This is a genomic window from Clostridium sp. CM74B_53 (assembly GCF_036318045.1).
Taxonomy (GTDB): domain Bacteria; phylum Bacillota; class Clostridia; order Lachnospirales; family Lachnospiraceae; genus Pilosibacter.
Genome location: NZ_JAWQDE010000002.1, coordinates 57672 through 173014 on the forward strand (window position 1 = coordinate 57672; position 115343 = coordinate 173014).

Annotated in this window: 95 protein-coding genes and 5 tRNA genes (1 of these 100 only partly in view); 7 read left to right on the plus strand and 93 right to left on the minus strand. The window is 51.2% G+C overall.

Annotated features, from left to right (window positions below; all coding sequences use genetic code 11):
* From V2546_RS01685 to V2546_RS01895, 43 genes are all read right to left on the minus strand, one after another.
* A protein-coding gene (locus V2546_RS01685; protein WP_118297955.1) for a twitching motility protein PilT crosses the window boundary here: on the minus strand, positions 1 to 374 show its 5' portion. It extends 46 nt beyond the left edge of the window; 374 of the gene's 420 nt are visible here — the first part of the coding sequence; the start codon lies at positions 372 to 374; its stop codon lies off the left edge, out of view.
* A 20-nt stretch (positions 375 to 394) separates the two neighbouring features.
* Positions 395 to 622, minus strand: a complete 228-nt coding sequence (locus V2546_RS01690; RefSeq protein WP_215703014.1) for a hypothetical protein — start codon at positions 620 to 622, stop codon at positions 395 to 397.
* A gap of 22 nt (positions 623 to 644) precedes the next feature.
* Positions 645 to 1613 (minus strand): D-alanyl-D-alanine carboxypeptidase family protein, encoded by a 969-nt coding sequence (locus V2546_RS01695; protein ID WP_215703013.1) that lies wholly within the window; start codon positions 1611 to 1613, stop codon positions 645 to 647.
* A complete protein-coding gene (locus V2546_RS01700) occupies positions 1613 to 2008 on the minus strand; it encodes a methylglyoxal synthase (RefSeq protein ID WP_118297952.1) in 396 nt (131 codons plus the stop codon). The genes V2546_RS01695 and V2546_RS01700 overlap by 1 nt, the downstream gene beginning before the upstream one ends.
* 11 nt (positions 2009 to 2019) lie before the next feature.
* On the minus strand, positions 2020 to 3150 hold the full coding sequence (locus V2546_RS01705; protein ID WP_118529795.1) for an FtsW/RodA/SpoVE family cell cycle protein: 1131 nt from the start codon (positions 3148 to 3150) through the stop codon (positions 2020 to 2022).
* Positions 3151 to 3153: 3 nt separating this feature from the next.
* Positions 3154 to 3438 carry a cell division topological specificity factor MinE gene (gene minE / locus V2546_RS01710; protein ID WP_118297950.1) on the minus strand — a complete coding sequence of 95 codons (285 nt, stop codon included), beginning with the start codon at positions 3436 to 3438 and terminating at the stop codon, positions 3154 to 3156.
* On the minus strand, positions 3439 to 4230 hold the full coding sequence (gene minD / locus V2546_RS01715) for a septum site-determining protein MinD (RefSeq protein ID WP_118297949.1): 792 nt from the start codon (positions 4228 to 4230) through the stop codon (positions 3439 to 3441).
* A gap of 230 nt (positions 4231 to 4460) precedes the next feature.
* Complete coding sequence (locus V2546_RS01720) at positions 4461 to 5126, minus strand: septum site-determining protein MinC (RefSeq protein ID WP_329751389.1); 666 nt, start codon at positions 5124 to 5126, stop codon at positions 4461 to 4463.
* A gap of 115 nt (positions 5127 to 5241) precedes the next feature.
* Positions 5242 to 8121 (minus strand): penicillin-binding transpeptidase domain-containing protein, encoded by a 2880-nt coding sequence (locus tag V2546_RS01725; protein WP_329751390.1) that lies wholly within the window; start codon positions 8119 to 8121, stop codon positions 5242 to 5244.
* Positions 8114 to 8644, minus strand: coding sequence for a rod shape-determining protein MreD (gene mreD / locus V2546_RS01730; RefSeq protein WP_346011246.1), 531 nt, complete (start codon positions 8642 to 8644; stop codon positions 8114 to 8116). The genes V2546_RS01725 and mreD overlap by 8 nt, the downstream gene beginning before the upstream one ends.
* A complete protein-coding gene (gene mreC, locus V2546_RS01735; RefSeq protein WP_118297945.1) occupies positions 8637 to 9482 on the minus strand; it encodes a rod shape-determining protein MreC in 846 nt (281 codons plus the stop codon). Before mreC ends, mreD begins: the two co-directional genes overlap by 8 nt.
* Complete coding sequence (gene radC, locus V2546_RS01740) at positions 9479 to 10186, minus strand: RadC family protein (protein ID WP_118297944.1); 708 nt, start codon at positions 10184 to 10186, stop codon at positions 9479 to 9481. Before radC ends, mreC begins: the two co-directional genes overlap by 4 nt.
* Before the next feature lie 110 nt (positions 10187 to 10296).
* Positions 10297 to 10548 carry a DUF4321 domain-containing protein gene (locus V2546_RS01745; protein WP_118297943.1) on the minus strand — a complete coding sequence of 84 codons (252 nt, stop codon included), beginning with the start codon at positions 10546 to 10548 and terminating at the stop codon, positions 10297 to 10299.
* A gap of 110 nt (positions 10549 to 10658) precedes the next feature.
* Positions 10659 to 11939, minus strand: a complete 1281-nt coding sequence (locus tag V2546_RS01750; protein ID WP_329751391.1) for a methionine gamma-lyase family protein — start codon at positions 11937 to 11939, stop codon at positions 10659 to 10661.
* Between the two features lie 11 nt (positions 11940 to 11950).
* Positions 11951 to 12901, minus strand: a complete 951-nt coding sequence (gene miaA, locus V2546_RS01755; protein WP_118529787.1) for a tRNA (adenosine(37)-N6)-dimethylallyltransferase MiaA — start codon at positions 12899 to 12901, stop codon at positions 11951 to 11953.
* Entirely contained in the window at positions 12901 to 15000 is a 2100-nt protein-coding gene (mutL, locus tag V2546_RS01760) for a DNA mismatch repair endonuclease MutL (protein ID WP_118529785.1), read from the minus strand. Before mutL ends, miaA begins: the two co-directional genes overlap by 1 nt.
* 34 nt (positions 15001 to 15034) lie before the next feature.
* Positions 15035 to 17668: a DNA mismatch repair protein MutS gene (gene mutS / locus V2546_RS01765; RefSeq protein WP_182426750.1), complete on the minus strand. Its 2634-nt coding sequence runs from the start codon at positions 17666 to 17668 to the stop codon at positions 15035 to 15037.
* A gap of 95 nt (positions 17669 to 17763) precedes the next feature.
* The gene (miaB, locus tag V2546_RS01770) at positions 17764 to 19194 is read right to left on the minus strand and encodes a tRNA (N6-isopentenyl adenosine(37)-C2)-methylthiotransferase MiaB (protein ID WP_329751392.1); all 1431 of its coding nucleotides are present in this window, start codon (positions 19192 to 19194) and stop codon (positions 17764 to 17766) included.
* 83 nt (positions 19195 to 19277) lie between these two features.
* Positions 19278 to 20519, minus strand: coding sequence for a glutamate-5-semialdehyde dehydrogenase (locus tag V2546_RS01775; RefSeq protein ID WP_329751393.1), 1242 nt, complete (start codon positions 20517 to 20519; stop codon positions 19278 to 19280).
* Positions 20513 to 21136 carry a 5-formyltetrahydrofolate cyclo-ligase gene (locus tag V2546_RS01780; protein ID WP_329751394.1) on the minus strand — a complete coding sequence of 208 codons (624 nt, stop codon included), beginning with the start codon at positions 21134 to 21136 and terminating at the stop codon, positions 20513 to 20515. Before V2546_RS01780 ends, V2546_RS01775 begins: the two co-directional genes overlap by 7 nt.
* Positions 21114 to 21341 carry a DUF896 domain-containing protein gene (locus tag V2546_RS01785; protein WP_118297935.1) on the minus strand — a complete coding sequence of 76 codons (228 nt, stop codon included), beginning with the start codon at positions 21339 to 21341 and terminating at the stop codon, positions 21114 to 21116. Before V2546_RS01785 ends, V2546_RS01780 begins: the two co-directional genes overlap by 23 nt.
* Before the next feature lie 150 nt (positions 21342 to 21491).
* Complete coding sequence (gene proB, locus V2546_RS01790) at positions 21492 to 22337, minus strand: glutamate 5-kinase (RefSeq protein WP_118297934.1); 846 nt, start codon at positions 22335 to 22337, stop codon at positions 21492 to 21494.
* Between the two features lie 70 nt (positions 22338 to 22407).
* A complete protein-coding gene (locus V2546_RS01795) occupies positions 22408 to 24015 on the minus strand; it encodes an NAD(P)/FAD-dependent oxidoreductase (protein WP_215703006.1) in 1608 nt (535 codons plus the stop codon).
* Positions 23927 to 25363: an NAD(P)/FAD-dependent oxidoreductase gene (locus tag V2546_RS01800; RefSeq protein ID WP_329751395.1), complete on the minus strand. Its 1437-nt coding sequence runs from the start codon at positions 25361 to 25363 to the stop codon at positions 23927 to 23929. The genes V2546_RS01795 and V2546_RS01800 overlap by 89 nt, the downstream gene beginning before the upstream one ends.
* A 149-nt stretch (positions 25364 to 25512) precedes the next feature.
* Positions 25513 to 25920 carry a hypothetical protein gene (locus tag V2546_RS01805; protein WP_118529771.1) on the minus strand — a complete coding sequence of 136 codons (408 nt, stop codon included), beginning with the start codon at positions 25918 to 25920 and terminating at the stop codon, positions 25513 to 25515.
* 106 nt (positions 25921 to 26026) lie between these two features.
* A complete protein-coding gene (locus V2546_RS01810; protein ID WP_329751396.1) occupies positions 26027 to 27691 on the minus strand; it encodes a polysaccharide biosynthesis protein in 1665 nt (554 codons plus the stop codon).
* On the minus strand, positions 27681 to 28817 hold the full coding sequence (locus V2546_RS01815; protein ID WP_329751397.1) for a DUF3048 domain-containing protein: 1137 nt from the start codon (positions 28815 to 28817) through the stop codon (positions 27681 to 27683). The genes V2546_RS01810 and V2546_RS01815 overlap by 11 nt, the downstream gene beginning before the upstream one ends.
* Positions 28814 to 29311: an rRNA maturation RNase YbeY gene (gene ybeY / locus V2546_RS01820; RefSeq protein ID WP_329751398.1), complete on the minus strand. Its 498-nt coding sequence runs from the start codon at positions 29309 to 29311 to the stop codon at positions 28814 to 28816. The genes V2546_RS01815 and ybeY overlap by 4 nt, the downstream gene beginning before the upstream one ends.
* Complete coding sequence (locus V2546_RS01825; protein ID WP_118297927.1) at positions 29308 to 30330, minus strand: PhoH family protein; 1023 nt, start codon at positions 30328 to 30330, stop codon at positions 29308 to 29310. The genes ybeY and V2546_RS01825 overlap by 4 nt, the downstream gene beginning before the upstream one ends.
* Positions 30317 to 31573, minus strand: a complete 1257-nt coding sequence (locus tag V2546_RS01830) for a sporulation protein YqfD (RefSeq protein WP_329751399.1) — start codon at positions 31571 to 31573, stop codon at positions 30317 to 30319. Before V2546_RS01830 ends, V2546_RS01825 begins: the two co-directional genes overlap by 14 nt.
* A complete protein-coding gene (locus V2546_RS01835; protein ID WP_329751400.1) occupies positions 31566 to 31838 on the minus strand; it encodes a YabP/YqfC family sporulation protein in 273 nt (90 codons plus the stop codon). Before V2546_RS01835 ends, V2546_RS01830 begins: the two co-directional genes overlap by 8 nt.
* Positions 31839 to 32145: 307 nt before the next feature.
* Entirely contained in the window at positions 32146 to 33171 is a 1026-nt protein-coding gene (locus V2546_RS01840; RefSeq protein WP_329751401.1) for a tripartite tricarboxylate transporter permease, read from the minus strand.
* Positions 33172 to 33340: 169 nt separating this feature from the next.
* Entirely contained in the window at positions 33341 to 33517 is a 177-nt protein-coding gene (gene rpsU / locus V2546_RS01845; RefSeq protein WP_003504099.1) for a 30S ribosomal protein S21, read from the minus strand.
* A 163-nt stretch (positions 33518 to 33680) separates the two neighbouring features.
* The gene (gene alaS / locus V2546_RS01850) at positions 33681 to 36335 is read right to left on the minus strand and encodes an alanine--tRNA ligase (RefSeq protein ID WP_215702995.1); all 2655 of its coding nucleotides are present in this window, start codon (positions 36333 to 36335) and stop codon (positions 33681 to 33683) included.
* Between the two features lie 15 nt (positions 36336 to 36350).
* A complete protein-coding gene (locus tag V2546_RS01855; RefSeq protein WP_275950589.1) occupies positions 36351 to 36473 on the minus strand; it encodes a hypothetical protein in 123 nt (40 codons plus the stop codon).
* Between the two features lie 181 nt (positions 36474 to 36654).
* Complete coding sequence (locus V2546_RS01860; protein ID WP_329751402.1) at positions 36655 to 37440, minus strand: lysozyme inhibitor LprI family protein; 786 nt, start codon at positions 37438 to 37440, stop codon at positions 36655 to 36657.
* Positions 37441 to 37669: 229 nt separating this feature from the next.
* The gene (gene rnhA / locus V2546_RS01865; RefSeq protein ID WP_118297913.1) at positions 37670 to 38149 is read right to left on the minus strand and encodes a ribonuclease HI; all 480 of its coding nucleotides are present in this window, start codon (positions 38147 to 38149) and stop codon (positions 37670 to 37672) included.
* Between the two features lie 68 nt (positions 38150 to 38217).
* Positions 38218 to 39819, minus strand: coding sequence for an MBL fold metallo-hydrolase RNA specificity domain-containing protein (locus V2546_RS01870; protein ID WP_118529756.1), 1602 nt, complete (start codon positions 39817 to 39819; stop codon positions 38218 to 38220).
* Positions 39820 to 39876: 57 nt separating this feature from the next.
* The gene (gene spoIVA, locus V2546_RS01875) at positions 39877 to 41349 is read right to left on the minus strand and encodes a stage IV sporulation protein A (RefSeq protein WP_215702991.1); all 1473 of its coding nucleotides are present in this window, start codon (positions 41347 to 41349) and stop codon (positions 39877 to 39879) included.
* Between the two features lie 85 nt (positions 41350 to 41434).
* A complete protein-coding gene (locus tag V2546_RS01880) occupies positions 41435 to 42442 on the minus strand; it encodes an NAD(P)H-dependent glycerol-3-phosphate dehydrogenase (protein ID WP_118529754.1) in 1008 nt (335 codons plus the stop codon).
* Between the two features lie 63 nt (positions 42443 to 42505).
* On the minus strand, positions 42506 to 43138 hold the full coding sequence (gene plsY, locus V2546_RS01885; protein WP_329751403.1) for a glycerol-3-phosphate 1-O-acyltransferase PlsY: 633 nt from the start codon (positions 43136 to 43138) through the stop codon (positions 42506 to 42508).
* 3 nt (positions 43139 to 43141) lie between these two features.
* Positions 43142 to 44467 carry a ribosome biogenesis GTPase Der gene (der, locus tag V2546_RS01890; RefSeq protein WP_015554291.1) on the minus strand — a complete coding sequence of 442 codons (1326 nt, stop codon included), beginning with the start codon at positions 44465 to 44467 and terminating at the stop codon, positions 43142 to 43144.
* A gap of 15 nt (positions 44468 to 44482) precedes the next feature.
* The gene (locus V2546_RS01895; RefSeq protein WP_215702989.1) at positions 44483 to 45901 is read right to left on the minus strand and encodes a DUF512 domain-containing protein; all 1419 of its coding nucleotides are present in this window, start codon (positions 45899 to 45901) and stop codon (positions 44483 to 44485) included.
* 242 nt (positions 45902 to 46143) lie between these two features.
* Between V2546_RS01895 and V2546_RS01900 the strand changes: the two genes are divergently transcribed.
* Positions 46144 to 47331, plus strand: a complete 1188-nt coding sequence (locus V2546_RS01900) for a ribose-phosphate pyrophosphokinase (RefSeq protein ID WP_118298054.1) — start codon at positions 46144 to 46146, stop codon at positions 47329 to 47331.
* Positions 47332 to 47508: 177 nt separating this feature from the next.
* On the opposite strand, the gene V2546_RS01905 is transcribed toward V2546_RS01900, so the two are convergent.
* Together V2546_RS01905 and V2546_RS01910 are read right to left on the minus strand one after the other, a co-directional pair.
* Positions 47509 to 49377 carry a tetratricopeptide repeat protein gene (locus tag V2546_RS01905; RefSeq protein WP_329751404.1) on the minus strand — a complete coding sequence of 623 codons (1869 nt, stop codon included), beginning with the start codon at positions 49375 to 49377 and terminating at the stop codon, positions 47509 to 47511.
* 717 nt (positions 49378 to 50094) lie between these two features.
* Complete coding sequence (locus tag V2546_RS01910; protein WP_329751405.1) at positions 50095 to 52194, minus strand: elongation factor G; 2100 nt, start codon at positions 52192 to 52194, stop codon at positions 50095 to 50097.
* A 569-nt stretch (positions 52195 to 52763) separates the two neighbouring features.
* Between V2546_RS01910 and V2546_RS01915 the strand changes: the two genes are divergently transcribed.
* Entirely contained in the window at positions 52764 to 53858 is a 1095-nt protein-coding gene (locus V2546_RS01915; protein ID WP_215702986.1) for a prephenate dehydrogenase, read from the plus strand.
* Between the two features lie 116 nt (positions 53859 to 53974).
* Positions 53975 to 55252 carry a 3-phosphoshikimate 1-carboxyvinyltransferase gene (gene aroA / locus V2546_RS01920; RefSeq protein ID WP_118529749.1) on the plus strand — a complete coding sequence of 426 codons (1278 nt, stop codon included), beginning with the start codon at positions 53975 to 53977 and terminating at the stop codon, positions 55250 to 55252.
* 569 nt (positions 55253 to 55821) lie between these two features.
* Here the strand turns inward: aroA and V2546_RS01925 are convergent.
* The 3 genes from V2546_RS01925 to V2546_RS01935 all read right to left on the minus strand — a co-directional run bounded on the left by V2546_RS01925 (position 55822) and on the right by V2546_RS01935 (position 56090).
* Positions 55822 to 55894: transfer RNA gene (locus V2546_RS01925), tRNA-Thr, on the minus strand.
* Positions 55895 to 55930: 36 nt separating this feature from the next.
* Positions 55931 to 56002 (minus strand) — tRNA-Glu (locus V2546_RS01930).
* A 14-nt stretch (positions 56003 to 56016) separates the two neighbouring features.
* Positions 56017 to 56090 (minus strand) — tRNA-Pro (locus V2546_RS01935).
* Positions 56091 to 56414: 324 nt separating this feature from the next.
* Between V2546_RS01935 and V2546_RS01940 the strand changes: the two genes are divergently transcribed.
* Entirely contained in the window at positions 56415 to 56666 is a 252-nt protein-coding gene (locus tag V2546_RS01940; RefSeq protein ID WP_329751406.1) for a hypothetical protein, read from the plus strand.
* A 149-nt stretch (positions 56667 to 56815) separates the two neighbouring features.
* Here V2546_RS01940 and V2546_RS01945 read toward each other — a convergent pair whose 3' ends face one another.
* Together V2546_RS01945 and V2546_RS01950 are read right to left on the minus strand one after the other, a co-directional pair.
* A complete protein-coding gene (locus V2546_RS01945) occupies positions 56816 to 57178 on the minus strand; it encodes a metal-sensing transcriptional repressor (protein ID WP_329751407.1) in 363 nt (120 codons plus the stop codon).
* Between the two features lie 164 nt (positions 57179 to 57342).
* Complete coding sequence (locus V2546_RS01950; protein WP_329751408.1) at positions 57343 to 59868, minus strand: heavy metal translocating P-type ATPase; 2526 nt, start codon at positions 59866 to 59868, stop codon at positions 57343 to 57345.
* A gap of 253 nt (positions 59869 to 60121) precedes the next feature.
* On the opposite strand from V2546_RS01950, the gene V2546_RS01955 reads away from it, so the two are divergent.
* Entirely contained in the window at positions 60122 to 61360 is a 1239-nt protein-coding gene (locus V2546_RS01955; RefSeq protein WP_329751409.1) for a DUF1015 family protein, read from the plus strand.
* A 126-nt stretch (positions 61361 to 61486) separates the two neighbouring features.
* On the opposite strand, the gene V2546_RS01960 is transcribed toward V2546_RS01955, so the two are convergent.
* The 26 genes from V2546_RS01960 to V2546_RS02085 all read right to left on the minus strand — a co-directional run bounded on the left by V2546_RS01960 (position 61487) and on the right by V2546_RS02085 (position 93307).
* Positions 61487 to 62512, minus strand: a complete 1026-nt coding sequence (locus V2546_RS01960) for a MalY/PatB family protein (RefSeq protein ID WP_329751410.1) — start codon at positions 62510 to 62512, stop codon at positions 61487 to 61489.
* 192 nt (positions 62513 to 62704) lie between these two features.
* A complete protein-coding gene (locus V2546_RS01965) occupies positions 62705 to 63217 on the minus strand; it encodes a CarD family transcriptional regulator (protein ID WP_215703803.1) in 513 nt (170 codons plus the stop codon).
* 70 nt (positions 63218 to 63287) lie between these two features.
* Positions 63288 to 63527, minus strand: coding sequence for a hypothetical protein (locus V2546_RS01970; RefSeq protein ID WP_117514400.1), 240 nt, complete (start codon positions 63525 to 63527; stop codon positions 63288 to 63290).
* Positions 63528 to 63805: 278 nt separating this feature from the next.
* Entirely contained in the window at positions 63806 to 64378 is a 573-nt protein-coding gene (locus V2546_RS01975; RefSeq protein WP_345941749.1) for an NUDIX hydrolase, read from the minus strand.
* Between the two features lie 30 nt (positions 64379 to 64408).
* Positions 64409 to 65026, minus strand: a complete 618-nt coding sequence (locus V2546_RS01980) for a flavodoxin family protein (protein WP_329751411.1) — start codon at positions 65024 to 65026, stop codon at positions 64409 to 64411.
* The gene (locus tag V2546_RS01985; RefSeq protein ID WP_329751412.1) at positions 65026 to 65946 is read right to left on the minus strand and encodes a carbon-nitrogen hydrolase family protein; all 921 of its coding nucleotides are present in this window, start codon (positions 65944 to 65946) and stop codon (positions 65026 to 65028) included. The genes V2546_RS01980 and V2546_RS01985 overlap by 1 nt, the downstream gene beginning before the upstream one ends.
* Before the next feature lie 144 nt (positions 65947 to 66090).
* On the minus strand, positions 66091 to 66837 hold the full coding sequence (locus V2546_RS01990; protein ID WP_329751414.1) for an EFR1 family ferrodoxin: 747 nt from the start codon (positions 66835 to 66837) through the stop codon (positions 66091 to 66093).
* Positions 66838 to 67331: 494 nt separating this feature from the next.
* Positions 67332 to 72011, minus strand: a complete 4680-nt coding sequence (locus V2546_RS01995) for a PolC-type DNA polymerase III (protein ID WP_329751415.1) — start codon at positions 72009 to 72011, stop codon at positions 67332 to 67334.
* A gap of 2 nt (positions 72012 to 72013) precedes the next feature.
* Positions 72014 to 73078, minus strand: a complete 1065-nt coding sequence (ispG, locus tag V2546_RS02000) for a flavodoxin-dependent (E)-4-hydroxy-3-methylbut-2-enyl-diphosphate synthase (RefSeq protein ID WP_118322072.1) — start codon at positions 73076 to 73078, stop codon at positions 72014 to 72016.
* A gap of 24 nt (positions 73079 to 73102) precedes the next feature.
* A complete protein-coding gene (locus tag V2546_RS02005; RefSeq protein WP_215703085.1) occupies positions 73103 to 74188 on the minus strand; it encodes a M50 family metallopeptidase in 1086 nt (361 codons plus the stop codon).
* A gap of 159 nt (positions 74189 to 74347) precedes the next feature.
* Positions 74348 to 75508 carry a 1-deoxy-D-xylulose-5-phosphate reductoisomerase gene (locus V2546_RS02010; RefSeq protein WP_329751416.1) on the minus strand — a complete coding sequence of 387 codons (1161 nt, stop codon included), beginning with the start codon at positions 75506 to 75508 and terminating at the stop codon, positions 74348 to 74350.
* A 73-nt stretch (positions 75509 to 75581) separates the two neighbouring features.
* Positions 75582 to 76385, minus strand: coding sequence for a phosphatidate cytidylyltransferase (locus V2546_RS02015; RefSeq protein WP_118529737.1), 804 nt, complete (start codon positions 76383 to 76385; stop codon positions 75582 to 75584).
* Positions 76386 to 76396: 11 nt separating this feature from the next.
* Entirely contained in the window at positions 76397 to 77125 is a 729-nt protein-coding gene (gene uppS, locus V2546_RS02020; RefSeq protein ID WP_329751417.1) for an undecaprenyl pyrophosphate synthase, read from the minus strand.
* A 147-nt stretch (positions 77126 to 77272) separates the two neighbouring features.
* Positions 77273 to 77827: a ribosome recycling factor gene (frr, locus tag V2546_RS02025; RefSeq protein WP_118322076.1), complete on the minus strand. Its 555-nt coding sequence runs from the start codon at positions 77825 to 77827 to the stop codon at positions 77273 to 77275.
* 15 nt (positions 77828 to 77842) lie between these two features.
* Positions 77843 to 78544 carry a UMP kinase gene (gene pyrH, locus V2546_RS02030; protein WP_118298446.1) on the minus strand — a complete coding sequence of 234 codons (702 nt, stop codon included), beginning with the start codon at positions 78542 to 78544 and terminating at the stop codon, positions 77843 to 77845.
* A 145-nt stretch (positions 78545 to 78689) separates the two neighbouring features.
* Complete coding sequence (locus V2546_RS02035) at positions 78690 to 79043, minus strand: hypothetical protein (RefSeq protein WP_118298487.1); 354 nt, start codon at positions 79041 to 79043, stop codon at positions 78690 to 78692.
* Positions 79044 to 79327: 284 nt separating this feature from the next.
* Positions 79328 to 81433 (minus strand): HAD family hydrolase, encoded by a 2106-nt coding sequence (locus tag V2546_RS02040; protein ID WP_486463546.1) that lies wholly within the window; start codon positions 81431 to 81433, stop codon positions 79328 to 79330.
* A 5-nt stretch (positions 81434 to 81438) separates the two neighbouring features.
* Positions 81439 to 81753, minus strand: a complete 315-nt coding sequence (locus V2546_RS02045) for a DUF6110 family protein (RefSeq protein ID WP_329751418.1) — start codon at positions 81751 to 81753, stop codon at positions 81439 to 81441.
* 316 nt (positions 81754 to 82069) lie between these two features.
* Positions 82070 to 82426, minus strand: a complete 357-nt coding sequence (locus tag V2546_RS02050) for a Fur family transcriptional regulator (RefSeq protein ID WP_118298444.1) — start codon at positions 82424 to 82426, stop codon at positions 82070 to 82072.
* A gap of 100 nt (positions 82427 to 82526) precedes the next feature.
* Positions 82527 to 82895: a heavy-metal-associated domain-containing protein gene (locus tag V2546_RS02055; protein WP_329751419.1), complete on the minus strand. Its 369-nt coding sequence runs from the start codon at positions 82893 to 82895 to the stop codon at positions 82527 to 82529.
* Positions 82896 to 83414: 519 nt separating this feature from the next.
* Positions 83415 to 85295, minus strand: coding sequence for a sulfatase-like hydrolase/transferase (locus V2546_RS02060; RefSeq protein WP_329751420.1), 1881 nt, complete (start codon positions 85293 to 85295; stop codon positions 83415 to 83417).
* A gap of 118 nt (positions 85296 to 85413) precedes the next feature.
* A complete protein-coding gene (gene rsmH / locus V2546_RS02065) occupies positions 85414 to 86496 on the minus strand; it encodes a 16S rRNA (cytosine(1402)-N(4))-methyltransferase RsmH (RefSeq protein WP_118298441.1) in 1083 nt (360 codons plus the stop codon).
* A 301-nt stretch (positions 86497 to 86797) separates the two neighbouring features.
* A complete protein-coding gene (locus V2546_RS02070; RefSeq protein WP_118529733.1) occupies positions 86798 to 88294 on the minus strand; it encodes a C69 family dipeptidase in 1497 nt (498 codons plus the stop codon).
* A gap of 253 nt (positions 88295 to 88547) precedes the next feature.
* Positions 88548 to 92312 (minus strand): phosphoribosylformylglycinamidine synthase, encoded by a 3765-nt coding sequence (locus tag V2546_RS02075; RefSeq protein WP_329751421.1) that lies wholly within the window; start codon positions 92310 to 92312, stop codon positions 88548 to 88550.
* Between the two features lie 223 nt (positions 92313 to 92535).
* Positions 92536 to 93150 carry a sigma-70 domain-containing protein gene (locus V2546_RS02080; RefSeq protein WP_118298438.1) on the minus strand — a complete coding sequence of 205 codons (615 nt, stop codon included), beginning with the start codon at positions 93148 to 93150 and terminating at the stop codon, positions 92536 to 92538.
* Positions 93122 to 93307, minus strand: a complete 186-nt coding sequence (locus V2546_RS02085) for a hypothetical protein (RefSeq protein WP_147352474.1) — start codon at positions 93305 to 93307, stop codon at positions 93122 to 93124. Before V2546_RS02085 ends, V2546_RS02080 begins: the two co-directional genes overlap by 29 nt.
* 404 nt (positions 93308 to 93711) lie before the next feature.
* Between V2546_RS02085 and V2546_RS02090 the strand changes: the two genes are divergently transcribed.
* Entirely contained in the window at positions 93712 to 94587 is an 876-nt protein-coding gene (locus V2546_RS02090; RefSeq protein WP_142411683.1) for a LysR family transcriptional regulator, read from the plus strand.
* Between the two features lie 61 nt (positions 94588 to 94648).
* Here the strand turns inward: V2546_RS02090 and V2546_RS02095 are convergent, their stop codons facing one another.
* From V2546_RS02095 to V2546_RS02155, 13 genes are all read right to left on the minus strand, one after another.
* A complete protein-coding gene (locus tag V2546_RS02095) occupies positions 94649 to 97012 on the minus strand; it encodes an ATP-dependent DNA helicase (protein WP_118514338.1) in 2364 nt (787 codons plus the stop codon).
* Positions 97013 to 97331: 319 nt separating this feature from the next.
* The gene (locus V2546_RS02100) at positions 97332 to 97574 is read right to left on the minus strand and encodes an HPr family phosphocarrier protein (RefSeq protein WP_486463547.1); all 243 of its coding nucleotides are present in this window, start codon (positions 97572 to 97574) and stop codon (positions 97332 to 97334) included.
* Between the two features lie 383 nt (positions 97575 to 97957).
* Positions 97958 to 99343: an NCS2 family permease gene (locus V2546_RS02105; protein WP_118529730.1), complete on the minus strand. Its 1386-nt coding sequence runs from the start codon at positions 99341 to 99343 to the stop codon at positions 97958 to 97960.
* A gap of 189 nt (positions 99344 to 99532) precedes the next feature.
* Positions 99533 to 100558: an alpha/beta hydrolase gene (locus tag V2546_RS02110; protein WP_329751424.1), complete on the minus strand. Its 1026-nt coding sequence runs from the start codon at positions 100556 to 100558 to the stop codon at positions 99533 to 99535.
* A gap of 38 nt (positions 100559 to 100596) precedes the next feature.
* Complete coding sequence (locus tag V2546_RS02115) at positions 100597 to 102474, minus strand: DUF6320 domain-containing protein (RefSeq protein WP_215702777.1); 1878 nt, start codon at positions 102472 to 102474, stop codon at positions 100597 to 100599.
* A 67-nt stretch (positions 102475 to 102541) separates the two neighbouring features.
* Positions 102542 to 102612 (minus strand) — tRNA-Trp (locus tag V2546_RS02120).
* A gap of 189 nt (positions 102613 to 102801) precedes the next feature.
* On the minus strand, positions 102802 to 104175 hold the full coding sequence (gene radA, locus V2546_RS02125; RefSeq protein WP_118298431.1) for a DNA repair protein RadA: 1374 nt from the start codon (positions 104173 to 104175) through the stop codon (positions 102802 to 102804).
* Positions 104176 to 104277: 102 nt separating this feature from the next.
* Positions 104278 to 104691 (minus strand): endosialidase, encoded by a 414-nt coding sequence (locus V2546_RS02130; protein WP_118298430.1) that lies wholly within the window; start codon positions 104689 to 104691, stop codon positions 104278 to 104280.
* Positions 104692 to 104800: 109 nt separating this feature from the next.
* Positions 104801 to 107290: an ATP-dependent Clp protease ATP-binding subunit gene (locus V2546_RS02135; protein WP_118529928.1), complete on the minus strand. Its 2490-nt coding sequence runs from the start codon at positions 107288 to 107290 to the stop codon at positions 104801 to 104803.
* Between the two features lie 165 nt (positions 107291 to 107455).
* Entirely contained in the window at positions 107456 to 108502 is a 1047-nt protein-coding gene (locus V2546_RS02140) for an ATP--guanido phosphotransferase (RefSeq protein ID WP_329751426.1), read from the minus strand.
* Positions 108495 to 109070, minus strand: a complete 576-nt coding sequence (locus V2546_RS02145; protein ID WP_118529727.1) for a UvrB/UvrC motif-containing protein — start codon at positions 109068 to 109070, stop codon at positions 108495 to 108497. The genes V2546_RS02140 and V2546_RS02145 overlap by 8 nt, the downstream gene beginning before the upstream one ends.
* Before the next feature lie 13 nt (positions 109071 to 109083).
* A complete protein-coding gene (locus V2546_RS02150; protein ID WP_118298427.1) occupies positions 109084 to 109461 on the minus strand; it encodes a GntR family transcriptional regulator in 378 nt (125 codons plus the stop codon).
* Between the two features lie 156 nt (positions 109462 to 109617).
* Positions 109618 to 110676, minus strand: a complete 1059-nt coding sequence (locus V2546_RS02155) for a hypothetical protein (RefSeq protein WP_329751428.1) — start codon at positions 110674 to 110676, stop codon at positions 109618 to 109620.
* A 396-nt stretch (positions 110677 to 111072) separates the two neighbouring features.
* On the opposite strand from V2546_RS02155, the gene V2546_RS02160 reads away from it, so the two are divergent.
* A complete protein-coding gene (locus V2546_RS02160; protein ID WP_147352380.1) occupies positions 111073 to 111282 on the plus strand; it encodes a hypothetical protein in 210 nt (69 codons plus the stop codon).
* Here the strand turns inward: V2546_RS02160 and V2546_RS02165 are convergent.
* From V2546_RS02165 to V2546_RS02180, 4 genes are all read right to left on the minus strand, one after another.
* Positions 111267 to 112454 (minus strand): pyridoxal phosphate-dependent aminotransferase, encoded by a 1188-nt coding sequence (locus V2546_RS02165; RefSeq protein ID WP_118529926.1) that lies wholly within the window; start codon positions 112452 to 112454, stop codon positions 111267 to 111269. The two genes, V2546_RS02160 and V2546_RS02165, sit on opposite strands and share 16 nt — an antisense overlap.
* Positions 112455 to 112875: 421 nt before the next feature.
* Positions 112876 to 112959: transfer RNA gene (locus V2546_RS02170), tRNA-Leu, on the minus strand.
* Positions 112960 to 113130: 171 nt separating this feature from the next.
* Positions 113131 to 114396, minus strand: a complete 1266-nt coding sequence (locus tag V2546_RS02175; protein WP_329751429.1) for a nickel-dependent putative hexonate epimerase — start codon at positions 114394 to 114396, stop codon at positions 113131 to 113133.
* 24 nt (positions 114397 to 114420) lie between these two features.
* On the minus strand, positions 114421 to 115116 hold the full coding sequence (locus V2546_RS02180) for an NAD(P)/FAD-dependent oxidoreductase (protein WP_486463548.1): 696 nt from the start codon (positions 115114 to 115116) through the stop codon (positions 114421 to 114423).
* Between the last annotated feature and the right edge of the window lie 227 nt (positions 115117 to 115343).

A 115343-nucleotide genomic window follows, 5' to 3' on the forward strand; every position in this document is an offset into this window, starting at 1 on the left:
TCACCATCCATGGATACGCTTAATACAAAGTTTACATGGTACTTTGTACTGATCTGATCCAGCTCTGCGAGAGTTGCAGTGATATCTTCTCCCTCAAGACCGGCGAGCTTTAAGAAACTGTCAAGATACATAGCCTCGAGATCGTGATCCTGGGAAATAATTCCGCAGATGAAACCGATAAAGCCTTCAGCCGTACTTACGGAGAACTCAGCCACGTTGATTAAGCGGATCTTGTTGTTAAGCTCGTACATATGTTTCGAACTTTTATCAAGGTAAACGATTGAACCTTTTGCCTCTTTTACAGCTGTGTTAGCCATGTCAAGTAAATATTTAGTTTTTCCTTTTCCCTTCCGTCCTGCGATGATCTGAACCATAATGCACTCCTCCTTGGATTTTATATATTTTGTATAAAAAATCTCTTGTTTGTAAATTTATTATAGACTATTTGCTGAAAATTTGCAACCATTATTTCTAAATTTCGAAATAATTTCATACAAAAGCAGAATGTACTTCCAACACCGGCAGAATCTGCTGTCGACAGTTCTTTACGGTTGCCCGGGAGTAAAAACAGGACATGAAAACCTTCGGATCCCCCGAAAACTTTCATGTCCTGTTCATTCACGTATTCTTCCTCCTGTTTTCTGCTACCGGTCGATCTTCTCCATGATCGTCGACATATCCGAATAGAGAGCATCGCGGCTGTCCGCATGCATCACGACAGATGCGTACTCTTTCCCGTCCGCGTCCTTCTCCCCCATGATCAGGCAGTAGCCCGCCGCCTGGGTGGTTCCGGTCTTTCCTCCAAATACGGAGAGTCCATCCGGCATTTCCCTCTTTCCGAGCATGTAGTAGTTGCTGACACTCCAGGATGCGGTTTTATCCGATCCGTCCGCCCCTTTATAGGACGCCGTGTATGTCTTCGTTCCGATAATATCCCGGAACTTCTCATACTTTAACGCCTCATGGAACATCAAATAAAGGTCGTAGGCGGTCATATAGTGGTCCTCGTTCGTCAAGCCGTTGGCATTTGCAAAATGCGTCCCTGTGGCACCGATCCGGGCTGCTTCCTCGTTCATCATTTCAACAAATCCTTCGATCGATCCGCCCATATGAACTGCGATCGCGTTTGCCGCGTCGTTTCCCGACGGGATCAAAAGACCATAAAGAAGCTGCTCCAGTGTCAGCTTATCTCCGGGAACAACCCCCGCCATGGAGGAACCGCTCTCCGTGATTACCGACTCCTGAGGAACCGTCACCATATCTTCAAGATTTCCATATTTCAGGGCGACAAGCGCCGTCATAACCTTCGTCGTGCTGGCAGGATTTCTGCGTTCAAAAACATCCTGCGCAAATACGGCATTTCCCCCATCGAGCGGAAATACCCCGGCAGACTGCGCTGTGAGTGTTCCGTCTCCGTCGATCCCATCCGTTACCACCGCCAGGTCTGCCGCAAAGCCGTCCGCCGTTCTTCCGCTGCCTGAAGATGCGAACGTCTCGATCCTCTGATCCAGGGCGTAGGTATTTCCCGTATCTGCAAGTCCGGCGCAGCCAGTCGCGCCAAGAATCAGGCAGAACCCCACGATCCCCGGGATCCATCTTTTCTTCTTACTCATTACTTATACATCTCACGCCACTCAAGATCTCCGCGATCCAGAGCCTTGATCAGAAGCTCTGCTGTCGCAAGGTTTGTCGCAAGCGGGACGTTGTGGATATCGCAGAGTCTCACCGCCTTGTTGACATCCGGCTCGTGGGACTTCGGTGACAGCGGGTCTCTCAGGAAGATCACAAGATCGATATCATTGTTCTCGATCTGTGCTCCCATCTGCTGCTCCCCGCCAAGGTGGCCAGGAAGGAATTTATGGATATTTAAATTTGTGACTTCCTCAATGAGTTTTCCGGTCGTTCCGGTCGCATAGAGGTTATGTTTACTTAAGATCCCTTTATACGCGATACAGAAGTTCTGCATCAGTTTCTTTTTGGAATCATGCGCGATCAGTCCAACATTCATAAGAATACCTCCTAGAATTCCAGTTTATTTTGCTGCAGTCCGACGTTTAAAAGAACGCCGATGCCGATATAAAGACTTACCAGAGAACTTACACCATAACTGATAAATGGAAGCGGAAGTCCGGTATTCGGGAAAATCCCGGTGGCAACCGCAATGTTTGTAAATGCCTGGAATCCAACGAGAGCAGCCATCCCCGTACAGAGGAGCTTTCCGGTCAGATCTCTCGTTCTCCCTGCCATTCGCAGGCATTCAAATACGAAGAGAAGGTAGAGAACCAGCACAAGCATGCAGCCCACAAACCCCATCTCCTCACCGATCACGGCAAAAATAAAATCGGTGTGTTCCTCAGATAAGAAATTTCCGTTTTTTACGGAAATGGCCGTCTCGTTGAGCAGACCTTTTCCATACAGCATTCCCGATCCGATCGCCATCTTTGAGTTATCCTGCTGGACATTTAAGTCTGCGAATTTTCCCGGATTGATGAAGGCGAGGATTCGGTTTACCTGATATCCTGTCAGGAACGGAACAGCGCCCCGCTCAGCAAGAAATACCGTGAGTGCCAGCCCCGGGATCCCAACAGCAGCCGCGCCGATGATCCACTTATAGCTGAGTCCTGCGACAAAGATCAGGCATACAATAATGAACACGATAACGATACTCGTGGACAGGTCCGGCTGTTTCATAATGAGAAGCAGCGGAACCGCAGCAAAAGCCCCGACGATGATCAATGTGCGGGGATCGTTGATCTTCTCCTGATTTCGCTGCAGAAACCAGGAGAAGAAAATGATCAGACCGATCTTAACAAATTCCGACGGCTGGAAGCGTCCGATCACAGGAAGTGTGATCCAGCGTCTCGCACCCGTTCCGGCTCCTCCAAACTGTCCTGCGACAATGATCGCCAGCAGGATCGCCACACAGGCAAGATAGATCACGCCGGTACAGCGCATCAGTTTGTGGTAATCCATCAGAGCCAGGAAGATCATGATCACCAGTCCGCCAAAAAGGCCGATCAACTGGCGGTTGATATAGCTTCTGTCTCCGTTTACCGCACTGTTGATCACAAGAAGCCCGATCACATTTAACGCCAGGGCGTAGAACAACAGACGGAAATTGAAGTTTTTAAAATTGTATTCTGAAAGCATGTATTAAAATGTCCCCTTAACCAGCAGTTCCCGAACCGGAACACTGGCATACAGGACCGGGAGCTTTTCTCCCGCCTTTCTCTGATCCATGTGGATCACCTTGACCTCCAGTTGTTCCGGATCGATCATCATATATCTTGATATGACTTTTATCATGTCGTTTTTTAACATCTCCAGGATTTCCGGCGTACATCCGGCCCGGTCCGCGATCAGCAGAAATTCAAGCCGTTTTTTCGCGATACTTCCGGAATTTCTCCCTGTCAGGATATGGAACAGTCTCTTTTTCATTTATGCCCTCTTTAAGAGGCCGCTAAACATATGGAAGAATCCTTTGTTTTTCTCAAGCCCCATAAGCGGCACCTCCTGACCAAGTATCCGCTTACAGATGTTAAGATAAGCCTGTCCGGCAAAGGAATTCATTCCCACCAGAGGTTCCCCCTGGTTCGTGGAGATCACGATCTCCTCATCGTCCGGGATCGCGCCGAGGATCGGGATTCCAAGGATATCCGTCACATCTTCCATCGACATCATATCCCCCCTCCGGACCATATCCATCCGGATCCGGTTCACGATGAGATCCATCTTTGAGATTTCTTCCGCCTCCAGCAGGCCGATGATCCGGTCTGCGTCACGGATCGCCGATACCTCGGGAGTCGTGACGACAAAAGCACGGTCCGCTCCGGCAATGGCGTTTTTAAATCCCTGCTCGATCCCCGCAGGACAGTCTAACAGTACATAATCACACTCTTCTCTCAGATCATCCACCAGCTTTCGCATCTGACCGGGAGTCACGGAGGACTTGTCCCTGGTCTGGGCGGACGGAAGTAAAAACAGGTTCGGATATCTTTTGTCCTTTATCAGTGCCTGCTTCAGACGGCAATTCCCCTCCACGACGTCCACAAGGTTGTAGACGATGCGGTTCTCCAGTCCCATCACCACGTCGAGATTCCTGAGACCGATATCTGTATCGATCAGGATCACTTTCTCCCCGAGCATGGCAAGTCCTGTACCGACATTCGCTGAGGTCGTCGTCTTGCCAACACCCCCTTTTCCGGATGTAACAACAATGACTTCACTCATAAGAATATCCTCCTGTATTAAGTTATGAATGTACTCGCATCTCCTCTGTTTTCAGAGATTGATACCGGATTGGCAAAAGCTCAAAAATTTTCCTGCGGGCAGACCTGCACCCGTTTTCTGATCTTTGCCCCTGGTACCACAAGATATATTTTACATGAAAAAAGCAAAAAATTCCAGTAAAAAATAGATTTTATAAAAGCTTTATAAAAGGAAACTGATACGGACCTCTTTTATATAAAATTCAGCGCACTCAGAAAGCTCTTTTTGATCGGTTCTTCGACAACTTTTCCGTTCTCAGAGAGGATCATCATCGGACCGCGCCCAAGATGGCGTCCTTTCTCCGCTTTTTTCAGGGAAAGTCCCGCGATCCGGACCGATATCGGTGCCATCTCAAAAGCAACGATCACCGCATCCTCATTTCCGCAGATCCCCGCATGGGCCGCCCCGCGGAGCGCTCCTAAAATGATGATGTTCCCTTTTGCGCTGACTTTTGCTCCTTTTTCCACATCACCGATCACCACGATGCTGGCCTCTGATTCCAGCTCGTCCCCGTCCCGGAGATTCCCTTTATAAAACTGACCTGTGAGGGAAGACAGCTCCATCAGTCTCTCATTGAGTGCTTTCTCACATTTTCTCGTCCGGTTTCCGTCCGTGTCGAGAAGACACAGCACCTCGATATCGGAATTTTCCGTGATCGTCTGCACAACACGGTACTCTTCCTCTGGAGTCAGGTCCCGTCCCTCCAGGGTCAGCGTCATCTGGGCAGCTCCCCAGAATTTCGCCGTCGCCTTGAACTTCTTTGCAATCGCCTGAAGAACTTTCTCAAAATCCAGGTCTTTCTCCAGATAAACCGTCATTCCGGCTTTATTTCCCTTGATTACGACAGCTTCTTTCATCTTGAAATCCCCCTTTTATGTAACTTTGACAGGTGCGCCAGACCGCCGGTCCGTCAACGCCTTACAGCCCGGCAGTTTCGCCGGGCTGCAGCATTTTGTCTGTGCAGTGCGCAGACTAGTCTCCGATCTCTACGTTCGAAGAGTTCAGCGCACTGTTATTCAGAATGTAATTCAGGTCTGTATATCCGTAGTAGAACCGGTAAATATTTTTCGCCGCCGTCGCCGCGTTGGAGGAAGAATATCCGTATGGGATATTCACCGTCACCGCGATCTCCGGATTCTGGTATGGAGCAAAGGAAACGAAGAACGCGTGGTTGACGCGGTGTCCATTTTTTATCTCCTCGGCAGTACCCGTCTTACCTGCGATATCGACTTCCAGGTCACTGAAGATCTTCCTCGCAGAACCATCCGAGATTACACGGCGCATTCCGGTGTGGACAGCGTTCCATGTGGAATCTTTGACGTCGATGGTCGAACGTACTTCCGGTGTGAAATCTTTTAAGAGATTTCCCTGGGAATCCGTCATCTTGTCGAGCAGACTCAGTTTGAATACCGTTCCCTTATTGGCAACTGCCGTGATATATCTGGAAAGTTGGATATTGGAGTAAGAGTTTTTACCCTGTCCGATCGAAGATGCCTCCGGTTTCTCCGTCGTCATCTGCGGCTCTCTCTCAGCAATCTCGATTCCGGATGTCTCATCGAGTCCGAACATGGACGCATACTTTCGGATCTTCTCGATACCGAGTTCCGGTGAATAGTTTCCGTTTTCATCCATGGAGAGGCGGTGTCCCATCTCAGAGAAGAACACGTTGCAGGAGTTCTGGATGCCGTGGACCACATCGAGAGGTCCATGCTGTCCCGGGTAGATCCAGCAGCGCAGCGCCGGTGTGATCTCCTTGTAGATACCGGTACAGTTCACCGTATCATTCAGCCCGATCACGCCTTCCTCAAGAGCCGCCACCGCGATGATCGGCTTGAAGGTCGATCCAGGCGCCTTCTGTGCCTGTGTGGCATTGTTAAAGAGCGGCAGGGACTGATCGTTATTTAACTTGTTGTAATACTCCGCATCCACGGTTCCGGAGAACTTGTTGTTGTCGTAGCTCGGGTAGGTCACGAGTGCCCGCACCTCACCGGTGTTGACGTCCGTGATCACGGCACTGGCAGAACACGGGTCCAGGGCAAGCTGGGCAGGTGTGATCTCGATATCGGAGATCTTGTTTCTGATAAACTGGAATGCGTACTCATCTCCGCCCGCCTCCAGCATCCGGACTTCATTCTCGTCGTAAGCCAGAATATTCTGGTCATAGAGGGCGAGGCAGAGTTCCTTTCCGGACACGGTGCCGTTATTGACAAGGTAGCGGAAGATCTTCTTCGTGAACGCCGCATCGTTCTGCAGGTCATCCATCACATATTCCACGATCGTCTGGTAAATACTGTCCGCATCAGAGTATCTGGACTCGATCTTCAGCTTTGTCGTGTCGATCCAGCTCTCCGCGATCCCGTCGTACAGGTAATCCCTGAGGCTGATGGAATCGTTCTTCCATGCGTTGTATGTGTCAGACTCCTGGTCGATCTTGTCTGTCTGTATGATCCCACGGTCGGAAAGCAACGTATAGATATACTGCATGTAGGCAAACATGTCTTCCGGCAGGTCTGCCATCTTTCTCGCGGATCCATCCGTGAGCTCGCTCCGGATCTGTGCGAGGATCTGTTCTCTCGACTGGCTGTACTTCGCATAGATGTTTTTCTCTGTCTGGGACGCCTCCGGCGCGGAAAACGCTGCAAGGTCCAGGACATTGTTGTTGATCAGCTGGTAGTAGACATCCTTCACAGGGATCGGGATATTTGCCGCCTTCTTATAATCGTTGTCATCAAGATCACGGTTCACGAGCTTGCCCGTGATGATACCGGCAAGCTGCTGCTCCAGAATATGATACACACCGATCTGGAGATCCCGGTCCAGTGTCAGGTAGATGTCATGTCCTGCCTCCGGCTCTGTTCTCTTAACGACCTCAAGGATCCGTCCCATACTGTCCACATACATAGTCTGGGAACCCTTCTTTCCCTGAAGCTCCGTCTCCATGGATGCCTCGATCCCGGTCTTTCCGACAAGGTCCGTCAGCTCATAGTCCGGATTCGTCTCCCGGAGTTTTTCGAGCTCATCATCCCAGACTTTTCCGATGTATCCGATGATCGGTGCAAAATAAACGCTGTCATTGTATACACGGATCGTTGATTCCTCGATGCCGACGCCTTTTAAGTTCGCGGAGTTTTCGAGAACATCCGTCATCGTCTCCTTGCTGACGTCAGAGGCGATCGTGGTGGACTCATATTTCCGGTACGCGGTGAGTCCCATCGTATAGCGGATATTGATGATCCCGAGAGCTTCCTCATCGGTAAGTTCGATCGGGTTGTCATTGTCATCCGTCAGCTGGTCCAGACCGTAATATTTTACCCTGGCGTCAAAGACTTCCCTGGCCGTCACATCGGACGGATATTTTCCATCCGCGTCATCCAGTTCATCCGTCTTTTTTAATCCGTAATAGTCGCTCAAAAAGCGTTTTCTCGCCGCCTCGCTGGTGGTCGTGAAGATCATATTCCCGGAGGAGTCATAACCCACGGAAAAATCTCCTTCCACGTTCTCGCCGTGACGGTTTAAGATCCGGACAAGCTCCAGGAGCATCCGGTTTCTGTCGTTGGATCTTTTGTAATCTCCGTTATCCTGAAGCGTCACATTGTACGACAGTTTATTATATGCAAGAAGATTCCCGTTTCTGTCATAAATATTTCCGCGGGTACCGGCAAGACTGATCTTTTTTTCCGTCTTTGCCATATAGTTTTCCTGGTACTGCTCTCCTTCCATGATCTGAAGATTGAACAGGCGCATGCCAAGGATCGCGTACAGCCCCACAAATACCACCGCCAGGATCACAAGTCTTGACGACAGCAGCTTTTTCATAAACTCTTTCAGAATTTCAGAAAAATCGTTAAACAATCGTTGTGTCTCTCCTTTTTTCCATCTCTTCCAGTCTGCGGCTGATATAGAGGAACAGCCGGTACAGGATCAGTGTTGTCACCACGGTGAAGATCGTCTCCGGCAGGATAATGTTGATGAAATAATAGCCGAAATGTAATCTTCCCCGCACCAGGAAGCCGAATACATAAAGATAGAAATTATAAAACACTTCGTTCAGCGCTGAAAGCACCAGCGGCAGCGTAATATAGTCCTCATAATAATACTTCGTGCAGATTCCGTTTACATAGCCCATCCAGATAAAGATCAGCGTGTGAAATCCGAGCGGACCTCCGGACGAGAGGTCCATCAGAAGTCCCGCGATCAGTCCGTATCCCATCCCCCAGGCACTTCCCCGGATAAACCCGAAGGAAAAGACAAGGATCACCATGAGATTCGGATATACCGCCAGGAACGGCAGCAGCGGGAAAATACAGGTCTGCACGATAAATGCCAGGATCACCAGCAGAAAACTCGCGATGATCCGCTTCATATTGCTATTCATTGATCTCCGGCCCCGCATCCTTTAAGTCTGTAATCACCAGGACCTCCTGAAGTCTGTCGAATCTCGCGGCAGGGATCAGGTATCCCGATTTCGTCAGGTTGTCGTTGTAATCCACCGTGATGTCCGTCGCATACCCCACGAGGATCCCCGGCAGGAATTTTCCGCTGATATTGGAAGTGACGATCATGTCGCCATCCTTGATATCATCGTCCTTTTCCATATAGGAAAGCTTTAACCGGCCGTCTTTAAACAGCTGAAGATCTCCCGCGACGATACAGGAATCCCCGGACTGCTGCGCCATGGCGCTCACACGGCTGGAGTCATCGATGATCGAGCGGACTGTCGCGTAGTTCGCTCCCACATCTGTGACGATACCGACAAGACCGCCTCCGGCGATGACGTTCATATCCTCTTTGATCCCGTCATCGGATCCTTTGTCGATCCGGAATACGGAAAACCAGGAACTCGAGTCTTTTGCGATGATACGGGCACCGATCTTATGGTACTGCATATATTCCTGATCCAGTTCATAGAGACTTCTGAGGCGCTCCAGCTCGAACTGTTCCGAGCGGAGTCTCGTATTTTCCTCCGTCAGCTCATCCACTCTCGTCTTTAAGGTCTCATTCTCTGCCAGAGCCGTCTTCAGTTTTCCGACGCTGCTCAGTTCATTGTAGAGTCCGCCGCCGACCCTGTTCACACCGGACTGGATCGGCACCAGCACATATCCCACCGCGGTCCGCAGCGGATTTAAGATGCTTCCCCTGATCGTCGTAATACCGATCATACAGATACAGAGAAGCGACAGTCCAAATAGAAAATATTTCGTATTGTTTTTCATGTTTCAAAAATTCCCCGTTCTCTCAGGCTCACATAGGAATTATCTCCGATAATGATATGGTCCAGAAGCGGGACTCCCATGAGCTTTCCTGCTTCCATGACACGTTCTGTAAAGAGGCAGTCCTCCCTGCTCGGCGTCGGATCCCCGCTTGGATGGTTGTGGAGCAGAATGATCCCGCAGGCCCTGGACCGCAGCGCCTCGATAAAGATCTCCCGCGGCGTCGCGCAGGAGGCATTCACCGTTCCGATCGAGACTGTTGTATCCTTTAACAGAATGTTCTTTGTATTCAAAAGCAGAAGTTTCAGATTCTCCTGTTCCAGATGGCGCATTTCCTCCATATAGAATGCAGCCACCTTTGACGGCGCATCAAAAACGACCGTCTTTTCTGATGCCGCCGTTTTCCAGATCCTCGCCGAAAGTTCTCCGACGCACGCGAGCTGGATCGCTTTCACTTCCCCGACCCCGCGGATCTCTTTATAATCCTCCACGGCGCCATGGAGGAGTCCCGCCAGCCCCGGTGGATTTCCGGAATTCAGAATCTCCTCCGCCATCTCCCGCACCGGGATATTCTTTGTCCCGGATCGCAGGATCACCGAGAGGAGTTCCGCATCAGAAAGCGACGCCGGGCCTTTCTCCAGCACCTTCTCATAAGGGCGCTCCGAGACCGGCAGCCCCTTCATCGTCTTTCCACATTTCTTTTCCATACTGACATCCCGCCTTTCCGGTCTCTCCAGGTACACGGTGCGGCAGATATCCCCTTTTTGTCATCCGTACATTCCCCGGCTGACAGAAGTTTCCCGGAAAACAGATCTTCCTACAGGAAACGGTAGATCAGGATCGCAACGATCACGCCGATGATGCTCGCCATCGTGATCCGGATGCTGAGTCCGAACGTGATCACAAGGATCCCGAGGTTTAAGACGAGCGGATCGTTCAGTCCGAACGATTCCCCGAAATTTAACCAGGAAAGTCCCGGCACTCTCGCTGTCATCTCTCCGATAAAGCCTCCAAGAACGATCCCGGAAAGCAGAAGGAGAAGCAGGACCCAGGAGCTTTTACTTTTCATACTGTTGATTCCTCCCGATCGCCGGGACCGCATAGCAGTCCCGGCACTTTATGCACAGAAGTTTAGCATATTTCTGGCTCAAAAACAATGAGTTAAGAAAAAGTTCACATTTACAATGTCACGATACCAGCATCGACTAATTTCTGCAGGGACATCAAAATACCGAGTTTTGCGTGGAACCAGGTAAGTCCTCCCTGGAAGTATACCGCATACGGCGGCTTGATCGGACCATCGGCGGAAAGCTCGATGGAGGATCCCTGAACGAAGGCGCCTGCTGCCATGATGACGTCGGAATCGTATCCCGGCATCGCCCACGGTTCCGGAGTCACAAAGCTGTCCACCGGCGCTGCCGCCTGGATTCCCTCACAGAATTTGATCACGCCTTCCGGTGTGCCGAAGGTGATCGCCTGGATGATGTCGTGACGGCTCTCCGTTCCGTTCGGAACGACGCCGAATCCAAGCTTCTCATACACATTTGCAGCAAAGATCGCACCTTTCAGTGCTCCCGCAACAACGGTCGGGGAGAGGAACAGTCCCTGATAGAGAGACTGGCTGACGCCAAGGCTGGCGCCGACCTCTTTTCCGAGTCCCGGAGCTGTCAGACGGTATGCCGCTCTCTCCACACAGTCCTTCCGTCCGACGATATAGCCGCCGATCGGGGCAAGTCCGCCGCCCGGATTCTTAATTAAGGAACCGACGATCATGTCCGCTCCTACATCCGTCGGCTCCAGTTCCTCGACAAACTCCCCGTAGCAGTTATCGACCATGCAGATCACATCCGGCTTGATGGACTTGATAAAGGAGATCAGTTCGCCGATGCGCTTTACGGATAAGGTCGGTCTCGTCGCATATCCCTTGGAGCGCTGGATCTCGATGAGCTTTGTGCGCTCGTTGATCGCTTTTCTGATGTTCTCGAAGTCGAAATCTCCATTCGGAAGAAGATCCACCTGGCTGTAGGTGATGCCGAATTCCTTTAAGGAGCCGACGGAATCACGGATCCCGATGACTTCCTCCAGCGTATCATACGGCTTTCCGACCGGGGAGAGGATCTCATCGCCCGGGCGGAGATTTCCGGAAAGGGCGATGGTAAGCGCGTGGGTTCCGGAGATCAGCTGCGGCCGCACAAGGGCATCCTCACCGTGAAATGCTTTTGCGTATACTTCTTCCAGCGTGTCACGGCCAAGGTCATTGTAACCGTAACCGGTCGTTCCGGCAAAATGAATATCGCTGACTCTCGCCTCCTGCATGGCTTTGATGACCTTCAGCTGATTGTACTCCGCTGTTTTATCGATCGTCTCAAAGCGGTCATGCAGACTCTTTTCGATCTCTCTTCCGTAATTTAAAACTTTCTCAGAGATTCCAAGCTCTCCGTACATCTTTGTAAGTTCCATGTCTTCTCCTTTTACTTTATCACGATTCCTCTGTCCTGCAGATCTTTTAACATCCACGCGAGGATCTTTTCTCTGTCAAAATCAAAGTTCCCCTGGTCCACCCAGGTCACTTCTTTTTCCCTCTTAAACCAGGTAAGCTGGCGCTTCGCGAAATGTCTCGTGTCGCGCTTGATGATGTAGACGGCCTCATCCAGAGAGATCGTCCCGTCCAGGGCATCCAGGATCTCCTTGTATCCCAGCCCCTGCATGGATACCATCTCCCTCGTGCAGCCCATCTCTTTCAGTTTTTCCACTTCCGCCAGCAGCCCGTTCTTCATCATGAGGTCCACCCGCAGGTCGATCCTCTCATACAGGCGGCCGCGGTCCATGTTGAGCACATAGTAGGCAAAATTGTAGGGCGATTCCTTTTTGCGCTCCGCCTCGTTGTGGGCGGAAATCTTTGTCCCGGTCTTTTTATAAAACTCCAGGGCGCGGATCACACGCTTTACATTGTTCTCATGGATCGCCTCCGCTGATTCCGGATCCACTTCCTTTAACATGTCGTGGAGAGCGGAAGCTCCTTTCTCTGCCGCCAGGCGCTCCAGCTCCTCCCGGTATCCCGTATCCCCGTCGTTTTCCGTAAAGTCGATGTCATTCACCAGCGCCTGGATATAAAATCCAGTCCCTCCGGCGATGATCGGGATATGCCCGGCCGCGTAGATCTCCTCCATAGCCTCTTTCGCGAGTTTCTGGAATACGACAACGTTAAATTCGTCCCACGGGTCCAGAACGTCGATCAGGTGGTGGCGGACACCGTCCATCTCCTCCTTCGTCACCTTCGCGGATCCGATATCCATGTGGCGGTACACCTGCATGGAGTCGGCGCTGATGATCTCCCCGCCGATCTTTTTCGCGAGTTCCACGGAGAGGGCGGTCTTTCCGGACGCTGTCGGCCCGGTGATTATGATCAAAGGCTTTTTCATCATACGATCCTCTTGAATTTCTTTTCCATCTCATATTTGCTGATCGCAACGATCGTCGGTCTCCCGTGCGGGCAGTTATATGGATTCTCCAGTTTTAACAGTTCATCGATGAGCTGATCCGCCTCCGCGAAGGACAGCTCGTTGTTTCCCTTTACCGCAGCTTTGCAGGACATGGTGGCGATCCGGTCGTAGACGGACTCCACATTCTTCCCCATGCTGTCGTCGGAAAGGCCATCGATGAGCTCCATCAGGAGATCTTTCTTTGCCAGGGAGAACAGGTTGTCCGGCACTGCGCGCACCGCGTACTCATTTCCGCCGAACGGTTCGATCTCGAACCCGATGTCCGTAAACACCTTCATGTGGCGCTTTAAGAGGTCCGCCTCCTGAAGGGAAAGTGTCAGGATGATCGGCGGGCTTATGAGCTGGGAAGTGTACTCTCTCGTCTTTAATGACGCAAAATTCTTCTCAAAGAGCACTTTCTCGTGGGCAGCATGCTGATCGATGATATAGAGGCTACCGTCATATTCCACGAGCCAGTAAGTCTCAAAGACCTGCCCGATCAGGCGGTGGCGCTTTCTCGCAGATTCTGAGAGGAGACGGTTGTCGAACATCTCCATCTGGGTCGGCTGGAGGTCTTTTGTTTTTTCCGCCCGGGGTGTGATTCCCGGCTGGTCCTGTTCAGACCGTACTTCCTGACTATCTTTTCTGTCCGCAGAGTCAGCACTCTTTGTCACGGCACCGGAAATTCCGGCTCCCGGAGGAAGCGCTCCCACTTTTCTTTCTGCCGGATCCATTCCAGGAAGACCCGCCATGATATGCTCTGCCGTCTGTCCGGTCGATTGTCCGGCCGCCGGCTCCGGTTTCAGTTCCCTCGTGAGCGGCTTCGGAGGCAGGATCCATTTGCTCTCCTGCTTCTTCTCCCCGTAGGTCGGGCGTTCTTCGCGGATGCCCATCGCCTCCATGCGGCGGTGTTCAAACGGCTCCGGTCCATGGGCGTTTTTCGCCACCGGATTCATTCCGCTCCCCGGCACCGGATTCCGTGCCACGGCAGCTTCTTCCTTTGCAAGCTCGCGCTCTTCCTTTTCCGACATAAGACTCACATTCGGGATCAGCTCTTTCCCGGAAAGCGCGTCGAGAACCGCCTGCGAGATCACTCGGTACATATTCTCGCCATCTTTGAATCGAAGCTCCATCTTCGAAGGATGAACGTTCACATCGATATACTCCGGCTCCACCGTGAGGTGCAGCAGCGTGAACGGGTATTTATGCTGCATCATATAGCTCTTGTACCCATCCTCGATCGCTTTGGAGACGAGTCCGCTCCTGATATAGCGCCCGTTGATAAAATAATTCTCAAAATTCCGGTTTCCCCGGGCGATCACCGGCTTTCCGATAAAGCCCGAGATCTTCACGATCCCGGTCGACACCTCGATCGGAAGAAGGTTTGCCGCGATCTCCCGCCCGTAGACCGTGTAGATGATGTCCTTCAGGTTGTGGTTTCCCGAGGTGTGGAGACGGCTCTGGTTGTTCACGATGAGCCGGATCGAGATCTCCGGGTGGGACAGGGCGATCTTTTCCACGAGATCCGCCACATGAGCGCCCTCCGTGGCCTCCGTCTTTAAAAATTTCCGCCTTGCCGGCGTATTGAAAAAGAGGTTTCTGGAGATAAACGTAGTCCCCTCCGGTGCGCCGATCTCCTCGAGACCTTTCTCCTCACCGCCTTCGATCCGGTATCTCGATCCGGTGAGACTTCCGGAGGTTTTTGTGATCAGTTCCACCTGGGAGACTGCCGCGATACTGGAAAGCGCCTCACCGCGGAATCCCAGAGAAGACACGGTAAGAAGATCTTCTGCCGTCCGGATCTTGCTTGTCGAGTGGCGCAGAAAAGCCAACGGCAGTTCTTCCTTTTTGATCCCGCAGCCGTTATCCGTGATCCTGATAAACCCGATGCCGCCCTGGCGGATCTCCACAGTGATCGCCGTGGAACCGGCGTCGATGGCGTTTTCCATTAACTCCTTCACCACGGAAGCCGGCCGCTCCACGACCTCGCCCGCGGCGATCTGGTTGATCGTACTCTGATCCAGAACCTGAATCGGCATAGTCTCTCTCCCTCTCTTTCTTTTTCAATCCCTGCTACTGCCAGCGGTTTTTCAGCTTCGTCTGCAGCCGGTACAGGGTATTTAACGCATCGATCGGGGTCATGCTGGAAAGCTCCAGATCCCCGAGTTCTTTTATAATGTCATCGTCCTTCACGGTATCAAAGATCGACATCTGGTTGAGATCCACCTCGTCCGGCTTCGCCACCGCCTTATGCTGCGGGGACGCGCTCATCTGGGCAATCTCTTTTGCCTGGGCTGTGATATCGGCGCTCGCGAGCTCCTCAACAAGCTCCTTCGCGCGGGCAATCACCGGCTCCGGAACACCCGCGAGTTTCGCGACCTGGATTCCATAGCTCTTATCTGCCCCGCCCTTTACGATCTTTCTGAGGAATACGATATCATCCCCCTGTTCCTTGACGGCGATACAATAGTTGTTGACACCGCTGATGGTCCCCTCAAGCTCCGTGAGCTCATGATAATGGGTCGCAAACAGCGTCTTCGCGCCGAGGATCTTCGGGTTGCTGATGTGTTCGATGACTGCCCAGGCGATCGAGAGACCGTCAAAGGTGCTCGTGCCGCGGCCAATCTCATCGAGGACGAGGAGACTGTTCTTCGTGGCATTTCTTAAAATATTTGCAACCTCCGTCATCTCGACCATAAAGGTACTCTGTCCGGATGCCAGGTCATCGGAGGCGCCGACTCTCGTGAAGATCCTGTCGCAGATCCCGATGTTCGCCTCGTCAGCCGGAACAAAGCTCCCGATCTGCGCCATGAGGACGATCAGTGCCGTCTGTCTCATGTAAGTGGATTTGCCCGCCATGTTCGGTCCCGTGATGACGGCGATCCGGTTCTTTCCGTTATCCAGATATGTGTCGTTCGCGACGAACAGGCTGTCTTTGATCATCTTCTCGACAACCGGATGACGACCGTTTTTGATGTTGATCAGTCCTTTTTCGTTGATTTTCGGCTTCACGTAGTTATTCCGCATGGACACTGTGGACAGGGAGGTAAAGACATCAATGCCCGCGATCGCTTTCGCAGTGCTCTGGATCCGCAGGACCTCCGCAGCGATCTTATCGCGCACATCGCAGAACAAATCGTATTCCAGAGTGTACAGGCGGTCCTCCGCGCCCATGATGATGTCTTCCAGCTCTTTTAACCGGTCTGTCGTGTAGCGCTCCGCATTTGTCAGAGTCTGTTTGCGGATAAAGTAATCCGGGACCAAGTCTTTGAAGGAGTTTGTTACCTCAAAGTAGTATCCGAACACCTTGTTGTATTTGATCTTTAAGTTCTTGATGCCGGTCTTTTCCTTCTCCTCGGTCTCAAGATCCGCCAGCCATGCCTTTCCTTCCGTCTTTGCCTTCCGGTACTTGTCGGCTTCCTCGCTGTATCCGTCCTTGATGATGTTTCCCTCACGGAGCGAGATCGGCGGCTCATCGACGATGGACCGGTCAATGAGTTCGTAGAGATCCCGCAGCGGATCCAGATCCTCGTTCATTTTCTTTAAAAGCTCACAGGAAAACTCCCCGAGAATATCTTTGATATACGGCAGCATCTCCAGGGAATTCTTAAAGGAAAGAAGGTCCCTCGGGTTTGCCGTCTTATAGCTGATCCGCCCCATCAGGCGCTCCAGGTCATAGACGGAATTCAGGTACTCCCGGATCTCCTCCCTGGAGATATAGTTCATGTTCAGCTCTTCGATCGCCTGCTGCCGGCGCTCGATCTCCGTCTTGTCGATCAGCGGCTGTTCGATAAAGGAGCGGAGAAGTCTCGCCCCCATGGCCGTCTTTGTCTTATCGAGGACCCAGAGAAGGGAGCCTCTCTTCTGTTTTTCACGCAGAGTCTCCACAAGCTCCAGATTTCGTCTTGTGGAGGTATCGATCATCATGAACTGTCCCGTTGTGTACGGTGTAATCTTCGTCAGATGGGACAGGTCATTCTTCTGCGTCTCATAGAGATACTGAAGGACCGCACCGGATGCGATCATTCCATTCTCATAATCTCCGAGTCCAAGTCCCTCGAGACTCATCACATGGAAATGCTCTTTTAAGATCTTCCTGCAGTCATCATCCGAGAAAAACCGGTTCTCCAGTGCCGTCACGGCAAAATGATACCGCTCTTTTAACTCATCCATATCAAGTCCGGACATGAAGAGTGCCTCATTGCACACAAGCTCCGACGGCGTGAACTTGTTGATCTCATCGAGAAGCGCCCGCTCGCTCGTCACCTCCGTGACAAAAAAATCGCCGGTCGTGATGTCGACCGTCGCAATCCCGTAATTGTTTCCGGTATACACAACTGCCATCAGGTAGTTGTTCTTTGTCTCGTCCAGAGCCTGGGAGCTCGTGATCGTTCCCGGCGTCACAACGCGGATGACTTCACGCTTTACAAGACCTTTCGCGAGCTTCGGATCCTCCATCTGCTCCGCGATCGCAACCTTATAACCTTTCTGGACGAGTCTTGTGAGATAGCCTTCCACCGCATGGAACGGGACTCCGCACATCGGAGCCCGTTCTTCCAGACCGCAGTCCTTTCCCGTCAGTGTCAGCTCCAGCTCTCTCGAAACCGTCTTCGCATCCTCAAAAAACATCTCGTAGAAATCACCCAGCCGGTAAAAAAGGATACAGTCCGGATACTGCTTTTTTGTCTCGAGATAATGTGTCATCATTGGTGAAATCTGTCCCACGTCTTTTCTCCTATTCCATAACATGCCCACAGCGCCCGAAGCACTCGGCTCCGGGCGTCACATGTTTTTCATCCTTATTATTTAACAAGGGAACCCATATAGTAGAATCCCTTTGCCTCGTCTAAAGAGACATCCACGATCTTTCCGATCAGGGACGCGTCCCCGGCGAAATGTACGACTGTGTTGTTGGAAAGTCTTCCTGTCACAAAGCCGGACTCGTGGGTATCGATCTCCTCCACAAGGACTTTTTGTACCGTTCCCTCATGGCGCTTTACGACCTCTCCCGCAATGTCCTGGACTTCCTTTAACAGGCGGTCAAAACGGTTCTTTACGACATCCTCCGGAACCTGGTTCGGCATGGCCGCCGCCGGAGTTCCGGTGCGCTTGGAGTAGATGAAGGTGAAGGCGCTGTCGTAGCGGACCTTGCGCACCACGTCCATCGTCTCCTCGAAGTCTTCCTCAGTCTCCCCCGGGAATCCCACGATGATATCCGTAGTCAGGGAGATATCCGGGATCGCCGCGCGCAGTTTCTCCACCAGTGCGAGATACTGTTCCTTCGAATATTTCCGGTTCATGCGCTTTAAGATCTCACTGCTGCCGGACTGGAGCGGCAGATGTAAATGGCTGCAGATCTTCTTCGAATCCCGCATCGTCTCGATCAGCTCGTCGGAGAGATCCTTCGGGTGGGAAGTCATGAAGCGGATGCGCTCCAGTCCTTCGATCTTCTCGACTCTTCTTAAGAGCTCCGCAAAGGTGATCGGATGTTCCAGATTCTTTCCGTAGGAGTTGACGTTCTGTCCGAGAAGCATCACTTCCACAACACCGTCAGCCACAAGCTCTTCGATCTCTTTGATAATGTCCTCCGGCTCTCTGCTCCTCTCGCGTCCGCGCACATACGGCACGATGCAGTAACTGCAGAAGTTATTGCAGCCGAACATGATATTGACGCCGGACTTGAACGGATATTTTCTCTCGACCGGGAGTTCCTCCACGATCTCATTGGTTCCTTCCCAGACATCCACCACCATCTTCTTTTCCATGAAGCGCTCGTAGAGCAGCTCCGCAAGTTTGAAAATGTTGTGGGTTCCGAAGATCAGGTCAACATGGCGGTAACTCTTTTTGATCTTTGCGACAACCTCCGGCTCCTGCATCATGCAGCCGCAGAGTGCGATCATCATATCCGGATTTTTTCTCTTCACGCCGCTCAGATATCCAAGACGGCCATACACCTTTAAGTTCGCGTTCTCACGCACGGTACATGTATTGTAAAGAACGAAATCCGAGTTCTCATCGGCTCCCTCCACATATCCCGCTTCTTTTAAGATCCCAAGGAGCTTTTCGGAGTCTCTGGCATTCATCTGGCACCCGAATGTATTGATAAAACAGGTGAGCGGGCGTCCTTTTTTCGCGCTCTCCGCCTCCACGAGCTTTTTCACCTGTTCCATAAAGTACTGCTGTCTCGCCGGTTCCTCCGTCGGAGCCCCTGCGATGATATTTTTATCTATCATTCTTATGTTTCTCCAAATTTCTAAATTCAATCCTGAATGATTATAACCAAGATTCTCCGAAAATGCAACCTTGTTGTTTCACCTTACTTCCGGATCTGCCCGTCTCCGTAGATGATGTACTTCGTGGACGTCAGCGCAGGAAGTCCCATCGGACCTCTCGCGTGGAGTTTCTGGGTACTGATCCCGATCTCAGCTCCGAATCCGAATTCGAAGCCGTCGGTGAATCTTGTGGACGCATTGACGTAGACAGCTGCCGCATCCACCTCATTCAGGAATTTCTGGGCATTCTCGTAATCCTTCGTGATGATCGCCTCGGAGTGACCGGTATTGTAGTGGTTGATGTGGGCAATCGCCTCGTCCACGGAATCCACGATCTTGCAGGAAAGGATATAGTCCAGGTACTCTTTCCCCCAGTCTTCCTCCGTCGCCGCCGTAAATTCCGGTACGATCGAGCGGGCGTCCTCATCTGCGCGGATCTCCACGTTCTTCTCATCCAGACGCTTTTTCATGAGCGGCAGGAATTCCTTTGCGATCTTCCGGTGCACCAGTGTGGATTCGCAGGCATTGCAGACGCCGATCCTCTGGGTCTTCGCGTTGAAGATGATGTCGAGCGCCATATCGAGATCTGCACTCTCATCCACATAGATATGGCAGTTTCCGGTTCCGGTCTCGATCACCGGCACTGTGCTGTTCTCCACGACCGTGCGGATCAGTCCGGCCCCGCCTCGCGGGATCAGGACATCGAGATATCCGTTCATCCGCATGAACTCGCGCGCCGTCTCATGGCTCGTATCTTCGATCAGGGCGATCGCATCCTCCGGGATATTTTCCTTCTTCAGTCCATTCCGGATCGCTGCGACGATCGCTTTGTTGGATTCCAGTGCATCGCTCCCGCCGCGGAGGATCACAGCATTTCCTGCTTTAAAGCAGAGAGCGAACGCATCCGCCGTCACATTCGGTCTCGCCTCATAGATGATCCCGATGACGCCTAACGGGACGCGTTTCTGTCCGATCAGCAGTCCGTTCGGGCGTTTTTTCATGGAGATGACCTCACCCACCGGATCGTCCAGTCCGACAACCTGGCGCATGCCTTCCACGATGCCTTCGATGCGTTTATGGTTCAGTTCCAGGCGGTCCACAAGTCCCGGAGCCATTCCTCTCTCCTTCGCTCTCGCAACGTCCGCCGCATTTGCCTTTAAGATCTCGTTCTCCTCATCCAGGATCTCCTGAGCAGCTGCCAGAAGTCCTGCATTCTTTAAATTTGTCCCCATTTTTCCGAGAACATAGGAAGTTTCCTTTGTTTTCTGTCCGATTTCTGTTAACATGGCTGTTCCTCCCTGATCCGTGTTCCGGCATCCCGGTCTTTGCACCGGATCACACGCTTTTCTGTCACGATCAAATCTACATTCTTATCATACGGTCCCACCGGGATCTCCCCGAGGATCTGGAACTCATAGGCCAGCGCGATCGTCATATGACCGGCATGCTGTTCCAGATACCGGTCATAGAATCCGCCGCCTTTTCCCAGACGGGCACCGGTTTCCACAAATCCCATTCCCGGGACCAGGATCGGCGCCGTCCGGAGGATTTCTGATCTGGTCTCATCCGCTTTTCGGCATCCGTTCTTTGGTTCCATGATATGAAATGAACCTTCCGAGAGATCCTGCTCCGACTCCGTCACAAAAAACTCCATCGTCTCCCCGGTAACTTTCGGAAGACAGATGATGTATTTTTGTGCCCGGAGTTCCTCCAGAACCTCCCCGGTTCCCGCCTCCCAGTTCAGGGACGCATATCCATACACGGCTTCCGTTTCTGCAATCTCCGGAAGACCCAGGACGCGTTCCGCGATCCCCCTGTCAAGGATCCTCTTTTCTTCTTCCGGCATCGCTTTCAGACGGCTCCGTATGTCTTTTCTGAGCTCAGCTTTCTGTGTTTCCCACATTTCCGTATTTCTTTCCGAGGTCTGTCACGGAGCCGTCCTTCTCAACGATCGAAATGTTGTTCAGATGGCCTCTGAGACTTGCCTTGATGTCAGCGACATACTGCTTTCTGAGCGCCGCCTGCTCCTCTTTCTCCTCATCCGTAAGTCCTACGGACTGGGATTTATGGTAAAGTTCATTGATTCTGTCGATCTGTTCCTGTTTCATGTAATTTTCTGTCCTCTCTGTTTGTTTCCGGGATCTGCGGTTTCCCCGCTTCCGGAATGCAGGTTCCTGCCATCTGATGCACACTCACGCGAAGATGATGATCGACGCAAGCGACTGCGCAAGGCACCCGAATATGCCGGGATACCTTTTTTACGCGTGAATACTCTGGATATAATCCAGCAGCGCAAATTCGCTGCTCTTATTTGCTTTAAAGAGTGTTCCGATCTCCTCACCCTTTAAGATGCGCCACATGACTTCCACATCGTCTGCGTTCGCGATCACCATGTCGGCACCGCTCTCTGTCGCGATCTTTGCCGCGTGGAGTTTTGTCGCCATTCCTCCGGTTCCGACGTCGCTTCCTGTGGTCCCTTTTCCCATCGCCATAAACTCATCAGTCAGGTCATCCACCTGGCTGATAAATTTTGCATCCGGATTTTTCTTCGGGTCATCCGTGTAGAGCCCGTCGATGTCGGAGAGAAGGAATAACAGATCTCCCTCGACAAGAGCCGCAACGATGGCGGAAAGGCGGTCATTATCACCGAATTTGATCTCATATGTAGATACGGTATCGTTCTCGTTTACGATCGGCACCGTTCCGAGTTTTAGAAGTTCATTGAACGTATTTTTCGCGTTTGCGCGGGAAGTATCGTCCAGGATCGTCGCCTTTGTGATCAGGATCTGTGCCGCCGTCTGGTTGTACTCGGAAAAGAGTTTCTGATATACCATCATGAGGCGTGCCTGACCGACCGCCGCGTAAGCCTGTTTCTCGGCAACCGTCTCCGGCTTCTTTCCGCCGAGCGTCTGGCGCCCCGTCGCGATCGCACCGGAGGAGACAAGGATCACTTCTTTTCCCATTCCTCTCATATCGCTGATGACGCGGACCAGTTTCTCGATCTTTGCAAGGTTCAGGTCTCCGGTCTCCGCATGTGTCAATGAGGAAGATCCGATTTTGATCACGATCCTCTTTTTATCTTTTAATAATTCTCTCTCTGTCATATGAAAGTCCCCTTTCCAACGGAATCAGGCAGTACCGCCTTTTTCTCCGGCGCACTGCCGCTTTTACAGTTTAACCTACCGCTGCATACCGCTTGATGATCTCTTCCGCAACCTTCAGGCCGTCCATGGCCGCCGATGTGATCCCTCCGGCGTACCCGGCTCCCTCGCCGCATGGATAAAGCCCCTTTAAACTGCTCTGAAGGCTCTCATCGCGGCAGATCCTGAGCGGTGATGACGTACGGCTCTCGATTCCTGCAAGGACAGCGTCCGCCCGGTCGAATCCTCTGATCCGTCTTCCGAACTGCTCCATCCCTTCAAGAAACGCTCCGTTTAAGGCCTCTGGCATCAGTTCCCGCAGGTTCGCGAAGGAATATCCCCCGCAGAACACAGGTTTCACATCTCCCAGGGCCACCGTCGGTCGGTTTGCGGCGAAATCGCCGTAGAGCTGGACGGGGATCTTTCCTCCGCCGAGCGCGAATGCACGCTCTTCCAGGGTTCTCTGGAATGCGATGCCGCCCAAAGGACCGGCTGTCGGGAAATCCGCCGGAGTGACCGCCACGATCAGGGCACTGTTTGCGATGCCGCTGTCCCGTTTAAAATTGCTCATTCCGTTGACTGCCAGACGTCCTTTTTCCGAGGAGGCGTTCACCACCATTCCTCCCGGACACATGCAGAACGAGTAGACGCCGCGGCCGCTGGTTGTCTTCGCGGTCACTTTATACGGCGCGGCGCCGAGTTTTCCGGCGTCCTCCAGCCCATACTGGTTCCGGTTGATCTGCGCCTGCGGATGCTGGATCCTGAGTCCCACCGCAAACGGCTTCGGCTCCATAAAGACCTTCATCCTGTCAAGTTTCTCAAAAAGATCTCTGGCACTGTGTCCCACAGAGAGGATCACCTGCTCCGTCCCGATCACGGTCCCATCTGCGAGCTTTACTCCGGAAACTCTGCCGTTTTCCTCCAGGATCTCCGTGACTTCCGAGCGGAAATGGACCTCTCCGCCTCCGGCGATGATCCTGTTTCTCAAATTTCTGACCACTTCTCTCAGCACGTCGGTCCCGATGTGAGGTGCATGGTCATAAAGGATCGACGGATCCGCCCCCATCTCCACAAAGGTGGAGAGGACTTTTCCGTTCCTTCCCGAAGTATCTTTTACAAGTGTATTTAGCTTTCCGTCTGAGAATGTTCCGGCTCCGCCCTCACCAAACTGGACGTTCGAGCGGATATCGAGCGCCGGATCCCCGTTTTTCCAGAAATCCTCTACTTTTTTTGTTCTCTCCTCAACGGCATCTCCCTGTTCAAAAAGGATCGGGGCATAGCCGTTTTCGGCGAGTGCCAGCGCTGCGAACATCCCGGCAGGACCTGCCCCGATGATCACCGGGCGCTTTCTCATCTCCTGCGTTCCATGTTCCGGGTACGCATATAGTTTCGAGTCTTCTGCCCGGACATTCTGGTTTGCCGCCTTTTTGATGACTGCTGCCTCTTTTTTTCCGCCTGCAAGTGTCACATCCACAATATAACTGAACAGCAGATTCGGCTTCTTTCTCGCGTCGATGGAGCGGTGGACGATCTGGATCTCCCCGATCGCCGATTCATCGATTTTTAAGAGCTTTGCCGCCTTTTTCTTTATCGCCTCTTCCGCGTGATCCACGGGAAGTGTGAGCTGATTGATCCGGATCATATGTATGTTTTTTCCTTTCCTGTCTTCCCCGGGCTCTGTTCCCTTCCGATCCGGAGAATTTCACCTGTTTTTCCTGTCCCCGGACAGTTTTTCTGTATCCTTGGACGACCCCTGCGGCTGCATGAGATCCGGCTGCATATCCGGATGACCATGCCCACTGCAGGTTGTATCCGCCGCAGATCCCATCGACATCCAGAAGCTCCCCGACCATGTAAAGTCCGGGAACGCGTTTTGACTGCATAGTTTCCGCTTCTATCTCTGTTGTATCGACACCGCCTGCACAGATCTGGGCCTGTTCAAAAGGATTTGTCTCCTTCACCGGGATCACAAACTCCCGAATCACAGAAACCAGACTGTTCAGCTCCTCTTTCGTCAAGAGTCCCGCCTGTCTTTCGGGCCGGATCTTTGCCGCTTTTAAGAGCACCGACGCGAGTTTCTTATTAAAAATACCGTTTAAAAATGTCTCGGCAGTTTCCCCCGAAAGGCAGGATCTCTGCTCCTTCAAAAGATCCTGGACTTCTTCTTCATCCAGATCCGGCAGAAAGTTCAGGACTGCAGACACCTTCTGCTTCCGATCCAAAAGCTTCGCCGCATACCTGCTCACCTGGAATACCGGGATGCCCGAGATCCCGTAGTCCGTGATCTGGAGTTCTCCCCGGTCTTTTGCCGCTGTCTTTCCGTCCCCGGTCCGGATCTCCACAAGGCAGTCCGTCCGGACTCCGGAGGCTTTCGGGAGGAGATTTCCTTCGCATTTCAGCTGGACAAGCGCCGGGAGCGGCTTGATGATCCGGTGTCCAAACTGTCTCGCGAGCTCATAGCCGCTTCCGTCGGATCCTGTTCCTTTCGCCGCCATGGAACCGCACGCCAAGATCAGGAAATCACCTGTATAGATCCCACGGTCTGTCTCGACCGAAAAACGGTCTTTCTGTCTTTTCGCGTTCCGGACTTCACATTCCGTAATGATCCGGACTCCCGCACGGTCCGCTCCCCGGAGCAGTGCATCGAAGACCGTCTGCGCCTGACCGGACATCGGATATATATAGCCGCCGCGGTCCATCGTCAGGACACCAAGTTCCCGGAAGAACGCTGTCGCGGCGGACGGTGGAAAATTCCGGATGGCAGCTGTTTCAAATCCGCTCTGATCACTCCTGTAGCAGGACGGATCCATATAGAGGTTTGTCAGGTTGCACTTGCCGTTTCCCGTTGACAGGATCTTTTTTCCCGGTCGGGCCGTGTGCTCCAGGACCGTCACATCCGCACCCTGTTTTGCCGCAGTGATCGCGGCCATAAGTCCTGATGCACCGCCGCCGATGATGATCCCTTTCCGTCCTCTGAAACTTTCCGCCATTCTATCTCTCCCCTGTACCTGATTTACGGCAACCGTTCATCTGTGCGATGATCCGCGCATGGAACCCGATCACAGATCATCCGGGGATCATCCCGCCGAACGGTTACAATTTATATTAGTATATCGACCTGAACGCAAAATTTCAAGTATCAACTGCTGTAAGATTCCAGATAACTGAATATTTCTGCCATTGTCGGAAACCAGATCCCGGTCATCAGCCGTTCCTGTTCTTCCTCCGGAAATTCTGCGAGCGGCATGTGGGTAAAGAGATCCGTGGTCTCCTTTCCCTTATCGTATACGATCAGATATCCTTCCTCGGCAACAAGAAAATATCGTTCTTCCTCCTCCGCCATCGTCTCATGTTCCACCTGTTCCTGGTTTAAGACCACATGGATCTCCTCCGTCTCCTTCGCGAAGACCGGCTCTTCCACAGACTGCTGCATCTGTACCTCCTCTGTTCCCCGGGCTTCCTCCCCCGCAGTCATAAGGAACAGCGTGATCAGGCTGGCGGATGTCAGAAAGAAAAAGAAAAGAAAGCAGGATACATACTTTTTCATAGGAATATTCCTCCTTTTATGAAAGTATCTGCTTTCTTTTTCTTTTTTAAACATATATTTTTATTTAACAGGAAATTCCGATGGAACTTCCCGTTAAATAAAAATTTTACATTAAATGAAGCTTTCTGAACACCCTGAGAAGTTTCGTTCCGCCCGGCATGGTCTTAAGTTCCGCCGCAGACAGGGCGCCAAGCTTGATCAGGAGCACACCGTAAACGATCACTGCAACCATCATCGCAAACATCGTAGAAAGCGCATTGCTCTTTACCGCGAGATGCACAAGCTGATAGGAGCCAAACGCAAAGAGTCCCATCACTGCAGAAGCGATCACCGGGATCACAACGGTCTTTTTCATCTCCTGCCGGTAACCGAGAAGATTCCGGATGGATCTCGCATTCATCAGGCACATGAACACCGCGAACAGGATATTCGCAAATACCATGCTGTAGATTCCCATATGGAATCCCAGCGCCATGATCTCAAGTGCGATCAGATGGAGGACAAGGGAGATCACCGCGTGAAAGATCGGAAGACGCATTTTGTCGATTCCCTGAAGGATCGCGTTCGTCACCGTAGAGACGGAGTAAAATACGACCGCAAGAGAACCGTAGATCGTCATCCGGATCGCCAGGGTATTATCTCCAGAGAACAGCAGGTTATTCACCGGTCCCGCAAGTACCGTAAGTCCCACAGTGGACGGGATCGCCACAAAGCAGGAGAAACGGATCGCAGATGCCACGCGCTCTCTCACAAGCTTTTTGTCTCCCATCGCCACTGCCCTGGATACGGACGGGATCAGGGAGGACGAAAGGGCATTGGAAATCGCCATCGGCACATTGATCAGCAGATGGTATTTTCCTGTATACACTCCCCAGATGGAGGCAAATTCATCTCCCTGTCCGAGAGTCTTAAAGTTGTATGCGAGAATCCCGTTATCCAGCACGCTGTTTAAGTTGTAGATCGCGGAACTCAGGATAACCGGAACGACCGTGAAGAACAGGACTCTCGTGATCTCCTTATAGCTCTCCACAAATTCCGTCTGATCCCTGCGGATCTGACGTCTGCGGACGTTTCTGCTGATTGCAAAGAGGAAAAGCAGAAAGATCAGCGCCGTGAAGGCGCCCGCACCTGTACCGATCGTTCCTCCGGCAGCTCCCCAGGCGTTGGAATAGCCGGTTCCTGTCTGGTTCTTTAATACTTCTGTCTTTAACGCCTCGTTAAAGAGAAAGCTTCCTGCAGCCACGCTGATGATGGCATTTACGATCTGTTCAAAGACCTGGGAAAAGGCCGTTGGCACCATGGTTCCCTGTCCCTGGAAATATCCGCGGAACACACCGAGATACGCCATGATCCAGACCGTCGGGGCTAATGTCTTTAATGCAAATGCCGCATAAGGCATAAAGAATACGTCTCTCGCAAAGAAATCAGCGCCGAACCAGATCACTGCGGCCGCAAATGCACCAACGATCGTTGCATAGCAGAGTGCCGCGCGCAGGATCCTCGCGGCGTTCCGGTATTGTTTTCCTGCAAGTCTCGCGGAAACCATCTTCGACACGGCGAGCGGCAGGCTGTAGGAAGACAGGAGCAGCGCAATATTGTATACATTAAACGCAGTTCCATAATACCCCATTCCCTCATCACCGATGATGTTGATCATCGGGATGCGGTACGCGATACCGATGATCCTCACCACGATGGACGCCACCGCCAGGATACTTCCCTGGACGACGAAATTGGATTCCTTCTTCTTTTTCTGTCTGTTACTTTCCATAAATTTCAGCTTTATCGAACCTGTCTGCTCCTACAATGCAGATCCAGGTCTTTCCTTTGTTAAGCATAACTTCCTTTCCTTCAGAGTCATAGTAGCGGGTCGGTCCGAAGTCCCCATCCTTTTTCCAGGAGACCGGAACGCACTTTCCGCCTGTAAAGACATAACCCGCTCCGCCTTTGTGGACGTTGATGTTGAGGTAATCGGTGCTGGCATAATGTCCCCACTCCACGTACTGGAAGATGACATTTCTGACAGCGATCTGTCCGCTGTCGCCGTTGTGTTTTCCGCCGTACTGGAAGCGGTAATATTTTCCATCACTCTCATTGTACTCAAACCAGGGATTGTTCATCGTATAGGACGGATACATCTTATACGCATCCTTCGCGTCGGATTCCGCCGGAACATAAGTGCCTGTCCCTCCCGCGAACTGAAAATGTCCTGTGTAGGTATCGCTGTAGGAGGTCCGGTAACCGAGCTGGCCGATCGTCTTGTTTAACTTTGCCCCGCTCGTATACGCGTTGTGCGGTGCCTTTTTGTCCTTCGTGCGGTAATATGCGTTTCCGCCTGTACTGTCAATTCCGTTGATATTGTCCACATTTTTGAGGTACGGAACCGCGAAGGTACTCTGCCCATAGTGGGCATAGATCGCGTCATACTCTCTTGCGAAGTATGTATAGTAAGTACGGCAGCTTCTGACGGAGCCGATCCTCTCAAGATCGTCGTAGTCCTCAAAGATCGACATAAACCGGTTCATATCGCCTTCCACCGGTGCCTCATAGACTACATCCGCCCGGTTAATCCCGTACTGGGGCAGAGATGCCTTATCATTGCTCATCATGACCGCGACCGGACGTCTGTTGGCTTTCGCCACATCCACCATCTCACCGGTCAGGTAACTCTGGATCTTTCCGTCGACTTCTTTGCGCTCCTCCGGACCCTGCGGTTCCGTTTCCGCCTCCGTCGTCGGTTCTGTCTCAAGGACGATCGTCTTCGTCTCTTCCGGCGTCTCCACCGACGCCTCCGTTGTCACAGCCGCTTCCTCTGCCTTCTTTCCACAGCCGGAAAGCACTGCTGCCGCCATCATGATCCCAATACTGATAATAAATGCTCTGCCCCGTTTTCTCATCTCCTGTAACCCCTCCGTTCCAGAATTTCTCTCTGCATATCCTCCATCTGGATCCGCTCTTCGTCCTCCACATGGTCGTAGCCGGACAGATGAAGCATACTGTGCGCGACTAAGAATGCCAGTTCTCTCGTCTGAGAGTGGCCATACTTCTCAGCCTGCTCTTTCACCTTATCCACGGAAATTACAATATCCCCCATAAGTAATTCCCCTGTATCCGGGTCGAAGTATTCCTCCGGCGTCTCTTCCAGATGGGAAAAGTCGCCCGGTGTCTCAAAATCACACATCGGGAACGACAGCACATCGGTCGGGTTGTCGATCCCGCGCATGTCAAGATTGATCTGGTGGATCCCGGCGTTGTCCGTCAGGAGGACATTCACCTCCGCGTCATACGGGCATTCCACGTAATCCAGGGATTCCTCGATCACATTTTTTATGATCTCCTCGTACGGGAGATCCAGCTTTTCTTCCGCTTCGTACTCCACTGTCACTGTCATCTCTGTTCCCGTCCTTCCCGGCCGTCCTTCTGATGTTCCCCGCGAGATCTTCTCTCCGGTTTCTCACGGCCTTCATATTCATCATATGCTTTTACGATCTTCTGAACAAGCGGATGTCTGACCACGTCCTCGTTTGAGAAACGGCAGATCCCGATATCGTCGATATTCTTTAATACTTTAAGCGCCACATCAAGCCCCGACACCTGACCGGCAGGCAGGTCTTTCTGGGACTGGTCGCCGGTGATGATGACTTTGGAACCGAAACCGATCCTCGTCAGGAACATCTTCATCTGGGCCTGGGTCGTGTTCTGGGCCTCATCCAGGATGATGAACGCGTTGTCCAGGGTTCGTCCGCGCATGTACGCGAGAGGCGCCACTTCGATCAGGCCTTTCTCCGAATTGTGGAGGTAGCTGTCCGCGCCCATGATCTGATAAAGAGCGTCGTAGAGCGGGCGCAGATACGGGTCGATCTTACTCTGCAGGTCGCCCGGAAGAAAGCCAAGCTTCTCTCCCGCCTCGATCGCCGGGCGCGTCAGGATGATCCTGCCAACCTCCCCGTTTTTGAAGGCCTGGATCGCCATGGACATACCGAGGTATGTCTTTCCGGTTCCCGCAGGGCCGACGCCGAACACGATCATCTTTTTCCTGATCAGGTCGATATACTGTTTCTGTCCCAATGTCTTCGGTTTTACCGGTTTTCCGTTTATGGTATGGCAGATGATATCGCGGTCCAGGGAAAGCATTTCCGTATCCTTATCGTCAAAGGAGAGCGCCAGAGCGTAGTCCACGTTCTGTTCCCCGATCTCTTCGCCCCGCTTCGAAAGCTCCAGAAGCGTCGAAAACACGCTCTTGGCACGTTTTACGGCATGATCCGGTCCAATGACCTTGATCTCCCCATCCCGCGCCACCATGGATACGTGAAGTGTCCGCTCAATTTTTTTCAGATAACTGTCAAACTGTCCGCAGACTTTCCGTTCATGTTCTGCCGGAATGTCTATGATTGTCTCAATGATGCTCATCTAATGTCTGAATCTCCTCCTGATCTTCCGGGATGGGGGATTCCTTCGCGATGTCCTCCACCACCGTCAGTGTTCCATGAATCGTCCAGTGCGATTCACTTCTCTCTATTCTAACATCACTACCAAGGATTTGTATACCTTTTTCCGTAAGATTTTGCATATATTCGTTCAAATAACGGTCCGCAGCGTCTGATACTTCCGTTTTTGTGAGGACTTTTTCATAGGGGACATATTCCCTGGCGGTGAGGATCCCGACGTAGACCGGAAGGTAAAAATTTTCTGAAAGTCTGAGCTGGGTCTCCTCCATAAAAAGTTCCCAGGTGCTTTCTTTTTTTAAGTCCGGCATCAGAAAATAAAATTCTGCGCCGGCAAATTTCAAAAAGAGTCCCCGGCGTTTCTTTCCCGTCGCTGCACGGATCTCCTCCGTCTCCGGGATCGTCCACCCGGCAGTCTTTGTCGTCTCAGCATATATTTCCGCATCCGCATGCACCTTATTTGTCTTTACGAGCGTCTCCGAGTCGTCGTAGATCGGAAGTTTCCCCGATACCAGGATATCACCAGCCGCCACCGTGTCACCGGCTTTCACGCACGCGATCCCGTTTCGCACGATCATTTTTATCACGGTACCGTCCGCTTTCGCCGCAAGATTACAGGGCGTCTCCGGCTCTTTTTCTGCTTTCAGGATCCCGTCATTTTCCCGGATATGGACGGTAAGTCTTGTGCCGGTGAGTTCCGCGGACACCCAGCTGATCTCCGGAAAAGCGTTCCGGATCCTGTTTTCCAGGTCCGCACAGGAGATTTCGCTCTTTCTCATCCCGCACCGGACCGGGACCGCGTCTATGAAGTGCAGCAGTGTCTCATCCGTAAACCGGCAGTTTCCGTCAAAGGAGATGTCCCACACATAAAAAGATGAGACGAAGATCAGCAGAAAAAAAGTAGCAAGTCCTCCGACCCAGAGGCTCCGGCGGCGTCCGGTGATCATCCAGAAGGGAAGTCCGTGTTTCTCTGTGATCCTCAGGCGAACCCCGGTCTTTTCGGCAATAGATTTTAAGTGTTTAAAATCCCGAGGCATGATCTTAAAGTACACGGACCGTTTTCCTCCGCACTTCTTCTCTCTTTCTTCAGTCTCGATGTCCCAGATCTCAATTTCTCTCTGGGCCGCAATATTAAAAAAGCGCTCCATCCCTCTCCCCTCGATCCGGACTTTCACGCTTCCCTCCCGCATATCTCTGATCTTATTCAAACCGGATCACCTCCAGGCGGCCGGATATCTTCATCTCATCTTTATCATAATAGCAGATCTTTAATTTTTTTCCCGAAACAGAAAGGATATCATGTCTGCACCGGATCCGGATCTCCGTATCGGTATAGACGAGAATACTCCTGTAATTTTCAATATGTACTGCCCGTGTCCCTATGAACGTCAGGAGTGTCTCCCCGCCCACCGCATCCGCGAACACACCCGCGGAGTCCAGCCGGGGAAAGCCGCGCTTTTTCTGCTCTCTCATACCATGCTCCGCCGAATCATGCCTTACAGAAGTTTATGTACAGTTCCTTTTTATTATTCCAGGAGAACAAAGAATGTTCCTAAATAAGAATGTGCCTTGGCACATTCTCGCGCCGAGCGCGGTCGCTTGCGACAACCTTCATCTTCGCGCGAGTGCGCATCTTAGGCACGCAGTGCCTTTTTGTTTAACAGGAAGTTCCATCGGAATTTCCTGTTAAATAAAAAAACCGCACCCACCCTCCGGCACATAGCCGAAAAGCAGATGCGGTTATAATGTTCATTTTCAACCGTAAAATGCGGTTTTTCCGTTAGTTTTTCTTCTTGAGCTGTCCGCGCACTGCACCAAAAAGTGTGAATGCGATCAGCGCCAGGAAGAACCAGCAGATCGGGGTGTTGAAGAATACGACCGGATTACCGCTGGACTTTAAGAGTGCGGTACGGAAGTTCTTCTCCGCCATCGGTCCAAGGATCAGACCGAGGATCGCCGGGCTTGTCGGGATCTTTACTTTACCCATGAGCCAGCCGATGACACCTGCGATCAGCATCGTTCCTACATCGTAGAAGTTGCTTCTCATCGCATAGCTTCCGACTACGCAGAGGATGAAGATGATCGGAGTTAAGATCGTCTTCGGAACGCTGAGTACCTTTGTGAAAAGGCGGATGCAGGAGAATCCAAGGAGTACCATGATCGTGTTGGCAACGAACATTCCAAGGAAGATCGTGTATACAAGAACCTTGTTTGTCTTGAAGAGCATCGGTCCCGGGGTAAGACCCTGGATCGTCAGTGCGCCGATCATGATCGCTGCTACGGCATCACCAGGAACACCGAGTGTCAGCATCGGGATCATTGCACCGCCGGTAACACCGTTGTTTCCGCCCTCGGAAGCAGCAACGGCCTCCGGGCTTCCTTTACCGAACAGTTCCGGATGTTTTGACATTCCGCGGGCTGTGTTGTATCCAACGAAGGATCCGATATCGGCACCTGCACCAGGGATGATACCGATCATGGTTCCGATGAGACCGGTAACCGGAGCAACGCGAAGGATCGTCTTCACATCCTCCTTTGTCGGAAGAAGTCTTGTTACGCTCGCATCGATCTCATCGGTGCTGTAGATATCCTCGATGGTCTCGAAAGCCTGGCTCATCGCGAAGAGACCGATCATAACCGGGATGTACTGGATACCGGAGAGAAGGTTTGCGTTGTCTGTGAAACGGATGTAGCTTGTTACGCTGTCGATACTGACAGTAGCTGTTAAGATTCCTAAGAATCCGCAGATCAGGCCCTTTGCCATATTCTCGCCGGAGATACTCGCGATGATACAGAGGCCGAACACCGCAAGTTTCCCATAGTATAATACGTCCTCGTTTATCCCGCAACCAATTTTTAACCCCTGATCCGTTTCGTTTTCATCACCACATCCCTTTATTTTGAGACTTCGGCAAGAGCCTGCGTATAAAAAAGAAAAAGGAGCCGTCCCTAAAGGAACAGCCCCTGTACGCTTATTAGTTGTACTTGCGCTTTCTTGCCGCTTCAGACTTCTTTTTACGTCTTACGCTCGGCTTCTCATAATGCTCTCTTTTACGAATCTCCTGCTGAATACCTGCCTTTGCGCAGTTTCTTTTGAATCTGCGTAAAGCGCTGTCCAGGCTTTCGTTATCTTTAACGATTACGTTTGACATAGCTCACACCTAACCTCCCTCCAGTTGTGTAATTGTGCATAATACAACTGTTTGGGTATTTTTTAGCACTGGTATGATTATATCATAAATTACACATTCGTCAACCCGTTTTTACCGGAAAAATACATTTTTTTAAATTTTTTTGATTATATTACGATTTTAACTATTTTACCTGCTCAGAAACGACTTCCGCAACCTTTGCGAGTGCGTCCGCAACGCCCTCCGGTTTCTTTCCGCCGGCCTGCGCCATGTTCGGACGTCCACCGCCGCCGCCGCCTACAAGGCCTGCGATCGCCTTGATGAGGTTTCCTGCATGAGCGCCCTTCTTCTGGGCCTCATCGGTCACAGCAGCCATCAGGTTTACCTTGCCGTCGAGAACAGATGCGATCACAACAACGCCCTCGCCAAGCTTCTCCTTTAACTGGTCGCCCAAGTTTCTCAGACCATTCATATCAACGCCGTCTGCGCGGACTGCGAGAACTTTTACGCCCTTCACATCCTGAACCTGATCCATAACATCGCCCATTGCCTCTTTGGCAAGTTTGCTCTTTAACTTCTCATTCTCAGAGTGAAGCGCCTTGATCTCCTCCATCATGGACTCGATCTTTGTCTGTAAGTCTGCCGGAGTGGATTTTGCTGCAGCCGCTGCCGCATGAAGCTCCTGCTCCACATTCTCATAATGATGGATCAGACCGTCGGAGGTCAGTGCCTCGATACGTCTCACACCTGCTGCAACGCCAGCCTCAGAGAGGATCTTGAAACAGCTGATCTCAGAAGTATTCTTTACATGAGTTCCGCCGCAGAGCTCTGTGGAGAAGTCTCCCATTCTTACGACACGGACCTTATCGCCGTACTTCTCGCCGAAGAGCGCCATCGCGCCTGTCTTCTTCGCGTCCTCCAGACCCATAACGTCTGTAACCACCGGAAGTGCCGCACGGATTTCTTTATTTACGATCGCTTCTACTTCCTTGATCTCAGCCGGAGTCATCGCGGAGAAATGAGTGAAGTCGAAACGAAGTCTGTCTCTTGTCACAAGGGAGCCAGCCTGCTCAACATGAGTTCCGAGAACGGTTCTCAGAGCCTTATGGAGGATGTGGGTCGCACTGTGGTTTCTTCCGATCAGGGCACGGTTCTCCTCATCTACCTTCAGAGTTACCGCCTCGCCTGTCTGGAACATACCGCTTACCATGTGTCCGATGTGTCCGATCTTTCCGCCCTGAAGGTGGATCGTATCTTCTACCTCGAACTTGCCGTTTGCGCTCTCGATCACGCCGCGGTCGCCGACCTGACCACCCATGGTTCCGTAGAACGGAGTCTCGGATGTGATGACACATGCCTTCTCGCCGTCTGTCACTGCGTCTGTGATCTCATCCTCGCCCTCTTCATCGGAAGCAAGTCTTACAAGAGCTGTCAGTCTGGACTCAGCTTCGAGCTTATCATATCCGACAAAAGCGGATGTTAAGGATGCGTCGAGTTTCTGGTAGATATCGTCGCGTCCCATGTAGTTTGTAGTCTTTCTGGCGCTTCTCGCAGTCTCTCTCTGAACCTGCATTGCCTTGTGGAAACCTTCCTCATCGACAGTGAGTCCCTTATCGTCAAGGATCTCCTTTGTCAGATCGATCGGGAATCCGTAAGTATCGTAAAGTTTGAACGCATCCTCACCTGCAAGGACTTTTGTTCCCTTTGCTTCCATGTCTTTTTCAAGGTCAGCAAGAATCTCAAGTCCTTTGTCGATCGTGTTTGCGAAGCGCTCCTCCTCCTGGTCGATGACGCGGAGGATCATATCTTTCTTCTCTTCCAGTTCCGGATAACCGTCCTTGGAGAGGTCGATCACAACCTGGGCGAGCTTTGTCATGAAGTTTCCTTCGATCCCGAGGATACGTCCGTGACGTGCAGCTCTTCTTAAAAGTCTGCGGAATACATAGCCTCTGCCCTCGTTGGACGGCATGATCCCGTCAGATGCCATAAATGTGCAGCTCTTTACGTGGTCAGCGATGATACGGAGGGAAACGTCTTTCTTGTCGTCCTCCTCGTATCTGCAGTGAGCCAGAGTGCCCACCTCGTCCATCAGAGCGCGGTTTGTATCTACGTCGAAAAGGGATGCAACATCCTGGCAGACAACAGCCAGTCTCTCAAGTCCCATACCAGTATCGATGTTCTTCTGGATCAGATCGGTGTAATTTCCGTGTCCGTCATTGTTGAACTGGGAGAATACAACATTCCATACTTCCATGAAACGGTCTCCTTCGCCGCCCATAACGTCCTCCGGACCTGTTCCATACTTCTCTCCGCGGTCATAGTAGATCTCAGAACACGGACCGCACGGACCTGCGCCATGTTCCCAGAAGTTGTCTTCCTTGCCGAAACGATAGATCCGCTCTTTCGGGATACCGATCTCCTCATTCCAGATACGGAAGGCCTCATCGTCATCAAGATAAACAGACGGGTAGAGACGGTCAGCCGGGATTCCCACGCACTCTGTCAGGAACTCCCATGCCCAGTGGATCGCTTCTGTCTTGAAGTAATCGCCAAAGGAGAAGTTGCCCAGCATCTCAAAGAATGTGCCGTGGCGGGCTGTCTTACCGATATTCTCGATATCGCCGGTACGGATACATTTCTGACATGTGGTGACTCTGCGTCTCGGCGGGATCTCCTGTCCTGTGAAGTACGGCTTTAACGGTGCCATACCGGAGTTGATCAAAAGTAAGCTGTTATCGTTGTGCGGAACGAGGGAGAAACTCTTCATCGCAAGATGTCCCTTGCTCTCGAAGAATTCAAGGAACATTCTCCTCAGTTCGTTTACACCATATTTCTGCATGGTACTGCCTCCTGGTTACTGTTGTGTACTTTTTTTATCTCTGAATTTCTTACCCAGAACGATTCCCGCCAGGGCAACTGCGGCCAGAATCACAGCTTTGACGGCTGTTGAAACAAATGATGCGAAAAATGCGGACATAAAAACGCCTCCTTTTCCGGCTGTCCAAAATTCAGACGCCTGTGTTTAAAATGACACATTTGTACAGTTTCTATAATATTATTTTTTCGGAATCTGCCCGTAAAGCCGGTGGTACGGTCTTTGGCGCAGATTCTCATAACTTATACTATAATCGTTTCTTGTTCGGTTGGCAAGATGTTTTTTACTTTTCCCCAGGTTCCAGATAGTCCCCATAGCTCTTTAAGAGTTCATAGCACCGGTCCATTGTCATATTGGCCGATGTCCGAACATACTCGACGCTCTGGGCAGGTGTACCGGATCTTTTTGCGCTGGCCTTATCTGCCGCAAGATCCCTCTTTTTGATCCACTCCACCTCCTCGTGCCGGAGCGATTCCGCCGCATTCTCGTCCATCGCTTTGTGGATCTCTGCGTAGATTATATTCAGCTCCCGGTCCCAGAGATTCCGCACATACTCCGCCGCAGCATACCGGGAAGTCTGGCTCATCGACGGATCATCCTGGTATTTTTCCGCCTCGGTCCGCGCCGTCTCAAGACGTTCTTTAAAGTCTGAGAGCGTATATTCCGCCGCAGATTTCTCGTTCTTCTGTGCCTCCGAAACGGCACTGCCTGTTTCCAGCGGGGATTTCACGGTCTCCTCAGAAGCCTGCAGATCTTTTGCTGCGTTCTCCGCCGCTGCCCCTGTTTCGCTCTCCTCCACTGCCATCTCATTCTCTGCCATTGCAAGGGCACTGACTTCCGCATCTTCCGGAGTCTGTGGATCCGGCGTTCCCGCCGCCTTCATCCTGTTTTCTACCGCATAGGGATTTCCCGCGTCCACAGGCCCCTGCGGCAGGGCATCCGCCTCAAAACCAACGACAGCCGCGGTATCCACTCCCCGTGAGGAAACAAACCGTTCCACTGCCCACGTGATGGATACCCCGGCTATCAGGATCCCGATAATGATCAACCATATTCTGCGTCTGCCCATACATGCTCTCTCCCGCTCTTTTCAGTCTCTTGTAACTGTTCGGTACTCTCACAGTTACAGCCCCTTTTACAGCTGCTGTCATTCTACTAAAAAGATACCATATCGGAAGATCTTTGTGAACAAAAAACGCAAATTAGTAATAGATTGTAAGACTTTTGTAAAAAGTGTCATCAAGCGACCGTGCAGACCAGCGGACTTTCATGCTGGAATACCCGGGCATTTGACAGTCCTAGTTTCCTACTCCTTCATCCACCAGCAGATTCCCTCCGTCCGCGGCGCCGGTGGCCAGCCGGTCACAGCGCTCGTTTCCGGGATGTCCGTCGTGGCCTTTGACCCAGTGGAACGTCACTTTATGCGGGTTCATCGCGGCAAGCAGCCGTTTCCAGAGGTCCGAGTTCTTCACCGGTCCTGTCTTCGGGCGGACCCAGTTGTTTCTCACCCAGCCATCGATCCATTTCTGGTTGAAGGCATCCACCAGATATTTCGAATCCGAATAGAGGTCCACCTCACAAGACCTGTTTAACGCCTCAAGTCCCGCGATCGCGGCCATCAGCTCCATCCGGTTATTGGTGGTCCGCACATATCCCGCGGACAGCTCCTTCTCGTGGAGAACCCCGTTTTTATCGATAAACTGGAGCACTGCTCCGTATCCGCCCGGCCCGTCCGGGTTTCCGCGGGCCGCTCCGTCTGTATAAAGTGTCACTTTCATGTCGTATTGTTTCCTCTCAGGATGTCTTATTTCATGATATTCCGGGCTCACTCAGTCATAAGCCGCAGTCAGAGATCCCATTTTTCGCAGAGTGCATTGACCTCCGCCGTAAACTTCTTGATATCCTTGTTTGCACAGTCGCGGTTCTTCTGGATGATCCGCACCAGACGTTCTCCTGCAGCCACGAGAAGAGCGAAGATCGACTTGTTCTCCTTCTGTCTTGCAGTCTCCTTCTGGATCGGAACGCCGACGGTCTGTTTGAGCCATACACCCGCTGCCAGATCGAACTCCGATCCCGAGAACGGGGCGTCCGCCACAAGGTCGTAGTCTGACCGCAGGAGATTCGCGAACTTCGTGCACACAAGGTCATCGCCGTGTACCATAAACACGCGGCCCGGTTTCTTCTTGAATGCATTGATCCAGGTGAGAAGTCCCTCCCTGTCCGCGTGACCGGAAAGTCCGTCTAACCTCACGATCTCCGCTTCCACGTCGATCGTCTCACCGAAGAGCTTTACGACCTCCGCACCATCAATCAGGCTTCGCCCAAGCGTTCCGATAGCCTGATATCCGGCGAATACGATCGTACATTCCTGCCTCCAGAGGTTATGTTTTAAGTGGTGGCGGATTCGTCCGGCATCACACATACCTGCCGCGGAAACAATGACCTTCGGCTCTGAATTGAAGTTTATAGCCTTGGAATCGTCACTGCTGACGGAAAGTTTCAGTCCGGGGAATCCGATCGGATTGATACCCCGGTTCACAAGATCCATTGCCTCCTCGTCAAAGCACTCGGAAATGTTTTTATTGAACACATGGGTCGCCTCGACAGCCAGCGGGCTGTCCACATAGACCGGGAATCCGTCATGTCCGGTGACGAGTCCCTCTTCCTTGATCTTACGGATAAAGTAAAGGATCTCCTGAGTCCTGCCCACCGCAAAGGCCGGGACCACAACATTTCCTCCGCGGTCCAAAGTTCTCTGGATGATCTTCGCGAACTCCTCGATGTGCTCATGGGTCCTGTCATGGGAGCGGTCGCCGTAAGTGCACTCCATCACCACATAATCCGCCTCATCCGTATACTGCGGGTCCTTGATCAGCGGCTTATTCTTGTTTCCGATATCGCCGGAGAACACGATCTTTTTCTTTACGCCGTCCTCGTCGATCCAGATCTCGATGGACGCGGAGCCGAGCAGATGGCCGACATCAGTAAAGCGTACCTCGATCCCTTCACAGATCGTCAGGATATCGCCGTAGTGGCACGGGACAAAGTGCTTTAAGACGCCCTCAGCGTCATTGACCGTGTAGAGTGCCTGAACTTCCGGATTTCCGGCACGTCTCGCCTTTCTGTTCTTCCACTCTGCCTCCATCTCCTGGATGTGGGCACTGTCCTTTAACATAATGTTGCAGAGATCACAGGTCGCCTGGGTCGCAAAGATCTGACCCTTGAAGCCCTTCGCGTAGATCAACGGCAAAAGGCCCGTGTGGTCGATATGGGCGTGGGTGATAAAGATGTAATCCACATCGGAAAACGGGATTGGAAGATCCGCATTCTCATAGACGTTTCCGCCCTGTTCCATACCATAATCGATCAGGATGTTTTTTCCAGCCGCATTGAGATAATGGCAGCTGCCAGTCACTTCATGATCCGCGCCGATAAATGTCAGTTTCATGGAACCCCTCCTCGCGCTGCAAATCAGCTGTATTATTTGCATCTATTATAGCAAATTTCAGATAATTATGCAAATCATTCCTCCATTACTGTCATTGATAATTTTCTGTAGCGTATCCTGGAGTTTCATCTGGCAATCCTCTGTCATCTGGGAGATCTTCGCCTGCATGCCGTCCTCCACGATCTGTTCCACAGATTTTCCAAAGATATTCGTATCCCAGACGCCGTCCTCCGTCGCTTCCCCGTCCTTTATGTACGCGATCAGATCCTTCGCCTGCTGCTCGTTTCCGACGATCGGGGCGATCTCCGTCTCGATCCGCGCTTTGATAAGATTGATGGACGGAGCCTGGGCATGGATCTTCACCCCGTATTTGCTGCCGTGGCGGATCAGCTCCGGCTCATCCAGGGAAATCTCCGTCTTATCCGGCAGGACGATGCCGTATCCTTTCTGCCGGACCTCCGCCAGGGCATTTTTCACCTTCTCATACTCGCCCTGCATCTCCGCTGAATCTTTTAGGATCTTAAACAGGCTGTATTCATCGCGCACCGGCAGTCCGGAGATGTCGCTCAGGACCTCAAAGTACGCATTCTCGTCGACGACGACCCGGATCGTCACGCGCCCGCTCGCAAGATCGAGTTCATCCGCGATCAGCTTTTTCACCGCCCGGTCTTCTTCCGGGACCGTCTCCTTCGGCACATCTTTCATCTGAACAGAACGTTTTAAAAGCTTTTCCGCCTCCGCGATCATGTCCGCCTTGATCGCATGGGTATCCGGCAGGATCTCCGCCCACTTCGGGATCTCGAGGTCGAGTTCCGTCACGGGGAACTCCAGAAGGACTGTCCCCAGGATCTCCTCAATGTCCTCCTTCTTTAACTGCTCACAGTTTGCCGCCCGGACCGGAACTCCGTACTGGTTTTCCATCTTAAGCGCCAGCGCTTTCGTATCCGCCGCATACGGTCTCGTGGAATTGAGCACGATCAGGAACGGCTTTCCGATCTCCTTTAGCTCTGAGATTGTCTGCTCTTCCGCTTCCCGGAAGTCCTCCCTGGTAAGCTCCCCGAAGCTCCCGTCGCAGGCCACGACAATACCGATGGTGGAATGGTCCCGGATCACCTTTCTCGTCCCGATCTCCGCCGCCTGGGTAAAGGGGATCTCGTAGTCGTACCAGGGAGTCTTCACAAGCCGTTCCTCCCCGTTTTCCGTGTGTCCTGCGGCGCCTTCCACCATAAATCCCACGCAGTCGATGAGCCGCACCTTCGCCCGGATCCCCTCCGCGAGTTCCAGCTCCGCCGCCTCCTTCGGGATAAACTTCGGCTCCGTGGTCATGATCGTCTTCCCAGCGGCGCTCTGCGGGAGTTCATCCCTGGTCTGCGACTTTTTCTGCCCGTCCGGAAGGTTCGGGAGAACGAGAAGTTCCATAAACCGCTTGATAAACGTAGATTTCCCGGTGCGCACGGGTCCCACGACGCCCACATAGATCTCGCCGCCCGTCCTCGCCTCGATATCCTTGTATACATGGAAATCATCCATAAAAATACCCCCTCGCATATACTGTTTCAGTGTATGCGCAAGGGGGATGTTTTTATTCACTCATGCGGCAGGTCTGTCCGGATCTTTATTCCCACGGAAGGTCGCTGTGCTCGATGCGCTTGTCGCGGAGCATCAGGTCAGCAACGGCCTCTTTCGCCGGTTTTCCTTCAAACAGGACCTCGTTGACCTGTTCAACGATCGGCATGGAGACGTTATATTTCTTTGCAAGCGCTCTCGCAGCCTTTGCGGAATAAACGCCTTCCACCACCATCTGGACTTCCTTCATGGCTTCCTCCATCGTGTATCCTTTTCCGATGAGGATCCCGGCACGGCGGTTTCTGCTGTGCATGCTTGCACATGTCACGATCAGGTCTCCGATCCCGGAGAGTCCTGTGTAAGTCTGATATTTTCCGCCCATGGCAACGCCAAGTCTCGCGATCTCCGCCATTCCGCGGGTGATGAGGGCCGCTTTTGCATTGTCCCCGTAACCAAGACCGTCAGCGATCCCGGCCGCCAGGGCAACAACGTTCTTCAACGCTGCTCCTGTCTCGATCCCCAGGACATCCGGACTCGTGTATACACGGAATACCGGACTGATGAAGGTAGACTGGATATACTCCGCGATCTTCTTTTTGTGGGATCCCGCAACACAGAGCGTTGGGAGTCCGCGGCTTACCTCTTCCGCGTGGCTCGGTCCGGAGAGAACGGCCGTCTCAGCCATCGGGAGCTCCTCTTTGATGATCTGTGTCATTGTATCGAGAGTATTCTCCTCGATCCCCTTTGCGACATCGACAATGAGCTGGCCATCCTTACAGAACGGTTTCATCTTCTGCGCCGTACTGCGCACGAAAACAGACGGGACTGCCATCACAAGAAGATCTTTATCCGCCATCGCCTTTTCAAGATCCGCAGTATAGATGAGTCCTTCCGGAAGTGTCACACCCGGAAGATTCCTGTGGGTCCTTGTCTTTGCCATCTCCTCGATCTCTGCCGGGATCGCGGACCAGAGTGTCACCTCATGTCCGTTATTTACCAGCAGTACCGCAATTGCGGTTCCCCATGTACCGGAACCGATAATACCAATCTTTTCCATGTTCAGGAACTCCTTTTTCTACGCCCTAAGGTTGATTTTCTTATGTACGCACCTGATGCCGGTTTATTTCTTTCCGCCCCAGAGCTTATTCTCCGTACCGGATAGCAGTCGTTTAATATTTGCCCTGTGTCTCCAGATCGCCATCGCCATCAGAATAAAGGAGATGGCAAAAAACTCCATGAGACTTCCTTCGGACACACGGTAATCCCCCCGTGATCCATAGATCAGCATCTGGATGAAGAATGAGATCACGACCAGGATCGATCCCAGGGACACATATCTTGTGATGATCACAGCGCCGAGGAACAGAGCCGCACAGACGAGCGTCACGCGCCAGTCCATGGACACGAGGATCCCTGCCATGGATGCGATCCCTTTTCCGCCTTTAAAGTGCAGATAGCACGGGAAATTATGTCCAAGGACAACTCCGAGACCCGCATAGAGCACGTAGAGGTCTGTATCCGGGCTTGCTTTAAAGATGATCCGGGCTGCAAAACATGCGAAAACAGTCTTTAAAAAGTCGCCCGCAAAGACGATGAGTCCCGCCTTCTTTCCGAGAACCCGGAGCGCGTTTGTCGTTCCGGAGTTTCCGCTGCCGTAATTTCTGATATCGATATGGTTCATCTTCCCGTAAAGATATCCTGTCTGGAATAATCCGAACACATAACCTATAACAAGACAAAGCACTCTGCCCATCGCTTAATCCTTCTCCTTCCTCTCACGGATGATGAATTTCAGGGATGTTCCGCGGAAGCCAAAGGCCTCACGGATCTTGTTTTCCAGGTATCTCGTGTAGGAGAAATGCATTAACTCCTTATCGTTCACGAAAATTACGAAGGTCGGCGGTTTTACCGCAACCTGGGTCACATAGTAGATCTTTAAGCGTTTGCCCTTATCGGACGGCGGCTGCTGCATCGCGACAGCTTCTGTCACGATCTCGTTTAAGACGCCGGTCGCCACACGGAGCGTCTGGTTCTCGCGGACCATATCGATCAGCTCAAAGAGTTTTTCCATTCTCTGTCCGGTCAGGGCGGACACGAAGATATACTCCGCATACGGCATATAGGACAGGGTCTCTTTTAATTTTCTTGTGTACTCATAGATCGTCTTATCATTCTTCTCGATCGCATCCCACTTGTTGACAACAACGATCACGCCTTTTCCGCGGTCATGGGCGATCCCGGCGATCTTCGCATCCTGCTCGGTGATCCCCTCAACGGCGTCGATGACCATGAGGACCACGTCAGCGCGCTCAACGGCTGTTACCGTGCGGATGATGCTGTAGCGCTCGATATCCTCTTTGATCTTGCTCTTTCTTCTGAGACCGGCCGTATCGATAAAGATATATTCCGTGCCGTTTCTCACGATCTCCGTATCAACGGCATCTCTCGTTGTTCCGGCGATGTTGGACACGATCACACGGTTCTCGCCGAGAAGCTTATTGATAATGGAAGATTTTCCGACATTCGGTTTTCCGACGATCGCGATCCTCGGACGGTCGTCCTCGCTGTCGTCATACTGGTCCTCACGGAAGTATTTTACTACCTCGTCAAGGAGCTCACCGAGACCGAGTCTCGACGCTGCGGATACCGGAACCGGATCGCCGATTCCGAGGTTGTAGAATTCGTATACATCATTTCCGAATTTTGCCATACTGTCCACTTTGTTGACCGCAAGAACGACCGGTTTCTTGGACTTTCTGAGCATGTCCGCAACCTTGGAATCCGCGTCAACAAGTCCCTGGCGGACATCGACGATGAAAATGATCACGTCCGCGGTATCGATCGCGATCTGAGCCTGTTCCCGCATCTGGGCAAGGATGATGTCCTTGGAATCCGGCTCGATTCCGCCTGTATCGATCAGGGTAAAGTTGTTGTTTAACCAGGTGCAGTCCGCATAGATACGGTCTCTTGTCACACCCGGAGTATCTTTTACGATCGAGATCGTGCTGCCGGCAAGTACATTAAAGAGTGTGGATTTTCCCACATTCGGTCTGCCGACGATCGCCACTACTGGTTTACTCATATTTTTTCCTCATTTCTATACTTCGCCGTCCCAGTCCGGAATGACTTCTCCGTCTTCCGTGAGTCCGGCATCTTTCATTGTAAGCTCATATGCCCCGTGTTCCGCAGTCTGCTCTCTCGCCGCTTCCGGATCGAGGATCGCATCGACAAGGTCATATCCGCTTGATTTTACTATATTTATCGGAATCTGTAAAGCATCTTCCGCCTGGGTCTTTGTGATGTCATCCAGGAAAACTTCTTCTCCGCTTTTGAACATGACGGCCGGAAGAAGCAATCTCTCTCCCAGCGGTCTTTCTTTCAGCTGTGCGATCAGATCCTGCCCCGTGATGAGGCCGGCCACCGTGATCTTCTCCCCGAAGAAGTCATTCCGGATCCGATATACATGGACGTTTCGTCCCGGATAGACCTTTTCGATCTCCCTCACAAGCTTTTCCAGATACGGGTACGGCAGGTATCCCGTCGCGATCGAGAGTTCTTCCTTCACCCCGTCGTCCTTCTTCCCGTCCAGGGCGTCCATCACCTCTTCCTGAAGGAGGCGCAGCATGCCGACGCCATTTTCCAGCTGGATATATCCGTCATAGCGTCCTTCCTCCGGCATCTCCCGTTCCGCCAGAATATACCACTCGTCGCTTGCATGGATAAAATGGATCCCGTGGCGCTCATAATTGATCTTCTGCCATTTTTCGATCAGGTCGATGACCTCACAGGCATCTTCCTTTGTAAACGGTTCCAGCGGATAAAGGCCGTCACGGTATTTCGAGAGTCCGACCGGAACAACCGACACACTCTGCATTACCGGCGCATACTTTGAGAGCTGCTCGATCGTGTACGCCAGTTCCTTTCCGTCATTGACGCCTTTGCAGAGAACGATCTGCCCGTTCATCTCCGTCTCCGCCTCGTAAAGCCGGTCGATCTTCTTTAACGCCTCCCCCGCAAACCGGTTGTGGAGCATTTTGCAGCGCAGCTCCGGGTTCATCGTCTGGACCGAGATATTGATCGGAGCCAGATGGAAACGGATGATACGCTCGATATCCTTGTCCTTCATATTTGTCAGGGTGATGTAGTTTCCCTGGAGGAACGAAAGTCTCGAGTCATCGTCCTTAAAGTAGAGAGTTTCACGCATTCCCGGCGGCATCTGGTCGATAAAGCAGAATATGCACTTGTTGGAACATGACTTGTAGTCACTCATGAGTCCGTTCTCGAAGGTGAGTCCTAAGTCCTCCCCGCCGCTCTCGATCTCAAGTTCCCACTCTTCGCCGTCTGCTTTCCGGACGACCATCACGAAGCTCTCAGCGTCCGTCATATAATCATAGTCGAAGATATCTTCCAGTTCCTCCCCGTCTATGGTAAGAAGCACATCGCCCGGCTCCAGTTCCAGTTCTTCTGCGATGGAACCGGGAGCGACTGCCGTAATTTTATGTCCCTGATATTTCACTTTATTTTCCCTTCCTGCATGGTTCTAAACACAATCATACCAATCTTCCTCCAATTTGTAAAGGAATGTTCTGACGAATTTTCATGCGAAACTATTGACGAAAAATGTCCGAAAATGGTATACTCGGCGTGGAATGCCTGCTCATCCCGTATAATAAGGAAATGCAGGTCAAAAATATGATCGGACAGTCTGACCTGACAAGAGATCAGACCGCACCACTAAAAATCGGAGGATTATCTGACATGTCTAATCAGTACGTTTTCAACGACCGTCTGCCGCTCGCACCGCTTAAGATCGCTGCTCTTGAGAGCTGCCGTGATCTTGCGCAGAAAGTCAATGACCACATCGTAAACTTCCGCCGCAACGATACGGAAGAATTAATTCGCCGTCAGGGCAATTTACAGTACCGCGGCTACGATGTTGACTCCTACCTTCTCGACTGCGCATGCCCGCGTTTCGGAAGCGGTGAAGCAAAGGGAATCGTAAATGAGTCTGTTCGCGGAACCGATATTTTCTGCATGGTCGATGTGACAAACCACTCTCTCACCTACAAGATGTCCGGATATGTAAACCACATGTCCCCGGATGACCACTACCAGGACTTAAAGAGGATCATCGGTGCGACCGCATCAACTGCACACCGCATCAACGTGATCATGCCGTTCCTTTACGAGAGCCGTCAGCATAAGCGTACTCACAGAGAGTCTTTAGACTGCGCAATGGCGCTTGAAGAGTTAGTAAGCATGGGCGTGTCCAACATCATCACATTTGATGCACACGACCCGCGTGTACAGAATGCGATCCCGTTATCCGGTCTCGACAATTTCATGCCGACCTACCAGTTCGTAAAAGCACTGTTTAAACATGACAATACCTTAAAGATCGATAAAGACCACTTAATGGTCATCAGCCCGGATGAGGGTGCTATGAGCCGTGCCGTATACCTCGCCAACAACCTCGGCGTTGATATGGGTATGTTCTACAAGAGAAGAGACTACTCCAAGGTCATCAACGGAAGAAACCCGATCGTTGCCCATGAGTTCCTCGGAAGCTCTGTAGAAGGAAAGACTGTGATCGTTGTCGACGATATGATCGCATCCGGCGAGAGCATGCTCGACACCGCAAAAGAGTTAAAGGAGCGCAAAGCTGAGAAGGTTGTTGTATGCTGTACCTTCGGTCTCTTCACTGCAGGCTTCGACAAATTCGACGAGTTCTACCAGAAGGGTTATATCGACAGCGTTGTCACAACAAACTTAAACTACCGTTCCCCGGAACTCTTCACAAAGGAATGGTATGTGGAAGCTGATATGAGCAAGTACATTGCTGCCATCATCAACTCCTTAAACCACGACGTTTCCATCGGAAACTCCCTGTCCCCGACAGACAAGATCCAGAAGCTCATCAGAAAGTACAACGAGGGACTTCTGTAATCCTGAATTTCAGAAAATCTTTTACGCCGCCCGGTTTCTATTATGGATCCCAGGCGGCGCTTTTTAGTTTCATAAGAAAGGGCGGACTTTGGCTCGCTGTTCGCGCAAACTGGAAAAAGGGCGGGAACCCTGACACTTCTGCCGGGATTCCCGCCCCTTCTTATATTATTGCAATTTTTAGTTTCCGTTCGTACGTCTCACCTTGCTGATATCCAGCTTATCGGCTGCGGAGGAGTCAAACTCGACCGCAAACTGTACATTGTCAGGAAGTGCTTTCTTCTTCAGGACCTCGAAGTACTGGGATGCATCCTTGATGACAAGTCCTGTTGTATTCCAGTTGTCGCCCGGAAGGATCCATACCTTTACGTTTGCAACTTTCAGCTCATACGGAAGCTTCTGGGATACCCACTCGGTCTTTCCGTATTTGGACAGACAGTTATATACATCGCCCATCGTAAGTTTTCCAGTCGATCCGTCAAAGAGTTCCGTCTTCTCGTAAGTGTTTGTTCCGCCCTTGTCGCTTGCCTCCTGGAGCGTATCGGCATTCAGTTTCAGATTTCCGGAATTTACGGCTGCTGCCTGTGTCGGCTGCGGATTTGCCTTTGTGGTCTCCTTCACAGTTTCTTTTACCGCCGCTGTCGTCTCCTTTGCCGCAGCGGAAGTTTCCTCTTCGGTCTCTGCCGCCGTTTCTTCTTCCGTTTCATCTGCAGCATCCGTCTCATCGCCGGCTGTCTCATCATCCTCATATGAATTGTGATCCAACAATTTTCCGTCCACATCCGCGAAACGTCCGTCCGGAGTCGTGTCGTCCACCAGCATTCTTCCGTCATCCTCGAAGTAATATACCGCGCCGTCAAGCTGCTGGTATCCTGTCACTGCACTCGCATAGAGGCGTCCGGCCGCCGAGCTGAAGTAATAAGAGCCGCCGGTCTCATCCGTATACCATCCAAGTCTCCAGGAACCGTCCTTGTTAAGGCAATATGTATAATCTCCACCGCTGATCACGCCCGCGTCATAGTTGGACGGAGCCAGTGCGAACGCACGTTTGTAATATTTGGAAGCGCCTTCCACATCTCCGGCCTCCAGGAGTTCATCTGCTTTCGCATATGCCTCATCCGCTGCGGAAGAACGATAACTGTCCAGTTCCTCTTTATAGCTCTTATTTCCAGGTCTCATGGAAGCTGCCTTCTCCCAGAATTTCAGGCATGCATCCATATCCTCAAGTTCCATATAATAGGAGGATGCTGAATTTAAGAATTCATCCAGCTGCTCATCCGTCACCGTGGAATTCTGGTTGACAAAGCGCTCCAGTCCGCTCTGGACGATGCTCTCCGCCTCTTTTGCCTTTCCGGTATCAACATACACGGTGATCAGCATGGAATACGCATCGATCCGGTCCGGAGCCTCATCGATCACGGCCTTTAAAGTCTCAATCGCCTGGTCATTTTTCCCTTCGTCATAACAATACTGCCCGTAGGAAATTCTCGCCTCCAGCAGAGCACTTTTAATACTCTCATCGTTCTGATCCGCTTTCTGGAGGACTGCCACTGCGTTTTCGTAGTCATCCATCATGGAGTACGCTTCTGAGAGCTGTAAGGAGTTCTCCACGGTAACCCCGTCGATCTCCTGAAGCTTTAAGAGCCACGGGATCGCAGTCTCATAGTCTTCATTGTCTGTCAGGACCTGGCAGATCGAGCGGATGCAGTTCTCCTGCTCTTTCTCCAGGGACGGATCTTTCGTCTTTTCATATCCCTGTTTTAAGATTGCCTCCGCCTCGTCATATTCCTCATTTCCGATATATGCCTTGGAAAGCTGGATATAAGCTTTGCTGTAATTCGGATCGAGTTCAATACATTTTAACAGTGATTCGATCGCACTCTCATAATCTTCTTCTCCAACATACCCGGTTCCTTCCTTATAAAGGCTCTCCGCTTCTGTTGAACTTGCCTGCGCTTCCTGGGTCACACCGTTCACCGAAGTGTCTTTCTTTCCGCACGCGGAGCAGAGTACAAGCGCCGCGGCCATGATCAAAAACCATTTTCTCATTCTAATTCCTCATTTTCTGTCGGAGCATTCTGCATCCCGGAAATCTTTTATCCGATCAGCAGGCTGTCACGTTCCAGTCTTTGTTCATAAAACGATCATCCATAAACTGTAACGATTTTTCCGTTCATTCGTCTGCATTTATAGCTTATCAGTTAATAACTATACCATTTTTCTCTCTTTCTGTCCAGATAGAAGTCAATGGAAAACTATGGCATAAGTTCGGCAAAACTGTGAACGTTCCGGGAAATCTCCTCACTCCGGTCAGGAAGTCTGTATTTTAACAAGACCACGGAAGTCTCTTACCTCTTCTGCAAGGTAATAGGCAGGGAATGGAATTTGCCTGTATCATGCGGAACGTAAATATTTTTTGACCTCAACAAGTGAAAACACGCTTCGCGAGTTTCCCCTTGTTATCGCGACAGTCGCCAAGGTCTCGCGCAAGAGCGGACTTTGGCTCGTTGTTCGCGTAAAAAAGGGACCAGCCTTGCGGCTGATCCCTGAATTCGTAGTCTGTTCGTAACTGTTCAGTGTCCTCACACCTACAGAAACCTCCCCCGGAGATTTCCTTCGGATGCATGGCAAGTTACGTGCAAAAATCCATTCCAAATCAGCTCCGCCGATGGGATTTTTGCCTTCCGTCCCATGTTTTATTACGGTCAGCGCAGCAAGTGAGCAGACCTACTGAATAGTTACCTCTATTCTTATCTTTCAAAAACTTTAAGCGTCCACTTCTCCGCCTGCAGTTCTCGCTTCCACTTCTTTCTTCTGTACATCGCCAGGAGCCTGCTCGTAACGGCTGAATTCATAGGAGAATTCTCCGATACCGCCAGTCATGGAGCGGAGATCCGTATTGTAGCCGAACATCTCGGACATCGGGACATCCGCCACGATCTCCTGTTTTCCGCTATGGAGAGAGTTCATTCCGAGAACACGTCCTCTTCTTCTGTTCAAATCACCCATAACATCGCCGGTGAACTTATCCGGAACAACGACTTTCACAGAGGCGATCGGCTCTAAAAGAACAGGATTTGCTTCCATAAATCCTTTCTTGAATGCCATTGTTGATGCCATCTTGAACGCCATCTCGGAGGAGTCTACCGGATGGTAGGAGCCATCGAGAAGAGTTGCCTTGATGCCGACTACCGGGTATCCTGCCAGAGGTCCCTTTAAGCAGCATTCCTGCACGCCTTTTTCAACTGCTGGGAAGTAGTTCTTCGGAACCGCTCCGCCGAATACTTTCTCTTCAAAAATATACGGGGTCTCAAGGTCGCCGGACGGTTCAAAGGACATCTTGACATCACCGAACTGTCCATGTCCGCCGGACTGTTTCTTATAGCGGCCAGGAGCTTCCACTTTCTTGCGGATCGTCTCGCGGAACGCAAATTTCGGTTTGGAGAGTTCCACATCGACTTTGTAGCGGCCGAGAAGCTTGCTGACTGTAACTTCGAGCTGCTGGTCACCGATTCCGTAGAGTAAGCTCTGACGATTCTCCGTATCGTTCACAACGCGGAGTGTCAGATCCTCCTCCATCATTCTTGCGAGTGCGCTGGAGATCTTGTCCTCGTCTCCCTTTGTCTTGGCTGCAAACCGCATATAAGTGTACGGTGTGGAGATCTTCGGTTTGTGGTATACGATCGGAGCAGATCTGAGGGCGATCGTATCGCCGGTCTGTGTCACGGAGAGTTTCGCTACAGCACCGATATCACCGGCCCTTAACTCCGGAACCTCGATCACGTCCTTGCCTCTCAGCACGTAGACTTTTGCGATCTTTTCTTCTGCGTCTTTATTTACATTGTAAAGGGTGCTGTCCGGTTTTAATGTTCCGGTGCATACCTTCATTAAGGAATATTTTCCGATAAACGGGTCAACGATGGTCTTGAATACTCTCGCAGAGAGGGAAACCTCGTCATTGTATTTTGCGGTGAAATGCTCGCCGTTTGATACGTCAACGCCGACGCACTCGCCCTTATCCGGTGACGGGAAGTAGCGGTCGATCGCATTTAACAGCGCATTGAAGCCCTGGCAGTTGGTTCCGGAACCCATCATGACCGGAACGATCGAACCGTCGCACACATGAGTCTGTACTGCGGTATAAATCTCATCCTGCGTGAATTCTTCGCCGGAGAAGTAACGTTCCATGTACTCTTCACTCGTCTCGGCAACCGCCTCGATCAGGGCGTCACGGATAATTCCGAGGTTTTTCTTTGTGTACTCCGGGATCTCGCAGTCCTCATAATCGGACAGGTTCGTAAAGCGGCGGCCCTGCATCTTGACTGCGTTTACGAAACCGACGAATTTCTCGTTTTCGCGGATCGGCACCTGGAACGGAGCGATCTTTCTTCCGAACTTCTTCTCAAGTTTTAAGATCAGTTCACGGAAGGATGCGTGATCATCATCCATGTTTGTGACAAATATGATTCTCGGGAGTTTATATTCTTCACACAGATCCCATGCTTTTTCTGTACCAACTTCGATCCCTGCCTTGCAGTTTACAACAATGATCGCTGCGTCAGCGGCGCTGACAGCCTCTTCCACTTCACCAACGAAATCGAAGTAACCCGGGGTATCAAGAAGGTTGATCTTGATCTTTCCTTCTGCTCCCTCGTACTCGATCGGAACCATTGTAGTGGAGATCGAGAACTGTCTCTTGATCTCTTCTTTATCATAGTCACTGATCGTATTTCCGTCAGCAACCTTGCCCATTCTCTTTGTAACGCCGGTCAGATAAGCCAGTGCCTCGGCTACCGTCGTCTTACCGGCGCCGCCGTGCCCTAAAAGTACAACATTTCGGATCTGTTTTGTTCCATAAATATCCATATGAATCCCTCCCGTATATGTTTTTTTGCCATTTTTTCAAAAGACTTCCGCAAATTACGGAGTTCAGATGTTCTGGCGATACTGCTTATTGCCTATGGTCATATTTTACCAAAACTTTTCGAATTTTTCAAGCTAAATATCGAAATTGCACAAAATATTTTCGATTGTTTTTGGGATATTGCGGAAAACATGGGCGTTTTGGCGGAAAAGCTTTTAAAAATCTGGGTGGGTTTCTTATTTTCTGCGATATTTTTGAGATTGAGGAAAGATTTGTTTTGCGGTGAGTTTCCGGGTGGGAGTGCCGGGATCAAGCACTCCCACCCGGAAACTCACCGCCCGCGAATGGAATGGCAGCGCGGGGTTTTCAATTTATAAAGTTTTATAGAATGTGAATAGGATCTCTCCTCCGCAGTCGTTACAGTGCCGTGCAGTTTTCTAAGTCAGAAAAAAGATAAGAAATACATCGATGATCCGGGTTTTGATTTTGCCACTTTAAAGTGTTGATTTTTTTCTGTTGACATTCCCACACCCATGTTATAAAATCGAAGAGATAAAGGAGGGATTACAAAATGTCTGATTCTACTTTTGGTTTTATCGGTCTTGGTCTCATCGGCGGTTCGATCGCCAGAGGCCTGCGCCGCGCAAATAAAGATATTACCATTATGGCGTACATGCGGACCCGCTCGAAGCTTGAGCAGGCAAAGAAAGAGGGGACGATCGATATCATCCTTGACGGGATCGATGAGACGCTCTCCGCATGTGACATCATCTTTCTCTGTACCCCGGTGGAGTACAATGCCATGTATCTGGAAAAGGTCCGTCCGTTCTTAAAACCGGGTGCCATTATCACGGATATCGGCAGCACAAAGACCGACATCCACAAGGCTGTGGAACGTCTCGGATATGAGGATGTCTTCGTTGGCGGTCATCCGATGGCAGGCTCTGAAAAGACCGGTTATGAGAGTTCAACTGACCATCTTCTCGAAAATGCCTACTATGTTATTACTCCGACCGCAAGATCGACTCCGGAACAGATCGACCGGATCCGCGAAGTCGCCCTGGCGATCGGTGCCCTGCCGCTTGTTCTGGATTACCATGAGCACGATTTTTCTGTCGCCGCGATCAGTCATCTCCCGCACCTTGTTGCGTCCAGTCTCGTCAATCTTGTCCATGACAATGATTCGAAGGACGAGATCATGAAGCGGCTGGCGGCCGGCGGTTTTAAAGATATCACGAGGATCGCCTCCTCCTCCCCTGTCATGTGGGAGCAGATCTGCATGACAAATACTGAAAATATCCTGACCCTCCTGAAGCGCTACATCGCGTCCCTGGAGTCCATCTGTGATACGCTCGAGCACCATGACGGAAGTGCAATCTACCGGATGTTCGAGGAATCAGGAAAATACCGTTCTTCCTTCCCGAACCGCGGCCGCGGTCCGATCGAGCGCGATTATTCCTTCAGTGTCGATGTTCTCGATGAACCGGGATCCATCTCCGTCCTCTCCGCGATCCTTGCCGCAAAGGGCATCAGTGTCAAAAACATGGGCATCAATCACAGCCGTGAGGAAGGGGAAGGCGCTCTCCGCATTTCCTTTTATAAAGAAGAACAGAAAAATGAGGCAGCAAGTCTCCTGAAGAGTCACAACTACGTTCTGACAAAATAACAAGTGAAAACACGCTTCGCAAGTTTCCCCTTGTTATCGCGACAGTCGCCAAGGCCTCGCGCAAGCGCGGACTTTGGCTCGTTGTTCACGCAAATAAAAACATCGAGGTATTTACCATGAAACTCCATAAAGCAGCTCATATCCGGGGCGAGATCACTGTCCCGGGTGATAAATCCATCTCCCACCGCAGCGTCATGTTCGGCTCCATTGCGAAGGGGACTACGGAGATCCACAATTTCTTAGAGGGCGCTGACTGCCTTTCGACCATCGGCTGTTTCCGCCGCATGGGGATCGAGATTGAAAATAAAAACGGTACCGTAATCGTCCACGGAAAGGGCATGCACGGGCTGACCGCCCCGTCCGGGACGCTTGACTGTGGAAATTCCGGAACGACAACGAGACTCATCTCCGGCATTCTTGCTCCTCAGAATTTTGATGTAACACTGACCGGTGACGAATCGATCCAGAAGCGCCCTATGAAGCGGATCATCGAACCACTGTCCATGATGGGCGCTGACATCAAGAGCATCCGCGGCAATGACTGTGCGCCGCTTAAAATCTGTGGAATGCCGCTCGCAGGCATCCACTACACATCAAAAGTTGCCTCCGCCCAGGTGAAATCCGCCATTCTTCTCGCAGGTCTCTATGCAGACGGTCTCACGACCGTCACTGAGCCGCAGGTATCGAGAAACCACACGGAACTCATGCTGAAATTTTTCGGAGCTGAACTGGAGTCCAAAGAAACTTCCGTGACGATCTGGCCGGCAACGGAGCTTTTCGGCAACCGGATCGATGTCCCGGGTGACATCTCCTCATCCGTCTATTTTGTCGCAGCCGGCCTCATCCTGCCAAATTCCGAAGTCCTGATAAAAAATGTCGGGATCAATCCGACAAGAGCCGGACTCATCAAAGTCTGTGAGGCGATGGGCGCTGATCTGACGCTCTTAAATGAGAACCACGGGAACGCAGAGCCAACGGCCGATCTCCTCGTCCGTACCAGCAGCTTAAAAGCCTGCACCATCGAAGGGGATATCATCCCGACGCTCATCGACGAACTTCCGACGATCGCCATGATGGCATGTTTTGCAGAAGGTACCACCGTGATCCGCGACGCCGCCGAATTGAAAGTAAAGGAATCCAACCGGATCGCCATCATGGTCGAAAACCTGCGTGCGATGGGCGCTGATGTCGAAGAGACGGAAGACGGCATGATCATCCACGGTGGAAAACCGCTCCACGGCGCTGTCATTGACAGCCATAAAGATCACCGGATCGCAATGACCTTCGCAGTTGCCGCGCTGGCCGCTGAGGGGGAGACGGAAATCCATGACGCAGACTGCGTGAATATCTCCTATCCGGCGTTTTACGAGGAACTGGAGAGACTGACAGAATAAGAGCAAAGATTCGTATAAAAAAAGACATGGAACCATCCAATAACTGATGGTCCATGTCCTTTTTATATGGATCGAACACACGTGAAACTTCGTGCGTATTTTGTGGAAAGTCTAAAAAAGGCAAAGAAAAAAGATAACCCCAGGCACATAGGAATGCTCAGTACTAAGCGCCTACCCCATTTTGGGACCCAGTGTTAATCCTTCACAAGTTATCTTATTTGTATTATAATATTATGTTTGACCTTTGCCAATGTATAACATTAAACAGTAAAAAAGTATCATCACGGCAAGACCAAGCAAGAATACAAATCCAAGCAGGGCCGACATTTTTTATGGATCCTTGATCATCCCATTGCAATCCGGTACAAAAAGCATACGTCAAAGCACGGAAGAGGTGGCAAACATCATGTCAGACACGCTTCTGAATGATCCTGTAGTTATCAATCACAGGTAAAAATTCAACAGTAGACAAATAGTAGACAAATCACCTTTTTTGCCCTCTTTCGGACCTACTTTTCAAACCTGTAAAAACACGAAAACCCCTTGATTTCTCAAGGGGTTTTGTAATCAGCTCCCGGCCGGACTCGAACCGGCGACCTACGCATTACGAATGCGTTGCTCTACCAACTGAGCCACGGAAGCACCTTTAAAAAATGCTGCTGCTTACGCAACAGCAAGTGACCTGTCCGGGAATCGAACCCGGGTTTACGCCGTGAGAGGGCGTCGTCTTGACCGCTTGACCAACAGGCCTTGATTTGTATAAGTCGAGGCGACAAGATTCGAACTTGCGACCTCTGCGTCCCGAACGCAGCGCTCTACCAAACTGAGCCACGCCTCGATTACGTACGTAAGTATAATACAGATTTACGGAAATGTCAACAGCTTTTTTTGATTTTTTTCTATTTTTTGCATTTTTTCTACATTAGCTACACTTTTGGCGTTTCTTCACTGTAAAACAGCCTCCTGCCAGGGAGTCTCTGGACTCCGCTCCCTCTCCCACAAGCTGCTATCAAAGGTTTTGTATACTATTTTCACTCTTCTTGCGGATCACCTTTTCATTAGCCTGAATTTCCGCAAAGAAATTAACAGAAAAGTTTTCCATTTTATCAAAATTGTGGTATAATATCTGTACACAAATATATTCATCAGAGGGGGCGTTCTTATGAAGGCAATCAGAATCATTCTTTCTATCGCAATGCTGGTCACTGCCGGTCTCGGCGCATTCAATGTGATCCCGCTTCGGACCGCATATTTCACACTGATCATTCTCGTTGCCGTTACGGTCTGTATCCGCATCACCCGCAGGATCATCAGCAATGACACCCCGCACACAGTCGTCCGCATTATCAGTGAGATCATCGCATCCCTCTTTATTCTGGGATTCGCGTTTTTTACTTACCGCACGATCGGATAAATGTTCATAAATCGCAAAAGCCTGGCATCGCATATATGATGCCTGGCTTTTATAATAGATACTATGCGGGCATGCTCACCACAGACTGCCCGTTTTCCGATTGCATGACTGACAGCAACTCAGGCGGCACTTCACTACAAATATATTTTTTACATCATCTTCTTGATCGTCTCACAGAGCTCTGCCACCGCAGTCTCCTCATTCCCATTCCGGATATCTTCCACCACACAGGTTTTGATATGATTTGACAGCAGGACCTTGCAGAAGCCATTCAGTGCAGACTGCACCGCCGATACCTGGACCAGGATATCCGGGCAGTAGCGCTCGTCCTGGACCATGGCTTTGATGCCGCGGACCTGTCCTTCGATCCGGCTCAAACGGTTTAAAAGGTCCTTCTCTTCTTTTTCTGTCCTGTGTTTGTGGCGGCAGTGACAGACTGCATCACCGGTCCCTGCATCTGCAGCTGCCGCGTTTTCTGCCGCTTCTGCGCCTGTTTCCATATTTATGTTCATTGCCCCGTCTCCCCCGGAACAACAACATGATCGTTTTTCCATGTGCGACCTCCCAAATTTTTATATGTCCATGATAGCAGGAAAAGCCGCCCCGGAAGTATTTCATCCCGGGACAGTACATCTTCGACATCTGAGAAAATGCCATGATCCGTCTGAAAAACTGATCAGCCGATCACCTTATAATCCTTATCCTCGATCGCTTTCTTTAACACTTCTGTCGGAACATCCTTTGTAAGTGTCACAGTCGCAGTTCCTTTTACGTGATCTGCCTCTGCAGCAGATACGCCGTCGATCGCCTCGAGCGCCTTCTTTACAGTTGCCTCACAGTGACCGCACATCATACCTTCTACTTTCAGTGTTTTTTCCATAGTTTTACTCTCCTTCTCTTTCTTATGAGATTTTGTTTTTATCTTTTTGTCCCTGTCGGAACGCCGGATATCAAAGAAATTTAAACGCAGGGCGTTTGATACGACGCAAAAGCTCGATAAGCTCATCGCCGCAGCGCCGAACATCGGATTTAACTTCCACCCGAATACCGGGATCCAGAGTCCCATCGCGAGCGGAATTCCGATCACATTGTAGAAAAATGCCCAGAACAGATTCTCGTGGATATTTGTGAGTGTCGCGCGGCTCAGGCGGATCGCTGCCGGAACATCTGACAGGCGGCTCTTCATGAGGACCACATCCGCCGCATCGATTGCGACATCCGTTCCCGCTCCGATCGCAATTCCCATATCGGCTCTCGTGAGCGCCGGGGCATCGTTGATCCCGTCACCGACCATGGCAACCTTGCCTTTTTCTTTCAGCTTCCGGATCACGCTCTCTTTGCCGTCCGGAAGGACTTCGGCGATGACCTCGTCGACGCCGGCCTCTTTTCCGACCGCCTTCGCGGTGCGCTCATTGTCTCCGGTCAGCATGACCACATGGATTCCCATGTTCTGAAGCTCCCTGATCGCCTGCGGGCTGTCTTCCTTGATCATATCCGCAACGGCGATGATGCCGATAAGTCTCTCATTCTCTGCAAAGAACAGCGGAGTCTTTCCACTCTCCGCGAGAGTTTCCGATTTCTGTTTCATCTCTTCCGGCACATTCACATGACTTCCGATAAAGTTCATGTTTCCACCGTAGATCGTATTTCCGTTTAATTTCGCAGAAAGTCCGTTTCCCGGAAGAGCCGCAAAGTCTGCCACGTCGGCTGCGGAAAGTCCCATCTCCTCGCCTTTTAAGAGAACTGCCTTTGCGAGCGGATGTTCACTCTTCTTCTCGAGCGCATACGCCATCGATAAAAGTTCTGTCTCTGTGATCCCCTCCGCCGGGACAATGTCTGTCACGCGGGGTTCGCCGCTTGTGATCGTTCCCGTCTTATCCAGGGCAACGATCTCCACTTTGCCCGTCTCCTCAAGGGAAACCGCTGTCTTAAAGAGAATTCCGTTCTTCGCTCCCATTCCGTTGCCGACCATGATGGCAACCGGAGTCGCAAGGCCTAACGCACACGGGCAGCTGATCACAAGAACGGAAATTCCTCTCGCCAGAGCGAATGCCATCGTCTCACCCGCAAGGAGCCAGCCGATCGTCGTGATCACTGCGATCGTGATGACTGCCGGCACGAACACGCCGGAGACTTTATCTGCGATCTTCGCGATCGGAGCTTTTGTGGCTGCCGCATCGCTGACCATTTTGATAATCTGGGAGAGCGTCGTGTCCTCTCCGACTCTGGACGCCTCGCAGCGGATAAATCCGGACTGGTTTAAGGTTGCTGCCGAAACAAGATCGCCTGCTGCCTTATCGACCGGAATGCTCTCACCCGTGAGGGCGGACTCGTTCACCGCGCTGTTTCCTTCCAGCACGATACCATCCACGGGTATATTTTCACCCGGGCGGACAACAAAGACATCACCTTTCTTGACCTGTGCGATCGGGACTGTGGTCTCCACGCCGTCCTTTTCGATCACCGCAGTCTTCGGTGCCAGCTTCATTAAGCCCTTTAAGGCATCGGTGGTGCGGCCCTTTGATCTCGCTTCCAGCATTTTTCCGACCGTGATCAGCGTCAGGATCATCGCAGCAGATTCAAAATAGAACTCGTGCATATATTCCATGACCGCGTCCATGTTTCCCTTTACCTGGACATCCGTCATCATGAACAGCGCGTATGTGCTCCACGCGAAGGACGCACTCGATCCAAGGGCGACCAGAGTGTCCATATTCGGGGCGCCGTGAAGCAGACTCTTAAAGCCGCTGATGAAGAATTTCTGGTTGATCACCATGACGATCACGGTGAGAAGAAGCTGTGTAAGCCCCATCGCCACATGGTTTCCATCGAAAAATTTCGGAAGCGGCCAGTTCCACATCATATGCCCCATGGAGAAATACATGAGGACCAGGAGAAAACCGATGGAGGAGACAAGTCTTTTTTTCAGGACCGGAGTCTCATGGTCTTCCAGGGCCGATTCATCGTAGAGCGCGCTGTCTCCGTCTCCATCTGATTTTTCTGCACCTTTTACGGACGCCCCGTATCCGGCAGCCTGGACCGCCGCAATAATTTCCGAGGAAGAAGCTGTCCCTTCGACTCCCATCGAGTTCGTGAGCAGACTCACAGAACACGAGGTGACGCCAGGCACTTTGGAAACCGCCTTTTCCACGCGGGTCTGGCAGGCAGCGCAGCTCATTCCTGTAACTGTATACTGTTCCATATCGTCGTTCCTTTCTGTTGCTGTATACCCATACTGGGTATATGTAAATAGTAACATAGAATACGGAAATGTCAAGGGCTGTTATTGAGATTTTTTGTCACTGATCCGTATACATGCAATCCGCCAAAGTCCTGTATCATCGGTACTCTTCTTGCACATTCCATTCTTTTATTCTATAATGATCGTAAAATATTATGCAGGAATACTCTTCTCTTAAAGAACACCAGAATCAGAACAAACAGGAGGAACTAAAATGGCAGTTGTAAAACCATTTATATGCATCAGACCAGCAAAGGAACATGCAGCGGAAGTAGCTGCTCTCCCCTATGATGTGTATAACCGGAAAGAGGCATGTGCGGCGGTAAAAGGAAATCCTCTTTCTTTTTTAAATATCGACCGGGCGGAGACCCAGTTTTCCGATGATGTCGATACCTATGCGGACTGTGTATACGAAAAGGCAAGAGAGCTGCTCGATTCGCAGATCGCGGACGGGATCTACGTGACAGACGCAGGGGATCACTACTATCTTTACGAGCTGACGATGGACGGACACAGCCAGACAGGGATCGTCGCCTGCTGTTCCATTGATGATTATGTGAACGGTGTGATCAAAAAGCATGAAAACACCAGGGAGGAAAAAGAACTGGACCGCATCCGCCATGTGGATACCGTCAATGCGCAGACAGGTCCTATTTTTCTGGCCTACCGGCAAAATATAGCCTTAAAGGAGATCGTTGCAGAAGAAAAAACGAAACCGGCTCTCTATGATTTTGTGTCCGACGACGGGATCCGCCACCGGGTATGGCGGATCGACGGAGCAGACCGGACAGACGCCATTGAAGCTGCATTTGCTGCGATTCCGTCCACCTACATCGCAGACGGGCATCACAGAGCCGCCTCCGCCGTAAAAGTCGGTCTGAAGCGCCGTACAAAGCATCCCGGTTATACGGGTGAAGAACCGTTCAACTATTTTCTCTCTGTATTATTCCCGGATGAGGAACTTATGATCCTCCCGTATAACCGGGTGGTCAGGGATCTGAACGGGATGAGCACGGAACAGTTTTTTGAGAAATTAAAAGAAAAATTCGAACTGGAAGAAATCGGGAAAGAACCTTATGCTCCGGTTCAAAAAGGAACCTTCGGCATGTATCTTGACGGGACATGGTACGCGTTAAAGATCCTTCCGCAGTACAGAAGCGCTGATCCGGTAAAGGGACTGGATGTCTCGATCCTTCAGGATCATCTTCTTGCACCGGTTCTTGGGATCGGTGATCCGAGAACCGATAAACGGATCGACTTTATCGGCGGAATCCGCGGATTAAAGGAGCTGGAACGCCGCGTTGGCGAAGATATGGAAGTCGCATTTTCCATGTATCCGACGTCCATCGAAGAACTTCTTTCCGTGGCGGACGCAGGACTCCTGATGCCGCCGAAGTCTACCTGGTTTGAGCCGAAGCTCCGAAGCGGATTATTTATCCACCGATTAAGCTGATCACAAGACGCCCGCCCAGTGTTCATTCACCGGACGGGCGTCTGACCAGTTCAAATCCTGAACCGACAATATAAAACTCTATTCAAAATGAATGTCAACCGTTTTTTCGGGCGGTACACTTACTGTCTACAGGATCCTCCTGATCCTCTCCAGACACTCCTCCACCGTCTTCCGAGGCGCTGCCACGTTGATCCGCTGGAATCCGGCTCCCGTCTTTCCAAAGATCTTTCCGCTGTCAAGCCACAGCTTTGCATCATAGATAATCCTGCGGTCAAGCTCGTCCGGATCAATTCCTGTCTTACGGAAGTCAAGCCACAAAAGATAGGTTCCTTCCCCGTCGATGACGTTTACGCCCGGCATATGATCTGCGATATATGCTTTTACATAGGCGATATTCTCCCGCACATAGGAAAGCATCGCATGATACCACTCATCGCCTTTTTCATACGCCGTCTGGGCTGCCACGATCCCCAGTGCGCTCAACTGGCTGATCCCCGCGGCATCCACTTCGTGCTGGAACTTCTTTCTCATCTTCTCACCAGGGATGAAGATATTGGAGATCAGCATGCTGGCCAGATTGAACGTCTTGCTCGGAGACGTGCAGACCACGCAGAGATCCTCATATTCCTTCTTTACAGAGGCGAACACCGTATGCTCTCCCTGGAATACGAAGTCGTTGTGGATCTCATCGCTGACTACCTTGACGCCGTATTTCACGCAGAGATCTCCCATCCCGGTCAGCTCCTCCTTCGTGAACACTCTTCCGGACGGATTGTGCGGGTTGCAGAGAAGGAACAACTTCACATCATGATCCACGATCTGCTTTTCGAAGTCTTCCAGATCAATGTGATACCGGTTGTCCTCACCGAGAATCAGGTCACTGCTTACGATCACACGGTCATTGTCCCGGATCACCTCCGAAAACGGATAGTAGACCGGCTGCTGGATCAGGACACTGTCCCCAGGTTCCGTAAATGCTTTCACTGCCATCGCGAGGGCAAATACCACACCGGGCGTCTTGATCAGCCACTCCTCCCGGATTTTCCAGTGGTGATGGCGCTCCATCCATCCGGCCACCGCATTAAAATACTCCTCCTGGGTATCACTGTAACCAAAGATCCCATGCTCCGCCCTCTCGATCAGGGCATCCACCACATAGTTACATATAGGAAAAACCTATAACGAGTCGATAAAAAGAAACACCAATCCGGGGCATAGAACCGAATCATTTTCTAAAAATGGTGGGAGTCTTCTCGACTGAAATAAAAAACGAGCAACAAAACCGGATTTACACCAGTCTGCTACTCGTTCATCAACAATGATATTTCCTGTTTTCCGAAAAAATCAAACAGAATTTTGTCCAATATGCTCAACGATCGTGTCGACGATCTCCTGCTTCGGCTTCCCGATGGCTGTTCCCAGTTCCTCATACAAGAGCTTTTCCGCGATCTGGAAATATTTCGTATCCGTCGCTGTGCATTTCTTTCCCTGCGCGAGTCGCTGCTGCTTCCGCTGGTAGATCATCTTTATGATCACAACCAACGCCTTCGGGTCATTCGCCCTGATCGCCTCTTTATACTTCTGCTCCCGCATCTTCTCGTTCTCCGTCCATGGCGTCGAAATTTCTGGGATCTTTTCGATCAATTTCCACGCATTCTCTTCTGTCAGGCATGGTCTCAAAGCAGAGTCCGAATTCGACACAGGCACATATATCGTTTCCTTTTCATCCTCCACCGGATGCATCCGATAATACAATTTATTGTCCTTCTTCCCCTGCGCGTCCAGATACAAAATATCCTCTATCCTGCACACTCCTGTGACCGGCTTGCTGACAAAATCTCCAATCTCATATCTCATGAAATCATCCCCTTGCTGAACACTGACTTCAGGTTTCACACATCTGATCTCTGCCTCTAAAACCGCCGGATCAGCTCAGATAGTCTCCCACCGGAGATGTATTGTACTGCTTTTTGATCTCGATCACAATCGCTCCATCTTCATTCGTCTTTTCGGATAAAATTTTATACTTTGTCCCACTTCTGTCCAACTGTACCTTATACTTTTCATATTCCTGACAGATCATCTTCTTCGCATATTCACTCGTATCACCGTCATGATTTGAAAAACACACCGTCTGGGTAATGCAGGCTGCCTTGATTCTTTTCATTGTAAATACCTCTCATCTCTATTCTACATTTCATGATCATCGAAATACAGAAATATATTTTGTGCTATATTTATTATAATAATTTTAGAGATTACATTCAAAAGGCATTTTTTACAATCTTTTACCGGCATTCTATTGGTACTTTTCACTATACCACATGAATTTTCCCAAGTGTATTCCGCTTAAACCGTAATCTCAACCTGATTTCCCTATATCTTTTTCAAAATTTCTTTATGCATCCCTTTATACGATCGACCGACTTTCCATTTAGTTTCCGTTTATCTCCAGGACTTCGTCTTCTCGACAAGCTTCGCATACACCCGCTCCACAAACCACGGCTCCGTAGATTTCTTTAACGCCTCCTCCGGCGTAAACCAAGCGACCCCACTGTTCTCATCCGCCTTCACAGACACCTGTTCCTCAGAATCCGCTTCCAGAAGATACGTCACATTCAGATGCAGATGACTGGACACATACCGTCCTTTTTTCACATGTCCGTCAACGGTGAGTGATTCCAGCGAAAAAATCTCCTCCGACACTGGCCGCACATCGGAAATTCCTGCTTCTTCCTTTACCTCCCGGATTGCAACCGCCAGAAGATCTGTCTCTCCATCCGCATGCCCGCCAAGCCACGACCAGGAATGATAAATATTGTGATACACCATAAGGACTTTACTTCTGTCCTTATCCACCACCCAGGCCGAAGCCGTCATGTGCGCCACCACATTATCCCTAAGGAACGCGTCATCATTCTTCTCGATCCAGTTTAGGATCAAAGCCTTATCCGCCTCTTCCTGCTCATTATAAGGCACATACCTTCTGATCTGACTTACCAGTTTCTGCCGATTCATCGCATAATTTCCTTCCAATATCATTCTTCTCTATCTGATAAAATGTGTCCGCACGACCTCTTCCTTCTCCGGAAGACCATACTTCTCTTTTCCAAGCTCAATGCTCTTCATGAGAAATGTCATATTTCTCGCAAGAACCCGCATCGTCTGAAGACCTTCCGCATCCCCCACAGCTTCTCCCGGTCCGCGCCCGTGGATGGAGTTCCAGTACTGACTAGATGCGATCGGCATGTTGCTGATCGTAAAATACTTATTTAACTCGTCAAAAGTCGCCGAACATCCCCCGCGTCTCGCACAGGCAACGCTCGCCCCGACTTTCATTGTCTTATCAAAGGATGTACTATAAAACAGCCGGTCCAGAACCGCGATCAGGGTCGCATTTGCGGACGCATAATAAACAGGGGTTGCGACCACCAGTCCATCAGCCTCCGAAAGCTTCACCGCCAGCTTATTCACCACATCGTCGAACACACACTTCCCAAGCTCCGCGCATCGATTACAGGCAATACATCCTCTTACCGCCTCACTGCCGACCTGTACGATCTCCGCATCGACTCCCTCTTTTTCAAACACCGTCTTCATCTCATTCAACGCGATAGATGTATTTCCATTCGCCCGCGGGCTTCCATTGATCATCAATACTTTCATTATTTATCCTCCACACTCAATTTCAACACGTCCGGTCTCGCGTAATGTCCACAGACATCATGCTCCATCCGGCTCGCCGGGACCTTCTGCATGTCGAGGTCCGCGTAGATGATCTCCTCTTTATCCCACACAGTCTCACTCACCGCATGCCCGTAAGGATCGATCACGCAGCTTCCTCCCCGGCACACGATATCATTTAACTTCGCAATCTCCTCATCCCCGCTGGCGGTCTTCGGGTACATATCCTTCGTGAAATACATATCCGCATTGATGAAGAAGCAGTGTCCCTCGATGGCGATATGGCGGATCGTATTCTGCCACTCCTCATTGTCATTCGTATTCGGGGAAATATAGAGCGCAACTCCCTTCTGGTAAAGCGCCACTCTCGCAAGCGGCATGTAGCTCTCCCAACAGATCAGATTGCCCATCGGTCCCCAAGGTGTCTCCATTACCGGGAAAAAATCCTTATCCGCATCTCCCCAGATCACACGTTCGCTGCCGGTAGGCTTCAGCTTTCTGTGATTCATCGTCTGTCCGTCTGGTGCGATCATGATATTGGAATTATAAAGTGTCGCCGTCACAGCGTCCCGCTCCGAATACCCAACACTCACATATACCGAATGTTCCTTCGCGCAGTCAACGATACTCTGCATCTCCGCTCCATCCGCCAGGATCGAATTGTCATAGTAAGTCTTCCAGTCCTCTCTTCCCGCCCTGCTGCGGCTTCCGACGGTAAATCCATAAGTCATTCCATATGGGTATCCCGGAATAAAAAGTTCAGGAAAAACGATCAGTTCCGCTCCCTTAGCGGCCGCCTCCCCGATCAGGGCGATGATCTTCTCCACACACTTGTCCTTATCGAACATGACTGGTGCTGCCTGCACCAGAGCGAGTTTACATGTATCCTTCTTGATAATCATAGTATTTTTCCTCCTGTCATTGCTGCAATCTTATATGTAAAACCTACCTGACGCCGATGATCTTTTTCTTTTCCCGCTTTCTCCGGCCTGCAACACTGTGAAAATTCATATATCTTCAAAACATTTCTCCCAACTATCTCTAAATCAGAAAAACTCATTCGCCTTATCCGGCTGACAGATCATTTTCAGTTTCTCCGAAATCATCTGGACCTTTTCAGGATTCCCGCTTCTGGCACTCTGCGGACAGATCTCCACACATCTCATACATGAAATGCAGACTTCTCCGTTCGTCATCTTCGGATCCTCAAACGGTATCGCTCCAACCGGACAGCTCTCCACGCAGCTTCCGCATCCCATACATTCATCTGACACCTGGATGTCCATCGGCAGTACCTTGTATTCCTTATAAGGCCTGTTTCCCGGCACCTCGACCGGACAGACATTCCCCTTCAGACGCTCCTTCACCTCAGCCGCAAACGTATCAAGTTCATCGAAATCCTGCGCTGATGGACGCCCCGCTTCGATCTGATGGGCGATCGAATGTTCCGCCACAATCGCAGCAGCCCCAATACAGACAAAGCCCTGAGCCTCAAGCACATCCTTCAATTCCACCAGAGTATCCTCATACGCTCTTCCGCCATATGTAACCAGCAAAAATGCCGGCGTGCGGTCACCCTTTATTTTCCGAAGTCTCTCGGTCGCAATTCCCGGAACACGTCCTCCAAAGGACGGAACTCCCACAATACAAAAATCCCCCTGTTCCATTTCATGATTTTTCATATCCCGTCTCGACAGGTCAATATTTTCCATACTGCCAAAACTTTCTCCCATATGTTTTACGGCTCTTTCTGTCGTGCCTGTCGGACTAAAATAAACATTATAATTTGCCATAATCTTGCCCTTTAAAAAACTCTCCTGAATAAATCTTTAATTTTCCTAAAAAATACTCTCTCCAATATCCGACTCTTTCCGTCATCACCTACATTCTATCATATCAGCCCCAAAAATCAAGCTACAGCTTAACAATGCGCGACCCACAACCTCGCGATGCCGCGGCGCCCAAAGGGCCCCGCGCATCGTCCAGCTTCCGCCACCCCCCTCTCTCCCACCACAACCTTCCCTTCATCCCTCACTCCCGCCAACACACAGCGCCGGTGAGACTCCGGGCACGAACCGCCTGGGTGGAGGGAGCTGGCTTCCTCTTGGCTCCCAGGAAAATGCGTTGGAGGCCCGGGGACACTTGTCTGAGCAACGCAAGTTGCGAGTTGTGTCCCCGGGCCTCCGCCCTTAGCATTTTTCTGGGAGCATAGAGGAACCCTCCCGGAATCCCACTAAGCGTTCGCGCCCGGAGTCTCACCGGCGCGTACCCCCAGCCACTATGAAATTTAGAAATCAAACAACGACAACTGATTCGACTCCGGAAGTCCCTTCAGGATTCCCAGCTCCTCCATCAGATCACAGATCGTCTTACTGACCTTCGTTCTGTTCCGGAAATCCTCCTTGGAGAGGAATTTTCCGGCCTTTGCAGCCTCCTCGATGGAATCAGCCGCTTTTTCTCCCAGACCGTCAATACTGTTGATGGAAGGCATCAGCTTGTCCCCCACGACCTGAAAATGTCTGGCCTTCGCCGTATAAATATCCAGCGGCAGAAAATCAAACCCACGGGCGTACATCTCCTGCACGATCCTCATATCCCTCAGCGTATCCTGCTCCTTCTTTGAAAGCGTGTCCGCCCTCTTCTTGTAGTCTGCCAGGTGATACTCCAGCTTCTCACGCCCCAGACACATGATCTCGTATGAAAACGCACTGGCGCGGATACTGAAAAACGCCGCATAATACGCAAGCGGATAGAATACCTTGCAATAAGCGATCCGCCATGCCATCATAACATAAGCTGCTGCATGGGCCTTCGGGAACATATATTTGATCTTCTTACACGACCAGATATACCAGTCCGGAACTCCGTGCTTCGTCATCTCCTCTTCCCACTCAGGCTTTAAGCCTTTGCCCTTACGGACCGCCTCCATGATCGTAAACGCAAGGCCTTCCTCAAGCCCCTGCTGGATCAGATAGATCATGATATCATCACGCGTACAGATCGCAGTCTGAATCGTCGCCTTGCCCTCCTGGATGAGCGTCTGGGCATTCCCCAGCCATACATCCGTACCATGGGCCAGACCCGCGATACGCACAAGGTCCGAAAAATACTTCGGCTTCGTGTCAATCAACATCTGCATCGCGAAATCCGTACCGAACTCCGGAACCCCGAGCGCGCCAAGCTTACAACCGCCGATATCCTCCGGCTTGATCCCCAGCGCATCCGTACTCTGGAACAGACTCATGACCTCCCGCGAATCCAGAGGGATATCCTTAACAGGATCAAGTCCCGTGAGGTCCTGCAGCATACGGATCATCGTCGGATCATCGTGCCCGAGAATATCAAGCTTTAACAGGTTGTGGTCGATCGAGTGGTAATCGAAATGCGTCGTGATCGTCTTCGTCGTCATATCGTTCGCCGGATGCTGGACCGGTGTGAACGAATAGATCATCTCGCCGAGTGGAAGAACAACGATACCGCCCGGATGCTGTCCCGTTGTCCGTCGGACGCCGACACAACCCTGAACGATCCGGTTGATCTCACAGTTTCTCTTCCGCTCTCCGTGCTCCTCAAAATAATTCTTCACATAACCGTACGCCGTCTTGTCCGCCAACGTACCGATCGTCCCCGCGCGGAACGTCTGGCCCTTACCGAAAATAACCTCCGTGTAGTCATGCGCACGGCTCTGGTACTCACCGGAGAAGTTTAAGTCGATATCCGGCTCCTTATCTCCCTTGAATCCCAGGAATGTCTCGAACGGGATGTCAAACCCGTCCTTCACCATCGGATGTCCGCAGACCGGGCACACCTTATCAGGCATATCACATCCCGCCATTCCGGCATACTTCTTCACCTCGTCCGAGTCAAAATCATAATAATGACAGTTCGGGCACGAATAATGCGGACTTAACGGATTTACCTCCGTGATACCGGACATCGTTGCGACAAAGGATGAACCGACCGATCCTCGGGAACCGACCAGATATCCGTCCTCATTCGACTTCCACACGAGCTTCTGCGCGATGATATACATAACCGCGAATCCGTTGGAAATGATGGAGTGCAGCTCTCTTTCCAGACGGTCCACAACGATCTTCGGAAGATTCTCGCCATACATCTCGTGTGCACGGTTGTAACAGATATTTCGCAGCGTCTCATCCGACTTTTCGATGACAGGCGGACACTTATCCGGGCGCACCGGCGCGATCGGCTCACACATATCGGCGATCATCCTGGTGTTCGTGACAACGACCTCGTAGCACTTGTCGCTGCCCAGATATTCGAACTCTGAGAGCATCTCCTCCGTCGTCCGCAGGAACAGCGGCGCCTGCTCGTCCGCATCCTTAAAGCCCATTCCGGCCATCAGGATCTTCCGGTAGATCGCGTCGTCCGGGTCCATGAAATGCACATCACAGGTCGCGCAGACCGGCTTGTTGAACTGCTCGCCGAGGGAGACGATCTTCCGGTTGATGTCCATGAGATCATCCACCGTCTTTACCGTGCTCTTCTCGTCCCGCAGCATGAACATGTCGTTTCCGAGCGGCTGGATCTCCAGATAATCGTAGAATTTTACGATCTTCGCAAGCTCCGCATCCGGAACCCCGCGGAGGATCGCCTGGTAAAGCTCTCCCGCCTCACAGGCCGAGCCGATGATCAGACCTTCCCGGTACTCATTCAGCACACTCTTCGGGATCCTCGGTCTTCTCGAGAAATACTTCAGGTGCGACCATGACACGAGGCGGTACAAATTCACGCGTCCCAGATCATTCTTTGCGATGATGATGACATGGTACGTCGGCATCTTCATGATCGTCTCGTCACTCACATGACTGAACTCCTCGAGCTGGTCGAGCGTCGTCATATCGTGCTGTTTTTTCAGCATTTCCACGAATTTCAGGAAAATTCCGGCAGTTGCCTCCGCATCATCGACCGCGCGATGATGATTTTCCAGAGAGACGCCGAGCGCCTTCGCCACCGTGTCAAGCTTAAATCGATTCAGGTTCGGGAGGAGCGCTCTCGCAAGCGTCACCGTATCGAGGACGGTCGGGTCGAACGGCAGTCCCAGAAGTCCCGCATTGTGGGAGATAAAGCTCACATCGAAGGACGCGTTGTGCGCCACTAACGCCGCATCGCCGACAAACTCCAGGAATCTCGGCAGGACCTTTTCCACCGTGTCCGCGCCCATGACCATCGCGTCGTTGATCCCGGTCAGGCGCTCGATGTCAAACGGGATCGGGACCTCCGGATTTACAAACTCATCCATCCGGTCAATGATCTCCCCGTTTCTCACCTTCACGGCGCCGATCTCGATGATCTTATTCTTTGTCGGTGAAAATCCTGTGGTCTCGATATCGAATACGACATACTCGCCGTCAAGACTCTGGTTCCTGGAATTGACGACCATCTCCTTCATGTCGTCGACGAGGTACCCCTCAACTCCATAGAGGACCTTGAAGGTATCTCCCTTGTCGAGCGCATGGTTCGCGTCCGGGAACGCCTGGACGCAGCCGTGATCCGTGACCGCGAGTGCCGGCATCCCCCACTTCTTGGCACGCTTTACGAGGTCTTTCACCTCGGAGACACCGTCCATGTCGCTCATCTTCGTGTGACAGTGGAGCTCCACACGCTTCACCGGGGCATTATCCACACGCTTGGACGTGAAGTCCTCGCTCTTTTTGATGCCGACGATGGAACCGATCGTGAGCTCACCGTCGAACTTGTCGATCGTCGTGATGCCCTTGATCTTGATGAAGTTTCCTTCCTTGATCGCCGCTGTCGCATCTTCCTCCTGGCCTTCCCTGAGGAACATTTTGACCGTGATGCTGTCCGTAAAGTCCGTGATATCGAAGATCATGAGTTTGTTTCCGCTCCGGAGCTCCCTCTTCTCCGCGCGGATCACCTTGCCGCGGATCACAACCTCGCCGATCTCACCGTCAATATCGTGAATATCTACCGCATCGCCTTCAAAATCGCGCCCAAACAGAACATCCGGATTCTCCGATTTCCGGTACGGGATCCTTCCGTCGGAACCTTTCCGGAAGCCGCCGGAAAAGCCGCCTTTTCCCTTCTCGCCGAAAGTCTTCTTTGTAAAACCGCCGCCGTTCTGTCCACCACCGGCAGACTTTCCGTTCTGGTTTCCGCCGGGCTTTCCTGCCGCATCCGTCTTCTGCTTCGATGCTCCGGAACCAGACGCCGTTTTTTCTCCGGGGGCTTTTTTACCGCCGTCCGCCGCGCCGGACCGTCCTGCGGATCCGGAATTTCCAGCGCTCTGTGCCGTGATCCCGGCCCCCGCGTCTCCATTGCCGTCTCCGAACGTTCCGCTGAATCCGCCGTTCGCCGGACCTTCGTCCCACGGCGCACTTTCCGCGGTGCCTTCCAGGTAATTCTCCTCATTCCGGGTTCCCATGATGAGCTCTCCGCCCGGCTTCATGAACACCGGCTGGTCCATCGGGTCCTTCTTCTCCGCTTCTTTATATAAAAACTCCACTTCCGCCGCAAGTCCGCAGCGCTCCGTAAAGATCTTCTCGAGGACGCGCCCGACTTCCTTCGACCGCTCCCTGTAGATCAGGTTGTCCTCGATCGTCATAACCATCTTGTCGTCGGTCACAAATTTTGTGTCCGCCCGACGGAGAATGTTGTACTCGATCATGCCGTAATTCTTAAGCTCCATGAGGATGCTGTCCCGGTAGACATCGTAGAGCTTCTCCGGGGTATACTGTGCCGACAAACGATACTTCTCAAGAATCTTGATCGTGATCGGTCTTCCCGGAAACAGCTGCTTCGCGATCCCGTCTTCCAGGGCATAAATGTTCTTTTTATGAATGAGTCTGGGACTTCTGATATAAACACGAATAGAGCTTCTGTCCTTTGTCATGGTGACCTTTTCCACCACGACAAGTTTCAAAAGCTCTTTCAGTTCATCCGCAATATGAAGCCCCGGGAAAACTTCAAGGAATGGTTTTTCCATACTTATTTCTGCATCTCCTGCATCTTCAAAAGTTCTTCCCGCAGAACGGAAAGAAGCTCATTTTCCGGTACCTTCTTGATGATCTCTCCCTTTTTGATCAGGAGACCTTCGCCGATCCCTCCGGCGATCCCGATATCCGCGCTTCTCGCCTCGCCCGGACCATTGACCACGCAGCCCATAACGGCAACTTTCACGTCAAGATCCATGCCGGATACCATATTTTCGACCTGGTTTGCGAGGTGGATCAGATCGATCTGGGTTCTTCCGCAGGTCGGACAGGAAACAACTTCCACGCCGCCTTTTCTGAGTCCCAGAGTCCTCAGGATCAGCTTTGCACTCTTTACTTCCTCCACCGGATCACCGGTCAGGGAGACACGGATCGTATCGCCGATCCCCTCATGGAGAATAATTCCAAGTCCCACGGAGGACTTGATATTGCCGGAAAGCAACGTTCCGGACTCCGTGATCCCGACATGGAGCGGATAATCCGTCTTTTTCGCAATGAGTTCATGCGCTGCCACGCACATCAAAACGTCGGAGGATTTGATGCTGATCACGATATTATCGTAGCCGAGCTCCTCGACAACGGCAACCTCCTTCAACGCGCTCTCAACGAGCGCCTCCGCGGTCACGCCGCCGTATTTCTCCAGAAGATCTTTTTCCAGGGAACCGCTGTTCACGCCCACACGGATCGGGATCCCGTACTCCTTCGCCTTATCCACGACAGCTTTTACGCGCTCCCGCGCCCCGATATTGCCCGGGTTGATCCGGATCTTATCCGCTCCGCTCTCGATCGCAGCGATGGCAAGGCGGTAATCAAAGTGGATATCTGCGACGAGCGGGATATGGATCTGTTTCTTGATCTCGCGGATCGCAGCCGCAGCCTCCATCGTCGGGACTGCCACGCGGATGATATCGCATCCGGCTTCCTCGAGGCGGTGGATCTGCTCCACCGTTGCCGCGACGTTCTCTGTCTTCGTGTTGCACATGGACTGGATCAGGACAGGATTTCCCCCTCCGATCTTTCTGTCCCCTATCTGAATTACTCTTGTATGATCTCTAAACATACATTTCTCTCCCAATTTCAAAAACTATAAAATGATCCTCAGATCATTAAAGATGACAAATACCATAAATGTCATGAGAAGCGCCATCCCGGCCATATTGACTGCGCCCTCGACTCTCTGGCTCACCGGATGTCTCGTCACGAGCTCCCAAAGCAGGAACACCAGCCGCCCGCCGTCAAGCGCCGGAAACGGGAGCAGGTTCATGACTCCGAGGTTTGCCGAGAACATGACCATGAGATTTAAGAGGTTCATCACAACCGTCACAAAGCCGTACTGCGTATTCTCCTCCACCGTCTGGTCGATGATCGTGACGATCCGCACAGGACCGGCGATATCGTTGGTCGAAACCTTTCCGCCGGCGATCATCTTTAAGCTGTCGATCACCGTGAGGATCCAGTAGCGCACCTCGTAGGCGCTGTACTGGAGAAGCTGAAGCGGGGATTCCGCCGCACTCCGGTATCCGCGCAGGATCACGCCGAGATAATATCTCCCATCCTTAAGCTCCGGCTGGATCACCGTATGTCCCGTCGTCCAGGAGGCAGAGCTCTCATCGTACCGTTGATATTCCACCTGCACCAGATCCTGTCCCGAATACATGAGGTACATGGAGATCTCTCTTGACAGATGGATCTTTCTGCCGTCAAGCTTCGTGATCACATCGCCTTCCTGAAGTCCTGCCGTCTGTGCAGGCATTCCCTCGGAAGTTCCCGCAAGGACCGGAAGATCGATCCCCGCCCAGGATAAGATCACAAACGAGAACACAAAAGCCAGAATAAAATTAAAAATCGGTCCGGCCGCGATCACCGCCATTTTCGCAAGCGGTCCTTTATCGAAAAAGGAAACTCCCTTCACATCCGGAATTTCTTCCTTTTCATTCTCATCTTCCCCGAATTCTCCCAGCATGGCGCAGGATCCGCCGAGCGGCAAAAGTTTTAATGAGTACCGGATCCCGGTCTTTTTGCTCACCCAGGAGAGAAGTCTCGGCCCAAAACCCACCGAAAACTCCACAACAGCGACCCCGTTTAACCTCGCCAGGAGATAATGTCCAAACTCATGGAACAGGATGATACCGCCAAGGACCACCACCGCTGCCAGATAACCAAGATTCAACTTTATTGTTCACCTGCTTTCTATTATTCGTTAGAATCCCCGTAACTGTTCAGTACCTTCACAGTTACGCGCAAAAATCCATTCCAAATCGGCTACGCCGATAGGATTTTTGCCTTCAAACCAATGTTTTCTTACGGTCAGCGCAATAAATGCGCAGACCTACTGAATAGTTACGAATCCCCACTGTTTCTTTAAAAACTCATATGTCTCCGCTTCCGCCTCGAGCACTTCGTCCAGGGACGGATGAGCGATCTTTTTATGATGCTCCATCGCCGCCTCGATCATATCCGTGATCTCAAGGTATCTGATCTTCTTCGCGAGGAATTTTGCGACCGCGAACTCATTCGCCGCGTTGAAGACGACCGGAACGGATCCGCCCGCTTTTCCTGCATCTCTCGCGAGTGCCAGGCCGCGGAAATTCTCATAATCCGGCTTGTCGAAGACGATCTCCTTCATTGTCCAGAAATCCAGACGATCTCCCTTCATCGGTCTGCGCTCCGGGTAATAGAGTGCATACTGGATCGGAAGCTTCATGTCCGGCGTGCCGAGCTGCGCCATCACCGCGCCGTCCTCAAACTGCACCATCGAATGGATCACGCTCTTCGGCTGCACAACAACCTGGACATCGTCCATTCCGACGTCAAAGAGCCATTTTGCCTCCATGACCTCGAGTCCTTTGTTGACCATCGTGGAGCTGTCGATCGTGATCTTTGCACCCATGGACCAGTTCGGATGCTTTAAGGCGTCCTCAACCTGTACATCTTTCATCTGTTCTCTCGTCCAGCCGCGGAATGGACCGCCGGATGCTGTCAGGAGGATCTTTTCAATCTTATTCCCGTGTTCCCCGTTTAAGCACTGGAAGATCGCACTGTGTTCGCTGTCCACCGGGAGAAGACGGACTTTCTTCTCCTTTACGAGCGGGATGATCAGATGTCCCGCCGTCACGAGCGTCTCCTTGTTTGCCAGTGCAATATCCTTTCCGGCTTCGATGGCCGCCATTGTCGGTCGGATACCGATCATGCCTACCACCGCTGTCACGAGGATCTCATAGCCCTCCATGACTGCGATCTCTAAAAGTCCTTCCATGCCGGAGACGATCTTCGTATCTGTATCTGCCACACGGACAGCCAGTTCTTTCGCCTTCTCCTCATCCCAGACGCCGCAGATCTTCGGGGAAAATTCCCGGATCTGGCTCTCCAGCGCCTGAATATTTCTGCCCGCCGCGATCCCGACAACTTCAATATCGCCATTCGCACGGACTACATCAAGCGTCTGGGTCCCGATCGATCCCGTAGAACCCAGAATAGCAATTCTTTTCATAATTAAAACCCTTTCGTTTTCCGCAGGCGGCGGTCTTCTGTCTCTCTCGCCGGACTGCCGGTCTCATCCTTTCCTAGCGGATCCCCATGAACGTGATCGCAAAATAGATCGCCGGGGCCGTAAAGATCATACTGTCAAACCGGTCCAGGATCCCTCCATGACCCGGGATCAGATTTCCGTAATCCTTGATATCATGATTTCTCTTGATAGCGGATGCCGCCAGATCTCCCACCATGGAGATCACTGCTGCGATCGCGCAGGCAGCCGCTGAGATCACACCCGGGTTCGTCACCTGGATCATATTGTTCTTAAAGAAGGTTCCGTAGAGGAAACCCAGCACTGCCGCACCGACGATACCGCCGACCGCGCCTTCCACCGTCTTTTTCGGGCTCAGTTTCGGTGTCATTTTATGTTTTCCGAAAAGCTTTCCCACACAGTAGGCAAAGGTATCACAGCCCCAGGAACTTAAAAGGATCAGCCAGACAAGGTATTTTCCGTCCGGCATCTCTCGCACCTGATAGAGATAGGAAAACATGATCCCGACATAAAAGATCCCGAAAAATGCGACCGTGATCTGCTCTGTTCCGTATTTCGGGAACGTCACCACGTAGATCGTCATTAAGATCATGAGGGAAACGATCGCGAGGAACGTCACATACTGCTCTCTGCTTCCCATGATCCAGTAATAGGCCACGACAGCCGCATAGCCCACATATCCCGGCGCTGACTTTTCGATCTTCATGACCCGGTAAAGCTCATAAAGTCCGATCAAAGAGATTGCCAGGGAACCAAAATAGAGGACCGTGCTGCCCTCAACAAGCAGAAACGCCGCGATGATCACAAGGACGATTCCGCTGATCAGTCTGGTCGTAAACATAAGATCACCTCTTACTCTGTTTTTACCGCCGCAACTCCTCCGAACCGGCGTTCTCTCTTATTATACTGGCGGATCGCATTCAATAATTCTTCCTTATTGAAGTCCGGCCACAGGCATTCGGTCACGTAGAGTTCTGAGTACGCGAGCTGCCATAACAGATAGTTGGAAAGGCGGAGTTCCCCGCTCGTGCGGATCATGAGATCCGGATCCGGAATCCCCGCGGTGTCGAGATAGGAGGCGAAGACCTGCTCCGTCATCTCCTCCGGCGCGATCTTTCCATCCTTACAGTCCGCCATGATCTTTCTCACGGCTCTCGTGATCTCGTCACGGCTTCCATAGTTTACGGCGATCACGAAGGTCATTCCTGTATTCTCTTTCGTCTTTTCTTCCAGACCGTTGATCGCCTCGACGATATCCGGTGCAAACCGTTTTCTCTCGCCGATCATGCGGACCCGGATGTTATTCTTTTCCGCCATCGCGAGAAGTCTCTTCGCATAGAAGCGGAACAGCTGCATCAGCGCACCGACTTCCTCCTCCGGGCGCTTCCAGTTTTCCGTGGAAAATCCATATACGGTCAGATACCGGATTCCAAGCTGTGCTGCGTCCTCAACGACCTGCTCCAGTGTCTCACAGCCTTTTTTATGTCCAAGCTGTCTCGGAAGTCCGCGCTTCTTCGCCCATCTTCCGTTTCCATCCAGGATCAGCGCCACATGGGCGGGGATCTTTAAATTCTCTTCCATGATATTTGTTCTCCCTTTTATAACCAATGTAAAAACAAGGGACAGGAAATCTTCCCCTGTCCCTGTCTGTCATGTACCGTCATCCTGAACGATTTGGGATCTTCCATCCGGAAATTTCCCTCTGCTCAGGAATCAGGCTGTTCGTTTTTATACGGTAAGAACTTCCTTCGTCTTGTTCTCTACGGCCTTATCGATCTTGTCGATCGCCTTGTCTGTCAGCTTCTGTACCTTCTCGGTAAGATCCTTTAAATCGTCCTCAGAGATCTCATCGTTCTTTTCCATCTTTTTGAACGCTTCGTTCGCATCGCGGCGGATGTTACGGATCGCAACCTTCGCTCCGTCACCTTTCTTCTTTACGTCCTTTGCGAGTTCTTTACGTCTATCCTCTGTGAGCTCCGGGAATACAAGGCGGATCACTGTTCCGTCGTTGCTCGGGTTGATTCCAAGCTCGGAAGTCTGGATCGCTTTCTCGATCGGACGGATCAGGCTCTTCTCCCACGGCTGGATCAGGATCATTCTTGCCTCCGGAACAGAGATATTTCCGACCTGCTGGATCGGTGTCGGTGTTCCGTAGTAATCTACTTTGATTTTGTCAAGTACATGCGGGTTCGCACGTCCTGCGCGGATAGATGCGTACTCGTTCAAGAGGGCATCGATGGATTTTTCCATTTTTTCTTCATATACTTTTAATTCTTCGCTCATGGTTTCCTCCTGTTATCAGACGGTAACGATCGTACCGTTAATTTTTCCCTGCATGGCGTTCGCGATTCCATCCTTTTCGTTCAAGGAGAATACTGCCATCGGCATTTTGTGTTCCATACACATAATGGAAGCAGTCAGGTCAACGACACCGAGCTGCTTGTCGATCACTTCCTGGATCGAGATCTCGTCATACTTTTTCGCATTCGGATTAACCTTCGGATCACTGTCGTATACGCCATCGATGGACTTTGCGAGGAGAATGCAGTCTGCATCCATTTCAATCGCCATCAGAGTGATCGTCGTGTCGGTAGAAAAATACGGCTGTCCGATTCCACCGGCAAAAAATACGACCATTCCGTGCTCAAAATACTTGTTCGCACGGTCCTTGGAGAACAGTTTTGTCATATTTCCGCACTCGAACGGGGTGAGGATCTGTGTCTTCATTCCCGCATTGCGGAAGATCTCGGATACATAAATACAGTTCATCACAGTCGCAAGCATTCCGATCTGATCCGCCTTCGGACGGTCGATCGCGTCACTCGTGCGTCCACGCCAGAAATTTCCGCCGCCGATCACGATCCCGACCTGTACACCGGCATCTACAGACGCCTTGACCTGCCTTGCGACTTCCTTCACCGTATCTTCGTCAAAGCCAGTTTTTTTCGGACCTGCAAGGGCCTCTCCGCTGAGCTTTAAAAAAACTCTTCTGTTTTTCATCTTCTCTGCACTCCTCGTAAATCTTCTGTGACTTTTTCGTTCCAGACGCCACAGCTCTCTTTTTTCCTTCCCGCCAGGCAGCCCCCAGCCGCCCCGCGGACTTAGAATAAGTATATCACACTTTTACCTGTTTGCCAACGCTTCGTTATCTTTTCTTATCTTCCCGGAAGCTCTTGAGGACCAGCGTCGTCGGATACCGGTATGCGTAGGTGCAGCTCTTCATGAGCTCCACTTCCTCCGGATTTCTGCAGACACTTAAGATCATGTTCTCTTCCTCGGAGGTCAGATATGCCTCTCCGTTTCCGTCGCGATCCTTGATATCTTTGTAGATCCGGTATTTCTTATAGAAATCCGGGCAGGATCCCTGCCGCATCTTTACCGGCTCCGGAACGATATTGACCCGGTACTGATCCGACATTCTTGCCAGAATATTGTGGATCCTTTCACAGTATTCCCTCGAGACGAGTCTCGGTGAAGGAATACAGATCATATAGTTCATATTTGTGCCTTCCTTTGTCATTTTTAAGAAGCAGATGGCAGACTTCTGCCACATGCCTGCATTAGTATAGCATGAAATCCGCCGCTTGTGAACCACTAAATCGAACACAGCCGGACTCCTGACAGGCGCGGCACAACAAGTGAAAACACGCTTCGCGAGTTTCCCCTTGTTATCGCGACAGTCGCCAAGGTCTCGCGCAAGCGCGGACTTTGGCTCGTTGTCCGCGTAAAAAATACCCGCAGCCGGATGTTTCCGGCCGCGGGCAGATCGGTCATTCTTATAGTTTAATGTTTTTTCTCCTCATCCTTCAGGAGATTCGTCATGCTGTGCATGCTGATGCACAGAGTTGACGTATTGTGGAGCAGGGCGGATGTCGCCGGAGCGAGTACCCCCATCACTCCCAGGATGATGAGACCGAAGTTAAAGCTGATGACAAAGCGGTAATTTCTGTGGACACGCTGCATCAGCGCATTGCTGATCGCTTTTAAGGTCACAAGCTGGAACATCGCATCCTCAGAGATCGTGATATCCGCGATCTCTCGCGCGATCTCAGCGCCCTCGCTGATCGCGATGCCGACGCTGGCTGCGGAAAGAGCCGGGGAATCGTTGATGCCGTCGCCGACCATGATGACCTTGTGGCCTGCGTTCTTCTCCGCCTCCACAAAGTTTGCCTTATCTTCCGGGAGAACCTCTGAGTGGTATTCATCCACACCGACTCTCGCAGCGATCGCACGCGCTGTTCTCTCGCTGTCGCCTGTCATCATGACGATCTTTTTGATCCCGAGTTTCCGGAGCTCTTTCATGACCTCAGGAGCTTCCGGACGGAGCGGATCCTCGATGCAGATCACAGCCGCCAGTCTTCCCGCGATCGCGAGATACAGGTGGGAGTACTCTGCCGGGAGTGCCTCAAACTTCTCTTCCTCGCCCTCCGGGATCACGCACTTCTCATCCTCAAATACGAAGTGGTAGCTTCCGATCAGAACCTTATCCTCTCCGATATGGGAGGCAATTCCATGGGCCACGATATAGTCGACTTTGGAATGCATCTCCTCATGGATGAGTCCTTTTTCTTTGGATGCCGCAACAACCGCGTTCGCCATGGAGTGTGGGAAATGCTCTTCCAGGCAGGCAGCGATCCGGAGCATCTCATCCCGATCGCGTCCCTCAAAGGTGACAACATCGGCAACGACCGGCTGTGCCTTTGTGAGTGTGCCGGTCTTATCAAAGACGATCGTGTCCGCCTCTGCAACGGCTTCCATGAAGGAACCGCCTTTGACGGTCATCTTGTAGCTGCTCGCCTCTCTCATCGCGGAGAGAACGGAAAGCGGCATCGCAAGCTTTAACGCGCAGGAGAAATCGACCATAAGGATCGAGATCGCCTTCGTCACGTTTCTCGTGAGAAGGTAGGTCACGATCGTGCCGCCGAGACTCCACGGAACGAGAGCGTCCGCAAGACCGGATGCCTTCGTCTCAAGGGAAGATTTCAGTTTTTCTGAATCCTCGATCATCTTGACGATACGCTCAAATCTTGTAGATCCAGCTGCCTTCTTGACACGGACAACGATATTTCCTTCCTCGACCGCAGTTCCTGCATAGACGTACATGCCGTTCTCTTTGCGGACCGGTTCGGACTCGCCGGTCATGGACGCCTGGTTTACCATCGCCTCGCCGGACTCAACGACGCCGTCAAGCGGGATCACGCTGCCGACATGGATGGAAACGAGGTCTCCTTCCCTGATATCGGAGATCGGGACAAGGACTTCCGCATCTCCTGTCTTCTGCCATACCTTCTCGATATTTAAGGACATGCTGCCAGCAAGATCGCTGACGGATTTCTTGTGGGTCCAGTCTTCAAGAAGCTCACCGATCCCGAGAAGGAACATGACGGATCCTGCCGTGTTGAAATCGCTTCTCAACATGGAAACCGTGATCGCGGTCGCATCGAGGACCTCGACTTCCAGTTTTCTTCCTGCAAGCTTTCTGACTCCTTTGATGATATACGGAACAGACTGGATCGCAGTCCATACCGCGCGGACCGGAGCCGGAAGGAAGATCTTTGTGAAGCATCTTGTGAGACACTTAGTCACAAGCTTTTCCTGGAATTCCTGATTTAACGCTCTGGTTCCGGTTGTCGGCACGAGTTCATTTAATTTCTCATCGTCAAACGAGAATTTTAAGATCTCTGCAATGAGGTCTTCCTTCGTGCCAGTATAACTGATCGCCGCATCTCCGATTCTCTCATATACCTTTGCTGCCGTTACCTGTGGAAGGGATGCGAGATAAAAGGAAAAGAGGTCCGCCTGTCTGATCGACAGGCGTCCTCTGGTGAGATGGATTCGGATACGGCCTCTGATTTCATGCTTTACCGTAAATCTGATTCCTGTTTTCATGATGATTATTCAGCGTCCTCTGTATTTTCTGCAGTCTCTGTGAGATCCTCTGCTGTCTCTTCTTCCTCACCGAACTCTTCTTCCGCACGGGCACGGTTGATCTCCTTTGCCTCTGCAAGAACATCCTCAGCGTTTGCCTGGATGTTGGAAGCAGTTGTCATCACGCACTCTTTTGCGCGGAGACCTGCTGCGAGACAGTTAATATATAATTTCTTTGCATCCTGGCTTCCAAGGACCTTGACACCTGCTGTTCCAAAGAGAACACCACTTGCGAATACAGCGACATTTTTTAATTTTAAGCATTTCTTTACATCTAACATTTTTAAATCCTCCTGTAAATAAAAAATAGAATCACTAGTTTATCTGTAACTGTAAAGATACGAAACAGTTACGGTCATCCCGGTCACTTATGTTTATAACCGGTATACATGACCATAGCAAAGCAGAAAACGGTTGCCCACGCCCAGAATTTATGGTGTTTCATCGGTCCTCACTTCCTTGCTTTCTTTTTTATACACAATGGGAAAAACCGGAAGGTCTTTCTGCGTTTCCAACATGGTAACACCACACCTCCCGGTTAGTCAAATATAATGTCTTTAATTGAGAAACTTTGTCAATTTTTGACAATTATCTCTTTTATGACGCGCTGACGGAACAGCATTTTTCGTCGTCTTTTTCAGTCTTTCTGAGCCCGCTTTTTCCGTGAAATTCCGGTGCGATGATCTCGCTCTCCCCATCGACCTGTTCTCCCGATTCATCGGTAAAAACATACTGGTAAACACGCTTTAAAACGCCCATCTCCTCCAGCATCCGGATCGTCCGGTAGACAGTGGAAAGTCCCACAGTCGAATCCCTCTGCACAGCCTCATAGTAAACTTCCTTGCAGTCTGTCCAGTTCTGTTCCAGGATCACGTCAAGGATGACCATTCTCTGTTTTGTAATGCGTTTTCCAAGCCTCTGGAATTCATTCACGATGTCTTTTTTCTGCCACATCCGGCATCCCTCTCATTCCTGTAAAATCGTTGCTGCCTGTACACAACATATCCGTCAATCTGATCTTGCCGATACTTCGCATTCCGAATTAAAAAATTTCCTACGCCTGCTTCCATTCAATATCGCGGAGCACATATCCGGCTTTGCTCACGATATCGCGGATCTCACGGTCCGTCATTTTTGTCTTCATCCGGACATCGGCTTCCTTCTTCTCGAGGTTTACCTCCGCCCAGTTGCCGTCCTTCTCGTTGAACGCATTCTCCACATGGAGCTTGCAGTGTTTGCATTTCATTCCATCGACGCCGACAACTGCATAGTACGGATAATCCGACGTATTTTTATCCTGCACCTTGATCTTTTTCTCCACGTCCTTCGATCCGCAGCAGCCGTAGACAAACTGGTGCATTGCCCCTTTCACTGCAAAGATCGCGACCACGATCAGTACAACGATAATAATTCCGTTTATCATTGATCACGCCTCCTTTTTATCGCAGCCATGCCATGACTTCACAACCGCAAAAACAGCACATTTCGGATTCCCTGTGGGGGTATCTTTATTGACTGTTAGCTCTCACTAACAAAGATTAGCACTAACTAACCAAGTTGTCAATCCTATTTGAGAAATTTTTTGAACAAGTGAAAACACGCTTCGCGAGTTTCCCCTTGTTATCACGACAGTCGCCAAGGTCTCGCGCAAGCGCAGACTTTGGCTCGTTGTTCGCGTAAATTAAAAGAATATGCCTCAGTACATTCGGGCGTCTCGCGCGGTCGCTTGCGACAACCTTCATCTCGCGCGAGTGCGCATCTTAGGCGCACAGTGCCTTTTTGCTTACAGGAAGTTCCATCGGAATTTTCTGTAAGCAAAAAGGACAGCCCTCTTTCAGGCTGCCCTCTGTTTTATATTTGTCTCAGCAATTTCGAAAAATCTTATGAATTCATGCTGACCAGAATGATACGCCAAGTCATACATGCATTCGGCATAAAGTTTTTACTGCGAAATCGAAAACATCTCATTTACGGTCTTCGGATCCAGGCTGTGGTTGTATACAAGGTTCTCGTACTCCATCAGCTGTTCCTTCCACTCGTACTCTCCGCTCTCCGCGTCCTCCCAGCCATGGTAAGTTCCGTCCGACTCCCAGATGCCGAGATGATGGATGATCGGGAGCTTTTCGGAAAGCTGCAGTAAAAACTCGTTGTACGGAGTCAGTGAGAGGTTCGCGCGCTTTAACACGTAGGAAGAAAGGTAGATCGCACCTAAGCGTCCCATATCCTCCGCAGGCTGGTCGTAGTTGGTCCAGATCACGAACGGAGTCTCGTACCAGCACATCTTCTGCTCGTTCGGGGCCTTCGCGCTCTCCACTCCCATCGCCTCGTCAAAGAACTCGTCCTCGATCCCTGGCTGGTGGTCGCCGAACATGACGATCATCGTCGGCTGGTCGCACTGGGAGAAATAATTTACGAGCCACTCAAATGCCTCATCCGATTTTTTCACAAGAGACAGGTACATATCCGCCTCCGGATACTTTCCTTCCATGTCCCCGGTAAGCCATACTTCCTGATCGAAGTTTGCGAACGGGATCGTATATCCGCCATGGTTCTGCATCGTCACATTGAAGAGGAATAACTTGTCATCAGGATTTGCCTTCTTTTCGACATACTCCGCGATGAGTTTAAAATCGCTCAGATCACTGATATAATTTCGGAGCTCATCCCGCCCCTCATAGGCGCTGATATCCATGAAATCGTCAAATCCCATGTTATTGTAGCAGATCCGGCGGTTCCAGTTCTCTGCCGGGTACGGGTGCATGGCGACAGCCGTGTATCCCTGGTCTTTCACCGTGCTGACCATGGAGCGGACGCCGGGATTTACATAGAACTGGTAAGCGATGCTGCCTCTCGGCATCAGGTACATGGAATCACCGATCAGGAACTCAAACTCAGAGTTGCTGGTCATCGCGCCGAACACCGGCATGCAGAGTTTTCCCTTTACGGTATTCTCCGTCAGACTGTTGAGGAACGGGAAATACTCTGTATTCGTCGTAAATTCCCCATCCACCGACAGGTCGGAAAGACTCTCGTTCATGATGCAGATGATGTTGGTCGGCTGGACCGCATCTCCCGCTTCCACCGCGGCCGCCGTCTCCTCGTTCTGCTCTTCTTCGCTTCCCACATATTTTTCATAGATCTCCTGGATCTTCGCCTGGGAATAACCCTCCGGAGCTTTCTTTACCAGATATTTTAAGGATACCGCCGACGCCAGCACATAGCCGTTCTCCGCGTAGGAAGTCGTCGGGTCCCAGAGATTTACCTCCAGTCCCAGTTTCGGGACAAGGACCGTGTAGAAGCCGCCGATAAACACCGCGACCGCAGCAGCGGATCCGCCAAACACGGCAGCTCTTTTTTTCTTCCCCCTGATCCTCACCGGCACGAGCTGCGCCAGTACATTCCACATGATCAGGAGGATCCCGCAGATGATCATCATAAAGGTCGGTGTGTAGTTATAGCTCCCGGCCACCGTCATCGCGGTCTTCACCGCAAGGACATCACTCATCATGATCGGGCGGCTTCTGAAGGATACGACAAAGGCTTCCGCCAGAGAGATCACATAAAGGATCACGGAGGATACAGGGATGGAGATCCGGCTACTTCCGGAGATTCCGAATACCAGAAGGTACAGCGCAAACATCCACACCATGTTCAGCACCGCATTTTTCGGCAGCACTGCGGCAAGATTTCCTGTCACTAGTTCAAACATGATGTAGGATAATACCGGCGACAAGAAGAATATCGCCGCGGCTCCCGCGCGCTCGAGCCCACTCCCTTCTTTTCTCTCGTATTCCTCTGTTGTTTCTTCTATCTTTTTGTTCATAATCTATTTTTCTTTCTGATTCTGTCTTCCGGAAACCATTCCGCCAAATGAATACTAAGATTTGCTGAACCGTTTCCTTCTCTCATTTCCAAGTTCCGTTTCCGAGCCTGTTTTTTCTTTACATCCTGTGCGGATTTTCGCCATCCCGGATCGCCCAGCGCATCTTTGTGGATCTTGCACGCGGGTTTCTCTGGCATTCTTCCGCCGATGGACGGATCACATCGCTCGCAACGTCGCTGTAGATTCCTTCCTTTTTGCCGTCCTTAAAGTAATACTTTACAAGGCGGTCTTCCCCGGAATGGAAGGTCAGGATCGCAGCTCTTCCGCCCGGTGCCAGGATCCCCGGCAGTTTTGAGAGGAAGCTTTCCAGAACCTCGAATTCCTGGTTGACATCGATCCTCAGCGCCTGGAAACATCTCTGGCAGGATTTCTTCACGGCTTCCTTCCGCTCTTTTTCCGGGATAAAAGAAAGCACCTGCTCGATCACTTCTTTTAATTCCGTGGTCGTCTCAATATACTGACGTTTCCGGTTTCTCTTTGCGATCTCCCGTGCGATCTCCTCCGCATAAGGCTCATCGGAGTTTTCCGCGAACATGCCCGCGATCTCTTCCATATCCATCTGTTTTAAGCGCTCCGCCGCAGATATTCCTTTTTCCGGGTTCAGGCGAAGATCCAGCGGACCATCGGCCTTATAAGTGAAACCGCGCTCCGGGTTGTCGATCTGCATCGAGGAGACACCGAGATCTGCCAGGACAAAGTCAAACAGCCCCGCCTCCGGGACGAGCCTGTCGATATCAGCAAAGTTCATCTGTTTTATCGTAAGGATCTCCTCTCCGAAGCCGCGTTCCTTCAGGCGTTCCTTTGTCTTTACGATCTCGATCGGATCCACGTCAAGAGCATACATATGCCCCTGTCCTTCCAGCTTTTTTAACATCTCCGTCGTGTGACCGCCGTATCCAAGTGTGGCGTCCAGCCCCTGCATTCCCGGCTTGATATCCAGGAAATCCAGGATCTCTTTCACGCAGATCGAGATGTGCATGCCGGCCGGAGTGCTGCCCTTTTTGATGACCTTTTCGATCGTATCGGCATATTTCTCCGGATTCTGCTCTTTATACTTTTCTTCAAACCGTCTCGGGTGTGTCCCGCTGTAACGGACACGCCGTTTGTGCACCGGTGCTCCCTGTACCTCTTTTTCTTCCATCTTAAAACCTCATTTATCCTGTATTCAGCTTCCATGCGCCTTGCGCTCTTTCTGTTTATCTTAACACAAAAAGGCGCGGCATGTAAATCTGAGCATTTTCTGCCATAAGTAGCATAACGGGATGAGGTTCCCGTGTCAAGCGTCAAAAAGTACAAAAATATGACAAAAGACCTCCGCCCGGGATCCTGCGGCCTGATCTACACCGCATCATCCCTGCAGAGGTCTCGTTCTGAGAAGAATTTATCAGCTTCCACCGGCCGGAATTACGCGTCAAGTCTCACATGCGTTCGGCCTGAACTTGTTATGCGTCAGATCTTGAAAACGCGTTCTTCATGGAATTGCTGAGCTCAAAGAGCACATGATCCAGGGTATTCCCCGTCTCTTCCTTTAACATCTTTGCGATCTCACGGTTCGCTTTCTCCAGAAGTCTTCTGCTCTCCGCCGGATCCGTGATCTTTGCAGCCTCGGCGTCATACTTGCGGAGCAGGGCATGTCCTTTCGCCTGGACCGCATTCTGGTAGCGCTCGATGTGGATCGCAGATTTCGCAAAAGATGCGTCCGCCATCGCGGCGATCATTCTTGCCGACCAGTAGAAATTCCCTGTGGAAACTTCCTTTGTGGTGTTCGCAAGGTATTCCGGAGTCTCGTCAACAGCCGCATAGAACGGGACCAGCGTATTGAACGCGTTGGACGCGAATGCAAGCCACTGGACTGCCTGGCAGTTTGCCGGAACGTCCGGGCGCATCTGGATCAGAGCCAGGAAATCGTTGCGGTTGATCCCGATCGCGCGGTATTTACCCTTCTGGAGGCCGTCCCCGCTCTTCGCATACGGGTCGAACGGAGTTCCCTGGAAATGGGAGGAAAGTGCATATTTGACATCCTCGACTGTCACCTTCTTCTCCGGCACCATGCTCCACGGGATATCATCGGACTCCGGCGTATAGTCCGCATCCGGTCCATCCCACTTCTTTGTATGCGGGTTAAAGTAGCGGCACATGAACCATGCCCTCGGAGTATTGTAGATGTGATCGGAATCACTGTGGCTTCCAAACGCAGCTCTCGCATCAAAATGACTGCCATTTCCGCCGTTTAAAGAGAGGTCCAGATGGTTCTCTGCGATAAATTCACGAAGGTCCGAAGAACACATATGCTCCTTCTGCTCAGAGAACGCATCGTTTAAGTCAAACTCATCGATACCGAACTGGTTCGGCATCACCACATACCGGTCATCCGGAACACGCTTTGCGATCCAGTGATGGCCGCCGATCGTCTCGAGCCACCAGATTTCACCCGCATCCTGAAAAGCGATGCCGTTCATCTCATAAGTCCCGTACTTCTCCAGGAGACTTCCGAGGCGGATCACGCCCTCTCTCGCACTGCTGATGTACGGAAGTGTGATGTATACAAGGTCTTCCTCACCGATCCCGCCGGCAGCTTCCTCTTTTCCGTCCTCCGCCGGCTGATATTTTACAAGCGGATCTGCGCCGAGCACGCGGGCGTTCGATGTGATCGTCTCTGTCGCTGTCATTCCCACGTTCTTCTCATTAACGCCGCTGGCCGCCCAGATCCCCTTTCCTTTGATCGCATTCGGGACTGCCGTAAATTTCATCGGGTCGCCCGGAAGCTCGATCTCCACATGGGAAAGGACTGACTTGTATACCTTCGGCTGCTCCTCCGGATGGATCACCACGAATTTCTTCGCCGTGAAATGTCCGGAACCGGAGTCATCGTTTCGCGCGATCATCGTTGAACCGTCATATGATGCGTTTTTTCCTACCAAGATTGTTGTGCATGCCATATCAGATACCCCCAAAATTCAATTTTGTCATCATGGTTTCGCGGCTGCCTCCTGAGCTTTCCGCAGGAAACTGTCCTGCGAAGCGGTCTTCATTCGGCCATTCTGTCCGCCGGCCACGGATATCTTCAGTTTAGTACGCGCCCTGGTTTCTGTCAACTAACTGAATCACCGCGGTGATGTGACAGGAAACAGCACCACAGCAAATGCCCCGGAGTACGCATCCCCCGGGGCATTCAAAGTATCAGTATTTCAATTATTTAAAGTACTTCACACCGCTCTCAAACAGCTTCAGATCCTGTTCTCCGGTGATGTTCTTTGCAACGAAGTCGCCACGTCTCTCTGCGTGACCCATCTTGCCGTATACACGTCCATCCGGACTTGTGATACCTTCGATCGCCATGAAGGAGCCGTTCGGGTTCCAGTACTCATCCATCGTCGGATTGCCGTTAAGATCCACATACTGGGTCGCAACCTGTCCGTTTGCAAAGAGCTTGTCGATCCACTCCTTCGGAGCTACGAAACGTCCCTCACCGTGGGATACCGGGTTCGTGTAGATACCGCCGAGCTTTGCCTCAGCAAGCCACGGGGACTTGTTGGAGACAACCTTTAAGTTCACCATCTTGGAGACATGACGTCCGATCGTGTTGTAGGTCAGGGTCGGAGAATCCGGCTTCTGCTCTACGATCTTTCCTTCCGGAACGAGTCCGAGCTTGATGAGTGCCTGGAAGCCATTGCAGATACCGAGCATGAGTCCGTCACGCTCATTTAAGAGCTTCATGATCTCGTCCTTTAATACCTCGTTGCGGAACGCGGTAGCAAAGAACTTCGCGGAACCTTCCGGCTCATCGCCTGCGGAGAATCCGCCCGGGAACATGACGATCTGCGCCTGCCCGATGGATTTTCTGTAAGTTTCGACAGAATCACGGATATCCTCGGCGCTCATGTTCTTAAATACCTTCGTGATGACATTCGCTCCGGCGCGCTCAAATGCCTTTGCACTGTCATACTCACAGTTTGTACCCGGGAATACCGGAATGAATACGGTCGGAGTTCCGATCTTGTGGTCACAGATCACGATGTTGTCTGCCTTAAATACTTCGTTCTTAACTTCTTCCTTCTTCACGCCGCTCTCGGTCGGGAATACATCCTCAAGAGTCGCATCCCATGTCTTTAATGCCTCATCGAGCGTGATGGAGACATTGCCGTACTCAAAGTCTGCCTTGTCGGTAACCTCACCGATCACACGGTAGCTCATCTGAAGCTCTCCGACCTTATCTGCCGGAACCTCGCATACGATGTCGCCCCATGCTGGTGCGAAGAAGTCTCTCGGATCCACGTCATGCTCGATCTTTACGCCTAAGTGGTTGCCGAATGCCATCTTGCTGACAGCCTCTGCGATACCGTTCGCCTCAGCGGCATAAGCGGAGATCACGCGGCCTGCCTTGATGTCCTCATGAAGTTTATCATAACCATCCATGATCTGCGCGTAATCCGGGAGATCATAGGAATCTTTCTTGATTTCAAATACAACGATCTTGTTTCCGGCTTTCTTGAATTCCGGAGAGATCATGTTCTTTGCGTTCGCCACATCAACTGCGAAGGAGACGAGTGTCGGCGGAACGTCGATCTCCTTTCCGCTCTCCTCATCAAAGGTTCCGGACATGCTGTCCTTTCCGCCGATGGACGGAAGCCCGAAGCCGAGCTGTGCGTTGTAAGCACCGAGAAGTGCTGCGAACGGCTGGCTCCATCTTGTCGGCTCGCTGCTCATTCTGCGGAAGTACTCCTGGAATGTGAAGCGGATCTTCTTATAATCGCCGCCTGCTGCCGCGATCTTCGCAACGGATGTGAGGACCGCATAGATCGCGCCGTGGTACGGGCTCCAGCTGGAGAGATACGGATCGAAGCCGTAGCTCATCATGGTCACAGCGTCGCACTTTCCTTCGAGGACCGGAAGCTTTGCAACCATGGTCTGGATCTCGGTCTGCTGATATTTACCGCCATACGGCATCATAACGGTAGATGCGCCGATGGAGGAGTCGAACATCTCAACGAGACCTTTCTGGGAGCATACATTTAAGGAGCCGAGCATCTTCAGCCATTTTTCCTTAACATCTCCCACTTCTTTCTTTTCAAACGGGGTTCCCTCGTGGTTCGGAACTTCCAGAGTCACGTCTGTCTCCTGGTGAGCACCGTTCGTATCAAGGAACGCACGGCTTAAATCAACGATGGTCTTTCCGCGCCATGTGAGAATGAGTCTCGGGCTCTCGGTAACCGTCGCAACCGTCACCGCCTCAAGGTTCTCTTCCTCTGCGTAGCCTAAGAATGCGTCAACATCTTTCGGGTCAACAACAACTGCCATTCTCTCCTGGGACTCGGAAATCGCAAGTTCTGTTCCGTCAAGACCTGCATACTTCTTCGGAACCTTGTCAAGGTCGATCAGAAGTCCGTCTGCGAGCTCACCGATTGCTACGGAAACTCCGCCTGCACCGAAGTCGTTGCACTTCTTGATCAGTCTGGAAACTTCCGGACGGCGGAACATTCTCTGGATCTTTCTCTCAGTCGGGGCATTACCTTTCTGGACCTCAGCGCCGCAGACCTCGATGGATGCCTCTGTATGCACCTTGGAGGAACCTGTCGCACCACCGATACCGTCACGTCCGGTACGTCCGCCAAGTAAGATGATCACATCGCCCGGATCGGATGTCTCACGGATGACGTTCTTTCTCGGAGCTGCTGCCATAACGGCACCGATCTCCATTCTCTTTGCAACATATCCCGGATGGTAAAGCTCTTTTACATAACCGGTCGCAAGTCCGATCTGGTTTCCGTAGGAGCTGTATCCATGGGCAGCCTCTGTGACGATCTTTCTCTGCGGGAGTTTTCCCTTTAATGTCTCATTTAACGGTTTTGTCGGATCTGCCGCACCTGTGATGCGCATTGCCTGGTATACATAAGTACGTCCGGAAAGCGGATCACGGATCGCACCGCCGAGGCATGTCGCAGCGCCGCCGAACGGCTCGATCTCGGTCGGATGGTTGTGGGTCTCATTCTTGAAGTTTACAAGCCACTCTTCTGTCTTTCCGTCGATCTCGACCGGAACGACGATGGAGCAGGCGTTGATCTCATCAGAAACCTCGAGATCTTCGAGTTTGCCCTCTTTGCGGAGCTTTTTCATGCCCATGATTGCAAGGTCCATCAGGCAGACAAACTTGTCGTCGCGGCCTTTGTAGATCTCTTTATGATCCGCAAGATACTGGTTATAAGTGTCCTCGATCGGCTTTTTGTAGTCGCCGTCTGTGAATGTCACATTTTTCAGCTCTGTGGAGAATGTCGTATGACGGCAGTGATCGGACCAGTATGTATCGAGCACACGGATCTCTGTCACAGACGGATCTCTCTTCTCCTCGTTCTTATAGTAATTCTGGATGTGAAGGAAATCCTTGAAGGTCATTGCGAGATTTAAGGAGCTGTAGAGTTCCTTTAAAGCCGCCTCATCCATATCTTTAAAACCGTCAAAGATCGCAACATCCTCCGGCACATCAAACACGGTCACAAGTGTCTCCGGGATCTCCTCGGACGCCTCTCTGGAGTCCACCGGGTTGATACAGAAGGACTTGATCGCAGCGATCTCCTCAGCGGAAAGCTTTCCGGAGATCACATAAGTCATTGCGGAGCGGATCACCGGCTCCTCATTCTCATTTAATAACTTTACACACTGCTCCGCAGAATCAGCTCTCTGGTCGAACTGCCCAGGCAGATACTCGACGGAGAATACCACGTCGTCCGCGCCATGCGGGAATGTCTCCTCGAACACCTCATCGACCGGCGGCTCGGAAAAAATCGTTCCGAGTGCCTCTTTATATACATCCTCAGAAATATTTTCAATATCGTAGCGGACCAGTACACGAACGCCCGTTACCTCTGTAATGTCAAGGTAGCTCTCGATCTCCTCGCGAAGCTCTCTCGCCTTGATTGCATATTCCGGTTTCTTCTCAACAAACACGCGCTTTACGCTCATAGTCTCTCCTCCTGGAAAACGGCTTTGTCCGATGGTTGTTATTTTTCATGACTGCAGCGCCACCTCGTGCGGAGCAATCCATTTTCCATTATCATAGCACAGATTTGTGTGATTAGTAAAGTTAATATATCTAATTTATTTTATTACTTATGCTTATCAGTTGTCACATCCAGCATACTCCCACAGCGATGAACTCTTTTCCATCCTGTATCACCGCAAATTATTAACTCTGCAGATCCTGATTGATCTTGCTCATGCTGAGCGCATCCATTGTCACCTTCATGATCTCCCGGACCTCGTCCTCCGTCATCTTCATGCGCTCCGCAAGCTCCGAAAGCTTCGCCTCACGCCCAAGCTCCTCCGCCATGGACTTTGAAACCTCCTGGAGAACATTGACGCGCGCCAGCATCTCCTCCTCGATATCCGTCTCCTTCTTCTGGTCGTTGATGATCTCCTCCATGCGGACACGAATCCGGCTCTCTAAAAGCTTCTCAAAGCTCCCCTCAAAGCCTTCATCCGCCAGCATCATCAGCTCCATACTCGCCTCCTGGATCAGATCCGCCATCGGGACGCCCTTATTGATATAATCCTGGACAAAAAACAGCGCATTTTTAAGGTTTCCCTCGATCAGACGCTCCCTCGCCGCCTTATTCCCACTCCGGATCTCCCCGAGCAGCTTCTCATTCTCCTCCTCACTGCACGGCGGGATCGCCGCGATCTCTTCCATATATACACGGTAAATATCTTCCGGATTCAGCTCCTCATTCGCATTGTTGAACTCGTCATCAACATTCCCACTCTCATTCTCATTACTGCCATATCTCATTTTCTCTGCCATGATCTTCTCTCCGTTCTTCTATTGATAAAAATATAAACATATCAAAAATTCCATGTTCCCTGTAAGCATACCATATTTTTTCCCTGACTTCCATAGTAAAGAAAAAACCTATTGCACCAGGCTCGCAGAATTTACTTCTCTCCTGGAATTCATACATAAGCACATGTCACCCGCAAAAATAACGAAACTTCTGCCCAACGATTGTCACTATCCACAGAAACATCCCTTCTTAAAATATGCCAGCAATACCGCCGCCGGCGGTGAGCGTCCGGACAGGAGTGCATGATCCGGGGATCTGGCTTCCTCTTAGCTCGCGGGTGACTGCGTTGGAGAACAGCGGACACTTGTTTGAGCGAAGCGAGTTGTGTCCGCTGTTCTCCGCCCTTAGCAGTCTCCCGGGAGGTTAGAGGAACCATCCCCGCATCCCCAGCACTCCTGGCCGGATGCTCACCGCCCGCCAACCAATTTGGCAACAGCAGGCAACAACCAATTTTCCTTTTCCCCCTTTTCAAATCCCCCATTCTATGATAAAATAACCTTGTTTCATTAGGAGGACTAATAATGGATATCAACTACGAATTATATAAAGTATTTTACTACGTCGCAAAAACCCTGAGCTTCTCCGAGGCCTCCAAATGCCTCTACATCTCCCAGTCCGCGGTCAGCCAGTCCGTCAAGGTCCTGGAGAAAAAGCTCGGCCAGACCCTCTTCATCCGAAGTACAAAACGCGTCCAGCTCACCCCGGAAGGCGATATCTTATTTAAACATATCGAACCGGCGATGAACCTGATTCACAAAGGCGAGACCCAGCTCTTAGAGGCAAACACCTTAAACGGCGGCCAGCTCCGTATCGCCGCCAGCGACACGATCTGCCGCTATTTCCTGGTCCCGTACTTAAATAAATTCCACAAGCTCTACCCGAACGTCCACATCAAAGTGACAAACTCCACCTCGATCGAGTGCGCCCACATTTTAGAGAACGGCCAGGTAGATTTCATCATCACAAACTACCCGAACTCCGGTCTCTTAAACACCCACAGCGTCCGTGCCATCCGCGAATTCCGCGATGTCTTCGTCGCAAGCGCCGAGCACTTCCCGCTGCAGGATAAGACCTTCACACTCGCCGAGCTTCTCGATTATCCGATCATGATGCTCGACCGCAAGAGTACAACCAGCGAGTTTTTACACTCCATGTTCCAGAAATCCCATCTCGACCTGGTCCCGGAGATCGAGCTCAGCAGCAATGATCTTCTGATCGACCTCGCAAGGATCGGCCTCGGGATCGCCTTCGTCCCGGATTTCTGTATCCCGGAGGACGAAAAACAGCTCTTTATCCTAAAGCTCTCCGAGACTCTCCCGGTCCGCCAGCTCGTCGTTGTCCACAACGAGAACCTTCCGGTCTCCCAGGCTGCAAAGCAGTTTATGGATATGCTGTAGGATTAAACCAAAAAGAGTCATGTCCCGCTCAACTACATGCCGGACATGGCTCTTTTTTCTTTTACTTTCTGCTCTCCCAGAAATCCTCCATGCACTGTCCCACGTTTCCCCGGTTCACCATCTGAAAATGTTCCCACTCTCTCGGAAACAGTTCCAGATATTCTCTCTTTAAGAACCGGTCATCGAGGAGCAGGATGATCCCCTCATCCTCCGTGGTCCGGATCACGCGCCCTGCCGCCTGCAGAACCTTATTCATCCCCGGATACTGGTAGGCAAAATCAAAGCCCGCCTCCTCTTTCTCCTCGAAATATCCGCGCAGGACTTCCTGCTCCACACAGACCATCGGAAGCCCCGTTCCGACGATCACAGCGCCGATGAGACGTTCCTCCTTCAGATCAATTCCTTCCGAGAACACGCCGCCCATCACGCAGAAGGCCGCCAGCGAATGATTCCGTTTCTTCTCAAATTCTTCCAGAAATTCCTGTCGTTCCTGCTCCTTCATTCCCTGTCCCTGCACCAGAAGATCTGCCGGAAAATCCAGCTCCTCCACAGCCTGTTCGACCTGCTCCATATACTGGTAGGAAGGAAAGAACACCATATAATTTCCGTTCTTCGACCGGACAACCTCCCGGATATACTCCGCAACCTTCCGGTATTCACTCGCACTCCGCCTCGAATACCGGCTGCTGACATCCGTCGCCACCATGAGAAGCCGCTTCTCTTCCGCAAACGGGGAGTTCGCATAGACCGCGTAATCATCCTCATTTCCTGAGAGCAATGTCTTGTAATACCGGATCGGCAGCATCGTCGCTGAGAACAGGATCGTGCTGTTCCCCTGTGCCATGCAGAGTGAAAGATTCGAGGACGGATCCACGCAGAACAGCCGCACTTTAAAGGAAGAAACGCCCACATTTTCCGCGTAGATCCGGTAATGATCATCCAACAGCTCATAGACATTCAGGAAATCCCGGAGTCCAAAATAAAAGTCAAGGACCTCGTCCCGCCCTTCAAAATCCGGAAAATCCTCCAGAAATGTCTCCATATCCGAAAAGACCGCCATCGCCGCTGCCGCCAGGGATGTCACATCCGATAAGAGCTGCCATGTCTCGCATTCCCGCTTCATCGCAAGCATCACCTGATTGCACTTCTCGAGATCCTTCGTAAGCTTCGGAGCTTTGCCCTTTGTCAGGCGCTTTACCGTGAGAATATCTTCCTTTTTTAACTCAGCACTGTACATCTCCCGCGCCCGCGAGACGAGATTATGCGCCTCGTCCACAAGGAACAGATATTCCCCCGTCTGCCCGTCCGCAAAATACCTTTTCAGGCGCACATTCGGGTCAAACACGTAGTTGTAATCGCAGATGATCCCGTCCGTCCAGCTTGAAATATCAAGGCAGTATTCAAACGGGCATACCTTATATTTTTCGGCATATTCCAGGATTTTCTCCCTCGTCATCTCCTGTTCCAGATGCAGGATGTCAAAGACAGCCTCGTTCACCCGGTCAAAATGTCCCTTCGCATACGGGCATGCATCCGGATTGCACTCGCAGTTTTCCAGCGGGCAGAGCTTTTCCTTCGCCGTGATCGTCACAGAAGTAAAGATCAGTCCCTTCCCCCGGAGGATCCGGAGTGCTTCCTCAGCGACCGTCCTCGTTACCGTCTTTGCGGTCAGATAAAACAGCTTATCGCCTTTTCCCTCCCCGATCGCGCGGACCGCAGGGAACACCGTGGAGAGCGTCTTTCCGATCCCGGTCGGTGCCTGGATGAAAAGCCGCTTTTTCCGGCTGATCGTGCGGTAGACAGACACCACAAGGTCTCTCTGTCCCTCCCGGTACGGGTATGGGAATTCCAGATTCCGGATCGATGCGTCGCGAGTCAGCTCATGGTGGTAGAGATATCTCGCCCATTTAAAATATTCATGGACCACGCCCGAAAACCACTGTTCCAGTTCTTCCTTTGAGCGGTCGGTCTGAAACCGCCGGATCTCCTCCGTCTCCAGATTGCAGTAGGTGAGCTGCAGGCGGATCCCGTCCAAATCCTTGTCGCAGCAGTAGAAATACCCGTAGCACATTGCCTGGGCGAGGTGGACTTCGATCGGTGCTTCCAGTCTCGCAACATCCGTATACATGCCCTTGATCTCGTCGATCACCGTGATCCCGTTTTCCGTGAAGATCCCGTCCGCCCGGCCTTCCACCGAAAGAACGATCTCCTGCTCGTCATCCGTGACTTCATGTTTCAGCGGGACCTCCGCCCGGTATCCGGATCCCATCCGTTTCTGGATCTTCCTGTGGATCCGTCCCCCGGCCAGCATCGCATCCTTCTGGGCGTTCCCGGACCTTCGGTTGTCGATATCTCCGGAGCGCAGAACAAACTCCACCAGATTCCGGACCGAGATCCGGATCGATCTTTTATTTTCCTCGCTCATCACATGCGCTCCCTTTCATTTTCGTAAATCAAATATATCTGCACATCTCCTGCGCCGTCCGCAGAAAATACCAGAACTGCAGGCTCTGAATCGCTGCTGATGTTTCCATATTTCATGTCTTTTGCAAGTATAACATTCCAGAACAAAGCTGTAAACTCCGGGTACAAACAAGTGAAAACACGCTTCGCGAGTTTCCCCTTGTTATCGCGACAATCGCCAAAGTCTCTCGCGCGCGGACTTTGGCTCATTGTTCGCGTAAAAAAAGCAGCCAGCCATACGTTTTGTACAGCCGCTGCCTCTTCGTTTTTTCTTCGATCCGTTACGCTACCGCGTGCATCGGATTCTTTCTCTCGAGGAACTCCTCGAACGGTATGTTCTCGCCGTCGAACTCAACGGTGAGGATCTTTGTAAGATCAAGGCTCAATACTCCGAGAAGAGACTTCGCATCAATGATCATACGGTTATAAAATACATTCACATCAAAATCACAGCCGCTGGCAATGCTCACAAACTCCTTTGCCTCGTCTGCAGACGCAAATTTTACTTTTTTCTGTTTCATCATAGTTCTCAAACTCCTTTTTGTTAAACCCACAGATGTCAAATACCTGATTCCATAAACCCTTTTTGCGAATCGTGAACAGCAATGGTTTCTAACATTCCAATATATGAAATGGTTCGGAAATGTTTCCATACTGCCTACGATTATACATTTATACCATATCCGGAGTTGAGCGTCAATCGACAGATGTCACCATCTTTTTGTTAAGTTTATGACAATTTTTGTCATTTGTCACAGAAAAGGCAGGTAGTTGTCTGATGTCTTAATCTGCAGGAACTCCTTATCAGCAAGTTTCTGCAAATGCATAGTAACCGAAAGCCGAATACATAAATGGCGTTTTTTATCCATCTATATATCCGGCTTTTTGTGAGTTGTCTATGATGTTATTACATCAGAATGTACTTTAAGATAAAGAGCACGGCCAGGATGTACATGACCGGAGTGATCTTCTCCTTCTTTCCTGCGAAGAGGTTCATTACAACATAAGAGATAACTCCCATGGAGATTCCCTCGGAGATGCTGTAGAAGAACGGCATCGCGATGATGCAGAGGAATGCAGGGATTCCGTCTGCCGGGTCCTTGAAATCGATCTCAGATACGGAGCCGATCATGTAGAAACCTACGGTGATCAGAGCCGGAGCTGTCGCAAAGGACGGGATCGCTAAAAAGATCGGGGACAGGAGCAGGGATAACAGGAAGAGAACCGCTGTTGTCAGGGATGTAAGTCCTGTTCTTCCTCCCTCAGTTACGCCGGAAGCACTCTCCACGAACGTTGTGACTGTGGAAGTACCAAGACATGCGCCGCAGGTTGTTCCGACTGCATCCGCAAGGAGCGCGCCCTTGATCCTCGGGAGCTTTCCGTCAGCGTCCAGCATGTCTGCCTTCGCAGATACACCGATGAGCGTTCCGAGTGTATCAAAGAGGTCAACAAAGAGGAACGCGAACACGATCACGATGAACTCAAGGACCGGAACGCCCTTTAAGCTGAACTTGAACATGATCGGTGCCAGGCTCGGGATCGAAATTCCGTTTGAGAAATCCGGGAGCAGGTTGTAGAAACCGAGATCCGGATTCGGAACATACACGCCGGCAAACTGGCAGATGATACCGAGGATCCAGGTGATCAGGATTCCCCAGAGGATATTTCCCTTTACATTCTTCACAATCAGAATTCCTGTGATCAGAACTCCGAAGATCGCAAGGAGAACCGTGATCCCGGCATCGCTCATGGATGCTGTGAGTCCGTCTGCAAGTGTGCTGTTATATCCGCTGATGGAGAACAGGCTGACGAGCGTGGAGCTTCCGATCACGATCTTCGCGTTCTGAAGACCGAGGAATGTGATAAAAAGTCCGATTCCGACGCTGACCGCTTTCTTTAAGTTGAACGGAATCGCGTTGAAGATCGCTTCCCTGATGTTAAAGCAGGAAAGGATAATGAAGATGATACCTTCTGTGAGAACTGCCGCAAGGGCAACTTCCCAGGAATACCCCATTCCGAGAACGACCGTGTAGGCAAAGTACGCGTTCAGACCCATTCCAGGTGCCAGAGCGAATGGGTAGTTCGCAAAGAGTGCCATACAGAGTGTTCCGATGAAGGATGCCACCGCTGTCGCCGTGAAGACCGCGCCGTGATCCATTCCCGCCGCTGCGAGGATGTTCGGGTTTACCGCCAGGATATACGCCATCGTCATAAATGACGTCACACCGGCCATGATCTCGGTCTTAACAGTCGTGTTGTTTTCCTTGAGATGGAAAAATTTTTCGAGACTCATTTGTTTCCCTCCAATTTGTTTTATCAGTTTTTGTTATAAAACCGTTAATTTTTATTATACGAGGTGCAGAAAAAAAACGCAAGGAAAAGAGCCGGATTTTATAAGTCAGCATTTTCCGGCAGTTCGCATTTCATGTCATAAAAAGGCCGCTCTCCCCTTTCGGTTAAGCGACCTTCCCTGTAAATATCATTATTTCAATTCTCTCTTCAAAAAAGCCAGCAAATTCAGTTTCGCCCGCTCCTCCGTATCTTTCCGCCTCGTCTTTACCTTCTTTACGACCTTTCCTTCCTGATCCCTGTGGATCCGGTAAACGATCCGCAGGTACTCTCCGACCTCTTCCCAAGCCTCTCGGCTCTCCGGGATCAGGTCGAGTCCCATCTGGAAGACGTGGAACATACCGTCGTAGACGGAACAGCGGACTTTTACGCCCTCTGCTCTCGCTTTCTTCGCAGCTTCCCGCGTGTCATCAAGAAGGACCTCATAGGAGCCCACCTGCATGAGCATCGGAGGAAAGCCCTCAAAATTTCCAAACAGCGGGGACAGATACGGGTCCTTCGGATCATCATCCCCGATATAGCTGCACTGGTAGAGCATATTTTCTTTCGAATTTCCAAACAATGGGTCGATCGTATAATTCTCCTCATACGAAGCCCCGCTGAGCGTCACATCCGTCCAAGGGGACATCGTGATGATCCCAGCCGGGAGCGGAAGCGCATGATCCTTTGCGTAGAGACAGAGCGCGAGGGCAAGTCCGCCTCCCGCGGAATCTCCGGCAACCACGATCTGTTCCGGATCGTATATTTTTTCATTTAAAAGCCATTTGTAGGCATAGACTGCATCCTCGAGTGCCGCCGGAAACGGATGCTCCGGTGCGACCCGGTAGTCAGGAGTCAGGACATCCGCCCCGAACCCCAGTTCCGAATATTTAACCGCAAACCGCCGGTAAATGTTCTTCATCGGACCGATATATCCGCCGCCGTGGAGCTGCAGGATCACCCGCCCAGTGACCGCCTGCTTCGGCTTTAAATATTCCATCACGAATTTCCCTGTCGGGATCAGTTCATAGATATAATCATTCGGGCACCGCCATGCCGGTTCCACCGGATTCTTTCGGAATTCTCCGGTCTGGATCGGCTTTTTTAAAGATGTCTCCATGACATCTCTCATCATATCCCTGGTCAGATTCCCGATCATGCTGACTTCTTTTCGGCTCATGTTTCATTCCTTTCCTGTCTGTTCCTTTTCCTCATCTATCACACATGAAATCTCCGCCGCAATTCCCGTTTCACACTCCTGTCCCCGAGCAGCACCGTGGCAAGAAGCGCTGCCACCGAGATCACCACAGAAAGCACTGTGAGCAGCGGATGCCTCGTCCAGCCGATCTTCCAGAAGATCAGCGGGATAAAGCTTAAAACCGTGATCGCGATCTGGTACATAAAATAGCTCTGCCAGTTCAGTCGGTTCACGAGCATCATGAGCAGGATCGCCGCCACTTCAAATAAGACAACGCACGGGATCGCATAGTCCACCGACCAGCCATGCAGTCCCGTCAGCGTGTCGATCAGAAGCAGGATCGCCTGGATCCCCAGACACTGCCTGACAAGGATCCCGGAAAGGCTTGCATGGCGCATCACGGAAAATTTTAATGTCATCGCCACATAGGCAGCGGCGCCCGCGGTCAGGAGTGACCATTTAAACGGGATCTGCCGGTAGGTTGCAAGATTTACGATCCCCGCAAGGACCGAAACGAACACCAGCGAAAGATAAAACATCCGGACAGCCTTTTTGATCTTTCTGCGGTCCTGTGCGATCACCGGATACCGTCCTTTATCATGTTCCCGGTCTGTGATCCCGTTGCTCTCCTGCTCCACCGGGATCCCCTGATCTTCCAGGAAACGGAAAAACACTTCCGGCAGACGATTCTCTGCCATTGCACTCGTAAACGCCAGGCAGAGCTTTCCATCGTAAGCTACCGCCCCGCATTTCATCCGCTGCTTCGGAGATGCACCGACGAGAAGCTCAAAATCCTCAACATCCTCTCTCAGATCTTCCCGGATCTTTGCAGGGCCGATGTTGGAAAAGGTCATCGTATGGGCGCGGCTTGTGCGAAGGAAGATCAGTTCCATCGCCAGATGCTTGATAAACAGAGGGATCGCCCTCACATACCACTTTTTCTCGTTGGATACATTGTAGGAGATCGTCTCCTCCAGTCGCTCCTTCACGATCTGTTCGTCCATCTGACGACTGACGTTTGTGAGGACCTCCCGGAAGTTCTCCGGCGCCCTGCCTTTCGGCCAGGAGATATTGACTACCGCAAAAAAATTTGCGAGCGTCTCCGAGTCAAAAAAGCTCCGCAGATTGACCGGAAGATTGAGCGCTGCCGGTTTTTTCAGGTTCTTCCCGTCCGTCTCTGTCCGGATGACAGACCATAGAAGTGCTGCTGCCAGGTATTTTGTGATACTGACCCCGTATTTCCGGCACTGTGCTTTTAGATCCGCGACCTGCAGTGTTCCCTTTAAGATCCCCATCTGGTCAAACGGAAGAAATTCCCCACTTACCTGAAGTGCCGGTTCGCTCTCATAGTGGCGTTTCGGTAATTTTCTGTAATAGCGGAGATAATCATCCTCTTTTAATGGAGAAAATTCTTTTTCTTCCGTGATAACCGGAAGATTTTTCTTTAACTCCAGATAATGCTCCGTCAGCCGCGAGGCAAACCGGAGAGCTCCGAGTCCGTCTGTCAGCCCGTGGAAAACCTCAAAATTGATGCGGTTTCCGAAGTAGCTGACACGAAACGGAAATCTCGCCGCACGATGTGGATCGATAAACCGGCACGGTGCGCTCTGCTCTTTCTCGATCACAGGATCCCGGTCGTTCGTCTCGAAATAGTACCAGAAAAATCCCTTCCGAAGCTTCACCCGGAAATTTTCAAATTCCGGGAGTGTCAGGAGCAAGGCTCTGTGGAGAAGTTCCTGATCCACCGGCTCCTTCAGATTCGCCGAGATCCGGAATACACTGCTCAGATCTTCTCCGGACACTGCCGCAAAAAGTTTTGCCGTGTTGTCCAGTCTCCGCCATGCGGCGCCCTGGATGCGCCGGCGTTTCTTTGTGAATTGCTCCGATAAATTCTTCATTCAGATCCCGCACCTCTTTCAGGATAAAAAAATAACCGGAAAAATAATTTTTCCGGTACATCAGAAGCAGGGGAAGAGGGGCTCGAACCCCCATCTACGGTTTTGGAGACCGCTGCTCTACCATTGAACTATTCCCCTATATTTTGTTGCGCATCACTTAATGCTCCATTATAGTAGCATGAAATGTTTTAATTGTCAACACTAATTTGAAAATTTCTTATATTTTTGTATCCGGCACTTCGAGCGAAAAAATCAGCTGCCTTATGCTAACCTGCAGACCGATCCTTTTCCGCTCAAAGCATTACCGCATCCTCCGTACTTTTCCGATCAGATCAGCTGGATCGCCTCTCTCACATTCTCCACCCCGATCAGTCTGATCCGTTTCTCATCCTTTAACTTCTCCAGATTTGATTTCGGGAGCAGACAGCTTGTAAAGCCCATCTTGATCGCCTCCGACACACGCTGGGCCGCCTGGGAGACTCCGCGGACTTCGCCGGAAAGACCGACTTCCCCGAAGATCAGCATCCCCGGATCCACCTCCCGGTTCTTAAAGCTCGACACAAGCGCCATCACAACGGCGAGATCCAGCGCCGGTTCGTTCATCTTCATTCCGCCCGCGATATTCACATAGGCGTCATACCGGCTCATCGCATACCCGCATCGCTTTTCCAGGATCGCGAGTAAAATGTTGATCCGGTTGTAATCGACGCCGTTCGCCGTCCGTCTTGCCATTCCGAAATTCGTCGCTGTCACGAGCGCCTGGACCTCCAGGAGGATCGGTCGCGTTCCCTCCAATGAACAGGCTACCACCGCCCCAGACGCTTCCTTCGGACGCCCGGAGATCAGCATCTCCGACGGATTTAGCACCTCGGAAAGTCCTTTTTCTTCCATCTCAAACACACCGATCTCGTTCGTGGACCCGAAACGGTTTTTTACTGCCCTGAGGACCCGGTATGCGTCATTCCGGTCTCCCTCAAAGTAGAGAACCGTATCCACCATATGTTCCAGCACACGCGGTCCCGCGACAACGCCCTCTTTTGTCACATGGCCGACGATAAAGATCGTGATCCCGTATCCCTTTGCGATCTGCATCAGGAGATTTGTCGATTCCCGGACCTGGCTCACGCTTCCAGGTGCCGACGAGATATCTTCCCGGAACATTGTCTGGATCGAGTCGATGATCACCACATCCGGCTTTGCGCGCTCGATCGCGCTGTGGATCGTGTCGAGATTTGTCTCGCATAAAAACAGAAGATCTCCCGAAATCTCCCCGATGCGGTTCGCACGCATCTTGATCTGCTTTAACGATTCCTCTCCGGAAATATAGAGGACCCGTTTTCCGGCCCCTGCAAGGTTTCTGCAGACCTGTAAAAGCAGCGTCGATTTCCCGATTCCCGGATCTCCTCCGACCAGCACAAGACTTCCCTTTACGATCCCGCTTCCAAGAACTCTGTCAAGCTCTCCAAAGCCCGTAGGCGTCCTGTCCTGCTCCTCCAAAGAAATCTCCGAGATGTGGACCGGGACCGCCGTCTTTCCGGCTCCGACCGCATTGATCTGTCCGGCCGGCGCTTTTTTCGTCTGGGCAACCGGTTCCTCGACAAATGTATTCCATTCCTTGCACACCGGACATTGTCCGAGCCATTTTGCGGACTCATAGCCGCACTCTTTACAGAAAAAAGCTGTATTTCTTGCTTTTGCCACGATATTCTCCCTGTACAGGAAACGCTCCGAAGTGTATCCCCGGAGCGCTCTGTGATACTGCCGTCCATATCCTGTCCGGACAGTGATTTCTGATTTTCCTATTTACTTGCGAACGATCTTGACCTCTACTTCTCTGCCCTCATTAAGTTCAACAGAAAGGCTCAGTTTACCGCTCATATTTGTCTTCATACCGCCGACGCCAACGCCGTCCTCGAAAACCTCATACTCGCAGTCATCCTCTAACTGTACTGTGATCTGGGCATCCTCAAATCCTTCGACTTTGAATGTCACTGTTGTATCGGTCACTGCAAAATCCTTTACAGCAGTTCCCGGAACAGACTCATAAACGAACATTCCGTTTCTCTCTAACTTTGTGATTTCCTTAAACGTCTTAACTTTATAAAGATCACCTTCGTGCTCGAAGTCTTCTACTTTAGATTTTGCTGCGAGGCTGTAGTTTCCGAAACTTAATGTCCCGTTTGCCTCTGTACGGATCAGTTCGTTGATTACTGACATAGTGCTTACTCTCCTTTTGTGTATTTCAACAGAGGGCTTTCTCCCCTTCACTGTTGTAAATGCTGCAGGGATCTGATTACCGGACCAGGTCATCACTGCATCGTCGTGCCTATGATTTTACCACACTGGCGGAAGTTTTTCCAGCAGTTTGTGGATGTCTTGCAGAAAATTTCAGTTCTCCGTCCTTACAGGTGATCTTCACGGAATCTCCCTCCCGGACTTTTCCTTCCAGGACGAGCTCCGCGAGCTTATCTTCAATGAGATTCTGGATCGTGCGCTTCAACGGTCTCGCGCCATATTTCTCATCGTATCCTTTCTCGACAAGGTATTCCTTCACGTCATCACCGACATTTAAGCGGATAGTCATCTGGCTCTTTGTCCGCTTTTCGAGGATATTTAAGAGGATCGTCACGATCTCCTTCATGTGATCCTTCGTCAGCGGGTGGAACACGATCGTATCATCGATCCTGTTTAAGAATTCCGGCTTGAACATCCGTTTCACCTCGTCCATGACTCCGGTCTTCATGCGCTGATAGCGCACTTTCTCATCGTCCTGGGACATGAATCCGAGCTGCTTCGGCGCGATGATGTTCTCAGCACCGGCATTGGATGTCATGATGATGACCGTATTCTTGAAATCAATCTTATGGCCCTGGGAATCCGTGATATGACCGTCATCCAGCACCTGCAGAAGGATATTGAACACATCCGGATGGGCTTTCTCCACCTCATCAAAAAGGATCACAGAATACGGATTTCTGCGGACTTTTTCGCTTAACTGTCCGCCTCCCTCGTATCCGACATATCCTGGCGGGGATCCGATCATCTTGGAAACACTGTGTTTCTCCATATACTCCGACATATCAACACGGATCAGGGCATTTTCCGTTCCGAACATTGCCTCCGCAAGTGCTTTGCAGAGCTCCGTCTTTCCGACTCCGGTCGGTCCGAGGAATAAGAAGGAGCCGATCGGGCGCTTCGGGTCTTTCAATCCGACTCTTCCGCGACGGATCGCCTTCGCGACGGCAACAACCGCCTCGTCCTGTCCGACCACGCGCTCATGGAGAATGGATTCCAGTTTTAAGAGACGTTCTGTCTCTCCCTCTGCGAGCTTGCTCACCGGGATCTTTGTCCATCCGGAGATCACATCCGCAATGTCGTTCTCGTCCACAGTCAGCTGCCTGCTCTCCTTCTCACTCTCCCACTTTTCCTTCATCTTGCGGATCTTCTCCCGCTTCGAAGCCTGTTTCTTCTTGATCTCACCGGCGAGCTCGTATGCCTCGCTGCGGATCGCGTCCTCTTTCTCTTTCTCGAGCTTTCTGATGTCCTCCTCGAGTGTCTTGATGCCCTTCGGCTCCACATAGACCGTGAGTCTCGTCTTGGAGGCCGCCTCATCGACTACATCGATCGCCTTGTCCGGCAGGAACCGGTCATTGATGTAGCGGGCAGAAAGGCGGACTGCTGCCTTTAACGCCGCATCTGTGATCGTCACATGATGATGCTCCTCATATTTCGGGCGGAGTCCCTTTAAGATCTGGACCGCCTCGTCCTCCGTCGGCTCCTCCACAGTCACCGGCTGGAACCTGCGCTCCAGAGCCGCGTCTTTTTCGATATATTTCCGGTATTCCTCGATCGTCGTCGCGCCGATCAGCTGGATCTCACCGCGGGCAAGGGACGGTTTTAAGATATTCGACGCATCCAGTGCGCCTTCCGCTCCGCCTGCACCGATGATCGTGTGGATCTCATCGATAAAGAGCAGGACATTCTCCGCCTCGGTCACCTCACTGATCACATTTTTGATCCGCTCCTCGAACTCGCCGCGGTATTTGGATCCTGCAACCATTCCGGAGAGATCCAGGATCACCACGCGTTTTCCGCGGATCGTGTCCGGAACATCACCGGAAGCGATGAGCTGCGCGAGACCTTCGATCACGGCTGTCTTTCCGACGCCCGGTTCTCCGATCAGACACGGGTTATTCTTCGTTCTTCTGCTCAGGATCTGGATCACGCGGCGGATCTCCTTCTCCCTGCCGATGACCGGATCCAGTTTTCCCTCTTTTGCGAGAACCGTGAGATCGCGGCTGTACGCGTCAAGCGTCGGAGTCGCACTCTGTCCGCCCCGCGGCTGGCGTCCCTGAGCCAGTTCCTCTTTTCCTGCGTTTCCATCCTCTCCCATCGCGGATAAAAGATCGATATAGACCTTCTGGATGTTGATATTCAGTGTATTTAACAGGCGGACCGCCACACAGTCCGATTCTTTCAGTAACGCCATCAGGATGTGTTCCGTCCCGATTAACGGCGCATGGAACCTCACCGCCTCTTTATAGCTGTTTTCCAGCACATGTCTCGCGCTCGGCGTGTAGCCATCGCGTTCTTTGGTGGCTGTGTTCTGATAGGAAGAGACAAGCTGCTCCACAAGAGCGAGCAGTCTGTCGAGCTTCACCTCATTGGCCTCGAGGACCATGGCAGCGGTTCCGCTTCCCTCCTCAATGAGCCCCACCAGGATGTGCTCCGTCCCGATCACATGGGACCCCATATCCTCCGCCGCTTCACCGGCAAGAACGAGCGCCTCCTGGGCTTTTTCCGTATATTGTGCCATCTGTTTTCTTTCCTCCTGATCGATCAGAAATATCCGCAGACCCCGCACCGACCGGTGTCCTGGTTTTTTCGGTCATTTCTGATTTTCTGCAGCCGTTCAGTGCCCTTACAGGCGCAGGCACAAACCTGCTGAACAGTTGCGATTTTCTATCTTTTCTTCCGGAGATCATGCCTCCGGCTCTATAATTTCCGGCAGCCGTTTTCTCAAAAATTCCGCTCTCGCAGCATCCAGCTCATCTTTATCGAGCGGACGGTCTGCCAGACTCAGAAGATTTGCAGGCTGGATCCCGATCATCAGTCCGTAAACGGAACACGGCTCCTTCACCGTCAGGATCCCGTCTGTGATCCCAGTCATGATCTGGGACAGAAATTCCATTCCGTCCTTTCTCGTCAGGCGTCTCGCATATTTTAAGACTCCGTACGATTTATAGTATTCATCCGCTGCCTGCACCGGCTTTCTCTGGCGGTATTCCCGGCGCATCCGGCGTTCCTGGGCATCCAGCTCCAGCGCCGCCTTTCGCACGATATCAATGATCTCCTGTTCTGTCTGACCCAGAGTCTTCTGGTTCGAGATCTGGTACAGGGAACCGAAGTTTTCCGCGCCTTCGCCGTAAACGCCGCGGACCTGGGTCCCAAAACGGCCCATATCCGCTACCAAGCTGCTGAAATTTTTGTTTTTCGACAGCATCGGCAGATGAAGGACCACTGCTGCCCGGAGTCCCGTCCCCACATTTGTCGGGAACGAGGTCAGATATCCGTATTTTTCATCAAACGCATAGTCAAACCGTTCTCCGATGTAATCATCGATCCGGTCCGCCTTTTCGTAAAGCCGGTCCAGGGTCAGCCCCGTCTGCAGCGTCTGGATCCGCACATGGTCATCCCCGTTTAAGAGGATCGCCGTGGACTCATCCTCCGACAGGATCATCCCCGTCGGATCTTTTTTCTTCATCACGCTGCGATTTAAAGCCCGCCGCTCTAAAAGTGCAGTCTTTTCCAGATCTCCCATCCTCTCCAGGTGTGTAAACCGGTACTGCATCCGGTCCATGGAGGCGATACCGGTGAGTCCGCCGAGAAGTTTCTCTGAAAGCTCCACACTCTGTTCCTTTGTGAGACGCCCGGGGAACGGGTACTCTTTCAGGTTTCGAACCAGACGGATCCGGCTGTAGATCACATTTGTACCTGTCTTTCCAGGCATCTCATACCATTTATCCATTCTGTTTCTCCTCTTTTAACGCCCGGATCTCATCTCTGAGCTTCGCGGCCTCCTCGTACTCTTCCCGGCGCACCGCGTCTTTTAATCTCGCTTCCATCAGGCGGATCTTTTCCTCTTTTGAAAGTTCCGGGATATTCACCGGATCCTCTCCCGGTCCGGCAGCTTCTCCGATCACCGCCGGATCCGGCTGAAATCCTGCCGGATGTTTTCCGACATGTTTTTCGCTGCCCTGAAGATGGCGGATGTGGTCGCTGATCAGCGGATCAAAAACACTGTAGCAGTCCGGGCATCCAAACCGGCTGTCCTTTACAAATTCCTCATACGTTGTTCCGCAGGTCGGGCATACGACGCCGGAATATTTTTCATCCTCTTCCTCCGTCTCCTGGGTTCCAAGGAGTCCTGAGAGAAGTTTTCCCAACGGGAACTCTCCCTCAAAGAGTGCGGAGAACTGTCCGAGGTCCGCATGGGCGGCACACTGGGTACAGAGGTTGTGCTCGGTCTTCACGCCGTTGATGACTTCCACGTATTTTACGGTCGCTTCCCGTTTTTTGCAATGTTCACAAAGCATGAATGTTCCTCCTTTATGCCTGTCCGCCGAACTCATCATAGATCTGGTCCACAAGGTTGTGGATCTCGTCTCTGCCGACGTTTTTGCAGATCCCGCGCGCCACGATCAGCGCAAGATCATTTTTCATCTCCTCCATCGTCCGCAGTTTATCCATATCCAGGGCGATCACGGCCCCGCGTCTGCGGTCCAGACGCAGGAAGCCTTCCTGTTTCAATACAGCATATGCCTTATTGACTGTATGCATGTTAATTCCGATCTCATCCGCAAGCTGTCTGACCGACGGAAGGCTGTCCCCGTCGTGAAGCACATCCATCGCAATGCCACAGATGATCTGGTTGCAGAGCTGGGTGTAGAGCGCTTCCTCACTGTCAAAATCAATCTTCAATACCATTCTATCACCGTCTTTGTTTTAGATTTTTGATACCGGGACCGCGCAAACAGCCCCGGTATCATTGTATTCCATTTGTTATATGTGTATAGTAACAGATTGCATGGAATCCGTCAAGCGGAATCATGATTTCGACGTACATATGTTCTTTTCAGCTTTTTATTCCAGGTCCAGCCTTCCCTCCGCTGACCGGTTCACCGCGATCCGCTCGATCGTCCAGGCGATATCCGCGGCCTTACCTTTCAGTTTTTCCCAGGCATCCGGATCCTGGTATACACGAATCAGTGCTCCGAAGATCACGTCATATTCTCTTCTCGCACCTTCCGGAAGTCCCGTCGCCTCCGAGATCTCGTCAAAGCGGTATCGCGCAGCTTTCGGGAACTGGTCTTTTTTCATCTCATCCCCGGAATTTTCATAGATATATGCCCCGAATCCGTCCTTCACCGCATCCGGCTTTGAAAAACGCAGTTCCTTTTTCTTCTCGTCGAGGGAATAAAAACAGGAATACAGCGGGTTTCCTCTCTTATCTTTAAAACCCCTGTATTCCCCGCCGGACGGGTCATACACAAACCTCCAGCCGTCATCGCGGAATTTCTTTCTCCACCCATCCGGGAACACATTGATAAATCCGGCAATCATGTTTTCTTCCTCCGGGCTCACATCTTTTTTCGTCCCATCCGCGTTCACTGCCCGGATATCCCCGGCCGGATCCGGCTGTCCGTCATAGTCAATATAGGAAAATCCGGCATATTCATTTACGCGCATGCTCCCGTCCGGACGAAACGCATAAGTCTTTCCCCGGATCGTGCGAACAGCCTCCTGATTCATCGTTCCGTCCGCATCGAACCAGTACCACTTTCCCTTATCCTGAAACCACTGGATCATCGCATTTCCCGAAGGATCATAATAGTACCAGTTTCCGCCGCCCGGACCATCGTACTGCCAGCCCTCCGAGAGGGAACCATCCGTATTAAAGTGGTAACGAATGTTTCCGACCGTTCTCCATCCCGTCTCCATGATCCCGTTTTGATCAAAATGATACCACTCACCGTTAAGATCCTCCCAGGTGCCGCGCGCCGCTCTTCCGTCCGAATATTTGAACGTATACCCGGCATCCGTGAGTGTCCACGTCCCGTCCGCGGCGAATGACGTCATGGCATGTATGGCAGTCAGTGCGAGGGCTGCGGCCGTCAACGCATATTTTTTTTTCTTCTTCACAGACAGTCCTCCTTTCCGCGTTTTCCGCTGTTTTCTGTTCGTTATGATCCGCAGCCATTCATTTACAGAGTCTGACTTGTCGGCACAGATCTGCCGGCCATCTGCTTTCTGACAGCCGGGCTGCCAAGTGTCCTGTCCGCCGCTTCTGTTAAATCTCCGTTCTCATCCATATCAGGAGCAGACGGATCCTTACTATTATCGGTTGAATCTGTGTGTAAAATCATTTATACTGAATAAAGGATTGTTTCATCCAAAGTCAGCACTTTCACGGACTCGGCCCCGTCAGAACAATACTGACCGCGGTTGATTTCTGGTCTGCAATCCTTTCGCCGTCCATCGAGGACAGGCGAATCCTTACTATTATTGACAAAGAAACTCACACGAAAGGATTTTTATATGAAACGATTTTTTGCCTGGGTGGGAATCCTCATCATCGCCGCGGTATTTCTCTCCCTCATCGTCCTGACATTCACCGGAGGTTCCGAAAATGTCATCATGGCACTTCTCTTCTGCGTCATCGTCATCCCGGTGATGCTCTACGGCTACGCGCTGATCTTAAAATATCTCCGCGGCAGGAACAAAAAAGACGATCAGCAGAATCCGTAATCCTTCGCCATCTTTTCCAGACGGTCAGCAGCCATTTTCAATGTCTCTTTCCCTCTGGAAAAATGCAGGCGGATATAGTTGTTCACCGGCTCCTTAAAGAAACTGGAGCCCGGCACTGCCGCCACACCATACTTCTTTATCATCCATTCACAGAACTCCAGATCTGTCCATCCGGAAAATTCCGGTCTCTCAAGGAATCCAGAAATATTCACAAGAACAAAATAGCTGCCCTGCGGAGTTGTGTGCGGGAGTCCCATCTGCTCCAGTCTTCCGCAGAGATAATCTCTCTTTTCTGTATAAAGGTCTTTCAGCCATTCATAATACTCCGGTCCAAATTTTAAGCCTGTGACTGCCGCTTCCTGAAGAGGTGCCGCAGCGCCCACCGTGAGGAAGTCATGAACCTTCTTTGCCGCCTCGATCACGCGCTCCGGTCCGATCAGATAGCCCAGTCTCCATCCGGTCATGGAATACGTCTTTGAAAGCGAGCTGCAGGTGATCGTCCGCTCGTACATTCCCGGGAGTGCCGCCATGGAAATATGACGGTTTCCATCATAAATAATATACTCGTACACCTCATCGGTGATCACAAATGCATCATACCGCTTCGCAAGCTCTGCAATCTCCTCCATCTCTCCCATAGTAAATACTTTTCCGCACGGATTCGACGGATTACAGAGGATCAGCGCCTTTGCTCCGTCCCGAAACGCCTGCTCCAGGACCGCTCTGTCGTAATGGAAATCCGGCGGCACAAGCGGAATATAGATCGGGTCTGCCCCGGAGAGGATCGCGTCTGCCCCATAGTTTTCATAGAACGGGCTGAAAACCGCAACCTTGTCTCCCGGATTGCACACCGTCATCATCGCTGCCATCATGGCCTCCGTTCCTCCACAGGTCACAACGATCTCCTTATCCGGATCGATCGGACGATTCCATTTCTTTGTATACATGTCTGCCAGAGCATCGCGGAAATTTTTCGCTCCGAATGTGATCGAATACTGGTGAGGGCCATGTTCCGCCGCCACCTTCAATGCCTCCAGGATCTCCTTCGGCGGATCAAAATCCGGGAATCCCTGGCTCAGATTGATGCTGCCCGGCGTCATATCGTTAATTCTCGTCATTCTCCGGATGACGGAGTCCGTAAATGTCTGTACTCTTCTGCTTAATTCCGGCATAGGAAAAACCTCTCTTCTGATGTATTTTGTCATTTATGATACCGCTGCCTCCTGAACAATTACGCACTTGCGGTCTTTTATCCTAGTATCATCTTACCACAACTGATCCGCGTGGCATATTTCTTTTTATTTACAATTTTATAAAAAGAACGGAATCCTACCTTAGTCAGAGATTCCGTTCTTATATTGTTTTCATCTTTATCTATCAGCGAAACTTTATCTCCGCTCTGTTCCTTCTCAAAATATCTTTCCGGACACACTCATTCATAGAATTATAAATTACACCATCCGCAACCATTTACATTTTTCCTATTTGCATCTCTTTTCTTTACCTTCTCCATGAAATAAGAATTCTCATAGAGAATCCGGCGCTCTCCCCTGTAACGCAAAAAGACTCAAGTCTCACGACTTGAGTCTTTCGTGCGGAAGATGGGACTTGAACCCACACGATGTAACCACCACAAGATCCTTAGTCTTGCTCGTCTGCCAGTTCCGACACTTCCGCGTATCGGGTGTTTCAAGATTTCGTATCTCTCACCGACGCATATTAATATACCACACCTTTTCATGTTTGGCAAGTACTTTTTTAAACTTTTTTTATTTTTTTAATAGCATGTTTTATTTGTACAATTTGTATAACTGATAGCTATCAATTAACTTTATCCATAGTTTTTTCTCACGCTTCTCCCTTTACTCTCCACAGTCCAACCGCTGGGGCTTTGATGAAATAATACTCTTCCCCATTGTCCTCATACCAGCCCATTTCCTTTCCCTTCGGCTGGTATTTTTTCATCATCGGCCCGATATCGGTCCACTCATAGCCCACGGATCTCATGATCTCCTCCGGCATAAGTTTTGGATCTGCCGCGTAGGTGATCTTAAATCTACCGTCCGACGAGCCGTGGATCAAGTGGGCCGCCGCCATCTCGATTCCGTTGAACTCCCCATTTTCATAGGCATTCTGTATCGTTTCCGTGCCGCTGTAACCGTATTTTCTGATACAGGAGTCTACCTCCTCATTCTCCCCAAAGGATTTTATCCCAGGTGCCAGGATCAGAAGTTCTCCTCCATCCGCGATCGCCATTCTTGTCCGGTAGACCGCTTTATTTCCAACCCAGGTACTGCCGAATTCCGCCGGATCCAGCCACGTGACAATCTTTTTCGCCCGTTTTGGAAGCCAGGTGATGTTCTTCGTTTCCGCAAGTCTGCATGCCGCAGAAAACGTCTCCCGCTCCTCGCCGATATAGAAACCGTAGAGATCAGAATCCTGATGTTTCTCACAGGTCACCGTCAGCATGAATGTGATTTTAAGCTGATCCAGGAAATTCTTCTGGACATAGTCAAAGATCCGTCTCACCGGCGTATTTTCCCGTCCCATGATCTTCTCGATTCCGCAGATGGCGCTGATCATATGGGATTGGTTGATCATGTCCCTGCCGCCGACTCCCACCAGCAGGTTTTTCGTGTAATTTGCCATTCCCACCACCTCATGGGGAACCACCTGACCGATGGATACGATCCGGTCAAACTCTCCTGAAAGAACGTTTCTGTTTAATTCAGCCGTAATCGCTCTCCTGTATGTTCCCCCGGTCGCTTCAGAAACAATCTCTTCCGGCACAATGCAGATATCTTCCGTGTCATTTTTCCAGTTATGACTTAAAAAACACACATCCGGGATTGCTCCGAAAAATCTGATTCTCTCTTCTCTCGTCATCTGCCGGTGTGTCCCCACCGCCGGCATAATCCGAACTTTGCATTCCCCAGATAATTTTTCATACAGATACGCGGTAATCTTTCCCGCATAAGAATAGCATCTCGTAATGTCCGGAGGCAGGATCAGAATCTTCTCTCTCTGTTTCACCTGGCTGATCCACGTTTCCAATATTCTCTTCCACTCATGATCCGCTAATGCCGCTTCTGATTTTTCTGCATAGATCATCATCTATTCTCCCTTCATATTGTATATTCATCTCTTTTGCCTTTTCACACATATTTTAGCCATTGCAATAATCTTACATATATCAGAAATTTTTCCGCAGCCAAGACCGGCACTGTTGATCACCCAACGCGATTTAAAAATCCCGTGCTTTGTAGTCACCATATAAAAGAAATTCCCTGTTTCATCTTTTTTGCGGTCAATTCCCGTCACTTCATGATCAAAGAAATATTTTGCTCCATTCTGTGCTGCATTCTCTGCCAGAGCAATCGTATAATTAAACGGATCCACAATTCCCGAGTTTTTCGAGAACATGGCAAACTCTCCCACCGCAGTCGGAACGAGTTTATGAAGTTCTTCTTTGCTTAAAAGATAAAGTTCAGACGCACCGTTCTTTTCTCCCTGAACAATCGTTCTCTTTAACGTCTCCAGATCTTCCGCCGTCTTTCCCACCAGCACTTTTCCGCAGCGTTTGAAGCTGAACCCCAGATCCTTTGACAATTCATCCATTCCCTGGTTTCCCTCTACACAGAGTTTCGCCTTCAGTGTTCCCACATCATACGCAAATCCACCGTGTACTACTCCTGAATTTCTGCCGCTGGTCTCATAACAGACATCCAGATTTTTTTCCAATACGCCAATGTGCAGACGATACTTCGTAAGCTCTCTTGCAATTGCACTTCCCACAACACCGCCGCCTACGACAATCGCATCAAATGGTCCCACGACTTCCTCTCCTTCTTCGAGATTTTATACAATTTTTCATGTCTTTTAAGAATATTTTTTGTAATTCATCCTACCTTTCATATTGAGATCTTATCATACTCTCATTCCATTTTCAAGTATTATGTTAATTTTTCTTATCTTTTGGCGTTTTTGCAAGTTTTTTACAACACAATTGCTTACGTTCTCCAATAAAAAAACCGCCCAGAATTCATCCTATAAATTCCAGG

Bases quoted from the DNA above. Each gene is read 5' to 3' on its own strand.
- ybeY (WP_329751398.1), bottom strand. From the start codon at position 29,311: ATGACAGTGACAGTGGAGTACGAAGCGGAAGAAAAGCTGGATCTCCCG.
- V2546_RS01900 (WP_118298054.1), top strand. From the start codon at position 46,144: ATGTCTAATCAGTACGTTTTCAACGACCGTCTGCCGCTCGCACCGCTT.
- V2546_RS01860 (WP_329751402.1), bottom strand. From the start codon at position 37,440: ATGGGCAGACGCAGAATATGGTTGATCATTATCGGGATCCTGATAGCC.
- V2546_RS01785 (WP_118297935.1), bottom strand. From the start codon at position 21,341: ATGAAACAGGAACAGATCGACAGAATCAATGAACTTTACCATAAATCC.
- V2546_RS01905 (WP_329751404.1), bottom strand. From the start codon at position 49,377: ATGAGAAAATGGTTTTTGATCATGGCCGCGGCGCTTGTACTCTGCTCC.
- mutL (WP_118529785.1), bottom strand. From the start codon at position 15,000: ATGCCGATTCAGGTTCTGGATCAGAGTACGATCAACCAGATCGCCGCG.
- V2546_RS02075 (WP_329751421.1), bottom strand. From the start codon at position 92,312: ATGAGCGTAAAGCGCGTGTTTGTTGAGAAGAAACCGGAATATGCAATC.
- V2546_RS01825 (WP_118297927.1), bottom strand. From the start codon at position 30,330: ATGAGCATCATTGAGACAATCATAGACATTCCGGCAGAACATGAACGG.
- rsmH (WP_118298441.1), bottom strand. From the start codon at position 86,496: ATGGAAGAAAAAGAGGTACAGGGAGCACCGGTGCACAAACGGCGTGTC.
- V2546_RS01835 (WP_329751400.1), bottom strand. From the start codon at position 31,838: ATGAGAGAGCAGAAAAAGCGCGGCTTTCCCCGGCTGGACTCCGCGGGT.
- mreC (WP_118297945.1), bottom strand. From the start codon at position 9,482: ATGAAAAACAATACGAAATATTTTCTATTTGGACTGTCGCTTCTCTGT.
- V2546_RS01705 (WP_118529795.1), bottom strand. From the start codon at position 3,150: ATGCTTTCAGAATACAATTTTAAAAACTTCAATTTCCGTCTGTTGTTC.
- rnhA (WP_118297913.1), bottom strand. From the start codon at position 38,149: ATGAAAGTGACACTTTATACAGACGGAGCGGCCCGCGGAAACCCGGAC.
- V2546_RS02055 (WP_329751419.1), bottom strand. From the start codon at position 82,895: ATGATAAACGGAATTATTATCGTTGTACTGATCGTGGTCGCGATCTTT.
- V2546_RS01800 (WP_329751395.1), bottom strand. From the start codon at position 25,363: ATGGCGGAAAGTTTCAGAGGACGGAAAGGGATCATCATCGGCGGCGGT.
- alaS (WP_215702995.1), bottom strand. From the start codon at position 36,335: ATGCAGAAATATGGTGTAAACGAACTGAGGAGAATGTTCCTTGAATTC.
- V2546_RS01945 (WP_329751407.1), bottom strand. From the start codon at position 57,178: ATGAACATAAATATGGAAACAGGCGCAGAAGCGGCAGAAAACGCGGCA.
- V2546_RS01795 (WP_215703006.1), bottom strand. From the start codon at position 24,015: ATGATCCGGATCAATCAGCTCACACTTCCCGTGGATCACGCGGAAGAG.
- spoIVA (WP_215702991.1), bottom strand. From the start codon at position 41,349: ATGGATGATTTCCATGTATACAAGGATATCGAGGCGAGGACGGGCGGC.
- V2546_RS02150 (WP_118298427.1), bottom strand. From the start codon at position 109,461: ATGGTATTGAAGATTGATTTTGACAGTGAGGAAGCGCTCTACACCCAG.
- V2546_RS01805 (WP_118529771.1), bottom strand. From the start codon at position 25,920: ATGAAAAAGTATGTATCCTGCTTTCTTTTCTTTTTCTTTCTGACATCC.
- V2546_RS01965 (WP_215703803.1), bottom strand. From the start codon at position 63,217: ATGAGATATGAGATTGGAGATTTTGTCAGCAAGCCGGTCACAGGAGTG.
- mutS (WP_182426750.1), bottom strand. From the start codon at position 17,668: ATGATGACACATTATCTCGAGACAAAAAAGCAGTATCCGGACTGTATC.
- V2546_RS02045 (WP_329751418.1), bottom strand. From the start codon at position 81,753: ATGTTAGATGTAAAGAAATGCTTAAAATTAAAAAATGTCGCTGTATTC.
- V2546_RS02140 (WP_329751426.1), bottom strand. From the start codon at position 108,502: ATGGATAAATGGTATGAGATGCCTGGAAAGACAGGTACAAATGTGATC.
- V2546_RS02105 (WP_118529730.1), bottom strand. From the start codon at position 99,343: ATGAGTCTCGAAAAATTTTTCCATCTCAAGGAAAACAACACGACTGTT.
- pyrH (WP_118298446.1), bottom strand. From the start codon at position 78,544: ATGAAAAACAGAAGAGTTTTTTTAAAGCTCAGCGGAGAGGCCCTTGCA.
- minD (WP_118297949.1), bottom strand. From the start codon at position 4,230: ATGAGTGAAGTCATTGTTGTTACATCCGGAAAAGGGGGTGTTGGCAAG.
- miaA (WP_118529787.1), bottom strand. From the start codon at position 12,901: ATGAAAAAGCCTTTGATCATAATCACCGGGCCGACAGCGTCCGGAAAG.
- V2546_RS02115 (WP_215702777.1), bottom strand. From the start codon at position 102,474: ATGAAGAATTTATCGGAGCAATTCACAAAGAAACGCCGGCGCATCCAG.
- V2546_RS02015 (WP_118529737.1), bottom strand. From the start codon at position 76,385: ATGTTTACGACCAGACTGATCAGCGGAATCGTCCTTGTGATCATCGCG.
- V2546_RS02130 (WP_118298430.1), bottom strand. From the start codon at position 104,691: ATGTCAGTAATCAACGAACTGATCCGTACAGAGGCAAACGGGACATTA.
- V2546_RS01980 (WP_329751411.1), bottom strand. From the start codon at position 65,026: ATGAAAGTATTGATGATCAATGGAAGCCCGCGGGCGAATGGAAATACA.
- V2546_RS01750 (WP_329751391.1), bottom strand. From the start codon at position 11,939: ATGGAACTTACAAAGATGTACGGAGAGCTTGGAATCTCTGAGAAAGTT.
- V2546_RS02135 (WP_118529928.1), bottom strand. From the start codon at position 107,290: ATGGCACAATATACGGAAAAAGCCCAGGAGGCGCTCGTTCTTGCCGGT.
- ispG (WP_118322072.1), bottom strand. From the start codon at position 73,078: ATGTTTAGAGATCATACAAGAGTAATTCAGATAGGGGACAGAAAGATC.
- aroA (WP_118529749.1), top strand. From the start codon at position 53,975: ATGAAACTCCATAAAGCAGCTCATATCCGGGGCGAGATCACTGTCCCG.
- V2546_RS01940 (WP_329751406.1), top strand. From the start codon at position 56,415: ATGAAGGCAATCAGAATCATTCTTTCTATCGCAATGCTGGTCACTGCC.
- V2546_RS02035 (WP_118298487.1), bottom strand. From the start codon at position 79,043: ATGAACTATATGATCTGTATTCCTTCACCGAGACTCGTCTCGAGGGAA.
- V2546_RS01995 (WP_329751415.1), bottom strand. From the start codon at position 72,011: ATGGAAAAACCATTCCTTGAAGTTTTCCCGGGGCTTCATATTGCGGAT.
- V2546_RS01910 (WP_329751405.1), bottom strand. From the start codon at position 52,194: ATGGATATTTATGGAACAAAACAGATCCGAAATGTTGTACTTTTAGGG.
- minE (WP_118297950.1), bottom strand. From the start codon at position 3,438: ATGAAAAAGAGACTGTTCCATATCCTGACAGGGAGAAATTCCGGAAGT.
- V2546_RS01775 (WP_329751393.1), bottom strand. From the start codon at position 20,519: ATGTTAACAGAAATCGGACAGAAAACAAAGGAAACTTCCTATGTTCTC.
- V2546_RS01880 (WP_118529754.1), bottom strand. From the start codon at position 42,442: ATGGAAAAGATTGGTATTATCGGTTCCGGTACATGGGGAACCGCAATT.
- V2546_RS01870 (WP_118529756.1), bottom strand. From the start codon at position 39,819: ATGAAACTGACATTTATCGGCGCGGATCATGAAGTGACTGGCAGCTGC.
- V2546_RS01815 (WP_329751397.1), bottom strand. From the start codon at position 28,817: ATGAGAAAACGGGGCAGAGCATTTATTATCAGTATTGGGATCATGATG.
- V2546_RS02095 (WP_118514338.1), bottom strand. From the start codon at position 97,012: ATGAGCGAGGAAAATAAAAGATCGATCCGGATCTCGGTCCGGAATCTG.
- V2546_RS01990 (WP_329751414.1), bottom strand. From the start codon at position 66,837: ATGGCAAATTATAATGTTTATTTTAGTCCGACAGGCACGACAGAAAGA.
- mreD (WP_346011246.1), bottom strand. From the start codon at position 8,644: ATGAATAGCAATATGAAGCGGATCATCGCGAGTTTTCTGCTGGTGATC.
- V2546_RS02010 (WP_329751416.1), bottom strand. From the start codon at position 75,508: ATGAAAAGAATTGCTATTCTGGGTTCTACGGGATCGATCGGGACCCAG.
- V2546_RS01695 (WP_215703013.1), bottom strand. From the start codon at position 1,613: ATGAGTAAGAAGAAAAGATGGATCCCGGGGATCGTGGGGTTCTGCCTG.
- V2546_RS01975 (WP_345941749.1), bottom strand. From the start codon at position 64,378: ATGAATCGGCAGAAACTGGTAAGTCAGATCAGAAGGTATGTGCCTTAT.
- V2546_RS02165 (WP_118529926.1), bottom strand. From the start codon at position 112,454: ATGCCGGAATTAAGCAGAAGAGTACAGACATTTACGGACTCCGTCATC.
- V2546_RS02070 (WP_118529733.1), bottom strand. From the start codon at position 88,294: ATGGCATGCACAACAATCTTGGTAGGAAAAAACGCATCATATGACGGT.
- V2546_RS01985 (WP_329751412.1), bottom strand. From the start codon at position 65,946: ATGATTATCAAGAAGGATACATGTAAACTCGCTCTGGTGCAGGCAGCA.
- V2546_RS01950 (WP_329751408.1), bottom strand. From the start codon at position 59,868: ATGGAACAGTATACAGTTACAGGAATGAGCTGCGCTGCCTGCCAGACC.
- V2546_RS02090 (WP_142411683.1), top strand. From the start codon at position 93,712: ATGGATATCAACTACGAATTATATAAAGTATTTTACTACGTCGCAAAA.
- V2546_RS01955 (WP_329751409.1), top strand. From the start codon at position 60,122: ATGGCAGTTGTAAAACCATTTATATGCATCAGACCAGCAAAGGAACAT.
- radC (WP_118297944.1), bottom strand. From the start codon at position 10,186: ATGGAAAAGAAATGTGGAAAGACGATGAAGGGGCTGCCGGTCTCGGAG.
- V2546_RS02085 (WP_147352474.1), bottom strand. From the start codon at position 93,307: ATGTATGAATTCCAGGAGAGAAGTAAATTCTGCGAGCCTGGTGCAATA.
- miaB (WP_329751392.1), bottom strand. From the start codon at position 19,194: ATGATAGATAAAAATATCATCGCAGGGGCTCCGACGGAGGAACCGGCG.
- V2546_RS02080 (WP_118298438.1), bottom strand. From the start codon at position 93,150: ATGGCAGAGAAAATGAGATATGGCAGTAATGAGAATGAGAGTGGGAAT.
- V2546_RS02050 (WP_118298444.1), bottom strand. From the start codon at position 82,426: ATGTGGCAGAAAAAAGACATCGTGAATGAATTCCAGAGGCTTGGAAAA.
- frr (WP_118322076.1), bottom strand. From the start codon at position 77,827: ATGAGCGAAGAATTAAAAGTATATGAAGAAAAAATGGAAAAATCCATC.
- proB (WP_118297934.1), bottom strand. From the start codon at position 22,337: ATGACAGAGAGAGAATTATTAAAAGATAAAAAGAGGATCGTGATCAAA.
- V2546_RS01720 (WP_329751389.1), bottom strand. From the start codon at position 5,126: ATGAAAGAAGCTGTCGTAATCAAGGGAAATAAAGCCGGAATGACGGTT.
- rpsU (WP_003504099.1), bottom strand. From the start codon at position 33,517: ATGTCAAACGTAATCGTTAAAGATAACGAAAGCCTGGACAGCGCTTTA.
- V2546_RS01970 (WP_117514400.1), bottom strand. From the start codon at position 63,527: ATGAAAAGAATCAAGGCAGCCTGCATTACCCAGACGGTGTGTTTTTCA.
- V2546_RS01855 (WP_275950589.1), bottom strand. From the start codon at position 36,473: ATGTCCGCATTTTTCGCATCATTTGTTTCAACAGCCGTCAAAGCTGTG.
- plsY (WP_329751403.1), bottom strand. From the start codon at position 43,138: ATGGGCAGAGTGCTTTGTCTTGTTATAGGTTATGTGTTCGGATTATTC.
- V2546_RS02100 (WP_486463547.1), bottom strand. From the start codon at position 97,574: ATGATGAAACAGAAAAAAGTAAAATTTGCGTCTGCAGACGAGGCAAAG.
- V2546_RS01915 (WP_215702986.1), top strand. From the start codon at position 52,764: ATGTCTGATTCTACTTTTGGTTTTATCGGTCTTGGTCTCATCGGCGGT.
- V2546_RS01810 (WP_329751396.1), bottom strand. From the start codon at position 27,691: ATGGAAAGTAACAGACAGAAAAAGAAGAAGGAATCCAATTTCGTCGTC.
- V2546_RS02175 (WP_329751429.1), bottom strand. From the start codon at position 114,396: ATGATGATCTATGCAGAAAAATCAGAAGCGGCATTAGCGGATCATGAG.
- V2546_RS02145 (WP_118529727.1), bottom strand. From the start codon at position 109,070: ATGCTTTGTGAACATTGCAAAAAACGGGAAGCGACCGTAAAATACGTG.
- V2546_RS01700 (WP_118297952.1), bottom strand. From the start codon at position 2,008: ATGAATGTTGGACTGATCGCGCATGATTCCAAAAAGAAACTGATGCAG.
- V2546_RS02110 (WP_329751424.1), bottom strand. From the start codon at position 100,558: ATGAGCCGAAAAGAAGTCAGCATGATCGGGAATCTGACCAGGGATATG.
- V2546_RS01780 (WP_329751394.1), bottom strand. From the start codon at position 21,136: ATGTGGGAAACACAGAAAGCTGAGCTCAGAAAAGACATACGGAGCCGT.
- V2546_RS02160 (WP_147352380.1), top strand. From the start codon at position 111,073: ATGAAACGATTTTTTGCCTGGGTGGGAATCCTCATCATCGCCGCGGTA.
- V2546_RS02060 (WP_329751420.1), bottom strand. From the start codon at position 85,295: ATGAACAAAAAGATAGAAGAAACAACAGAGGAATACGAGAGAAAAGAA.
- V2546_RS01745 (WP_118297943.1), bottom strand. From the start codon at position 10,548: ATGAAAAGTAAAAGCTCCTGGGTCCTGCTTCTCCTTCTGCTTTCCGGG.
- der (WP_015554291.1), bottom strand. From the start codon at position 44,467: ATGAGTAAACCAGTAGTGGCGATCGTCGGCAGACCGAATGTGGGAAAA.
- V2546_RS02040 (WP_486463546.1), bottom strand. From the start codon at position 81,433: ATGAAAACAGGAATCAGATTTACGGTAAAGCATGAAATCAGAGGCCGT.
- uppS (WP_329751417.1), bottom strand. From the start codon at position 77,125: ATGGAAGAGAATTTAAAGATCCCCGCCCATGTGGCGCTGATCCTGGAT.